Origin of the sequence: Actinokineospora enzanensis DSM 44649 (assembly GCF_000374445.1) — a bacterium.
Lineage (GTDB): Bacteria > Actinomycetota > Actinomycetes > Mycobacteriales > Pseudonocardiaceae > Actinokineospora > Actinokineospora enzanensis.
The window spans coordinates 1-90100 of the sequence record NZ_KB894434.1 but is presented as its reverse complement, the minus strand read 5'-3'; the positions used below and the strand labels follow the sequence as shown (position 1 = coordinate 90100).

At 71.0% G+C, this 90100-nt stretch carries 85 protein-coding genes; 36 read left to right on the top strand and 49 right to left on the bottom strand.

Annotated elements, in window-relative coordinates:
• The 3 genes from C503_RS0129510 to C503_RS0129500 all read right to left on the bottom strand — a co-directional run.
• Positions 1-4107 (bottom strand): type I polyketide synthase (locus C503_RS0129510; RefSeq protein ID WP_018685830.1); only part of this gene is annotated, 4107 nt, incomplete at its 3' end.
• 46 nt (positions 4108-4153) lie between these two features.
• The gene (locus C503_RS0129505; protein ID WP_018685829.1) at positions 4154-4735 is read right to left on the bottom strand and encodes an SGNH/GDSL hydrolase family protein; all 582 of its coding nucleotides are present in this window, start codon (positions 4733-4735) and stop codon (positions 4154-4156) included.
• Positions 4735-5931: an NAD(P)/FAD-dependent oxidoreductase gene (locus C503_RS0129500; RefSeq protein WP_018685828.1), complete on the bottom strand. Its 1197-nt coding sequence runs from the start codon at positions 5929-5931 to the stop codon at positions 4735-4737. Before C503_RS0129500 ends, C503_RS0129505 begins: the two co-directional genes overlap by 1 nt.
• Positions 5932-6126: 195 nt before the next feature.
• On the opposite strand from C503_RS0129500, the gene C503_RS0129495 reads away from it, so the two are divergent.
• Positions 6127-6657: a PaaI family thioesterase gene (locus tag C503_RS0129495; protein ID WP_018685827.1), complete on the top strand. Its 531-nt coding sequence runs from the start codon at positions 6127-6129 to the stop codon at positions 6655-6657.
• A gap of 62 nt (positions 6658-6719) precedes the next feature.
• On the opposite strand, the gene C503_RS0129490 is transcribed toward C503_RS0129495, so the two are convergent.
• Genes C503_RS0129490 through C503_RS41310 form a run of 3 tightly spaced genes read right to left on the bottom strand, consistent with a single transcriptional unit; the run spans position 6720 to position 10339 of the window.
• Positions 6720-8375: an AMP-dependent synthetase/ligase gene (locus C503_RS0129490; protein ID WP_018685826.1), complete on the bottom strand. Its 1656-nt coding sequence runs from the start codon at positions 8373-8375 to the stop codon at positions 6720-6722.
• A complete protein-coding gene (locus tag C503_RS0129485; RefSeq protein ID WP_018685825.1) occupies positions 8372-9400 on the bottom strand; it encodes a LysR family transcriptional regulator in 1029 nt (342 codons plus the stop codon). The genes C503_RS0129490 and C503_RS0129485 overlap by 4 nt, the downstream gene beginning before the upstream one ends.
• An 18-nt stretch (positions 9401-9418) precedes the next feature.
• A complete protein-coding gene (locus tag C503_RS41310; RefSeq protein WP_018685824.1) occupies positions 9419-10339 on the bottom strand; it encodes a LysR family transcriptional regulator in 921 nt (306 codons plus the stop codon).
• A 235-nt stretch (positions 10340-10574) separates the two neighbouring features.
• Between C503_RS41310 and C503_RS0129470 the strand changes: the two genes are divergently transcribed.
• Complete coding sequence (locus C503_RS0129470) at positions 10575-11015, top strand: PaaI family thioesterase (RefSeq protein WP_018685823.1); 441 nt, start codon at positions 10575-10577, stop codon at positions 11013-11015.
• Between the two features lie 555 nt (positions 11016-11570).
• On the opposite strand, the gene C503_RS0129460 is transcribed toward C503_RS0129470, so the two are convergent.
• The 7 genes from C503_RS0129460 to C503_RS0129430 are packed head-to-tail and all read right to left on the bottom strand — an operon-like array spanning position 11571 to position 17102.
• Positions 11571-12404: an acyl-ACP desaturase gene (locus tag C503_RS0129460; protein WP_018685821.1), complete on the bottom strand. Its 834-nt coding sequence runs from the start codon at positions 12402-12404 to the stop codon at positions 11571-11573.
• Positions 12401-13231: an SAM-dependent methyltransferase gene (locus C503_RS0129455; protein WP_018685820.1), complete on the bottom strand. Its 831-nt coding sequence runs from the start codon at positions 13229-13231 to the stop codon at positions 12401-12403. The genes C503_RS0129460 and C503_RS0129455 overlap by 4 nt, the downstream gene beginning before the upstream one ends.
• Positions 13228-13512 carry an acyl carrier protein gene (locus C503_RS0129450; RefSeq protein ID WP_018685819.1) on the bottom strand — a complete coding sequence of 95 codons (285 nt, stop codon included), beginning with the start codon at positions 13510-13512 and terminating at the stop codon, positions 13228-13230. Before C503_RS0129450 ends, C503_RS0129455 begins: the two co-directional genes overlap by 4 nt.
• Positions 13509-14018 carry a PaaI family thioesterase gene (locus tag C503_RS0129445; protein WP_018685818.1) on the bottom strand — a complete coding sequence of 170 codons (510 nt, stop codon included), beginning with the start codon at positions 14016-14018 and terminating at the stop codon, positions 13509-13511. Before C503_RS0129445 ends, C503_RS0129450 begins: the two co-directional genes overlap by 4 nt.
• Positions 14015-14809, bottom strand: a complete 795-nt coding sequence (locus C503_RS0129440) for a ferritin-like domain-containing protein (RefSeq protein ID WP_018685817.1) — start codon at positions 14807-14809, stop codon at positions 14015-14017. Before C503_RS0129440 ends, C503_RS0129445 begins: the two co-directional genes overlap by 4 nt.
• A 35-nt stretch (positions 14810-14844) precedes the next feature.
• Complete coding sequence (locus tag C503_RS0129435; protein ID WP_018685816.1) at positions 14845-16467, bottom strand: AMP-binding protein; 1623 nt, start codon at positions 16465-16467, stop codon at positions 14845-14847.
• An 11-nt stretch (positions 16468-16478) separates the two neighbouring features.
• Positions 16479-17102: a cytochrome P450 gene (locus C503_RS0129430; RefSeq protein ID WP_018685815.1), complete on the bottom strand. Its 624-nt coding sequence runs from the start codon at positions 17100-17102 to the stop codon at positions 16479-16481.
• Positions 17103-17473: 371 nt separating this feature from the next.
• Between C503_RS0129430 and C503_RS0129425 the strand changes: the two genes are divergently transcribed.
• The 9 genes from C503_RS0129425 (at position 17474) to C503_RS0129390 (ending at position 23927) form a co-directional block, all read left to right on the top strand.
• A complete protein-coding gene (locus C503_RS0129425; protein ID WP_018685814.1) occupies positions 17474-18718 on the top strand; it encodes a cytochrome P450 in 1245 nt (414 codons plus the stop codon).
• Complete coding sequence (locus C503_RS0129420; RefSeq protein WP_018685813.1) at positions 18715-19911, top strand: cytochrome P450; 1197 nt, start codon at positions 18715-18717, stop codon at positions 19909-19911. Before C503_RS0129425 ends, C503_RS0129420 begins: the two co-directional genes overlap by 4 nt.
• Positions 19912-20014: 103 nt before the next feature.
• Positions 20015-20152 (top strand): hypothetical protein, encoded by a 138-nt coding sequence (locus C503_RS46330; RefSeq protein ID WP_156893599.1) that lies wholly within the window; start codon positions 20015-20017, stop codon positions 20150-20152.
• Positions 20153-20161: 9 nt separating this feature from the next.
• A complete protein-coding gene (locus C503_RS0129415; protein ID WP_018685812.1) occupies positions 20162-21175 on the top strand; it encodes a hypothetical protein in 1014 nt (337 codons plus the stop codon).
• Positions 21175-21414: a hypothetical protein gene (locus C503_RS0129410; protein WP_018685811.1), complete on the top strand. Its 240-nt coding sequence runs from the start codon at positions 21175-21177 to the stop codon at positions 21412-21414. Before C503_RS0129415 ends, C503_RS0129410 begins: the two co-directional genes overlap by 1 nt.
• Positions 21415-21474: 60 nt before the next feature.
• On the top strand, positions 21475-21762 hold the full coding sequence (locus C503_RS46325) for a hypothetical protein (protein ID WP_156893598.1): 288 nt from the start codon (positions 21475-21477) through the stop codon (positions 21760-21762).
• Positions 21759-22511, top strand: a complete 753-nt coding sequence (locus tag C503_RS0129400; protein ID WP_018685809.1) for a DddA-like double-stranded DNA deaminase toxin — start codon at positions 21759-21761, stop codon at positions 22509-22511. Before C503_RS46325 ends, C503_RS0129400 begins: the two co-directional genes overlap by 4 nt.
• Entirely contained in the window at positions 22508-22924 is a 417-nt protein-coding gene (locus C503_RS0129395) for an Imm1 family immunity protein (protein ID WP_084477365.1), read from the top strand. Before C503_RS0129400 ends, C503_RS0129395 begins: the two co-directional genes overlap by 4 nt.
• 118 nt (positions 22925-23042) lie before the next feature.
• Positions 23043-23927 (top strand): LysR family transcriptional regulator, encoded by an 885-nt coding sequence (locus C503_RS0129390; protein WP_018685807.1) that lies wholly within the window; start codon positions 23043-23045, stop codon positions 23925-23927.
• Positions 23928-23929: 2 nt separating this feature from the next.
• On the opposite strand, the gene C503_RS0129385 is transcribed toward C503_RS0129390, so the two are convergent.
• The 6 genes from C503_RS0129385 to C503_RS0129360 all read right to left on the bottom strand — a co-directional run bounded on the left by C503_RS0129385 (position 23930) and on the right by C503_RS0129360 (position 30180).
• Positions 23930-24781 carry a carbohydrate ABC transporter permease gene (locus C503_RS0129385; RefSeq protein WP_018685806.1) on the bottom strand — a complete coding sequence of 284 codons (852 nt, stop codon included), beginning with the start codon at positions 24779-24781 and terminating at the stop codon, positions 23930-23932.
• Positions 24771-25697: a carbohydrate ABC transporter permease gene (locus tag C503_RS0129380; protein WP_018685805.1), complete on the bottom strand. Its 927-nt coding sequence runs from the start codon at positions 25695-25697 to the stop codon at positions 24771-24773. Before C503_RS0129380 ends, C503_RS0129385 begins: the two co-directional genes overlap by 11 nt.
• A 35-nt stretch (positions 25698-25732) precedes the next feature.
• Positions 25733-26599: a metallophosphoesterase family protein gene (locus tag C503_RS0129375; RefSeq protein WP_018685804.1), complete on the bottom strand. Its 867-nt coding sequence runs from the start codon at positions 26597-26599 to the stop codon at positions 25733-25735.
• Positions 26596-27975, bottom strand: coding sequence for an ABC transporter substrate-binding protein (locus C503_RS0129370; RefSeq protein WP_033401178.1), 1380 nt, complete (start codon positions 27973-27975; stop codon positions 26596-26598). The genes C503_RS0129375 and C503_RS0129370 overlap by 4 nt, the downstream gene beginning before the upstream one ends.
• A 157-nt stretch (positions 27976-28132) precedes the next feature.
• Entirely contained in the window at positions 28133-29260 is a 1128-nt protein-coding gene (locus C503_RS0129365; RefSeq protein WP_018685802.1) for an ABC transporter ATP-binding protein, read from the bottom strand.
• 212 nt (positions 29261-29472) lie between these two features.
• Positions 29473-30180 carry a 2OG-Fe(II) oxygenase gene (locus C503_RS0129360; RefSeq protein ID WP_018685801.1) on the bottom strand — a complete coding sequence of 236 codons (708 nt, stop codon included), beginning with the start codon at positions 30178-30180 and terminating at the stop codon, positions 29473-29475.
• Between the two features lie 104 nt (positions 30181-30284).
• On the opposite strand from C503_RS0129360, the gene C503_RS0129355 reads away from it, so the two are divergent.
• Entirely contained in the window at positions 30285-32804 is a 2520-nt protein-coding gene (locus C503_RS0129355; RefSeq protein WP_018685800.1) for a hypothetical protein, read from the top strand.
• A gap of 168 nt (positions 32805-32972) precedes the next feature.
• Positions 32973-33320 (top strand): hypothetical protein, encoded by a 348-nt coding sequence (locus C503_RS0129350; protein ID WP_018685799.1) that lies wholly within the window; start codon positions 32973-32975, stop codon positions 33318-33320.
• 88 nt (positions 33321-33408) lie between these two features.
• On the opposite strand, the gene C503_RS0129345 is transcribed toward C503_RS0129350, so the two are convergent.
• On the bottom strand, positions 33409-33813 hold the full coding sequence (locus C503_RS0129345; RefSeq protein ID WP_018685798.1) for a histone-like nucleoid-structuring protein Lsr2: 405 nt from the start codon (positions 33811-33813) through the stop codon (positions 33409-33411).
• 805 nt (positions 33814-34618) lie between these two features.
• On the opposite strand from C503_RS0129345, the gene C503_RS0129340 reads away from it, so the two are divergent.
• Positions 34619-35521, top strand: coding sequence for a GNAT family N-acetyltransferase (locus C503_RS0129340; RefSeq protein ID WP_018685797.1), 903 nt, complete (start codon positions 34619-34621; stop codon positions 35519-35521).
• A gap of 173 nt (positions 35522-35694) precedes the next feature.
• On the opposite strand, the gene C503_RS0129335 is transcribed toward C503_RS0129340, so the two are convergent.
• Positions 35695-38673 carry a glycine--tRNA ligase gene (locus tag C503_RS0129335; protein ID WP_156893604.1) on the bottom strand — a complete coding sequence of 993 codons (2979 nt, stop codon included), beginning with the start codon at positions 38671-38673 and terminating at the stop codon, positions 35695-35697.
• A 442-nt stretch (positions 38674-39115) separates the two neighbouring features.
• Between C503_RS0129335 and C503_RS0129330 the strand changes: the two genes are divergently transcribed.
• Together C503_RS0129330 and C503_RS0129325 are read left to right on the top strand one after the other, a co-directional pair.
• Positions 39116-39601, top strand: a complete 486-nt coding sequence (locus C503_RS0129330; RefSeq protein ID WP_018685795.1) for an acyl-CoA thioesterase — start codon at positions 39116-39118, stop codon at positions 39599-39601.
• Entirely contained in the window at positions 39598-40053 is a 456-nt protein-coding gene (locus tag C503_RS0129325) for an ester cyclase (RefSeq protein WP_018685794.1), read from the top strand. The genes C503_RS0129330 and C503_RS0129325 overlap by 4 nt, the downstream gene beginning before the upstream one ends.
• 157 nt (positions 40054-40210) lie before the next feature.
• Here C503_RS0129325 and C503_RS0129320 read toward each other — a convergent pair whose 3' ends face one another.
• Positions 40211-40483 carry a hypothetical protein gene (locus C503_RS0129320; protein WP_018685793.1) on the bottom strand — a complete coding sequence of 91 codons (273 nt, stop codon included), beginning with the start codon at positions 40481-40483 and terminating at the stop codon, positions 40211-40213.
• Positions 40484-40909: 426 nt separating this feature from the next.
• Between C503_RS0129320 and C503_RS43715 the strand changes: the two genes are divergently transcribed.
• The gene (locus C503_RS43715) at positions 40910-43507 is read left to right on the top strand and encodes a P-loop NTPase fold protein (protein WP_018685792.1); all 2598 of its coding nucleotides are present in this window, start codon (positions 40910-40912) and stop codon (positions 43505-43507) included.
• A gap of 52 nt (positions 43508-43559) precedes the next feature.
• Here the strand turns inward: C503_RS43715 and ispH are convergent, their stop codons facing one another.
• From ispH to C503_RS0129295, 4 genes are all read right to left on the bottom strand, one after another.
• The gene (ispH, locus tag C503_RS0129310; RefSeq protein WP_018685791.1) at positions 43560-44765 is read right to left on the bottom strand and encodes a 4-hydroxy-3-methylbut-2-enyl diphosphate reductase; all 1206 of its coding nucleotides are present in this window, start codon (positions 44763-44765) and stop codon (positions 43560-43562) included.
• A 20-nt stretch (positions 44766-44785) separates the two neighbouring features.
• Positions 44786-45865, bottom strand: a complete 1080-nt coding sequence (locus C503_RS0129305; RefSeq protein ID WP_018685790.1) for a family 2 encapsulin nanocompartment cargo protein polyprenyl transferase — start codon at positions 45863-45865, stop codon at positions 44786-44788.
• A 116-nt stretch (positions 45866-45981) separates the two neighbouring features.
• Entirely contained in the window at positions 45982-47388 is a 1407-nt protein-coding gene (locus C503_RS0129300; RefSeq protein ID WP_018685789.1) for a family 2B encapsulin nanocompartment shell protein, read from the bottom strand.
• A gap of 70 nt (positions 47389-47458) precedes the next feature.
• Positions 47459-48889 (bottom strand): family 2B encapsulin nanocompartment shell protein, encoded by a 1431-nt coding sequence (locus tag C503_RS0129295; RefSeq protein WP_018685788.1) that lies wholly within the window; start codon positions 48887-48889, stop codon positions 47459-47461.
• A gap of 387 nt (positions 48890-49276) precedes the next feature.
• Here C503_RS0129295 and dprE2 point away from each other — a divergent pair, with 387 nt between their 5' ends.
• Positions 49277-50014: a decaprenylphospho-beta-D-erythro-pentofuranosid-2-ulose 2-reductase gene (gene dprE2 / locus C503_RS0129290; protein ID WP_026316818.1), complete on the top strand. Its 738-nt coding sequence runs from the start codon at positions 49277-49279 to the stop codon at positions 50012-50014.
• Positions 50015-50130: 116 nt separating this feature from the next.
• Here the strand turns inward: dprE2 and C503_RS41300 are convergent, their stop codons facing one another.
• The 5 genes from C503_RS41300 to C503_RS0129265 form a co-directional block, all read right to left on the bottom strand.
• Positions 50131-52869, bottom strand: coding sequence for a helix-turn-helix transcriptional regulator (locus C503_RS41300; protein ID WP_018685786.1), 2739 nt, complete (start codon positions 52867-52869; stop codon positions 50131-50133).
• Positions 52870-53284: 415 nt separating this feature from the next.
• Positions 53285-53686, bottom strand: coding sequence for a DcrB/PsbP domain-containing protein (locus tag C503_RS0129280; RefSeq protein WP_018685785.1), 402 nt, complete (start codon positions 53684-53686; stop codon positions 53285-53287).
• Positions 53679-54053 carry a hypothetical protein gene (locus tag C503_RS0129275; RefSeq protein WP_245572611.1) on the bottom strand — a complete coding sequence of 125 codons (375 nt, stop codon included), beginning with the start codon at positions 54051-54053 and terminating at the stop codon, positions 53679-53681. The genes C503_RS0129280 and C503_RS0129275 overlap by 8 nt, the downstream gene beginning before the upstream one ends.
• A gap of 87 nt (positions 54054-54140) precedes the next feature.
• Entirely contained in the window at positions 54141-54887 is a 747-nt protein-coding gene (locus tag C503_RS0129270) for a thioesterase II family protein (protein WP_018685783.1), read from the bottom strand.
• A 115-nt stretch (positions 54888-55002) separates the two neighbouring features.
• Entirely contained in the window at positions 55003-56337 is a 1335-nt protein-coding gene (locus tag C503_RS0129265; protein WP_033401176.1) for a fibronectin type III domain-containing protein, read from the bottom strand.
• A 267-nt stretch (positions 56338-56604) separates the two neighbouring features.
• On the opposite strand from C503_RS0129265, the gene C503_RS0129260 reads away from it, so the two are divergent.
• The 4 genes from C503_RS0129260 (at position 56605) to C503_RS0129245 (ending at position 61316) form a co-directional block, all read left to right on the top strand.
• Positions 56605-57885 carry a cytochrome P450 gene (locus C503_RS0129260; protein WP_018685781.1) on the top strand — a complete coding sequence of 427 codons (1281 nt, stop codon included), beginning with the start codon at positions 56605-56607 and terminating at the stop codon, positions 57883-57885.
• A 136-nt stretch (positions 57886-58021) separates the two neighbouring features.
• Entirely contained in the window at positions 58022-58603 is a 582-nt protein-coding gene (locus C503_RS0129255; protein WP_018685780.1) for a copper resistance CopC family protein, read from the top strand.
• 131 nt (positions 58604-58734) lie between these two features.
• Entirely contained in the window at positions 58735-60420 is a 1686-nt protein-coding gene (locus C503_RS0129250) for a PstS family phosphate ABC transporter substrate-binding protein (RefSeq protein ID WP_018685779.1), read from the top strand.
• A gap of 251 nt (positions 60421-60671) precedes the next feature.
• Positions 60672-61316 (top strand): MOSC domain-containing protein, encoded by a 645-nt coding sequence (locus tag C503_RS0129245; protein WP_018685778.1) that lies wholly within the window; start codon positions 60672-60674, stop codon positions 61314-61316.
• Positions 61317-61325: 9 nt separating this feature from the next.
• Here the strand turns inward: C503_RS0129245 and C503_RS0129240 are convergent, their stop codons facing one another.
• The 11 genes from C503_RS0129240 to C503_RS0129190 form a co-directional block, all read right to left on the bottom strand.
• Positions 61326-61505 (bottom strand): hypothetical protein, encoded by a 180-nt coding sequence (locus tag C503_RS0129240; protein WP_018685777.1) that lies wholly within the window; start codon positions 61503-61505, stop codon positions 61326-61328.
• Between the two features lie 114 nt (positions 61506-61619).
• A complete protein-coding gene (locus tag C503_RS48645) occupies positions 61620-61745 on the bottom strand; it encodes a hypothetical protein (protein WP_281170542.1) in 126 nt (41 codons plus the stop codon).
• 7 nt (positions 61746-61752) lie between these two features.
• On the bottom strand, positions 61753-61971 hold the full coding sequence (locus C503_RS0129230; protein WP_026316816.1) for a hypothetical protein: 219 nt from the start codon (positions 61969-61971) through the stop codon (positions 61753-61755).
• 3 nt (positions 61972-61974) lie between these two features.
• Positions 61975-62214, bottom strand: coding sequence for a hypothetical protein (locus C503_RS0129225; protein ID WP_018685774.1), 240 nt, complete (start codon positions 62212-62214; stop codon positions 61975-61977).
• Between the two features lie 311 nt (positions 62215-62525).
• Positions 62526-62984, bottom strand: coding sequence for a carboxymuconolactone decarboxylase family protein (locus C503_RS0129220; protein ID WP_018685773.1), 459 nt, complete (start codon positions 62982-62984; stop codon positions 62526-62528).
• 9 nt (positions 62985-62993) lie between these two features.
• The gene (locus tag C503_RS0129215) at positions 62994-64589 is read right to left on the bottom strand and encodes a class I adenylate-forming enzyme family protein (protein ID WP_018685772.1); all 1596 of its coding nucleotides are present in this window, start codon (positions 64587-64589) and stop codon (positions 62994-62996) included.
• Positions 64586-65455: a class I SAM-dependent methyltransferase gene (locus C503_RS0129210; protein ID WP_156893597.1), complete on the bottom strand. Its 870-nt coding sequence runs from the start codon at positions 65453-65455 to the stop codon at positions 64586-64588. Before C503_RS0129210 ends, C503_RS0129215 begins: the two co-directional genes overlap by 4 nt.
• The gene (locus tag C503_RS0129205) at positions 65448-66758 is read right to left on the bottom strand and encodes a protoporphyrinogen/coproporphyrinogen oxidase (protein WP_018685770.1); all 1311 of its coding nucleotides are present in this window, start codon (positions 66756-66758) and stop codon (positions 65448-65450) included. Before C503_RS0129205 ends, C503_RS0129210 begins: the two co-directional genes overlap by 8 nt.
• Positions 66755-67714, bottom strand: a complete 960-nt coding sequence (locus tag C503_RS0129200; protein WP_018685769.1) for a UbiA family prenyltransferase — start codon at positions 67712-67714, stop codon at positions 66755-66757. The genes C503_RS0129205 and C503_RS0129200 overlap by 4 nt, the downstream gene beginning before the upstream one ends.
• Positions 67711-68835: a DegT/DnrJ/EryC1/StrS family aminotransferase gene (locus C503_RS0129195; protein WP_018685768.1), complete on the bottom strand. Its 1125-nt coding sequence runs from the start codon at positions 68833-68835 to the stop codon at positions 67711-67713. Before C503_RS0129195 ends, C503_RS0129200 begins: the two co-directional genes overlap by 4 nt.
• Positions 68832-70025, bottom strand: a complete 1194-nt coding sequence (locus C503_RS0129190; protein WP_018685767.1) for a DegT/DnrJ/EryC1/StrS family aminotransferase — start codon at positions 70023-70025, stop codon at positions 68832-68834. The genes C503_RS0129195 and C503_RS0129190 overlap by 4 nt, the downstream gene beginning before the upstream one ends.
• A 208-nt stretch (positions 70026-70233) precedes the next feature.
• Between C503_RS0129190 and C503_RS48175 the strand changes: the two genes are divergently transcribed.
• From C503_RS48175 to C503_RS41290, 7 genes are read left to right on the top strand one after another with little or no spacing between them, the layout of a single operon-like run.
• Positions 70234-71259, top strand: coding sequence for a Gfo/Idh/MocA family oxidoreductase (locus C503_RS48175; RefSeq protein WP_018685766.1), 1026 nt, complete (start codon positions 70234-70236; stop codon positions 71257-71259).
• Positions 71256-72098 carry a sugar phosphate isomerase/epimerase family protein gene (locus C503_RS48170; protein ID WP_018685765.1) on the top strand — a complete coding sequence of 281 codons (843 nt, stop codon included), beginning with the start codon at positions 71256-71258 and terminating at the stop codon, positions 72096-72098. The genes C503_RS48175 and C503_RS48170 overlap by 4 nt, the downstream gene beginning before the upstream one ends.
• Before the next feature lies 1 nt (position 72099).
• Positions 72100-73356, top strand: coding sequence for a M20/M25/M40 family metallo-hydrolase (locus C503_RS41295; RefSeq protein ID WP_018685764.1), 1257 nt, complete (start codon positions 72100-72102; stop codon positions 73354-73356).
• Positions 73353-74465, top strand: coding sequence for an Ldh family oxidoreductase (locus C503_RS42760; RefSeq protein ID WP_018685763.1), 1113 nt, complete (start codon positions 73353-73355; stop codon positions 74463-74465). Before C503_RS41295 ends, C503_RS42760 begins: the two co-directional genes overlap by 4 nt.
• Complete coding sequence (locus C503_RS0129165) at positions 74465-75388, top strand: Gfo/Idh/MocA family protein (RefSeq protein WP_018685762.1); 924 nt, start codon at positions 74465-74467, stop codon at positions 75386-75388. Before C503_RS42760 ends, C503_RS0129165 begins: the two co-directional genes overlap by 1 nt.
• Positions 75389-75419: 31 nt before the next feature.
• Positions 75420-75821 carry a DUF6917 domain-containing protein gene (locus tag C503_RS0129160; protein ID WP_018685761.1) on the top strand — a complete coding sequence of 134 codons (402 nt, stop codon included), beginning with the start codon at positions 75420-75422 and terminating at the stop codon, positions 75819-75821.
• Positions 75818-77125, top strand: a complete 1308-nt coding sequence (locus C503_RS41290) for an FAD-dependent oxidoreductase (RefSeq protein WP_018685760.1) — start codon at positions 75818-75820, stop codon at positions 77123-77125. Before C503_RS0129160 ends, C503_RS41290 begins: the two co-directional genes overlap by 4 nt.
• A 146-nt stretch (positions 77126-77271) precedes the next feature.
• On the opposite strand, the gene C503_RS0129150 is transcribed toward C503_RS41290, so the two are convergent.
• Together C503_RS0129150 and C503_RS0129145 are read right to left on the bottom strand one after the other, a co-directional pair.
• Positions 77272-77808 (bottom strand): EF-hand domain-containing protein, encoded by a 537-nt coding sequence (locus C503_RS0129150; RefSeq protein ID WP_018685759.1) that lies wholly within the window; start codon positions 77806-77808, stop codon positions 77272-77274.
• Between the two features lie 179 nt (positions 77809-77987).
• Positions 77988-78770, bottom strand: a complete 783-nt coding sequence (locus C503_RS0129145) for a DUF3050 domain-containing protein (protein ID WP_026316814.1) — start codon at positions 78768-78770, stop codon at positions 77988-77990.
• A gap of 212 nt (positions 78771-78982) precedes the next feature.
• On the opposite strand from C503_RS0129145, the gene C503_RS0129140 reads away from it, so the two are divergent.
• The 3 genes from C503_RS0129140 (at position 78983) to C503_RS0129130 (ending at position 81151) form a co-directional block, all read left to right on the top strand.
• Positions 78983-79315: a hypothetical protein gene (locus tag C503_RS0129140; protein WP_018685757.1), complete on the top strand. Its 333-nt coding sequence runs from the start codon at positions 78983-78985 to the stop codon at positions 79313-79315.
• 38 nt (positions 79316-79353) lie between these two features.
• Entirely contained in the window at positions 79354-80604 is a 1251-nt protein-coding gene (locus tag C503_RS0129135) for a nucleotide sugar dehydrogenase (RefSeq protein ID WP_018685756.1), read from the top strand.
• An 85-nt stretch (positions 80605-80689) separates the two neighbouring features.
• Positions 80690-81151 carry an enediyne antibiotic chromoprotein gene (locus C503_RS0129130; protein WP_018685755.1) on the top strand — a complete coding sequence of 154 codons (462 nt, stop codon included), beginning with the start codon at positions 80690-80692 and terminating at the stop codon, positions 81149-81151.
• 167 nt (positions 81152-81318) lie between these two features.
• Here the strand turns inward: C503_RS0129130 and C503_RS0129125 are convergent, their stop codons facing one another.
• On the bottom strand, positions 81319-82791 hold the full coding sequence (locus C503_RS0129125; RefSeq protein WP_026316812.1) for an AlkA N-terminal domain-containing protein: 1473 nt from the start codon (positions 82789-82791) through the stop codon (positions 81319-81321).
• Between the two features lie 120 nt (positions 82792-82911).
• Between C503_RS0129125 and C503_RS0129120 the strand changes: the two genes are divergently transcribed.
• Positions 82912-83787, top strand: coding sequence for an isocitrate lyase/PEP mutase family protein (locus C503_RS0129120; protein WP_018685753.1), 876 nt, complete (start codon positions 82912-82914; stop codon positions 83785-83787).
• On the opposite strand, the gene C503_RS41285 is transcribed toward C503_RS0129120, so the two are convergent.
• Positions 83727-84482, bottom strand: coding sequence for a TetR/AcrR family transcriptional regulator (locus tag C503_RS41285; protein ID WP_018685752.1), 756 nt, complete (start codon positions 84480-84482; stop codon positions 83727-83729). The two genes, C503_RS0129120 and C503_RS41285, sit on opposite strands and share 61 nt — an antisense overlap.
• Before the next feature lie 104 nt (positions 84483-84586).
• On the opposite strand from C503_RS41285, the gene C503_RS0129110 reads away from it, so the two are divergent.
• Positions 84587-84784, top strand: coding sequence for an antitoxin (locus C503_RS0129110; RefSeq protein WP_018685751.1), 198 nt, complete (start codon positions 84587-84589; stop codon positions 84782-84784).
• Between the two features lie 75 nt (positions 84785-84859).
• On the opposite strand, the gene C503_RS0129105 is transcribed toward C503_RS0129110, so the two are convergent.
• The 3 genes from C503_RS0129105 to C503_RS0129095 are packed head-to-tail and all read right to left on the bottom strand — an operon-like array spanning position 84860 to position 87652.
• The gene (locus tag C503_RS0129105) at positions 84860-86497 is read right to left on the bottom strand and encodes an ABC-F family ATP-binding cassette domain-containing protein (protein ID WP_018685750.1); all 1638 of its coding nucleotides are present in this window, start codon (positions 86495-86497) and stop codon (positions 84860-84862) included.
• Positions 86494-87387: an alpha/beta hydrolase gene (locus C503_RS0129100; RefSeq protein WP_018685749.1), complete on the bottom strand. Its 894-nt coding sequence runs from the start codon at positions 87385-87387 to the stop codon at positions 86494-86496. Before C503_RS0129100 ends, C503_RS0129105 begins: the two co-directional genes overlap by 4 nt.
• Before the next feature lie 22 nt (positions 87388-87409).
• The gene (locus C503_RS0129095) at positions 87410-87652 is read right to left on the bottom strand and encodes a hypothetical protein (RefSeq protein WP_018685748.1); all 243 of its coding nucleotides are present in this window, start codon (positions 87650-87652) and stop codon (positions 87410-87412) included.
• 299 nt (positions 87653-87951) lie between these two features.
• On the opposite strand from C503_RS0129095, the gene C503_RS0129090 reads away from it, so the two are divergent.
• Together C503_RS0129090 and C503_RS45030 are read left to right on the top strand one after the other, a co-directional pair.
• Positions 87952-89076, top strand: a complete 1125-nt coding sequence (locus C503_RS0129090; RefSeq protein WP_018685747.1) for a S1 family peptidase — start codon at positions 87952-87954, stop codon at positions 89074-89076.
• 104 nt (positions 89077-89180) lie between these two features.
• A protein-coding gene (locus C503_RS45030) for an IS5 family transposase (RefSeq protein WP_425393540.1) occupies positions 89181-90088 on the top strand; the annotation gives its coding sequence in 2 pieces (ribosomal slippage) (positions 89181-89543 and positions 89546-90088; 906 coding nt in all).
• Positions 90089-90100 lie beyond the last annotated feature (12 nt).

The following is a 90100-nucleotide window of genomic DNA, read 5'->3' as shown; positions in this document are numbered from 1 at the left end:
CTCGACCAGGACGGCCTGGATCGCCCGGCCATCGGACTGAGGCAGGGCGGGGGCGCCCATGTAGGCGACCACGTCAGCCAGCGTGCGCAACTCGGCAACCTGCTCGGGACCGACGGCCGGGAGTGCGGGGAAACGCTCGCCGAGAGTGCCGAGAATCTGCACACGCTTGATCGAGTCGACGCCGAGATCGGCTTCCAGGTCCATGGTCGGGTCGATCATCGACGTCGGGTAGCCGGTCTTGTCGGCCACGATCTCCACGAGAGCGGCCTGGATGGCGTCACTGGACTCGGGCCGAGCGGTCTGGATCGCCTGGTCCTCAGACCGAGGTTGCGGGGCAGCGGGAGTGCCCATGTAGGCGACCACATCGGCCAGCGTGCGCAACTCGGCAACCTGCTCCGGACCGACGGCCGGGAGTGCGGGGAAACGCTCACCCAGAGTGCCGAGGATCTGGACACGCTTGATGGAATCGACGCCCAGGTCAGCTTCCAGATCCATGGTGGGGTCGACCATCTCGGGCGGGTAGCCGGTCTTGTCGGCGACGATGCGCAGGAGGGCCGACTCGATCTCGGCCGGGGTGCTGCCCGCCTTGGTCTGGCCGTTGCCCACCGGGGAAGGCTTGGCCAGGTCGGGGGCGGTCGGCGCCTGCGAGACCGGTGGGGTCACCGGGGTTGCCGGACCAGCAGCCGGGGCAACGGCGGCCGGAGCCGGAACAGTCGCCTGGTCAGGCGTGGCAGGCGCGGGGGTGGTCAGGGCCGGTGTGGTCGGCGCTGCCGGGGTAGCCGAGATTGCCGGGGTCGCGAGGAGCGCCGGGGCGGGAGCCAGGCGGGTCGGGGAGAACTCCAGTTCGGTGAGGGCGGCAAGGATCTCGTTGACGCGGACGTGCGCCTCGCCGATCGCGATGCTCTGGTCGGTGACAGCTTCCACCGCGGCGTGCAGGCCCGCGCCGCCATCGGGGGCGGAGCGCAGGGCCGAGACGAGGCCGTCGGCGACGCGGAGTTGGCCCTCGACGTAGCGGGTGTGCAGGTCGAGGTGGCGGGCGGCGATCTCGCCGAAGCCCGCGACCAGGGGCTGTTCGACAGGCACCGACGTGGGCTCGCTTTCCACCGGGATGACTTCCGGCACGGGTTCACGCAACTCGACCTGAACAGGGGCGTGCGCCACTTCCGACGCACGATCACCGCTTGCCGCCGTCACGGACAGGCTGCCTGCTTCGGCCTGCTCGGGGGTGCGCGAGTGCGGCTCGGGGTGGGCGGGTGTGTGGGGTTCGGGCTCGCCGGTTGCCTGGTGGCGGGGGCGGGTGGATTCCACCTGGTAGTCGCCGTTCAGGGCGGTGGCGTAGGCGGCGTGACGGGTGTCCGGGACGTGGTCGCGGCCGTTGAGGGTGATCGTCATGCCCGTCGGGACGGGGCGGTGCGGCGCGGGGGCGTCGTGGCGGTTGATGTCGGTGATGGGGGCGCCGAGGACGGCCAGTTGGATCGCGGCGCGTTTGAGGGCGAGGTCGCTGTCGACCTTGGGGCCCAGGTCGATGGCGATGGTCTCGATGTCGGGCAGGGTGCGGATGGCGAGCTGGGTCAGCACGCGGCGGGGGCCGAACTCCACCAGGACCGTGCAGCCGTCGGCGTGCATGGACTGGAGGGCGGTGACGAACTCGACCGGGTTGCGCAGCTGTTCGGCCAGGACGGTGCGGTTCGCGTCCACGTCTTCGCCGTACGCGGCGTCGCGGGTGTTGGCGTAGACGGGGCCGATGGGAGCCGCGATGTCCACAGTGGACAGTGAGGCACGGAAGGCGTCCACCGCGTGGCCCACGTGGGAGGTGTGGAAGGCGGCGGCGACCGGGAGAACCTTGGCGGTGAGGCCGCGGGCATTGCAAGCCGCGACCACATCCGCGACGGCGATGGTGGCGCCGCCGACGACCACCTGGTCGGGGGCGTTGTGGTTGCACACCGTGACGTCCGGGTGCGCGGTCAGGATCTCCTCGACCGTCGCGCGGTCGGCGTCCACCGCGACCATGGCGCCCGCGTCGAAGTCCGCGGCAGGCGGGGACATGGCCAGGCCGCGGGCGCGGGCCAGCTCGAAGAAGTCACTGTCCGAAAGCGACCCGGCAGCCCACAGCGCGGTCAGCTCGCCGAAGCTGTGGCCGAGGAACCCGGCACACTCCAGACCCAGCTCACGCAGGAAGCGGAAATGGCCGACCGACAGGGCGCCGATGGCGGGCTGGGCGTACTCGGTGCGGCGCAACGCGAGCTCGCGGTCGGTGTCGGTGGTGCCGTCGAACGTGGCCGCCGGGTAGACGACCTCCGACAGCAGCGGCGACGAGCCGTCGAACACGGCGTTGGCCTCGTCGAAAGCCGTGCCAAGCAACGGGTTGTTCAGCACCGCCGACAACCCCATGTTCACGTACTGGCTGCCCTGTCCCGCGAACAGCGCGCCCACCCGCACCGACGGCAGCGCGCGCCGACGGTAGAAGATGCCCGACGGGTGCGACCACTGCTCCGCGTCCGAGCCTGCCAGCTCCGCGATGGCCTGCTCCCGCAGCTCCTCCCCCACGAAACCGATCCGCGCGTGGTCGGCCGGGATCGCACCGAGCGAGGGCTCCGCGCCGGAGCGCAGCAGGTCCAGCAGGGCGTCACGGTCGGGCGCGTGCCACAGGAACGCGTGGGCCGTGCGGTGCAGGGTTCGGGTCACCGCACGGTCCGCGCTGGCCTCTTCCAGCACGACGTGGAAGTTGGTGCCACCGAAGCCCATCGCCGAGGCCGCGGCGCGGCGGACCGGGCGGCGCGGGTCGGTGATCCACGGCCGGGTGCCGGTGTTGAGGTAGAAGGCGGCCGCGTCGAAGTCGATCGTCGTGTTGGGACGCTCCACATTGATCGTCGGCGGCAGCGTCTTGTGGTAGAGGCCCATCGCGAGCTTGATCAGGCTGGCCGCGCCCGCCGCGCCCTTGGTGTGGCCGATCTGCGATTTGACGCTGCCGATGGCGGCGAACCGCTTCTCCTCGGTGGTCGAGGACAGCAGCTCGTTGAGCGCGGTCAGCTCGGTCTTGTCGCCGACCCGGGTGCCGGTCGCGTGCGCCTCGAACAGTCCGATGGACGCGGGCGAGCAGTCCGCGTCCGCGTAGGCCCGGCGCAGGGCCACGACCTGGCCCTCGGCGCGCGGGGCGTAGATGCTCTTGAACCGGCCGTCGCTGGACGCACCGACGCCGCGGATCACCGCGTACACGCGGTCGCCGTCGCGCTCGGCGTCGGCGAGGCGCTTGAGCGCCAGCATGCCGATGCCCTCGCCGACCAGCGTGCCATCGGCCGAGTCGTCGAACGGGCGGATGCGGCCGGACTTCGACAGCGCCTGCGTCTTGGCGAAGCACATGTATCCGAACACCGAGTTCTCGGTGTCCGCGCCACCGGTGATCATCATGTCCGCGCGGCCGGAGAGCAGCTCGCCGATCGCGATGTGCACCGCGGACAGCGAGGACGCGCAGGCCGCGTCGACCGTGCAGTTCATCCCACCCAGGTCGAGCCGGTTGGCCACCCGGCCCGCGATCACGTTGCCGAGCAGGCCGGGGAACGAGTTCTCCTCCCACGGCGGGAACGCCTCCACATACCGGGCGGCGATCTCCTCCGCGTCCTGTTCGGACAGTCCACAAGAGCGGACCACCTCGCGCAGCACCGGCGTGCTCAACCGCGCCGCCAACGGGTGCGACAGCGTGGTCGGCCCGGCGACGCCCAGCACCACGCCGGTGCGCGCCGGGTCGTACCAGGTCGAGTCGACCGCGCCCGCGTCCCGCAGCAGGTCCCGCGCGACACCCAGGCTGAGCATCTGCACGACCGTGGTGACCTCCATCTGGTTGGGGGGCAGGCCCCACTCCAGCGGGCTGAACGCCACGTCCGGCACGAAACCGCCGCGGGTGCAGTAGGTCTTGTCCGGGGCGCCCGGGTCCGGGTCGTAGTAGTCCTCGACCCGCCAGCGCGAGGCGGGCACGTCCTGGGTGCAGTCGGCGGCGTCCACGATGTTCTGCCAGAAGTCGCGGTGGTCGTGGGCCATCGGGAACAGGCCCGCGACACCGACGATGGCGATCGGGGTGTCGGCCGTGCGGTGCTGCTGGTGGGAAGTCACTTGCGTCCCTTCTTGGACCACCTGGCACGGTGGTCGGGCACGGGTCTCAGCTCAGGAGGGCGGCGAAACCCGCCGCGATGGCCCGGTGTCCGGCCGGGCTCGGGTGCATGCCGTCCGGACCCCACATGGCCGGGTCCCTGGTCAGCGGGGTGTCGATCATGTCGTAGCAGCGCACGCCCAGCTCGGCGGTGAGCCGGTCCATGAACGCGTTGGCGGCGGCGAACCGCACGCGCAGGGCCCGCCGGTTCTCCTCGGTCAGGCCGGGCAGCTTGCCGGGGATGTCCGGCCAGCTGATGGTGAACACCCGCGCACCGCGCAGGCTCAGGCCGCCCAGGATGTGCCGGAGGCCGGTCTGGAACGCCTGCTCGTCGAAGGAGCCGCGGACCAGGTCGTTGCCGCCGACCGTGACCCCGTAGAGCGGCGCGTCCACGCTGATCGCGCGGGCCAGCTGGTGGTCGAGCACGTCCTGGGTGGTGGCGTTGTAGGCGCCCAGGTTGAGCACCTCGTGCGGGGCGATGCCGAGCGACTCGGCCAGCTGCGGGACCCAGCCGCGGAAGGTGCCGTCCGGCAGCGGGTCGCCGCGGCCCTCGGCGAAGCTGTCGCCGACGGTGGTCAGCCGGACCGGCATCAGACCGACCCGAGCATCTTGGCGACGTTGTCCGGGTGGAAGAAGTCCTCGCCGCGCATGGCGCCCGCGATGACGTTGTAGAAGTCCTTGGCGTAGGTCTCGTTCACCGCCAGCACCTGGAAGATCGCCGCCAGGTGCGCGGGCAGGCGCAGCTCGCCGATGGTGGCGGCGAACTCGAACGCCGAGCCGGTGCGCTCGTCGCGGACCGCGGCGTACTCGGCGACCGCCTCGTCCAGCGGCCGCTGCCCGGCCAGGCCCTGCTCGACGTGGTCGGCGAGCAGCTCGGCGTGCACCAGGGCGTCGCTGATGCCCTGGCCGGTGATCGGGTCCTTGTGGTAACCGGCGTCGCCGAGCAGCGCCCAGCCGGGGCCATGCGAGCGGCGGTAGTAGTTGTCCGGGTAGCGGATGCCGGTGAACCGCTCCTGGCGCTCACCGGAGTCGGCGACCTGCTCCGCGATGTCCGGCACGACGTCCTTGACCACCTGCAGGAAGTTGGCCTCGACATCGGTGCGGAACTCGGCCCAGCGGTCCAGCGGCTTCATGATCGCCATCAGGGTGCGGCCGCCGTTGGTCGGCCACACGCCGACCTGCTGGTCGACGCCGATGCGGCTGTGGAAGTGGGTGTCCAGGCCGGTCCAGTACGAGTAGTAGACGAACGAGGCGGCGGGGATGGTCTTGTAGATCTCCGCGCCGACCGCCTTGGCCACGAAGGACTGGCTGCCGTCGGCGCCGATGACGATCCGGGCGCGCTCCTCGGTCGGCGCCTCCGCGCCCCGGCCGCCGCGGATGCCCACGACCCGGCCGTCCTCGGTGACCAGCTCGCGCACCGTGTAGCCCTCGCGGACCTCCACGCCCGCGGCCTTGGCGGCGTCGAGCAGGATCGGGTCGAGCACGGTGCGGCGCGGGGCGTAGGTGGCGGCCACGCCGTCCAGCGGGTCGGCGAAGCCGTCGATGCGGTTGTCCAGGTAGGACACCGTCATCCGGGTGATCGCCGGGACACCGGTGGCGACCAGCGCGTCGAGCAGGCCCCAGCGCTGGAGCGCGGCCAGGCCGTACTGCTGCAGGTAGTGCGTGGACACGGTGTCGGTCGGCTGGGTGACCTTGTCGACCAGCAGCACCCGGTAGCCGCGCCGGGCCAGCAGCATGGCCACCGGCGAGCCCGCGCAGCGCGCGCCGACCACGATTGCGTCATACATCGGTTGACTCCCCGAGCTCGCGCTTTCCCCATTCCCCTAAATTTCTACTTAAGCGCTCCACACTCGGTCAACGGTCATCGCGCATCACTATCAGCCCATTTACCGGGCCTATCGAGTCCAGCCGACCGGTCTTATTCCCGTGTTGTCGAGCGCCGGTTAACCCGGTGTCCAGAATTCGGTGGCCTACTCTTCCACATGCCTCCCAAGAGCAAATTCTCCGAGGAAGTCGGCCGGGCGCAGGCGGCGCTGGCCGCGGCGGTGGGGTCGGGCGCGCCCGACTACGAGCGGATCCGACAGCTGGTCGACTCGGTGGTGCCGTTCGTCAACCACGTGGGTGTGCGGATCACCGCGCTGGGGCCGACCGAGGCCGTCGCCGAGGTCCCCGACCAGCCGAACATGCGCAACCACCTGGGCACGGTGCACGCAGGCGCGATGTTCCTGGCGGCCGAGGTGGCCTGCGCGGCGGCGTTCTCCGGGGCGGTCGCGCCGCGGATCGCGGCCGTGCAGAGCTTCGTGCTGCGGGAGAGCAAGGTGAGTTTCCTGCGGCCCGCGACCGGGCTGGTGCGAGCCACCGGGACCGTCGAATCCGCAGTCGTCGAGCGCATTGTCGGCACCCGTACAGCGGACCGGCACGAAATGACCGGAAAGGCTCTTCTGCACGACACAGCGGGCACACTGGTCGGCAAAGTCGATTTCGACTACGTGTGCTGGATGAACGCGGGCTGAACCCGCACGGGAAAGCCACCCGGTCGCGTCGGGGCGACCGGGTGGCTTTTTCGTCCGCTACCTCAGCCCGCGTAGAGGAATGTGATCTCGTCGGCGAAATCGGTCTCGACGACCGCCCGGCGCAGCCGCAGCGACGGGGTGAGATGGCCACGCGCGAGGGTGAAGTCGCCCGCGATGACGTAGAAGCGGCGGATCGACTCGGCGCGCGAGACCAGCTCGTTGGCCGCGTCCACCGCCGCCTGCACCCCGGCGGTCACGTCGCCGGGCCACTCGTCGGCCGCCGCGGTGTCGATGCTGATCAGCGCGGTCACGTACGGGCGGCCCTCGCCGACGATCATGCAGTTGGCGACCAGCGGGTGCAGCCGCAGGCGGTCCTCCAGCGGCGCGGGGGCGACGTTCTTGCCGCCGCTGGTGACGATGATCTCCTTGCGACGCCCGGTGATCCGCAGGTAGCCGTCGTCGTCCAGGGTGCCGAGGTCGCCGGTGTGCACCCACTCGGGAGCGCCATCGGGGGCCGGCCAGTAGCCGGGCGAGACGTGCGGGCCCTGAACCAGGATCTCGCCGTCGGGCGCGATCATGACGGTCGTGTCCGGGATCGGGCGGCCGACCGTGCCGAGGCGGTTGGTCGCGGGGGCGCTCATGGTGACCGTGGACGTGGTCTCGGTGAGGCCGTAGGCGCCGAGCACGGTGAGGCCGACGCCGGTGAAGAAGTCCAGAGTGGACTCGTCCAGCGAGGCACCGCCGCAGATCATATGCCGCAACCGGCCGCCGAGCAGTGCGCGCAGCCCGTCCACGGCGGGACCGGTCGGCTGCTCGCTCGCGATGCCGGTGCGGACGGCGCGGCCGTGGTCGACCAGGGTCTGCTCGGCGTCGCCGATCCGGGCACGCACAGCCTTGCGGATCTTCTCCAGCACGTAGGGCACGCCGTAGAGGAAGTTCGGCTGGAACACCGGCAGCTGCCCGACCAGCTCCCCCGCGTCGCCGACGAGGCCGGTGCGGACGCCCGCCGACAGGCAGCCGAACATCACGACCCGGCCGTAGACGTGGGCCAGCGGCAGGAACAGCAGGGTGGACGCGTTCTCGGCCTGGAACAGCTCCGGCTGCGTCGCCACCACGTTGACGGCGGCGTGCAGGATGTTGCGGTGGGTGAGCAGGCAGCCCTTGGGAGTGCCGGTCGTGCCGCTGGTGTAGACGATCGTGGCGATGTCGTCGGCGCGTACGGCCGCGCGGCGCGTCTCGATGTCCGCTGTGCCGGGGAGTTCCGCACCCAGTGTCCACACAAGACTCGGTGCCTCGATGAGGCCGTCGACCATCGGGCGGGAGCGGTCGACCACGAACATCGCGGCCGGGGTGGCGTCCCGCAGCACGTGCCGGACCTGTTCGGCCGACGCGGTCGGGTAGATCGGCACGGTCACCGCGCCGACGAGCAGCACCGCGAGATCGGCGGCCGCCCAGTCGACGCTCGTGGGACCGAGGATCGCCACCCGGTCACCGGGGCCGACACCGGCCGCGACAAGGCCACCGGCGAGCGCGCGCACCCGGTCGGCGAGTTCGCCGTAGGTGACGTCCTGCCAGTCGAGACCGGCGCGGCTGCTGAACGCCGTCCGCGTCGGATCGACGGTGGCGTAGTGGAAGAGGGCATCGGTCAGGGTGTCGTCGGCGGCGATCGGGACCAGGGGCGGCGTCTGGGCCACCGCGTGGTTCTCGTGCACGGTCACTCCGATCTGCGTGCGGGCCGGGCCTCGACCAGCGGACGGCCCGATCGTGGTCCAGGCACCGCGGGCCGGGCAACGCCCAACGGGCGAACGGTCGATAGGTCCGCGTAATCAGCCCTGCCCCGCCCGCTTGCCGCGGAACTGTGATCCGCACCGCGCCCCAGGCACTGGAGAAACGACCGCACCGGCAGGGAGTCATCGTCCCGGCGCCAGGCGGCGTGGATCACCAGGCTGGGCACCGGGTCCACGATCGGCACGGTCACCAGCCCGGCGGGCCCGGTCTGGTGCCAGCGCGGCGCGGAGGCGAACCCGACGACCTGCCTGGCATGCACGGTGACCGCGGTGGCCAGCGGGTCGTCGATCTCGGCGACCACGTCCAGTTCGGTGCCGGTGCGCCCGGCGATGGCGCGCAGCTCGTCGTACATCGCCGGGCACTGCTCGCGTCCGAACAGGACGCACGGCTGCCCGGCCAGCTCGCGGAACCCGATCTTGTCCCGGCGCGCCCACCGGTGCGTGTCGGTGACCAGCGCGACCAGGTCCACCCGGCACACCGGCACCGCGGCCAGCCCGGCCGCGGTCGGCGCGCCGAACACCAGCGCCACGTCCAGCTCGCCGTCGGCCAGCGCGCGCAGCTGCGGGCCGCTGCGCTTCTCGCCGAGGTGCACGCGCAGGTCCGGGTGCTCGGCGTGCAGGCGGGTCAGCGCGGGCGGCAGGACCAGGCGGCCCGCGGCGAAGTTGAAGCCGACGCGCAGGCTGCCCGCGCGCCCGTCGGCCACCGCGCGGGCCACCGCCACCGCGTGGTCGGCCAGCTCCAGCACCTGCCGCGCCTCGTCCAGGAACACCTCGCCCGCGGGCGTCAGGCTGACCTGGTGCGACGAGCGGGCCACCAGCTGCGCGCCGACCTCGCGTTCGAGCCGCTTGAGCTGGAGGCTGACCGAGGACTGGGCCAGGTGCAGCCTGCGCGCCGCCCGGCCGAAGTTGTGCTCCTCGGCGATGGCCAGGAACGACACCAGTTGTTGGAACTGCACGAGCGGGCCTCCGGGGGTTTACTCGCTCCTATCAGGACAGTTCGACAACGTTGTCGGGTCGTGCGTGACGCAGCTGAGGAACGCGCGCACCGCCCGGGAGGTCTCGCCCGCGCGCCACACCGCGTGCAGGTCGACGGTCGGGACGGGATCGGTGAGCGCGACCGGCACCGCGCCCAGTCCACCAGCTCGGGCGTGCTCGCCGCGCTGTGCGGAGACAAACCCCACAAGGGGTTGCGTGGCGACGATGATGGCCGTGCCGCTGGGATCGTCCACGTGCCGGTCGACGGCGAGCCGGGTGCCGGTGCGCTCGGCGGCGGCGCGGATGGCGTCGTACATGGCCGGGCTTTGCTTGCGATCGAACAGGATGCAGTGCTGGTCGGCCAGTTCGGCGAAGCGCACCCGCGCGCGGGCCGCCCACGGGTGCCGGGCACCGACCAGCGCGACGATCGGGACGCTGAGCAGGCAGCGGTGCGCGAGGTCGGTGGTCACCGCGCCACCGTGCGCGAACGCGACATCGAGGTCGCCGGAGGACAGCGCGGACAGCTGCGGGCCTGAACGGGACTCGCGCAGTTCCACTGTGACGTCCGGGAACCGTTGGTGCATACGGACCAGCGCGGCGGGCAGCACGTCCTGCCAACTGGCGAATGTGTATCCCACGCGGACGGTGCCGAACCGACCGGCGGCGGCGGCGCGCGCGGCCTCGGCGGCCCGTTCGAGCTGGCGGACGATGCCGTCGGCGTGCGCGCGCAGCACCTCGCCCGCCGGGGTCAGCCGGACCTCGTGCGAGCTGCGCGCCACCAGCACCACGCCGAGACTGCGCTCCAGGCGTTGCAGCTGTTGGCTGAGCGAGGGTTGGGTCAGGTGCACCTTGGCCGCCGCGCGGCCGAAGTGCCGCTCCTCCGCGATCGCGAGGAAGGACACCAGGTGCCTGAACTCCATCGTCCGCTCCCTCCCAGACCACAGTGAACCAGGATCGGTAACGCCCGTGCGGTGTTCGGCGAACGCTCGGTGAACCCCGCCCGCCGATTCGACGGCGGCGGCCGCGCGCCCGCCCGCGACGATCCGGATCGCTGATCACGCGATCGCGACCCGGCATCCGACACCCCGCGTTCATCCGGGGGCCACCGGCCGCTGCTCGACTCGGGCCACCTCCCGAGTCGGAAAGGCGTCCCCGATGAGCACCTCCGCGCGCATCCAGGAACTGGAGACCGTCCTGGCCCACGGCATCGAGACCGGGCAGGGCGTCGGCGTCTCGCTCGGCGTCACGCTGGAGTCGCTGGCCGAGGGGCGGGCGGTGTACTACCTGGACCCGAACCCGGCGACGATCAACGCGATGTTCGTGGTGCACGGCGGCGTGATCACCACCCTGGTGGACACCGCGATGGGCAGCGCCGTGTTCACGAAGCTCGGCGACGGGGCGCTCTACACGACGCTGGAGCTGAAGGTCAACTTCATCCGGACGGTCCGAATGGACGGCTCCCGGCTCACCTGTACGGCCACCACCATCCACGTTGGCCGAACGACCGCGACGGCTGAGGCCCGGGTGGTGGAGGCCGCCGGGAAGCTGGTCGCCCACGGGTCCTGCACGTGCCTGCTCATTCAGCCGCAGGGCTAACCCACACGGCCGCACAGCGTTACGCGCTCCGTATCGGACGGGTGGGAGCGCTACCACACGCGAAGTTCTGTCAGGTTTTAACAAACCCCAGGTGGGTCCCGATACGCCTGATCAGGCGAAGATCGTGTTTCGTGAATTCACTCGTTCGAGTGACACTCGATCGTGGCCAAAGGCTCGCGAACCGGACGGTCCAAACCGTACACATGACGGTGTCGGGGTTGTCCGGCCCCGACGGAATCCAGAATCCGAGGGAGTTCGTCATGGACGCGATTCTCAATCTGGTGACCGGCCTGATCGGTACCGTCGTCAACCTGGTCACGAGCCTGCTGGGCGGTCTCGGCGGCGGTCTCGGCTGATGAACCGGTTCGGTACCGCCGCGGGGTCGAGCGGTTACGGTCGGCGGTACCGGACCATCCGACAGGAATTGCCGAAGAATTCACCTAGGGAGCACCGTGGATCGGTCCGGTGGATCCGCGTCCTGGGTGGATATCCTTTCCGGTGATCCATCGCGCGCGGCCCCACCCCAGGTCAACCGAGGTGGGACCGCGCCGGTGGTCAGCCGGGCAGGGACGTGCAGGAGGCGATGAAACGGGTCAGCTCGGTCTGCCGGTCCGATTTCGTGTCCACCGCCCGGTCGATCACCTTGATCAAATGCTCGTACGCCTCGGTGTGGTCGTAGCGGGCCACGTCGGCGATCTTCAAAGCCCAGCGCCAGTACCCGCGCATCGTATCCGCGAGCGGCATCCGGAACCCGGCGATCACCTCGCGGATCGGTTCCACCATCGAATCCCCGTAGGCCCGGAGATAGCGACTCGTCACATCCGCCATGAAGGTGAAATGTCGCGCCTCGTCACGGGACAACCGCGTCAAGACCGTTTTCAGCGCGGGCTCGTCGACCACGTCACGCAGGTGCTGGTAGTACATCTGCGTGGCCTTCTCCTGGACCAACGCGTACGCGAAGAACTGGACCGGGTGGTCCAGCGGCAACGCGAATTCCTTACGTCCTTCTTCCGCCAATTCCGCCCACAGCGCCTCGCGCTCGGCGATGCCCGAGGCAACCTGGTAGCGGGTCAGCGCGCGGGCATGGGTGTCCTCTTCGGCGGCCCAGCGGATGGTGAAGTGGTAGAGCTCCCGGTTGTGCACGAACACCGCCGGGTCGACCTCGCCGTCCACCGGGAAGTGCTTGTGGTAAATGTCGAAGTAGCCCGGCAGGTGATCCTCGATCAGCGTGATGAACCGGACCGCCGAGACCTGCCCCTCGGTCAGCCGGTTCGCGTCCACCGCGGTCCAGTCGACCAGGGTCTCCACGTCCCAGGACCGGGCCACCGGGGACGCGGCCATGAAGCTGTCGACGGCGTCGGCCACCTCGGTGGCAGGCAGCAGGCTCATCGCGCGTTCCGGCAGACGAGGGCGTAGTGCTTGGTCGTGTAGCCCCACCCGGCGTTGGCGACCTCCAGGTAGTGGGTCAGCTTCGCGGCCAGGCCGGGCTCGTAGGACGCCAGCCGGTCGGCGGCGGTGCCGACGTTGTCGATCCACGCCTCGATGGTGCGTCGGTAGTGGTCGGTCAGGTCGTCCACGGCGATGATCGAGAACCCGGCCCGCTCGGCACCGGCGACCAGTTCGGACAGCGGGCGCATGTCCCCCCAGCCGAAGATGTCGTTGCGCACGAAGTCCGTACCGGTGCGGGAGTCGAACGCCGTGTGCGCGGCCGCGTTGCGGAAGCAGCTCTCCGACACGTACAGCCGCCCGCCCTTGCGCAGCACCGAACGGGCCTTGGCGAACACCGCGTCCAGATCGGGCATGTGCACGATGGAACCCAGCAGCGAGACCGCGTCGAACGAGCGCGCGGGCAGGTCCATCTGCTCGAAATGTCCGACTCGCGTGCGCACCAGCTCGGCGACGCCCATCTCCTCGGCGCGCCGGGCGATGTACTCGTGCTGGCGCGGCGCCGGGCTCACGCCGAGCACCTCGCAACGGAACTCGCGCGCCATGAACAGGATCAGCGAGCCCCAGCCGCAGCCGACGTCCAGCAGCCGCTCGCCGCCGGTGATGCCCAGGTGGTCCGCGACGAAGCGCAGCTTGTTCTCCTGCGCCTCGGCGAGCGGCTGGTCCGGGGTGGCGTAGAGGGCCGAGCTGTACTTGCGCAGCGGGTCAAGGAACTGGCCGAAGACCTCGGGGTCGAGGTCGTAGTGCTGGTTCGTGTCCGCGACCGTCACTTGGCACCAAGCCCCTTCATCGGAACAGCCTTCTCCGACAGTGCTTTCTCCACAACAGTGGCCACATCGGACACGGACGACACGCCGAAGACGTCCTCGTCCTCCAGCTCGATGTCGTACTCGCGCTCGATCTTGGCGATCATCCGCAGCACCTTGACCGAGTCGACGCCCTCGACCCCGCGCAGGTCGGTGTCGGCGGCCAGCTCGGCGGCCGGGATGCCGATCTCGGCGGCGGCGATGGCGGTGACGGTGGTGGTGATGTCGTTCAGCGAGGTGGTCATGGCGTGGGGCTCCTGTCGATGGAATGGCGGGCGATGGCGCTGTCGAGGAGGGCTACCTCGTCGTCGCCGAGGGTGAGTTGGTGGCGGACGTCGTCGAGGGCGAAGGGCTGGTAGACGGCGGTGACCGTGGCGCAGACGGTGCCGTCGGCGTCCAGGATGTCGGCGGAGCCGTGGAACAGCTCGTCCCCGTCCCGCAGCGAGGCGACGCAGCGGTACTCGCGGCCGACCAGCAACGGGGTCACGAACCGGGTCCGCATGGACACGGTGAACGCGGGCCTGCGTCGCGCCAGGACGATCAGGTTGCCGATGGTCTCGTCGCAGATCACGCCGACGAGACCGCCGTGCACCACGCCCGGGTAGGACTCGAACCCGCGGTCCAGGGTGAACCGCGCGCACAGGCCGTCGGGGTGGGTGTCGAAGGTCAGGCGCAGGCCCCGGTCGTTGTGCGGCGAGCAGCCGAAGCACCGGTAGTCCGGCAGCACCGACCACGGCACCCGCACGCTCACGCGGCCAGCACCTCGGCCAGCGCCCGGCGCACCTTGGCGTTGCTGCTCAGGTCCAGCCCGGTCATGCTGCCGAAGGTGCGCCGGATCTTGTCCTGCAGCACGTCCAGCTCGCCGTCGGCGGCCACCTTCTCCAGGAACAGCTCGAACCCGGTGTCGATGGTCTCGTGGTCCTCGACGCCCTCGCCGATACCGGACTTGAAGGTGCTCACCGGGTGCTTGATCTTCGCCTCGGAGCTGTAGACGTAGAGGGTCTCCAGCACCGAGGGCAGCTCCTCGGGGCGCTTGGCCAGCCGCTCGGTGGTGTAGTGGATGAACTCGCGGGCGTGCCCGGCCTCGTCCCGGCTCGCGGTCAGCAACAGTCCCTTGAGGACCGGTTCGTCGACCCAGGCGGAGACCGCGCGGTAGACGTGGTTCACGGTCAGCTCGGAGATGATGTTGGTGGCCAGCGTGGCCGACGGCGTGGTGCCCGGCGCGTAGGGCTCGCGCATGGCGTCCACCGCGCGGTCGTCCACCGACTCGCCGACGCCCGCCAGCCAGGACCGGAACGCGTAGTGGTGCTGGACCTCCTGGTAGCCCCAGACCACGGCGAAGGTGGAGAAGTCGTAGTCGTCGACGAACTCGTTGAGGAACCCGTGCACGGCGGCGATCACATTGGACTCGCCCATGGTCGCGCTCTTGGCCAGGGTGATGTACTCCGGCTTGACCAGGTCCCGGTCGATGGAGTCCACGTCGAGGTCGGCGAGCTTCCAGTGCAGGCGCTCGTAGTGGCGGAAGACGTCGTAGCTGTGCACGGGTGGCTCCTCAATCAGAAGTGCTGGCTTGCGGTTCAGGAATGTCGCTGGACGAGGTCGCGGGCGGCGAGGCGCTGGAACTTGCCGGAGCTGGTGCGCGGCAACGAGCGCGGGGCTACAAGGTGGACGGTGACGGCGGCCAGGCCCAGCTCGTTGGCGACGGCCTTGCGCAGTGCGGCGGCGAGCGCTTCGGCGTCCGCGCCCTTGCGGTTGGACTCGACGATGAGCCACATGGTCTCGGTTCCGTCCGGTGCGGACACTGCCACACATCGTCCCTTGTAGACGCCGGGGAGGTCTCGCGCGGCGGCCTCGACGTCCTGCGGGTAGAAGTTGGCGCCGCGCACGGTGATCATCTCTTTGCGCCTGCCGGTGACGAACAGTTCACCGTCGCGCCGATAGCCGAGATCCCCTGTGGGCAACCAGCCGCCGGTATGGGTCTGGACAGCAGTAGCGGCGAGGTAGCCCGCCGTCACCGGGTCACCCTGGATGTGGATCTCGCCGACCTGACCGTCCGGGAGCTCGCCGCCCGCCTCGGGGTCGACGATCCGCAGCCGCAGGCCCCGCACCGGACGGCCCACCCCGGCCACCGCGCGGGACCCGGGTGCGTCGGCTTCCACCTGGACGGCACGGCCGCCGTCGGCGAGCTTGTCCCGGTCGACGTGCTCGAACACCGGCTCACGCCCCAGCGGCGGGAACGTGACGGCCAGCGTGGCCTCGGCCATGCCGTAGACGCCGAACATGCTCTCCGGCCGGAACCCGCCCGGGGTGAAGCGGTCCAGGAACGCACGCACGGCGGGCTCTGCGATGGGCTCGGCGCCGTTGAACGCGATCCGCCAGTGCGCCATGTCCAGCTCGGCGGCCTCCGCGTCGGTGAAGGCGGCGGCGAGCTGGTCGTAGCCGAAGCTCGGCATGGCGGTGATGGTGACGCCGCTGTCCAGGAACTCGTGCAGCCAGCGGGCCGGGTCTTTGATGAACGACAGCGGCGACCACACGTACGCCGGGATGCCGATCATGACGGCGGAGAGCGTGCCGAACAGGCCCATGTCGTGAAACAGCGGCAGCCAGAAGCCGCCGCCGTCGGTCTGACCGAGCGCGATGCCTTCGCGGATGGCGAGCAGACCGGCGACGATGTTGGCGTGGGTGAGGCGCACGCCCTTGGGCAGGGCCGTGCTGCCGGAGGTGAACTGGACGATCGCCAGGTCGTCGGGGGTGACGGTGGGCAACGGGGCGTCGCCGTGGATCTCGTCGGTGTTGATGAGTTCGAGGTGCGGGACGGTCTCCTTGAGACCGTCGGCCAGCGCCGCGAATCGGTGGGACACCAGGACACGCCGCATCCCGGCGGCCTCGGAGATCGCGGCCAGCCGGGCCGGGTAGGCGCCGGCGTGGCGCATGCCCAGAGGCAGCGGGAGTGGGGTGGCGGCACCGCCTGACGCGCTGACGGCGAACAACGAGCGCAGGAACTCGGGGGCGTTCGGGCACAGGATGCCGACCGGTTCGCCCCGTTCCACACCCTTCGCCACGAGGCCGGACGCCATGGCCTGGGCGGAGCCGTGCAGCTCGGCGTAGGTGACCGACTCGCGTTCCGACGGGAAGGTGGCGCGGACGTCCGGGTGCTCGGCGGCGACCCCGGCGAGGATCGTGTGCAGTGTGTCGCTCACGGTGACTCCCTTCAGCGGAACCGGACGGGCAGCGTCTCGGGGCCGCGCATGGACACGCTCGACCGGTAGCGCGGGGCCAGGTCGAGCACCTCGAAGTCCGGCGCGCGACGCAGCAGCCGTTCGAACAGGACAGTGCTTTCCAGACGGGCGAGCGGGGCGCCGAGGCAGAAGTGCGGGCCGTGGCTGAACGCGAGGTGCTTGCGGGTGCCGCCAGCCGGGTCGAACCGCCGCACGTCCAGCCGGTCCGGGTCGGTGAACACGGATTCGTCCCGGTTGCCCGAGTTGATCAGGACGACCACGCCGTCGCCGGGTGCGAAATCCTCCCCCGCGACCGTCATCGGCTTGGTCGCCGAGCGGGTCGTCAGCTGGACCGGGGGCTCGTAGCGGAGCATCTCGTGCGCGGCGTCCGCGGCGGACACACTGGGGTGCAGCTGCGCGGCCTCGTCGGCGTGGCTCCACGCGGGGATCTGCAGCACGCCCGCACAGTCCTGGTACTGGTAGCGGGTTAGCAGACGCAGGCCCAGCGGGGTGCGGTGCACCGGGCCCAGCGCGCGCAGCTCGGCGGCCGGGGCGTACGGGTCGGCCCGGCTGTCCGGGTGGAACAGCCGGGTGAGCGCCTCGCTCGCGGAATTCACGCCAGGAAGCGAATCAGCGATTCGTGGCGTCGGCATGAATTGCCCGTGAATGCGCGCCGTCGGTCGTCCTGGGCTCCCGCACGATAAGTGCTGCCGATAGCGTCATCGCGGCGGCCGATCACGAATGCCCGATCGCGCGATCGGCCGCGGGCATGGGGGTTGACCAGGCCACGATCGCACCACATGATCGCGCCAAGGCCCCGCGACCGTCCGAAGTGTTCACCGAGAGTTGACGCAGGCCCCGCTGCCGCCGACCGCCGATCGCGCGGGCCAATGACGCGATCGTTGTGCGGAATGCCCGCTTGACCCGGCCGGATATCGGTGGCGAGCATTTCCCAGGACCGGCAGGAACGAACCGAACCGGAGTTGCCGTGCACGAAGACCAGCCCACCGCGCTCACCCCGGTGCAGACGGCCGTCCTCGAATCCGTCGCCCCGCACACCCGGCACGACCCGTACCGCGCGTACGAGGTGCTGCGCGCGGCGGGGCCGTTCGTGCTCGGCCCGCTGGGCACCCAGCTGGTCCCCGGCTACCGCGAGGCCGACGAGATCATGCAGAACCCGGCGTGGAGCCACGCCGAGGAATCCGAGCTGCTGCACCCGAACAGCGATGTCGAGCTGCCCGGGTCGTTCCTGTGGATGGAGCCGCCGGACCACACCCGGCTGCGCGGCCTGGTGTCCAAGGCGTTCACCATGCGCACGGTCGAGGGCCTGCGGGCGCGCACCGAGCAGGTCGTGGCGGACCTGATGGACAAGGTGCTGGCCGAGCAGGAGGTCGACCTGCTGGAGTCGCTGGCCTACCCGCTGCCGCTGACCATGGTGTGCGAGCTGCTTGGCGTGCCCGTCGACGCGCACGAGCACGTCCGCCACATGTCCGCGGGCATCGCCCGCGGCCTGGACCCGGACGCGTTGCTGTCACCGGAGGAACTGGCCGCGCGCACGACCGCGGTGCACGACTTCACCTCGTTCTTCGGCGACCTGCTGGCCGAGCGCCGAAAGAACCCGCAGGACGACCTGATCAGCCGGTTGGTGCGCGCCGAGGCCGAGGGCGCGCGGATGTCGCCGACGGAGCTGCTGGGCACGCTGCTGATCCTGGTCGTCGCCGGACACGAGACGACGGTGAACCTGATCGGCAACGGCGTGCTGGCACTGATCCGGAACCCGGACCAGTTCGCGCTGCTGAAGTCCGACCCGGACCTGGCCGCCCCGGCCGCCGACGAGATCCTGCGCTACGACGCGCCGGTCCACCTGACCACCCGCACGGCCCGCGCCGAGATCACCGTGTCCGGCCGCACGTTCCAGCCGGGCGACGCGGTGATCGTCCTGTTCGGCTCCGCCAACCGCGACCCGCAGGCGTTCCCCGACCCCGACCGCCTGGACCTGACCCGCTACGCGGCGGGCAAGAAGACCAACCGCCACCTGTCGTTCGGGCTTGGCCTGCACTACTGCATCGGCGCCCCGCTGGCCCGGCTGGAGATGGAGATGACGCTGCGCGCCATCGCCACCCGGGTGGCCGGGTTCACACTGCATCAGGACCCGCCGCCGTACCGGCCGAACCTGGTCGTACGCGGCATGTCCGCGCTTCCCGTCCACGTCCGGCCCGAGGAGACCCGATGACCGCCTTCTGGGTGGACGACAACACCGACCCGTACCCGGGCTACGCGCGCCTGCGTGCGGAGGGCGGGCTGATCCCGCACGAGATGGACGACGTACCGGTCACCATCGCGACCCGGTATGACGAGTGCTCGGCCGTGCTCACGGGTTCCGAGTGGGGGCACGGATATTCGGCGGGTATCAGTCCTTTTCGGGACACGGTGGCCGCGATTCCCGGTTCGTTCGTGCGAATGGACCCACCGGAGCACGGGCGTCTGCGCGGGTTGGTGAACAAGGCTTTCACACCGCGAACTGTGGCGGACATGGTCCCGTTGGCACAGAACGTGGTGTCGTCTCTTATGGACGAGGCGTTGTCGGCAGGCGAGATCGACGTCCTCAATGGACTGGCGGTGCCGTTGGCGGTCGCCATGATCCCAGGGCGGTTGTTGGGCGCGCCGGTGTCGGATGGTCATCTGTTCCGGCGGTGGCAGCTCGCCATCGCGCGGGGCAGCGACCCTGACCACCTACTGAACGCGGACGCCATCGAGGCGCGAGGCGTGGCGGCACAGGAGTGCCTGACGTACTTCCACGCGCTGATCCAGGAGAAGAAGGCCCGACCGACGGACGACCTGCTCAGCGAGCTGATCGCGGTCGAGCAGGCCGGTGACCAGCTGTCCGAGCGGGAGGTGCTCGGGCTGTGCCTGCTGCTGTTGGTGGCGGGGATGGAGACGTCGATCAACCTCATCGGCAACGGCATGCTCGCCCTCCTGCGCAACCCGGACCAACTGGACCTGCTGCGCGCCCGCCCGGACCTGATGGCCTCCGCCATCGACGAGATGCTCCGCTACGACGCCCCGACCCAGTTCACCATCCGCGTCGCCCTGTCCGACACCACTGTCGGCACCCACGAGTTCAAACGCGGTGACGGGGTGGTGGTCCTGACGGCCTCTGCCAGCCGGGACGAACTCGTCTATGAGAACGCCGACTCCCTCGACATCACCCGCTACGAGGGCAACCGCCCCGCCCGCCGCCACATGGGTTTCAGCCTCGGCCTTCACTACTGCGTCGGCGCTCCCCTGGCCCGGTTGGAAGCCGAGACCGCGTTCCGCGCGTTGCTGGACCGGGCGCCGTCGTTGAGCCTGGCCACGCCGGAGGTGGAGTACCAGCCCAGCCTGATCCACCGCGGCATCCTCGCCCTGCCCGTCAAACTGGGCTGACCGGTCCGGCGCACCGGGTAGTCCGATTCTGGTATTCGCGGTGCACCATTCGGCCGTCACCGCCGGAAAGGCGCTGGCGGGAATCCGCCCGGGGTTGGTCCGAATGAGTGATGGGCAGGGCAAGAGGGACAACTCCACACGGGAATCGCGCGACGCTTGGGGGCAGGTGGTGTCGAGCCTGAGCACCCAGCTCAACCGGCTCGCCGAGCCGGAACCGGGTCCCCGCGTCCGTGAACTGTGAGGAGAACCCGTGCGAACGCATGTCAGGACCCGCGGCCGGGGAGTCGACTACACCTTCGTGGGCACCACCCCGGCGCCATGGTGGGCGGAGTTCGGCGGGCTCACGTCATTCGAGAAACCGACCCTGCTGGTCAGCTCCGACGCCACCGGCTGGCGCGTCTACGCGAGCGCGATCCCCACTGTGCGGCGGGATTCATCATCGACCCCGATCCGCCTCAGCCTGCTGCTCGCCGGAACCCACACCGATTCACTGCCCGACGGCGTCCTGCCGTTGATCCGGGGCTGGCTGGCCGATTCGACGCCGGGCGCGCCGCAACGGCTGCGCGAGTTGGTGGATGAGGAGTTCCCCGAGCCGGATGTCGAAGAGCTGATCATCAGCTCGGGGGAGCCGAACGACGCGACAGTGGACGATCGCGTCAACCGAATCCTCACCGCACTGGCCGCGAAGGACACCTCCGATCCCCCGGACCCGCCCCGACCCGGCATCTGGGTCGGCGGAATCCACGATGAATCGGCACGACGGGCCTTCGTGGACCTGTCCGCCTGCCTGCTGACCGGCCGGACCACCGGCTGGGCCGTACAGCTGACCCTGGCCGGAATCCCGGAGATCGCGGACCGCTTCGCCGACGAACCCGGCAGCACCCTCGCCCTGATCCGCGCCGACCTCCCCGAAGGACCCCGTGAACTCCGCCCAAAAGGCCCACCCTGGAGGACGCCGCCCCTCCGGGAGAAGCCTCCGGGGTCGAGTCGCGCACTGGCTCTCCTCGCACTGGCCGCAGCGGCGACCATCATCCGACACCTGACCGCCCACCCGCGGGCTCGACCCGCACCTCCCGCCTCACCCTCACCCTCGCCGAACCCGGCACCCTCACCTGGCAGGACCTCCTCGTCACCTGGCGCCCCGACCGGACGACGACCTTCGGGCACATCGGGACGGCGTACACACCCGACGGGACATCGACGGGAGAGATCAGCATCGCGCGGTTCACGACCGCTGTTCGGCTCACTTTCGATCTTCTGGTAGTGGAGGAGAAGCTGCGGACGGAGAAGACGTTCGGGTTTCCTGAGCTGGCGAAGGCGTTGACGTTGGGGATTGATCTGCATGTGGAGGGGACGGTCGGGGGGCGGGCGGTGCAGGTGCGGGTCTCGCATGCGGATCAGCAGTATCTGGCGTTTCAGTTGGGGTTGGGTGATCCGTTGGTGAGGTTGATGGGGTTGCCGATGGACGCCGTCGACCAGATCCGCAACAAACTGGCCCCGTAGGCTGCATTGAGCCCGCCATGTTGCTACCGGAAGCAGCGGACGGCTGAGAAGATCGAATCCATGTCCGCATCGACATCCGGCCACAACCCCAGTACACCGATCAGCGATCAAGCTCGCCTGCTGATCAGCTTGGCCAAACAACTCCCCCGGAACTGGCTAGCGGGAATTGCCACATCGGTAGGCGAAGTCCACCAGTCCGTACGTACAGAACTCGGCGGAGCTTCCTGCTCCACTCACCTCACCCGCCTTGCCGACGAGATTCACACAGAGCTCGACGAAGCCCGTACAGCCGTCGAGCAGCTCGCAGCCGGTATCGCCCGGCATGCCGAGCACCACCTGCGCGGATGAGCACGATCCTCGACCATGCCGCAGCCCTGCGCGCGGCGGGAGAAGCGGTTCCGGTCGACGACATGCGAACCGGAATGGCGGCCTTCGAGAACGTGGTCGTGGCTGTGCTCGACCTGTCGACCCACCCCGCGCTCGTCTCCGAGGCTCGCGAGGTGGACCGCAAGTTGACCTCGGTGCTGGTCAAGTTGATCCAGCTGCGCGAGCTGATCATCGCGGAGGCCTGCCGCCAGATCGGTCCGATGACCGGCAAGGCGACCAAGGCCCACCCGATTTCGACCGCCGCACCCCGTGGGCGGGATGGTGCGTGCTACCCCATCGAGGCCGCGTGGTGTGCGGAGCGCCTGCCTGATCGGCACGACGCTTACGGTGACCGCGACAAGACGTATGGTTACCTGCATGTCGATGGCTGGCCGGACCCGGGTTCCGATCGACACTCCGTCGTGGTCTCCGGCTACGGCAACCACTGGGCGGTGCTCGCCGAGCAAGGGCTCATCGGGGTCGGGATCCGGCGGCGCAACGCGCACTTTCTTGCCGCGCACGTCGAGGTGCAGGTGGCCGCGATGATGGTCGCGACCGGACGACAGGTCATGCGGTTGACGATCAACCATCGACCTTGCCCGGACAATGGCCCCTACCTGGGTTGTTCGTCAGCGCTTCCGCGATATCTCCCCCGTGGCTATACCTTGACCGTGTATGGAACCACTCCTGAAGGACAACCGATCACACTACGTGTGGAAGGGCAGGCATGACCAACCCTCCTCAGTCGGTCTATTCCCTGGACTCTCTCGACGGTGATCCCGCACCCGTACTCGAAGCACTGCGAAACCGAGCAGCCGATCAGGCCAGGGTGGACAGCCGCAGCGGCACTGTGTGGTGGCTCGATGACGTCAGCCCGGACCACGACAGGTGTCTCATCGTGGGAGTTCGGGGGGAGGTCGGGGTGTTGGTGTGGGATGACGAGGACACCGGCTCCTGCATCCCCGAGCACGGGCTCAACACGACCGATGTCGACTACTTCACGGTCACCGGCGACCACTACCCCCAGCAACCCGGTCGGGAAGTGCCCGTCGACCAGGTGATCGAGGCTGCCCGGGAGTTCGTCGCCACGCGGAGACGACCGAGCAACATCCGCTGGATTTCGGACACGCGGCCGCGGGGGTGACGTCCGTCCAAACCGCAACGTTCGCGGGTCAGCTCGGCGACCGGGAGTGGATGCCGGGTGTTCACCGGGTGCTACCTGGTCGGGGTTAGCCTGGCCCCGGGTAGTGGGAGGTCGGGGTATGGAGTTGCGGCATCTGGTCTCGTTCCTCGCCATTGCCGAGGAGTTGCACTTCGGGCGGGCGGCGGCGCGGTTGCATCTGGCGCAGCCGTCGCTCAGTCAGCATCTGCAGCGGTTGGAGCGGTCCGTCGGGGTCGAGCTGGTGAGTCGGAACTCGCACGAGGTGCGGTTGACGCCTGCCGGGGAGGCGTTTCGGGAGTTGGCCCGGGATGTCGTCGCGCGGGTCGACAAGGCGGCGCAGGCCGCGCGGGCGGCAGCGGCTGGGCGGGCCGGGACGATTCGGGTGGGGTACAACTTTCCGGCTGGGCAGCGGATCCTGCCGGTGACGTTGGCCGCGTTGGCCGTGAAATACCCGTTGATCGACGTGGACATGCAGGAGATGCGGACTGGCCCGCAGCTTGCCGCGCTCGACGAGGGGCGGATCGACGTCGCCATGGTCTACGGGAAGCCGACATCGGCGCGGCTGCGGCACCGGCATTTGTTACGGGTGCCGCTGGTCGCCGTGGTGGGTGTTCGGCACCGGTGGGCGGGTCGGGACAAGGTGCCGTTCGGGGAACTGGCGAACGAGTCCTGCATCCTGTTCGACCGGTCGCAGTCGGCGGCGATGTATGACGCCATCTTCTCGGCGGCGGAGCGCAGTGGGATCCGGTTGACCGTCGCCGAGGAAGTGGACGATCCCGGGGCGACGGGAATCCTCGCGTCGATCAAGCCGGTGGTCGGGTTCGCATCTGCCGCGCGTGGGATGCACTCCGGGACCGCCGGACAGACCGTGATCGTGAAACTCTACGACCCGGTGCCCACCCTCGATCTCTACGCCGTGTGGGCGGCGAATGACCACGCGCCGCTGGTGGCCGCGTTCGTCGATTGTCTTCCGCCGCCCGAGTGACGTCACTTCAGGCCGGACCGCACGAACGCGTTGACGATGTGCCGCTGGAGAACCATGTACAGCAGGAACACCGGCAGGCACGTCAACCCGGCGGTCGCCATCAGCGGGCCCCAGTCGTTGCCCTCCGTCCCCATGAAACTCCGCAGGCCGAGCTGCACCACGTCATTGCTGCGCTGCAACACCAACGCAGGCCAGAAGTACTCGTTCCACGCCGTGATCGCCAGCAGGATTCCCAACGCCGCCAGCACCGGGCGCAGGGTCGGCACGACAACCGTCCACAGAATCCCCCACGACGACCGCCCATCCATCCGCGCGGCCTCCAGCAGCTCCTTGGGGAATCCCAACAGGTGCTGGCGCAGCATCAAGACCCCCAACGCCGAGCACAGCGTCGGGACGATCACGCCCGCCAGGGTGTTGAGCAGGTCCAGCCGCGACAGCAGCACATAGTTCGGCATCATGGTGACCTGGAACGGCACCAGCCACGTACCCACGAACATCAGGTACAGCAGCTTCTGGAACCGGAACTTCCACCCCGCGAACGCGTACGCCGCGAGCAGCCCCACCAGTAACTGCCCCAACGCCGTCAGCACGGCCACGATCGTCGTGTTGATCAGCATTCGCAGGATGTCCGCCTTGGCGAACGCGTCCGCGTAGTGCTCCAGCGACAACGGCCACGGCAGCACCGACAGCGAGTACACGTCTCCCGGCGCCCGCAACGAAGTCGCGTAAAGCCAGTAGATCGGGAATACACACACGACACTGAGCACGATCAGAACCGCGTGCCCACCGACAGTGCGGAGTCGGCTGCCCTCGCCGACCGACTGTTCCACGTCCACCGCGCCCTCAGTCGTCATGATGGCTCAACCGATCCGACAGCAGCACCAGCCCGGAGGCCAGCACCACGAATCCGACGAAGAACAGGACACCCGCCGCCGCCCCGAGTCCGGCGTCGTAGCTGTGGAATCCGTAGTCCCACAACAGGTAGTAGATGTTCGTCGTGGCCCCGGCCGGACCACCCTGCGTGAGCGTGTCGATCAGTGGGAATGTCCACTGTGCCGACAGCAGCACCGTCATCAGCACCAGGAACGCCATCGTCGGCGACAACAACGGCAACGTGATCCACCGCGTCGCCTGTGCGCGCGAGGCGCCGTCGACCCCGGCCGCCGCGACGTAGTCCGGGTTGATGCCGGTCAACCCCGCCGACACGACCAGCACCGCGAAGCCGACGATGTGCCAGCCGGTGATCACGATGATGGCGATCTGCGCCGTGCCCGCCTCGTGCAGCCAGTTGACCGGCGAGCCGATCACCTTGTCCACGATGCCCGCCGACGGGTCGAGCAGCCACTGCCACACCGCCGCCCCGGCCACCGGCGCGACCAGCATCGGCGCGAACACCAGTGCCCGGTACACCGCCCCGGCGCGCCCCCGGACGCGTCGGGACAGCAGGCCGACCAGCACCGGGATGACCAGGGTGAACGGCAGCATGCCCAGGATCACCACCAGCGTCTGCCACAGTGACGCGCCCAGGTCGGGCGCGTCCAGCAGCCGCTCGTAGTTGGCGAAGCCGACCTCCCGGATGGGCGAGGTCGGCAGCAGGTTCCACGAGTGGAACGACAGCTGCACGGTCTGTGCCAACGGCCGGTAGGTCCACACCACCAGCAGGATCACCGCGGGCGTCAGGTACAGGTACGGCGGCGCGGCCCGCAGGGCGCGCCGCCACCAGACCGCGCGGGCGGGTGGCACGGCCGCCGCGGAACGCGGCCGTGCCACCCCTTCCCCAGCCGGTGACTCGACCAGGAGTCCCGCTACCACAGTCCGACAACCTCTCGGAACATCGTCAGCCGCTCCGCCTCGTCCACGTCATACACCGACGCCGCCGGGGTCACCGGCACCGCCGTCGCCACGACCTGGTCGCCGAACACGTCGATCCGGCTGAACGCCGCGTGCGCGTTGCCGCGCAGCCGTCCCGCGGGCGGCACCGGCACCACGCCGTACGCCAGCGCCGGGCCGATCCACACCGGCACCCCGCCGATCGCGCCCGCGCCCGCGTGGTGCGCGTGCCCGGTGATCACCAGCCGGGTGTCCGTGCCCTCGATCACCTCGCCGAGCCGCTCGGCGTCACGCAGCCGCAGCAGGTGCACGGTGGGCACCGGCGAGGGCAGCGGCGGGTGGTGGGCGACGAGGACCGTGCCGCGCGGGGCGGGCTCGGTCAGCACCTTGCCCAGCCACTCCAGCTGTGCCTGCCCCAGGTGCCCGTCGTGCTTGCCGGGCTCGCTGCTGTCCAGCACCACCACACGCAGACCGGACACATCGAACACCGCGTTGTAGTCCTCGGTGGACGGTTCGGTGCCGAGCAGCTCCGCGCGGAACGCGGAACGCTCGTCGTGGTTGCCCACGGCCGGGATCACCTGCGCGCCAAGCCGTTCGGCGACCGGTCGGACCGCCGCCGCGAGCCGCCGGTAGGACTCCGGCGAGCCGTTGTCGGTCAGGTCCCCGCTGAGCAGGAAAGCGTCCACTTTGGCCGCCGAGGCGAGCACCATGTCCAGGGCAGCGGCCAGGTTGGCCGAGGTGTCCACGGTGTCGTGCATCAGCTTGCCCGCGGGCATGATGTGCGTGTCGGTGAGCTGGACCAGGGTGAGGTCGGGTCGGATCCCGTGCGCTGGGTCGGTCATCGGCCGCCCTCCGGCACCAGCTTGGCGGCCGCGTCCTGGGCGGTCTTCAGCGTGCTCTGCGGGTCGGCGCCCTGGAACACCGAGTTCTCCACCGCGGACATCATGCCGTCGCGGATCTGCAGGTAGCTCGGGCCGGGGAAGGACACCCAGGGCTCCATCCGGTCCAGCTGTTCCAGGTTCGGCTTGATCAGCGGGTTCTTGTCGGCCCACGGCTTGAGCCCGGCCGGGTCCTCGACCAGCTTGGTGCGCAGCGGCAGGTAACCGATCTTGGTGGCGATGGTGGTGTAGGCCTCTTCACTGGTCAGGAACTTGATCAGCTCCCAGGCCGCGCGCTGCTTGGCCGGGTCCTTGGCGAACACGAACAGCGACGCGCCGGAGTTGGTCGGCACCACCGGCTTGCCGTCGAAGGCGGGCATGGCGGCGGACTTCAGGTTCTCCTTGAGGCCCTTGCCGAAGGTGCCCTGCAACGCGCTGGACTCCACGATCATGCCGAAGTCGCCGCGGGCGAAGCCCTCGGTGCCCTGCTGCTGGTTGCGGTTGGGCATGGCGCCGGACTTCACCATCTTCTGCATGGCGGTCACGGCCTCGACGGTCGGACCGTCCGCGAAGGACAGTGCCTTGCGGTCCTCGGAGATCACCCGGCCGCCGTTGGAACGCGCGATCGACTGGAAGCACCAGTCCTTGGAGCCCTTGGTCAGGCAGTCGACGTAGACGCCTTCCTTGCCGGTCTTGCCCTTGATGGCGAGCGCGGCCTGCTCGACCTCGGACCAGGTCTTCGGCGGCTTGGCCGGGTCGAGACCGGCCTTGGTGAACAGGTCGGCGTTGTAGTAGAGCACCGGGGTGGAGAACACGAACGGCACGCCGTAGGTCTTGCCGCCCCAGTCGCCCAGGGTGCGCGCGGTCTTGGCGAACGGGTACTTGGCGCCGTCGAAGTTCTTCTGCACCTCGTCCTTGCCGACCAGGTCGTCCAGCGGGGCGGCCTTCAGCTCGTTGATGGTGAAGTCGAGGTCGCTGAAGCCGAGCTGGGCCACGTCCGGCGGGTTCCCGGCGGCCATCTGCGCCTGGATGCTGGGAATCGTGTCGGTGGCCGGGTTGGCGCTGTTGCCCTGCGGCTTCTGCGGCGTCACCTTGATGTTCGGGTGCGCGGCGGTGAACTTGCCGATCAGCTCGTTGAAGGTGTCGGTCCAAGCACCCGCCTGGCCGAAGTTGTAGCTCTCGAAGACGATCGAGACCTGCTGGTCGGCCTTGAGCTCGGGGATGCGGCTGGTCGTGGTGTTCGAGCCTGCGGCCGGGGTCTCGCCGCCCAGGCCGCAGCCTGCCAGCGCGGTGGTCAGCGCGAGCGCCGCACCGACAGCCGCCAACAACTTTCTTCTCACCGGGAACTCCTTTGTTGGCCTCGGCTCCGCCGAGGCGGCTCGATCGCTCTCAGCCGGTCTCTTCCCGCCGCGATCTCGCGGGGGGTCAAGGGGGGAAGGGGGAGAGGGGAAGGGGTGGGAGAGGGGGAGGAAGACGGGTGTCTGGTGGTTCGGTTGCTCAGGCGGGGCTGCCGAGCGGTACTTCCGGTTCCGCCGCCGCGGGGTCCGGCGTGGGCTGCCATGCCAGCCGTCGCCCGCTGTCGGGGTCGAACAGGTGCAGGGTCTCGGGGGCGGCGGTCAGGTGTGCCGGGTCGCCCGCGCGCAGGCCGAGCGGGCGGGGGCCGCGCACGCACACCCGGGCGTCGCCGACCAGGCAGTGCGCGACCTCCTCGCTGCCCAGGTTCTCCACGGTCCGCACGACGCCGCGCAGGGCCGCGTCCTCGGGCGTGGTCAGCCGCAGGTGTTCCGGCCGCACGCCGAGGATCACCGGGCGGGCGGGCATCTCCGCCGGGATGCCCAGGTCGATGTCGAGATCGGTGGCGTGGGCGCGCAGGGTGCCGCGGGACTCGGCGGTGGCGGGCACCAGGTTCATCGGCGGGGAGCCGAGGAAGCCTGCCACGAAGGTGGACGCGGGCCGGTCGTAGACCTCCTCGGGCGTGCCGACCTGTTCCAGCTTCCCGTGGTCGAGCAGCACGATGCGGGTCGCCATGGTCATCGCCTCGACCTGGTCGTGCGTCACGTACACGACGGTGGCGCCCAGTCGCTGGTGCAGACCGGAGATCTCGGCGCGGGTGCTTGAGCGCAGCTTGGCGTCCAAGTTGGACAGTGGTTCGTCCATCAGGAACGCGCCGGGGTCGCGCACCAGCGCCCGGCCGAGCGCGACCCGCTGGCGCTGCCCGCCGGAGAGTTCCTTCGGCTTGCGGGCCAACAATTCGGTGAGGTCCAGCACGGCGGCGACCTCGTCCACCTTCGTCCGGATGGCGTCCTTGCGCAGCCGCCGGGCGCGCAACGGGAAACCGATGTTGCGGGCCACGGACAGGTGCGGGTACAGCGCGTAGCTCTGGAACACCATGGCCAGGTCGCGCTCGCGCGGCGGGGTGTGCGTGATGTCGGTGTCGTCGAGCAGCACCCGGCCGCCGGTCGGGCCCAGCAGGCCCGCGATCATCCGCAGCAGCGTGGACTTGCCGCAGCCGCTGGGGCCGAGCAGCACCAGGAACTCGCCGTCCGCGACGTCCAGCCAGACATCGTCGACGGCGGTGACCGCGCCGAACCGCCGGGTCAGGCCTTCCAGTCGAATACGGCTCACGGGTGCGCACTCCTCGGCGGACGATCGGCTCGTGGACGAACGGAAGTGCAGCAGGCATCCGTGTACGGATGATGAACCGCAAACCCCGAAAGGTCTGCACGTCCCCGCCGCACCCGCGCTGACCAGCGGCGATAGGTGCGCGTAACGCCGTGACGATCGAAAAACGCAATCGGGCGAGAGCGGCTGTTGACCGGCTGACCGGCCGAAACGCCTTATCGGGCGTTGTGGAAGATGATGCCGAGCACGTGCCTTCGTCCGGAATGGACCGCGCTGACCCCGTGCCGCATGGCCACCCGGCGATGGCCGCGGGCGCCGACCACCGGCCGGTCGCGGACCGGGAACACCAGCCCCTGCCCCAGCCCGGGACGCGCGACCATGGCGCGGGACTGCTGCCGCGGCCGGTTCTCCACGAACACGCTCTCGCCGCCGGTGAAATCCTCGTCCGGGGTGCTGAGCATGATCGCGACCTGCAACGGGAATGTCAGGTCGCCGTAGATGTCCTGGTGCAGGCAGTTGTAGCCGCCGGGGCCGTAGCGCAGCAGCAGCGGTGTCGGGCGGTGTTGCCCCTGCGCCGCGCAGGCCGCGACGAGTTCCGGCAGTGAAGTGGGGTAGGTGGGGTCGCCGAGCTTGCGGGCCCAGTCGTTGGCCAGTTCGGCGAGCGGTGGGTAGAGGGTGGCGCGCAGGTCGGCGACGATCGGCACGAGCGGGTCGGCGAAGTAGCGGTAGACGCCCTCGCCGTAGGCGTGCCGGGCCATCACGACGGTGGAGCGGAACACCTCGTCGCGCTCGAACATGCCGATCACCTCGGCGCACTGGGCCGGGGTGAGCAGCGGCGGGGTGAGCGCGAACCCGGCGGTGTCCACTCGGTCGGTGATGGCCGACCAATCCGGGTCCGGCAGGGCGGTGGCGTTGTTCGGCACGGGTCACTCCATCAGGGGAATCGCTGGGCTTCCGAGGGAACACCGCCCAGGTCCGGGCGGTTGCACCCGAGCGCGTCCGGCCCGCCCCGGCCAGAATCCGGGACATGACGCCGTCGGCCGCCGAGCTCACCCGCGAGCTGGACCCGCTGCCGCACCCGGACCGGGTGACCCGCCTGGTCGCGCTCGCCCACGAGACCGCCCCGCCCGCGCGCCGCACCCTGCTGGCCGACCTGCACGCCGGGAGCGCGTTCGGCCGGGAGCTCGGGCTGCGGCTGGCTGTCGTCGGTGGTGATCTCGACCACCTGCGGGCCTGCCTGGCCGACCCGGTGCTGCGGTGCAGCGCGGCCATCGCGCTGGTACGGCACGGCGCCGACCTGGCCGACGTGGGGATCGAGCACCTGCCCAGCGCGATTCGCCGCAAGGTGTACCTCGCGGTCCGCCGCTACCGCGACGCCGCGACCGCGGACGCGCTGATCGCCCCCGTCCGCGCGCGGTTCGGCGACGCGGAAGCCGGGCGGCTGCTGCCGTCGTGCTCGCCGGAGCTGGTCGCGGAGCTGCTGCCCGATCTCGCGCACGCCGTGCCGAACTGGTCCGCGCTGGCCGCCGCCCACCCGCACCTGGTGCTTGACCACCTCGACCGCGCGCTGGAGCAGACCCCGAAGTCGAACTGGGGCGGCCTGCCCGGTCTGCGCACCGGGCCTGCGGTCGCGGCACCGGTCGCCCCGAAACGGGTGCTGGACCTGGCCGAGCGCACGCTGGGCCGCGTCGACGTGCTGGGTCACCTGCGCGAACACCATGGCGTGCTGGGCGCGCACGACCCCGACCGGCTACTGCGCCTGCTCTTGGACCCGCGGCACGGCCGGGTCTCCGTCGACCCCTCCACCTGCCGGGCGCTGCGCGGCGCCACGGACCTCGGCTCGCTGGTGCGGGTGATCTCGCTGCGCAAGCTGCCGGTGCTGCTGCACGCGCTGGCTCCCGCCCGCAGGCACGCGGTCTTCCAGGCGGGCGTGCATGGCGTGGACGACCACCACCGGCACTGGCCCAGCACGCTGGCCGGTCTCGACCTGCTGCCGCGCGCGCACCGCATCGCCGAGGCACGGAAGCTGCTGCTGAGCCCGGTGGTCCGGGACGATCCCGCGCTGCGGCTGGCCGTCACCGCCCGCACCGACTGGACCGAGGCAGCGCCCGCGCTCGCCGCGGCGGCGGAGGCGCGGTCGGTGGCCGAGCGCGCGCAGGCCTACCGGCTGACGATCGCGGCCGCGGCGGCGACCGGGAAGGCGGAGATCCTCGGGACGGTGTTGACCGTGCTGCCCCGGGTCCCGATCGACCCCGAGGTGCATTTGACGGTGTTGGTGGGTCTGCTGACCGTGCCCGCCGCGTTGTTTCGCGACGAGGACACCGAGCTGTTGCGCGATTTCGCGACAAATGTCCTCGGTGTCGACCGGCCCGCGCCCACCGCCGTCGCCGAACTGTGCCGCCTGGCGCTGCGGCTGATCGACGCGGGTGTCCACGAGGGACGGGAACGGCTGGCCGACTGCGGGCGGTCGATCCTGCGCGCGGCCACCACGGCGCCGCTGCCGATGCCGTGGAGCGTGCTGACGTCGGACCTGCCGCCGGGCGCGGAAACGGCGTTGCTGCCGCGGGCGAACGCGGAGGTTAAGCAGGGCCGGTACGACACCGCGCTGTTCCTCGCCGACCTCCTGGGCGAACGTGCGTGGTCGCTCCCCGAACTCCAGGACGCTGTGGACAGTGGCAGGCGCAGCCCGGTCGACGGCATCGCGCTGCGCGCGCTCGGCCTGTGGCTGGCGGATCCCGCCACGCGCGGACAGCGGGTGGCGCGGGCGCTGACCGAGGACGTCTCCACGATCCTGGTGCCCAGCGTCGCCGCCGCGGTCGCCGCGTTGCGCACCGACCTGCTCGACAAGCTCCCGCACAGCCAGGTATCGGGCCGGTTCGTGTTCGGCGGCGAACCCCGCCCGCCGCGCTACCCGGACCGCTGGTTCCACCGCTGGCTGCCCCGCCAGCGCGAACGCTACGCCCGGTCACTGGCCGCCGTGGCGGGCGACCACTCGGTCCCGGTCGATGTCCGGCTGGACGCGGCGCGCGCGTTGCGCAGCGTCCCGGTGCTACGGGAACTCGTACCCCTGCCCGGTCTCGCGGATACCGGACAGTCCCAGGTGTGGATCAACCCGTCGACCCGGCCCGCGCCGGGGCAGGTCGCGATCCGCGCCCTCATCCGCTGCGCGCCGCATCTACCGCCGGACGAATTGGGCGCGGCGCTCGGCCCGCTCTGGACAAGCACCGACGCGTCGGTCGTCGTGCGCGTGGTGGCGCTCGCGGCCGCGCACCGGATCCCGGCTCTCCCCGACCGGTTGGCGGAATGCTCTCGGCTGCCCGGCCAGGACGCGGCCGTGCGACGCGCGGTGGTCACCGCGGCGGTCACCCTGTTGGACACGCCGGTGGTATGGGACCTGTTGGCCGAGGCGGCCGCCGATCCGGCGGTGGCACCGGCGATCCCGGCCGCGGCACCGGAATCGGTACCCGCGCGGCATCGGGCCCGTTACGCCGGGCTCGTCCGATCGATTCCCCCGAACGGAGCCGACAGTTGGGGCCCGTACTTCTAATGACCGCGACGGGCAACGGGACCGGCGCGGAACGCGGCGAGGGCCTACGGGTGGAGATACACCGGCGATCGGGTGAACCCTCCGCAACGGGCGAACCCGGATTGCGGTGCGACGGGTACGGGGTACCCCGTACCGTGGTCGGGAGAGCCTAGGAAAGGGGCCACGTCCATGCCGGAGCCAGTACTGGTGTCGATCGCCGCGGCCCTCGCCGCGAAAACCGTCACCTCGCTCTACGACCTGGTGAAGAAGCGGTTCGCCGACAGCCCGGACGCGGCGGCCGCGCTGGCCGCGGCGGAGGGGGCGGCCGAGGACTCGCCGCAGGTGGCGGCGCTGGCCGGGGAACTGGAGCGCACCGAACGGGAGGACCCGCGCTTCGCCGAGGAACTGCGGTCGCGGTGGTCGGTGGAATCCTCGCGCCAGGTCGCCGACCACGGCGGTGTGGTGAACCAGATCACCGGGAATGTCAGCGGCAAGGTGCTGCAGGCGCGCGACATCGAGGGCGGCGTCAGCTTCTGACCGGCCCGGGGTCGCCGTCCACCCCGGACCGCAGGCACCACGGGACCGCGGCGGGCACTCCCCCGCCGCGGTCCGTCCCGATGGCGCCTCAGCCGGAGAAGGCGGCCTTCTTCGCCTTGCCGCCGCCGTTGGTCTTCGCCTTGACGGTGTGCGCCTCCTCGAAGGCCTCCACCACGGCCGACGGGATGCGGCCGCGCTCGGAGATGTCGTGGCCGTTCTGCCGCGCCCAGTCGCGGATGGCCTTGGTCTGCTCCTTGGAGCGCGCGTCGCTCGCGGGCTTCGCCGAGGGGGCCACGTGCCGCTTCACCCGGCCGCCGGTACGCCGAGCGGCGGCCACGAACTCGGCCAACTGCTCGCGCAGGCGGGTGGCGTTCGCCTCATTCAGGTCGATCTCGTAGTTCGCGCCGTCCAGGCTGAATTCAACCGGACGGATGTCCTCGCCCGCCGACCCGTCGAGGTCGTCGTAAAGCTGGACGATGGTCTTCTGAGCCATGGGGCACCTCACTGCACACGGATGTTCCGGGAATTGAATACTTCTCCCACTGGTCCGGAACAGTACCCGTTCGGCAACGCTTCGACAAATACCGGGCGCTTCGCGGAATGACCCGCGTGTCGTCCGACACCCGTCCCGGGGAAACCGGCCTGCTCGCCCAGGGCGAATGAGGAGGCCGGTTCGCGCGAAAATCGCTAGCCGGCGCTCGATAACCGTACGCCATATGTTCGGCGAGTTCCCCGACGTCCGACGGCATTCGCCCATGCGGACCGACCGGACCGCGACCGGACCGCGCGGACGAACGCGCCGACTCGCCATTGCCCGGTCCGGCGAGCCGGGCCAGTCGCCGATCTCACCCGCTCCGCGCCAATCGGACACGGACCGAGTTCACATCCATCCGACTCGCCGCGCCGGGTAGCGCTCACCCGGGCAAGCGCTCCCGATTCCGTCACCTCGCAGGCACTTCACGTTAAACGGCAACCAATCACCCACCGCTACCGCTCGTGGGCCGCTCGCGTAGGGCATTCGCCCACCACCCGTCGCCTTCCCGCTACCGCACGCAATGCGACCCGGCGGCTTTCCCCGCCGCGCTTAACCCGGCGCGGGCCCGGTACCGGGAGTGTTTCACCGATATGACGGCGGACTTGTCACCGGACGAACAGCGCAAACCCGCTTGCCGGACCGGAGCGGCCTGCACTAGCGTCCGGGGCGTCCGCAGTCGAACGAAGAAGGGAGGTGGGACCCGTGCTCCGCATCGTCCCGCGCTCCCACCCGGGGGCGCGCTGAACTTCCCCGGAAGGACACCATGACCGATCCGGTCATCCGCCCGCTCACCGCGGGCGAGGAACACCTGTTCGACACATTTCCCGATCCCGGTCTCGTCGGCCGCCCACTGCTCGGCACCACTTACGCCGAGCTGCGCGACCGGGGCGAATACCGTCCCGAATGGACCTGGATCGCCCGGCGCGGCGACGAGGTGGTGGCCCGCGCGGCCTGGTGGGGCGCGGCCGACGACAAGGAGCCGGTCGCCCTCGACTGGCTGGATTTCACCGATCCCGACGCGGCCGCGGCCCTGCTCCGCGCGGCCCCGTTCCGCGTCGAGTACTGCCTTACCCTGCCGACAGGCTGGCGGGACACGCCTGCCGTGCTGGCCGCCGCGCAGGCCCGACTGACGGCCGCCACGACGGCGGGCATGACATTGTTGGTCGAGCGCTACCGCTACCGCTGGACGCCGGATCTGGGCCTCCCGGAGCGTCCCGGACGTCTCGTTTATCGAGAAGCGGACGATGAGGCCTTCCTGGCCGTGTTCCGCCGCCTCCTCGCGGGCACGCTGGACGCGCACGCCAGGAAGGCGGCGGCGGAATCCGGTGTGGACGCGGCCGCGCGGGAAGACCTGGACATCCTGCTGTGGATGCCCGCGCCCCGTTCCTGGTGGCGACTGGCTTATACGCCGGACGGTGACCTGGTCGGGTTGACCGTGCCGACCAGGAACCACGCCAACCCGGTCATCGGCTATATCGGAGTCGTCCCGGAACACCGCGGCCGCGGCTACGCCTACGACCTGTTGGCCGAGGCGACCCACATCCTGGTGGAGAACGGCGCCGACCGGATCGTGGCCAACACGGATGTGGACAACACGCCGATGGCGGCGACGTTCGCCAAAGCGGGCTATCCCATCACCCAGCACCGCATTGACCTGACCTGGTAGCCGTTGCCGGGCCGCTTCTCACCCGAGGAAGCGGCCCGGCGACGCGGGTCGAAAAACGAACAGCACGGGAATAGCCCGGTACGGGCGAGGCTTACCCGAGCCAGGATGGGACTGGATTCCCGCCCAGTGAGACGCTGCCCGGGGGCCGGATATGGATTAGCCCGACAATAGGGTCAGCCCGCGGTGCCGAGTGCCTGCCAGTCCAGCACCGGGGCGGCCCAGTCCCGGATCGAGGCGAGCAGGCCGAGTCGGGCGGTGCGCAGGATCGGTTCCTCGGCCATCACCAGGATCTCGTCGAAGAACGTGTCGACCGGGACGACCATCGGGCCAGCCGCCGCCACGAAGCCCGCCAGACCCTCGCCGGTCGTCTCTCGCGCGTGCGTGAAAGCCTGGTGCAGGGTGATTTCCGCGGGTTCGACGAGTACGGACGGGTCATAGGCGGCGACCGTGTCCGCCGGGACGATGCGGCGAACGCGCTGGAGCGCGGCCGTGAGCGCGGCGAACGTCGGGTCCCCGGCGTGCTCGGCGAGTCCGACCAGGGTCGCGTCGGCCACCGCCGGGGTGTCGGCCAGCAGCAGTACCGAGGCGACCCGGTCGAACGGGTGGCCCGCGTCGAGCAGCTGCTGTTCGTATCGGCGGGTCACGAACTCGGCGACATCGGCCAGTACCGCGTCGGCGACCTCGATCCCCTGCGCGCGCACTCGGTCGGCCGCGCTGGACAGTCCATAGGAGACGGTCAGGCCGCGCAGGTCGGGGAACGCGCGCAGGATCGAGACGACACCCGCGCCCGCGCGGCGGAGCGCGAAGGGGTCGGAGCTGCCGGTGGGCTTGGCGCCGACGGCGAACAGGCCCGCCAGCAGGTCGAGGCGGTCGGCGAGGGCCAGCAACGCGCCGGGCACGGTCGTGGGCACCGCGCCACCGCCGGAGCGCGGCAGCTCCATGTCGAACAGCGCGACGGCCACCGCATCCGGCTCGCCCGCGCGCCGGGCGTACTCGCGGGCCATGGTGCCCGCCAGGCTGGTCAGCTCGATGACCATCTGCGAGCCGAGGTCGAACTTGGCCAGCTCCGCCGCCCGCGCCAGCGTCGCACTGTCCTCGTCGGACAGTCCGACCCGGACGCCCAAGGCCAGTGCCACGGCGGCGATCCGGTCGGCGCGCTGGGCGACCGAGCCCAGTCGCTCCTCGAACGCGAGCTTGGCCAGACCCTCCTTCATCGCCGACGGCGGGGTCTTCAGGTCCGCACGCCAGAAGAAGCTCGCGTCCTCGTAGCGGGCGCGCAGCACGGCCTCGTTGCCCGCGCGCACCGTGTCGTGGTCGCACGCACCGTTCGCCACGGCGACGAAGTGCGGCAGCAGCCCGCCGTCGGCCCCGCGCACCGGCAGGTAGCGCTGGTGCTTGCGCATGACCGTGGTCAGGATCTCGGCGGGCAGCTCCAGGTACTTGGCGTCGAACGACCCCAGCACCGCGTCGGGCTCCTCCACCAGGTTCGTGATCTCGTCGATGAGCGCCGACTCGCCGTCGACGTCCACCACGCCGCCGACCGACGCGGCCAGTTCGCCCGCCGACGTGATGATCCGCGCGCGTCGTTCGGCCTGGTCGAGCGTGATCCCGTGGGCGGTGAGGAAGTCCGGGTACCCGTCCGCGGACGGCACCTCCACCACCGGCGACACCGCGGTCCGGTGCACCCGGGTCACGCGCGCGGACGCGAGCGCCGACACCACCACCGGCACCGCCGTCTCGCCGAGCAGTGCCAGCAGCCACCGGACGGGTCGACTGAACGACAGCCGCGGGTCGTTCCACCGCATGTTCTTGTCCGCGCGCAGCTCCGTGACGATCTCGCCGAGCAGACCGCTGAGCACCTCGACCGCGCCGCGCCCGAGGTCCACCCGGGTGATGCCGACGTACTCGACACCGTCCACATCGATGCGCCGCAGTTCGCCCGGGTCCACGCCCTGGCCGCGGGCGAACCCGGCGGCGGCCTTGGTCGGGTTGCCGTCGGCGTCGAACGCGGCCGACGCGCGCGGGCCGCGCACCGTGCGCTCCGCGTCCGGCTCCACCGGCTCGACCGCGTCCACGAGAGCGACCACCCGGCGCGGCGTGGCGAACACGCGCACCACACCGTGGCCGAGACGGGTCGCGGCGAGCTTGTCGGTCAGCGCCCGCTCGACGGCCGCGGCCGTACGGGTCACCTCGTGCGGTGGCAGCTCCTCGGTGCCGATCTCGAAGAGCAGCGTGCGCGCCATGTCCAGGGCGGGGAACTCCGTCGGCGCGGCGGCGGGCTCGGGCAACCCGGCCGTGCCCAGCGGGTGGCCAAGCTCGGCACGGCGCTCGGCCCACAGGCCCGCCACCTCGCGCGCCAGCCCGCGCATCCGCGCGAACGCCTTGGCCCGCTCGGTCGTGCTCACCGCGCCGCGCGCGTCCAGCACGTTGAAGGTGTGCGAGCACTTGAGCACGTGGACGTGCGCGGGCACCGGCAGCCGCGCGTCCAGCAGCCGCCGGGCCTCGGCGGCGTAGTCCTCGAACAGCCGCCGCTGGGTGTCCACGTCGGCGTCGTCCAGGTAGAACCGGCTCATCTCGTACTCGGCCTGGCCGAACGCCTCGCCGTAGGAGATGCCTGGTGCGTAGGCGATGTCCTTGAAGTGCGCCACGCCCTGCAGCGCCATCATGATCCGCTCGACGCCGTAGGTGATCTCCACCGAGACCGGGTCCAGGGTCTGCCCGCCCGCCTGCTGGAAGTAGGTGAACTGGGTGATCTCCAGCCCGTCCAGCCACACCTCCCAGCCGAGGCCCCAGGCGCCGAGCGCGGGCGAGGCCCAGTTGTCCTCCACGAAACGCACGTCGTGCGCGTGCACGTCGATGCCGAGCGCGGCGAGGCTGCCCAGGTAGAGCTCCTGCGGGTCGCCCGGGTCGGGCTTGAGCACCACCTGGAACTGGGTGTGGGTCTGCAGCCGGTTGGGGTTCTCGCCGTAGCGGGCGTCGTCCGGGCGGACGCTGGGCTCGACGTAGGCGACCCGCCACGGCTCGGGGCCGAGCACCCGCAGCACGGTGGCCGGGTTGAGGGTGCCCGCGCCGACCTCGGTGTTGAACGGCTGCACCACCATGGCGCCGCGTTCGGTCCAGTACCTGGTCAGGGCGAGCAGTGCGTCCTGCATGGTCAACACGGGTGACAACCTCACTCATGGCGCTCGGGGATGCACGCCGAGTCTAGGAGGCGGGCCGGGACCGCCCGGTCCGCGCCGGGTAACCCACCGGCGTGACAGGCGACTCCCGGCGACCGCCCGGTCCGTCGCCGCTTCCATCACCGGAACGAGTGAGGGAAAACAGACTTTTTCGGCCTAATTCAACTACCCAGAGTGAAGGTTGTCGCCCGAAGCAGGGAGATACCGGTTTACCGGCGGGAATTGGCAAAAACCACCCAAGTGATCGTTTAGACTGGCTCCCGTCTTCCCCGCCAGGATCCCCAGCCCGGTTTCCGCTCGACGTCACCGACATACCCACCGATATACCCTTGGAGAAACACTTCCGATGACCCCTGTCGACGCAGCCACGCGGACTCCGCTGACTGAACAGGAGCCACTGCCCACGGGGAAGACGATGGGCTCCTCGCGCTGCGAGCTCTCCCGCGTGATCTGGCGGTCCAACGAGAACATGTTCGGTTCCGGCAAGGGCACCCTGGTGCTCGAACTGGTCGACGACGTCGCCTGGGCCAGCGCCGCCCGGCACAGCGACGGGCACGCGGTGACCGTCTCGGTGGAGGACATGACCTTCTTCGCCCCGGTCTGGGCCGGGGACATCGTCACCGCGTATGCCCAGGTGGAAGGCACCGGCCGGACCTCGATGGAGATCGGCGTCCACGTCTCCGCGCGACGCTGCCACGGACCGTCCGAGCCGGAGCCGGTGGCCGAGGCGCACCTGGTGTTCGTGGCCGTCGACGACGACGGCGCGCCCCGCCCCGTCCGCCCGGTGCACCCCGAGACCGACGCCGAGTACGCCCGGCACCGGGCCGTGGCCATCCGCCGCGCGCACCGCAGAGCTCTTGCTTCCGCGCTGGCCGAGGTCGCCCTCCCCACGCCGCGATGATCGAGTCGTTGGTCCGCGCGCACCGGGTGCCCGCCCGCGCGGACGAGCAGGTGGAAATGGCGGCCGCGTTCGTCGTCGAAACGGTCAACGAGGGCGATTACACCGTTCTGGACACGTTCGCCCATCCCGATATCCGAGACCTCTCCGATATCCGGGTATTCGCCGACGGGATATCCGGGCTCCGATTCTCGGTGGCCGCCGCCCGGCGCGTCATGCCCGATATCTACGCCCGCATTCTCACCGCTCGGTGTACCGGCGCGGACACGGTGGAGACCCGCCTGGAGCTCACCGGAACCTACCTGGGCACCAACCTGGCACCCAGCCCCCGGCACGGGCGCCGCGCCACCTGGCGGCAGCACCACCTGTGGTCCTTCCGCGGCGCCAAGGCCTGCGCCCACCTTGGCTGGATAGACCGCGCGGCCCTGCGCGCCGCGCTCGGCGAGCCCTACTGAGTCCCTGGTATCCCCCGGCCGGCGCCCACCGGCCGGGGGACCAGGCGGGTCGGGGCCGTCCCTCCCGCGCGTCTTTCCCGCATACGAACGTCATTTTCAAACCGACCCTGGCACCGCAACCAGGGCCACCCGACCTGAACCGGTCGGTCCGGGCTTTTCAGCCTGCCAGCCGGTCCTCGGTCCGCCGCCGCGCCAGCGCCTGCCGGGGCGGGTGCGGCCACCTGGCCACGATGTTGACCGGCACGTCCACCCGCGGCGCGGGCTGCTCGACGCCGTTCTCCCCGGACTCCGCCGCCTCCAGCACGACGTCCCGCAGCGCCCCCGCGCGCTCCTCGACCAGGATCCGGTCGACCAACGAGGAAGCACGGCGCAGCCGCCAGCCGACCAGGGCGAGCACGAGCACCGAGCCGGTGATCCACAGCAGTGTCATGGCGATGTCGATTCTTTGCGATCCGGAGCCACCGAGGTCCTGACACGCGTGCGGTCCGGGCGTTGCCGGGTCCTCGCGGGGCACTGTTGCCTCGTCCATCGCACCGGCCCATAACGCCAGTTACAGCTCGTAGCCTAAGGCAACCGACTCACAACCGAGATTCACCCGTACGGCGTACAGCTTGAATGATCAAGTAACGATTCGTCGATCAACTTCGGGCTGCTCAGCGGATCTTCGCCGGAGTGGCGGGGTATCGAACGCCACCGGATCGATGACTCCGCGTCACGTCACCGCTACCTAGCAGAGAGTAGTCGGACTGGGCCGAGTGTGGGAACCGGACATCCCCTGGCCCGGCACCCCAACCCACCCCAGGGTGACCGCGCGGATCCGCCCTTTTTCGAAGATCAACCCGGCTAACCTCGCCCCATGGCGGTTGCCGAGCCCCCAAAACGCATCTACATCAGCCACGCTCTCAGCGGCGCGGGTGTCCTCGCATCGGTCCTGGGCACCCTGGACCGGTCCGGCTACGTGCCGATGGAGGACAGCGCGTCACTGGCCGCAGGCCTCGACGCGATGATGCGCGAATCGGACGGCGCGGTGGTGATCGTGACGCCCGGCTCCCTGCGCTCCGCCGCCACCAACCGTGAACTCACCGCGCTGCTGTCCTCGAAGGGCACCGGCTACCCGATCGTCACCCTCCTCGACGAGGACGTCACCGACGAGGCGTTGCGGGACCATGCCCTGCAATGGCGCGACCGGACCACGATCCTGCGCCACGGCGAGCTCGACGCCATGGTGGCCGTCTTCGACCAGGCCTTCGGGCGCGCCGGACCGGCGCGGCCCGTGGACTACGTCGAGCTGCGGGTGATCACACCCGACCTGCCGGTCAGCGCCATCGCGTTCGGCGAGGTGGACGGGCGACCGGTCGTGCTCATGGGGACCGATCGCGGGATCATCCACGCGCTGGACATCCACTCCCACACCACACGCGAACTCGGCAACCAGGGCAGCCCGGTGACGACGATCGCGGTGGGGCCCGACGGGGTGATCATCAGCGGCAGCCTGGACAACGTGGTCCGGCGTTGGCGGAACGGCACCGCTGAACCGCTCGCCGAGTACCCGGACACCGTCATGGCACTCTCGGCAACCGGAGAACGCGGCGCGCACGTAAGCCTCGACGGCGGGTTCGTGCGTGGTTGGTCGGACGCCGGGGACCCTTCGGCTGAAACAACTTCGACGCTGCTGGTCGGAGACATCGGGACGATGGCCGCTCTGCCAGGCCTGGTCGCCACCAGCACGGAACTGGGCGGCGTGTTCCTGTCCGGCGGACGGGAGCTCCCGGCATTCGGCGTGGCCGTGTCCGCGCTCGCGATCGCGGACGATCCCCTCTCCGTGGTGGTCGCCTACGAAGACGGCGATGTCTACCTGTGGCAGCCCGACCAGGACCAGTACATCAAGCTCGACAAACACCACGAGCCTGCGCGCGTGGCAATCGGCTCGCTGAACGGCGAGCGGATCGTGATCACGGAGGTCGGCGGGGTCATCCGGATCTGGGGGCAGGCGCGCAGCGGTCACGTCGAGTGGGTCGGGGACGCGCCAGCCGATGACGACTGGTTGCGGCGCAGGCCATTGGCGAAGGTGATCGCGGAGCGGCTCAAGCGAGTCGACGCGCAGGAACCCGGCAGCTCGCTGATGATCCACATAGATGCGCCGTGGGGTACGGGAAAGAGTACGTTGCTCAACTTCCTCCGGGCGGAGTCGACACCGGACTTCACCGTTGTCGACTTCGATGCCTGGCAGGAGGCGGGTGTCGGCCCGGCGTGGTGGGCGGTGCTGACCTCATTGCGCACGGCCATCCGCAGGCAACGCCGGTTACCCGGGCGGATCTGGTTGCGTATCAACGAATCCCTGGCCCGGCTTCGCCGCGTGGGCGCCCCCTTCGTCTTGGCGGTCACCGGGGTGATGGTCTTCATCGGCGTGATCCTGCTGGTGCTCAACGGTTTCCACGGCATGGCCGACGCGGTCAAGACCGTCATCGGCGGACTGGCCGGAGTGAGCACCCTGTTCGCGGGCGCTCTGGTGGCGAGTCGGTTCCTGTTGTGGGACTCGGCGCGTGGGGCTCGGTTGTTCGAGCAGTCCAACACCAATCCGATGCTGGAGGTGGAGCGGCACTTCACCTGGTTGATGTCCCGTTCCAAGCGCCCGGTGGTGTTCCTGGTCGACGATCTGGACCGGTGCAAGGAGACCTACATCGTCGAACTGCTGGACAAGATCCAGAACCTGATCCGCGACATCGGCCCGCCCAACATCCACTTCGTGGTCTGCGCCGACGGGGCCTGGCTGCGCACCGCCTACGAGCACGGCTACGCCACGTTCGCGAGCGCGGCGGCCCGACCGGGCGAGCCGATGGGGTACAAGTTCCTGGAGAAGTTCTTCCAGCTGCACATACCCATCCCCGCGATCGACACCGCCCGCCGCGAGACCTACCTGCGCCGCCTCCTGCACAGCTCCACCGCCCCGACCGATGTCGTTGTCACCGAGGAGGCCCGCGTCCGGGCCCGCCTGGACCGCAGCGTCACCGAGGCCCAAGTGGTCGACGCACTGCGCACGGCCAGTCCGGCCGTGCGGGATCTGGTGGCTGAACAAGCGCTCGCGCGGATGACCACGAAGACCGCGATCGCCGAGACCGAGCACAGTCTCCTGCGGTTCGCGGATCTGCTGCCGCCGAACCCTCGCGCGATGAAGCGATTCGTGAACTCCTACAGCGCGTTGCGTGCCGTCCGCACCCTGGAGGGCAACGCGGTCGCCGTCGAGGCCTTGGCGCTCTGGACGATCCTGGAGATCCGCTGGCCCGGCCTAGCCGACCACCTGCGCGACCACCCCGAGGCCATCGCGGGCGCCGAGGAAGACCTCCCGGAACGCCTGCGCCCGCTGCACACCGACCCGATTCTGCGCACCATGACCACGAGCACCCGCTACCCGTCCCTCACCCCAGCACTCATCCGCGCGTGCTGCGGCAGGTAGACCATCAGGTAGACCATGACGTACATCCGAACCGGACGAGCGTGCCGCTCGATCAACTTCCCCGGACCGCGCTCGGCAGTGTGAACTCGATCGTCTCGCGGGTCGTCTCGTGCTCCTCCACCGACACCGCCCCCAACCCGCCCAACGCGGCGACCACCTCATCCACCAACCGAGGTGGCGCGGACGCACCCGCCGTCAGCCCGACCGCACGAACCCCCATCAGCCACTGTGGACGGATCGAACCCACGTCCTCGATCAGATACGCCGGAGTCCCCTGCCGCGAAGCCAACTCCACCAGCCGCTGCGAGTTGGACGAGTTCGACGACCCCACCACCAACACCAGCTCGGTCCGATCGGCCACCCCCCGCAACGCGTTCTGCCGGTTCGTCGTCGCGTAGCAGATGTCATCCGAGCCGGGCCCGCGCAGAGCCGGAAACCGAGCGCGCAGCGCATCAATGATCGAAACGGTCTCGTCCACCGCCAGCGTCGTCTGGGTCAGATAGGACACCCGCGTCGGATCAGGCACAGCGACCGCCGAGACATCCGCCACCGACTGCACCAACCGCATATCCGGAACCTCACCCAGGGTCCCGTCCACTTCCTCGTGCCCCGCGTGCCCGATCAGGATCACCGTGTCCCCCCGCGCGGCGAACCGCCGGGCCTCCGCGTGCACCTTCGTCACCAACGGACACGTCGCGTCGATCACCCGCAACGACCGGGCATCGGCGTCCGAACGGACAGCGGGCGACACCCCATGCGCCGAGAAGACCACAGTGGACGAAGGCGGCACCTCGGCCAGCTCGTCCACGAACACCGCCCCGCGCGACTCCAGATCGGCCACCACGTGCGTGTTGTGCACGATCTGCTTGCGCACGTATACCCGTGGCTCCCTCACCAACTCCCGCTCCACAACCTGCACCGCCCGCTCCACGCCCGCGCAGAACGAACGCGGCGCGGCCAGGACGACCGTGCGCGGGCCACCCGCCGCGAGCCAGGCGCCCACAGTGGACTTGGCGGCCAAGCGAGCCTCCGTGTCGGCGACCCGGACCGAGACCGCCAGCGCCACCCCGCCGAACGTGGTCCACGTCGTCTCGGTGTCCACACCGGACAGCACGACGTCCACCGGGCCGCGCGCGGTCGGGATCCCCTGCCTGCGCAGCTCGCCATCGACCAGTGCGGCGGCTGGGCAGGCGAGCGGCGCACCGGGCAGGCCGCGCAGTTCGTCGGCGACGAGCACGGTGCCCGGCGGCGGGGTCATGGCGGTCTCCTCGGGAGTGGTCAATGGTCGCGGCGGACGGCGAGGTCGGCCAGCGCGGTCAGCTCGGCGGCGGCGCGGGGGACGGGGTGCGCGGCCAGCAGGTGCGCGCGGGCCTCGGTGAGGAGCTCGTCGGCGCGGGCGCGGGTCCAGGCGCGGCCGCCCGCGTGGTCGATCAGGTCGGCGGCGTGCACCAGGTCGGCCGCCGACAGGGTGTCGCGCCGGTAGAGCCCACGCAGCTCGTGCGCGGCGGGGGTGTCGGTGGCCATGGCGGCGACCACGGGCAGCGACTTCTTGCGGTTCTCCAGGTCGGAGTAGACCGGCTTGCCGGTGCTCACCGGGTCGCCCCAGATGCCCAGCAGGTCGTCGGTGAGCTGGAAGGCGAGGCCGAGGCGTTCGCCGAACGAACGCAGGTGGTCGACGCGGACCGGGGTGGCGCCGCCGTAATGGGCGCCGAGCGCGGTGGCGCAGCCGAGCAGCGCGCCGGTCTTGCCCTCCGCCATCCGCACGCACTCGGCCAGGCCGACCTCCGCGCGCCGCTCGAAGGCCAGATCGGCGGCCTGCCCGTCCTGCACCGCCAGCACCGCCGCGGACAGCACCCTGGCGACGACCCGGTTGTCCGGCAGGCCGCCGCCCGCGGCCAGCACGTCGAAGGCCAGGGTGAGCAGGGCGTCGCCCGCCAGGATCGCCGGGCCGAGGCCGAACACGCTCCACGCGGTCGGCCGGTGCCTGCGGGTGTGGTCGCCGTCCATCACGTCGTCGTGCAGCAGCGTGAAGTTGTGCACCAGCTCGACCGCCACCGCCGCGGGCAGCGCGTCGGCCGGTGCGGCGCCGACCGCCTCCGCGGCGAGCAGCGCGAGCGCCGGGCGGATCGCCTTGCCCGCGTCGGCCTGGACCGGCGCGCCGTGCTCGTCCCACCAGCCGAAGTGGTAGCCGGCCAGGTGCCGCATCGAGTCCGGCAGGGTGTCCACCGCCGCGCGCAGCGCCGGGTCGACCAGGACACGGGCCTGCGCCAGCACCTCGCGCGCGGAGCGGTGCTCGACCTCGGGCTCCGGGGCCTCGCGGGCGTCGGGCAGGTGGATGGAACGGCGATCGACGGACATGCCGGACCTCGTTTTCGCTGGAGTGGGCGGGCGAACGGCCCAGGACGGCGGGCGGGGACGGGGCGCGGACGGGCTCGCCACCACCGCGAGCCGCGCGCGGTGGTGGCGAGCCGGTCTCACAGTCCGATCTGGACATCCTCCAGCACGCCGAGCGCGTCCGGGACCAGCACCGCGGCGCTGTAGTAGGTGCTGACCAGGTAGGCCATCACGGCCTTGGCGTTGATCCCGGTGAACCGCACGGACAGGCCCGGCTCGTACTCGTCCGGGATGCCGGTCTGGTGCAGGCCGATCACGCCCTGGTCCGCCTCGCCGGTGCGCAGCACCAGGATGGAGGTGACATTGGTGTCGCTGATCGGGATCTTGTCGCAGGGCAGCAGCGGCACCCCGCGCCAGGAGTGCACGGTCCGGCCTGCGACCTCGGTGGTGGCCGGGTAGAGGCCGCGCTTGGTGCACTCGCGGCCGAACGCGGCGATCGCGCGCGGGTGGGCCAGGAAGAAGTTCGACCGGCGCCTGCGGGAGAGCAGCTCGTCGAGGTCGTCCGGGGTGGGCGCGCCGTCGCGGGTGTGGATGCGCTGGCGCAGGTCGGCTTGGTGCAGCAGGCCGAAGTCGCGGTTGTTGATCAGCTCGTGCTCCTGGCGCTCGCGCAGCGCCTGGATGGTGAGCCGGAGCTGCTGCTCGACCTGGTTCATCGGCTCGTTGTAGAGGTCCGCGACCCGGGTGTGGATCTTGAGCATGGTCTGCGCGACGCTCAGCTCGTACTCGCGCGGGGCCTGGTCGTAGTCGACGAACGTGCCGGGCAGCTCGTGCTCGCCCGCGTGCCCGGAGGCCAGCGCGATCTCGGCCTCGCCGTGCTTGTTGGTGGCCGCCTCGGGCTGCGCGCGCAGCCGCTCCACGTGCTGCCGCAGCGGTGGCGAGCTCTCCTGCAGGGACAGGAACTCACCGCGGGAGAGCACCATGACCGTGCACGCGGTGTTGGCGCGCGCGGTGAACTGCCAGGTGGCGCCGGACTCCAGCAGGGCGCGGTCGCCGAAGTACTCGCCGTCGGCGAGCACGGACAGCGTCGCCTCGTCGCCGAAGTGGCCCTCGGTGTGCGTGGTGACCCGGCCGTGCGCGATCAGGAACACCGCGTCGGCCTGCGCGCCCGCCCGCACGATCTCCTGGCCCGCGGTGAACTCGCGCTGCTGGAAGCGGCGGGCCAGCTCGGCCAGCGTGGCCTGGTCGTCCAGGTCGCGCAGCACGGCCAGCTCGCGCAGCTCCTGCGGCACGATGTCGATGTCGGCGCCGGTGTTGGTGAAGGTCACCCGGCCGTCGCCGAGGGTGTAGCTCATCCTGCGGTTCACCCGGTAGACCGCGCCCTTGGCCTCCACCCACGGCAGCATGCGCAGCAGCCAGCGCGGGCTGATCTCCTGCATCTGCGGGACGGACTTGGTGGTGGTGGCCAGGTTGCGGGCGGCCCTGGTGTCGAGGCTCTGCTGGGACTGCTGGGACGCTTGCCCGGCCGCGGAGTCGAGTACGTCGGTCACGCCTGATACCGCCAATCGTGTTCGTCAGGGAGGGGCACCCGCGCGCCCGGGGCGCGCGGGTGCCGTGGGGTCACAGGCCGATCTGGACGTTGTCGAGCACCGCGAGCGCGTCCGGGACCAGGATCGCGGCCGAGTAGTAGGCGCTGACGAGGTAGGAGGTGACCGCCTTCTCGTTGATGCCCATGAACCGGACGGACAGACCCGGCTCGTACTCGTCCGGGATGCCGGTCTGGTGCAGGCCGATGACGCCCTGGTTCGCCTCGCCGGTGCGCAGCAGCAGGATCGAGGTGGTGCGGGTGTCGCTGATCGGGATCTTGTTGCAGGGCAGCACCGGGATGCCGCGCCAGCTGGGCACGTGGTGGCCGTTGATGTCGACGGAGGTCGGGTAGATGCCGCGCTTGCTGCACTCGCGGCCGAACGCGGCGATGGCCTTGGGGTGGGCGAGGATGACCGACGGGTCCTTCCACACCTTGGCCAGCAGCTCGTCCAGGTCGTCCGGGGTGGGGGCGCCGCCCCGGGTGTGGATGCGCTGCCGCGGGTCGGCGTTGTGCAGCAGGCCGAACTCGCGGTTGTTGATCAGCTCGTGCTCCTGGCGCTCGCGCAGCGCCTCGATGGTCAGCCGCAGCTGCTGCTCGACCTGGTCCATCGGCTGGTTGTAGAGGTCGGCCACCCGGGTGTGCACCTTGAGCACGGTCTGCGCGACGCTCAGCTCGTACTCGCGCGGGGAGACCTCGTAGTCGACGAAGGTCTCCGGCAGGTCGACCTCGCCGGTGTGGCCCGCGGCCAGGTTGATCGGCACCTCGCCGTCGCCCTGGGTGTGCGCGCCGCTGGCCACGTACTCCTCGACGTGTGCGCGCAGCGTGGGGACGCGGTCGAGCAGGTTCTGGAAGTCGGACCGGCGCAGGGACAGCACCGTGACCGCGGTGGCGGCGCGGGCGGTGAAGTCCCAGATCCGCTCCTCCAACAGGCCCCACTGGTCGAAGTACTCGCCGTCGGCCACCACGCCGACCACGGTCTCGTCGCCGTACTGGCCCGCGGCCCGCTGCTCGACCCGGCCGTGCGCGATCACCAGGAAGCGGTCTTCGGCGTGGCCCCACTCGACGATGGTGTCGCCCGCGTTGTAGTTCTGCTGCTGGAACAGTTCGGCGAGGGCGCTGAGCGCCTCCTCGTCGTCGAAGTCGCGCAGGAAGGCCAGCTCGCGCAGGTCGCCGGAGACGACCCGGGCCTGCGCGTTCTCGCGGTCGACGGTGATCCGCCCGTCGCCGACCACGTAGTCGATGGCGATCCGGCCGTCGCCGACCACGTAACTGCGCCGCTGGTTGACCCGGTAGGTGCCGCCACCCACATGGGTCCACGGCAGTACCCGCAGCAGCCAGCGGGAGGTGATCTCCTGCATCTGCGGCACGGACTTGGTCGTGGTGGCCAGGTTCCGCGCCGCCGCGGTCGTCAGGCTCTGCTGCGACGACGCCTCGCCGTCGACGGGGCGCAGGGTCTCGGTCACGGTGCTACCGCCAATCGGTTCAGGACGGACTCGGTAAGGACTGGGTAAGGACTCGGAGGAATAGGGCAGGCAGACAGCGACGAAGCGCGGGATTAGTCGGTAAAGAACCGCATCCCGTAAAGTGTCTCGTTTTCACATTGCCGCCTGGTCCGAGACCCCGTTGCCGCTCCGCCTTGTCGACGGCGTCGAAGTTATACCCGGAATTCGTGACAGTACAGTCCCCGAATCGGTTAGTGATAACCCCGGGGGATTCGCCTGAAACGGTGATTGGATAGACCGGCTGTAGTCGCCGGATGGATCTTTCACTCGATCATGTGGCAGATTGGGCCGAATGTGACCGAGGGGCACATCGATCCCACCCACGGTGAGCACGGCACACTGCTCCGCATGAGTGGAACCCTGGTCGTCCTGGGCGGCCGTAGCGAGATCGGCCTGGAGCTGGCCCGCGCCCTCGCCCGAACCCGCACGGTCGTGCTCGCCGCACGCCGCTGCGGCGATCTCGACCAGGAGGCGGCGGCGCTCCGGGACTCGGGCGCAGGCGAGGTCGTCCGGGTCGAGTTCGACGCTGATGACCTTGACGGTCATGAAGAGGTCTTGACCGGGATCGCCCGGGACCACGGCCCGATCGGCACGGTGGTGCTCGCGTTCGGCGTCCTCGGGGACCAGGGCCTGGCGGAGAAGGACCCGTCGCACGCGGTGCAGATCGTCCACACCGATTATGTCGCCCAGGTCAGCGTGCTCACGCACGTCGCGAACCTGTTGCGGCGCCAGGGAAGCGGGGAGATCGTCGTGTTCTCCTCGGTCGCCGGGGTCCGGGTGCGGCGGGCGAACTACGTGTACGGGTCGGCCAAAGCCGGGTTGGATGGATTCGCATCAGGACTCGCGGATGCACTCGCGGACAGCGGCGTGCGGTTGTTGCTGGTGCGGCCCGGGTTCGTGATCGGGCGGATGACCTCGGGCATGACGCCCGCGCCGTTCTCCAGCACGCCGGAGCAGGTGGCCGTGGCCACCGCACGGGCATTGGCACGGGGGCGGGGCGAGGTGTGGGTTCCCGGGGTGTTGCGGGCGGTGTTCTTCGGGATGAGGTTGCTGCCTAGGGCCGTTTGGCGGCGGTTGCCGAGGTAGTTCGGCCTCGCCTGGGTGAGCGAACGTGGGAAATCACTCGGATAGAGGTACTTCGCTTACCCCCCACGGGATACGCCGACCGGACAAACCGGCTCTGTGTGCACAGTCCGAGAGGGTCAGTGGTCGTTAGTGGAAGTCAGCAGATGCCGGGGCAGGTCGATAGGGAGATCCGTCCGGCGGCTGACATTCAGCTTCCGGTAGATCCGGGTCAAATGCTGTTCCACCGTGCTGACGGTGATGTACAGCTTCCCGCCGATCTCCCGATTCGTGTGTCCCAACGCGGCCAGCACGGCCACCCGCCGCTCCGCCTCGCTCAACATGCTCATCCCCCCGACCCTTCCCTGCTCCGGCACCTCGGGCTCCCGTCCCGGGTCCAGCTCCCGGGTCAACGGCTCGGCATGGCAGGCCTTCGCCATCTGGATGGCCCGCCGGGCAACGGTCCGCGCGGTCTCCTCGTCCCCTACCGCGTGATGAGCCGCGCTCAGATCCCGCAAGGAACGCGCCAGCTCATACCGGTCCCCCGCGACATGCAACAGCTCCACAGCTTCCTGCAACATCCCCACTCGCCGGTCACTGGCCGAAACCGCGGCCATCACCCGCAGACTCGACCCACGCGTCCGAGCCACATCGGCCCCGGGCCGTGACAACTGCGCGGTGATCAACCCCCGAGCCAGCTCCCGATTCCCCAACCGCAACTGCGCCAGCGCGGCACCGGCACGCCAGGCGGCAAGACCGGGAAGATCCAGGTTCCACGCGGACATCAGTTCCCCACAACGTTGGAAGTCCGCGAGCGCCGCGTGGAGTCGGTCGGTGGCCAGGTAGTGGTTCGCCCGCGCGTTCAGATACAGCAATCCGAACTGCGTGTCGGCCATCGCGTCCGGAACAGGCGTGCGCACCAAAGCCGCCGCGCGGTCATACGCGCCCATGGCGGTCGCGGCGATGAGGGCAGTGGACAGTGGGAGTCCGATCGCGACTCCCCAGCCCGAAGGTGTGAGTTGGTCGAAGGCGGCGGTCGCGTGGTCGAGAGCGCCCGGCAGATCACCCTGGCGTAGCGCGATCTCGGCGCGGAGGGCGCCGAAGAGGGCTATCCAGGTGCGAGCAGCACAGGCACCCGACTCGACGAAGAGGGTCTCGGCCCAGTGGGCGGCTCGGTCTATCCGGTCGGTGTGGATCAGGGCGGTGAGAGCGGAGAGTTGTGCTCCCAGCGGTTGTTCACCCAGCTCGCAGTTGCGCAACACATGTTCGGCCGCAGAGGCGATCTCGCTGTGCGGGCCGCCGGTGCGGAGGAGGTGGAGCATGGCCGATGCACGGCTCCACGGGTCGGATGAATCCAGGCGTGAAGTGCCGCGTGGGGTGTGGCCGCCTACGGGGTATAGGAAGCTGAGCCACTGGGCGACCAGGTTGAACTGTCCGGAACTTGCGGGCGCGATCCGGTGAAGCGTGGTGGCCAGTTCGTCGGTGTGCCCGTACCAGAGCAGGAACTTGGCCAGGTGCGCGATGTTCTGCGGAGAGAGGCGATCGGCGGCGAGGGCTTCGCGCAGTGCCGGTAAGTGGCGCACGGCCGCAGATGGATTGCGACGCCATTCGACGCGGAGAAGTTGGGTGGTGAGGTCTGCGCGTTCGGTCTCGTCTGTGCTGAGTAGGGCGGCGAGCGAGAGGTGCTGGATCGCACTGTCCAGCCGGTCCGTGGATAAGTCCTCTTGGGCTGCGTGGTGGAGCGATTCCACTGCCCAGGGTTCGCCCGCGAGCTCGCGCGTATCGGCGGCGATCAGGTGATGGGTGATCTCGTGTGTGGGTGCGCCGTCTCGGTTGAGTAGACGGGCGGCGCGGGTGTGCAGTGTGGAGCGGTCGGCGGGGGTGATGCTGTCCAGGACCGCGAGCCGTGAGACCGCGTGGCGGAAGCGGGCGGTCTTCAGTAGACCGGCGTGTTCCAAGACCTCGATCGCTTGTGTGGCGGCCTCGTGGGGCACTTCGATCAGGTCACTCACCAGGGCAGTGGAGGCCATGCGGTCGAGCAGGGCGAGGCCACCCGCGACCCGGGCGACGGTGGGGTCCCAGCGGTGCAGGCAGGCGAGTACGGCGTGGCCGAACTCGTGGCCCACGACGGGATCCACCACGGCGCAGGCGCGCGCGGCGGCGCGGTAGTCCTCGATCAGGGCGTTGGCCAGCAGCGGGCTGCCGCCGCTCAGGGCGTGATAGGCCGAGGCAAGCGTTTGCGCCACGTCCGAGTCCAGGCGGTCCGCGAGCAGGGCGGCGATACCCGCCCGGGTGAGCGGGGCGAGCCGGAGGTGGGTGGTGCCGGGTTGGCCGGTGATCTCGGCACGGAAGGCGGACGGGGTCGCGCGGGGCAGCGTGCACTCGGTGAAGACCATCAGCAGCCGGGCGAGGCGCATGCGCCTGCGCAGGTAGAGCAGCGCCTGATGGGACTGGGGGTCGGCGAACTGGACGTCGTCGACGCCGATCACCACCGGGCTGGTGCGCGAGACCTCCAGCAGTACCGCACACACGCCGTCGAGGACGCGGGCGCCGTCCGGGCCGAGTGAGCGCGGGTCGTCGGCCGTGGTCGCGGCGAGGGCTGCCAGCGGGTGCAGCGCGTCGGCGGACGCGGCCCCGGGCAGGCACTGGCACAGCTGCCGGAGCACGCCGAACGGGACGGTCCGTTCGGCCGGGGAGCCGGTGGCGGTGAGCGGGGTCGCGCCCACGGCGGCGGCCCGGTCGGCGAACGCGTGCAGCAGGGCCGTCTTGCCCGCCGCGACGCCGCCGCCGATCAGAGCGACCTGGCCGCGGCCACGGCCGCACGCGTCCAGCAGTCCGCCGAGCGCGGCCAGTTCCTCGTGCCGCTCGACCAGCGTCATCCGTCTCGCCTTCCCCTGTGGACCTCGGCATCCCGACAGTCACACAGCCGCACAGCCGGGCCATCGAACACGCGGTGTGACCGGTGGGCGGCCTCGTTCCCCGACCCAGCGGTGAATCTAACCGGTGCGCCCACGATTGTGGAGGATTTGCCAAGTGGTGAGCGGGATGACGGACGGAGTTGATTCCGACTCACGTCCCTGATGGACCGTTCGGCCGAACATCCTGCGGCACAAGCCGCAGCGGACCCAGCTCGGCGACTTGTCGGTGATTCACCAAAAGCAGCCTCAAGAGCGTCTTAAGTGGACCCGGTTTAGGGGTTCGCTGGGGTTGTGCGACATCGGGGCAGGGGCAGCGCTCCGGAACGGACAAGACACGGACAGCGATCGTCCATCGACTGTCCACTACCGAATGTGATCACCCTCGGGCGGTGCGGCGAATCCACAGCAGGCCGAGCACCGGCAGCACGAGCGGCACGAAGCCGTAGCCCTGCCCGAAGACCGACCACACCGTGGCGTCCGGGAAAGCGGCAGGCGCCACCAGGCTGGCGGTGCCCACGGCGAGCACACCCACCAGCTCGACCGTGCACGAGATGACCGCCAAGCGCCGCGAAGTCCGGCTCCCCCGGGCAAGGCACACCGTCGCCACCACGTACACGACCGCGGCCAGCGCGGACAGCAGGTACGCCAACGGCGCGCGATCGAAATGGGTGGCCAGCTGCACCCCGGACCGCGCGCACGCGGCCAACGCGAAGACCGCGTAGACGGCGATCAGCAGCCTGCCCGGACCGGACCGGGTCGTGGTGGCGAGGTCAGCCACGGGGCACCGCCGTCCAGATCTGGTTCAGCCGCACGATCATCACCGGCACCACCAGCGCGCCGATGACCAGCACCGCCGTCCCCCACCGGGTCCGTTCGGCGAACGACCAGAACACCGCGACCGGCAGGATCAGCAGCGCGCCGAGCAGGTAGCCGCCGAACGACAGCCCGGACACGTCCCGGTCGGTGCTCGCCAGCTGCACGAACCCGATCACGGCCTGCCCCAGCAGACCCAGTTCCACCAGCACGAGCAGGCCCAGGTACGCGTACCCGTCCGGGCGGCCCGGCAGCGGCGGTCGGTCGAGGATCACCAGCACCAGCGCCCAGCAGGCCGCGCCAACGGCGACCCAGGTCAGCGTGCTGGACAAGGCGTGGATCATGGCGCCCCCGGCGGTCGGCGTGCGGTCGCCGGTGAGCCTCGCACGACGCCGTCCGACCGCCCGGACGGGGTGTGCTCAGTGGTCGCCGTCGATGTGCTTCTCGATCCGCGCCAGCACCGCGGGCACGTGCTGGGTCAGGTAGAAGTGCCCACCCGGGTAGAGCTCCAGGTCGAACCCGCCGCTGGTGTGCTCGGCCCACTTGCGGGTCTCGGCCTCGGTGGCCTTGGGGTCGCGGTCGCCCAGCAGCGCCAGGATAGGCGCGCGCACCGTCGCCCCGTCCGTGCGCCGGTACAGCTCGGCGGCCCGGTAGTCGTTGCGGATCGCGGGCAGCACGAGGCGCAGGATCTCGTCGTCGTCGAGCAGCCCGGACTCGGTGCCCTCCAGCGAGTGGATCTCGGCCAGCAGGCCGTCGTCGTCGAGCAGGTGGGTCTGCTCGTCACGCAGCGCGGACGGGGCACGGCGGCCGGACACGACCACTCCGGCCACGTCCGTGCCGCGCTCCTGCAACCGCAGGGCCAGCTCGAACGCGACGGAAGCGCCCATGCTGTGCCCGAACAGGGTCAACGGCTTGTCCAGGTACGGCCGGACCGCCTCGGCGAGCTGGTCGGCCAGCCCGGCCACGGTCGGCACGCACGGCTCCAGCCTGCGGTCCTGCCTGCCCGGGTACTGCGCGGCCACCACGTCCACGCGTGGCGCCAGTGCCTTGGACACCGGGAAGAAGTAGCTGGCCGAGCCGCCCGCGTGCGGCAGGCACAGCAGCCGGGCGGGGGCCTCCGGCGCCGGGGTGAAGCGGCGCAGCCAGAGGTCGCTGTCGGTGGTCATCTCGTGGGTCCTCCCGTGGTCTCCCTCCCCATGATCGTGCCACGGGCCCGGCCGGGAGCACCAACTGTCCACTGAGGACCGACCGGCCCGGGGTGGCCCCGGGCCGGTCAGCGGGTCACGCCCAGGGCGCGACGCGGATCTCGGCGCGGTTGCCGCGGCCCGCCAGCAGGCTGTTGACCAGCGACGTGTAGCGGCCGCAGCCGGTCAGGTCCGGCACCGTGAAGGTCCCCGTGAGGCTGCCGCCCACGGTCGGGTCGAACGCGGCACCCGAGGTCAGCGGGATGTCCACCGGCTTGCTGGTGCGGCAACCCGGGGTGTCGATCACGCGGCCGAACACGGTGATCCGGGGCACGGACACGGTCTGGTGCGTGGTCGCGGTGAACACGCCGCCGGTCAGCGCGCCGGTCGTGGGCGCGGCCTCGGTGAACTCCAGGTGCGCGGCGCCATTACGGCCACGCACGTCGGTCGGGGCGAGCGCGAGTTTCGAGGTGTGCGTGGCGGTGGCCAGGTCGAGATGGGTGTCCAGCTCGCCCTTCAACGCCACCGAGCTGCCGTTGATCCGGGCGGAGCCCGCGGTGTCGTAGTAGAAGTCGGCCTGGGTGGCCGCGGTACGGATGTGCAGCGGGTTGCTCCGCCTGCCGCCGCCGAACTGGATGCCCCTGACCCGCACCCAGTAGATCGTGTCCGGTTGTAGACCGGTGACGGTGGTGCTCAGCTTGTCCTGGCCCACCAGGACCTGGTTGGACACGTCCTCCAGCAGCACCTCGTAACCACTGGCCGGGCCCATCAGACCGGTGGACCGGTTCCAGGCCAGGCCGAGGCTGTCCGTGCCCAGCGAGGTGACCCGCAGGTCGGTCGGGGCGGGCAGGATCTCCGCGATGATCTGCTCGGTGCGGATCTCCATCCACCGGGTCAGCGGCTGCTCGGCGCGCACGCAGTCCGCGGTGAGCTGCCGCGGCCGGGTCGGCACGCCGTCGGCGCGGCGCGGGCGCAGGGTCACGTGCGTGTTGGCGATGTCGACGTAGTTCGTGCCGCCGCGGTAGGCGAAGTAGCCGGTGCCGGTGTAGCCGACCACGTTGGCGACGATGTCCTGACCCGCGATGACGGGCGTGCGGGCCAGGTCGAGGGTGATCGAGTCACGCGTGCTGAAGGTGCCGCTGATCTCCAGGTCGACGGTCACCGTGCCTTCCACGGACGCGGCGCCGAGAGCGGCGATGCCCGCGCTGGGGATGGTGGCGGTACCGGTGACCCGGCGTGCCTCGGGCGCCGGGCTGAGGTAGGCGGGGTTCTCGATGTCGGAGGTCAGGTCCAGCCGCAGCGAGCCGACCGGGGACGAACCGCACTGGCGGTCGGCGGTGGCGGCCATCGGCTGGGCACCGGCGGTCGCCGTGGACAGGGTGGTGATGGTGATGGCGGCCAACGCCGCCGCGACGATTCTCCTGGAGCGCACAGGGTGGTCCATTCACTTGGGGAATCCGGGTGCCGGAATCGTAGGAGCCGTCGATGTTTCCCGGCAATGAAACTACTCCGAAAGCAGGCCGACATTTCCACCATCGAATATGTGGCAGGCAGATAATCGCGCACGGCCGAAACGGACCGGTGAACCGGATGTCTGTGAGTTCGGTCTCCCGGCAGGCAACGGGCTGAGAGTGCGCTGAGAGCCGCCCGACGGCTTCGGTAGGGTCGGCGCCGAACGAGCGTCTCGGGGGAGGTCGCGATGGGTCTCATTCGGACCGTCGGCGGGACCGTCGGGTCCTGGCTGGCGCGCACCCGCCTGGCCCGGTTCCTGCTGCGCAGGTTCGGTACCCGGGCGCTGTCGCTGCTGCCCGAGTCGGTGCTGGTGCCGCTGCGTCGCGACGGGCTGGACCCGGTGCCCGAACTTACCCGCATCCGGGAGACCGCGCCGGTCAGCAAGCTGCCGGTGCCGTTCGGCGTGAACCTCTGGCTGGTCACCGGTTACACGGAGAGCAAGCAGGTGCTGGCCGACACCGCCTCGTTCAGCAACGACTACCGGCACCTCGGCGCGCTGGTCGGCGCCGAGGAGGTGAGCCCAGGTGGTCTCGGTTTCGCCGACCCGCCGGACCACACCCGGCTGCGCAAGCTGCTCACCCCCGAGTTCACCATGCGCAGGCTGGCCCGGCTGGCCCCGCGCATCGACGAGATCGTCACCGGCTGCCTGGACCGGATGGCCGCCGCCGATGGCCCGGTCGACCTGGTGGAGCACTTCGCGCTGCCGATCCCCTCGCTCACCATCTGCGAGCTGCTCGGCGTCCCCTACACCGACCGCGAGGACTTCCAGCGGCTCGCGGTGGCCCGCTTCGACCTGTTCGGCGGCGCGGGCGCGTCCCTCGGCGCGATCTCGGAGTCGCTGACCTACCTGCGCGGCGTGGTCGAGCAGCAGCGCAAGAACCCGGGCGACGGGCTGCTCGGCATGATCATCCGCGAGCACGGCGACGAGATCGACGACCTGGAGCTGGCAGGCCTGGCCGACGGCATCCTGACCGGCGGCTTCGAGACCACCGCCAGCATGCTCGCGCTCGGCGCGCTCATCCTGCTGCGGGACGAGCGCTCGGCCACCCTGGTGCGCGACGACGACGCCGCGATCGGCCCGTTCGTCGAGGAGCTGCTGCGCTACCTGACCGTGGTCCAGATGGCCTTCCCGCGCTTCGCCCGACACGACCTGGAGGTCGCGGGCGTCCGGATCGGCGCGGGCGACCTGGTGGTCTGCTCGCTCAGCGCGGCCGACCGGGACCCGGTGCTCGGCGCGGACATCGACCGGTTCGACCCGGTGCGCCCGCCCACCCAGCACATGGCGTTCGGGTACGGCGCGCACCGCTGCATCGGCGCGGAACTGGCCAGAATGGAGCTGCGCGCCGCCTACCCGGCGCTGGTCCGTCGTTTCCCGGGGCTGCGCCTGGCGGTGCCGGAGCAGTCGCTGGAATACCGCCAGACCTCGATCGTCTACGGCGTCGAGCGGATTCCGGTCCACCCCGGCTGACGCTATTCGCCCTGGTTACCTCACGGCATCCCCATGCCGCTCGGTTACGCTGCCCGTCCGTGGGCACACAGCGCGGTTTGTCCCGACCGCGCCATGCCCCGCGTCCCCAGCGTTGCCGAGAAAGGTCCCCCCTGCGATGTCCCTCCGCCGTCTCGCCGCCACCCTGCTCGTGGCGGGCGCCGCCGTGCTGGGCACGGCCCTGCCCGCGTACGCCCACTCGGAGCTGAAGTCCAGCACCCCCGCCGAGGGCGCCACGCTCGCCGAGCTGCCCAAGGTGATCACGCTGACGTTCAGCGAGGACGTCACCACCAAGCCGGAGGACTTCGCGGTCACCGGCGCGGGCGGCGAGCGCTGGCAGCTGGGCGCCCCGAAGGTGGAGGGCGCCGTGGTGACCATCCCGGTCCAGCCGGTCGGCCCGGCAGGCCCCTACCACCTGGAGTACCGGGTGGTCGCGGGCGACGGCGACATCACCGGCGGCGTCGTCAACTTCACCATGTCGGTCGCGGGCGCGGCCGCCCCGACCACCACAACCGAGGCCCCGGCCCCCACCTCCCAGGCCACCCAGGGCGACAACGCCCCGGCCCAGCAGCCCACCGCGGACGCCCAGCAGTCGAAGGGCGTGCCATCGTGGGTGTGGATCGTGGGCATCCTGGTGGTCGTGGTCATCGTGGTGGTCCTGGTGCTGATGCGCGGACGGCGGAGCGGCCGTAAGTCGTAACGGCGGCTACGTTCGGAACCGGTTCGGCCACGGATAGCTGAACCGGCTATGAACGACTGTCCGAAATCCGCCCGCGGGGCATCCTGACACTCATAATCTGGCGGCCTGAGCAGACTGCTGGAGGGGTGCGCGTGACCGCGATTCGGGATGCTCTGCGGGCGATCCTGGACTTCCTCGGCGCCGGGAACCTGGTGCTGGGCATCGTGCTGCTGATCGCGACCCCGTTCGTGGACCGCTTCCTGATCCGCCGCAAACGGATCAGCTACCGGGTGCACTACAACTCCAAGATCGGCCTCGGCCCGGAGAAGCTCCTCGACGACGACCCGGCCCGGCGCCTCGGCCAGCTGAGCTCGGTCAGCCGCCTGCTGGACCGGATGAGCATCGTGGTCATCCGCATCCGCAACACCGGCGGCTACGACATCGCCCCCGACGACTTCGACAAGCCGCTGACCTTCACCTTCGGCAAACGCGTCGTCTGGAACGCGCGCATCTCCGAGGCGGGTTCGGACGAGATCCGGGAGAAGCTCCGGTCCGGTCTCCGCTTCTTCCGCCACGAGGACGCGACGGAACAACCGGAAGACCGCGACAACCTGGGCGTCGTCCGGGAGAAGCTCTCCCAGCGCATGATCCGCTGGATCGGCGGCCAGCCCCCGGCCGCCAGGGAACCGGAGGCCGAACCCCGCTGGCACGGCGTCCGGCTTGAGTCACTGGCGCTGCGCCGCAACCAGAAGTTCAAGCTGGTGGTGGTGCTGGAGGAACCGGCGGACAACCCGACGGGCGAGACCAGCAAGGAGATCGTCGCCACGGGGAAGCTGGGCGACAACGGGATCATCAAGGACGAGAAGAGCCAGCGGCGCTTCACCCTGACCCGACTGACGGGCGCGCTCGCGTTGACGCTGACCACGTTCCTGGTCATCGGCCTGGTCTTCGCCTCCCCGCCAACGGATTCGTCGGTCGCCTGCGCGTCCGGGACGTTGGATCTCAAGGGCTCCAGCGTGTTCATGCCGACGATGCGCTCCATCGCGGACGACTACATGGCGGCCTGCTCGGGGGCCCGGATCATTCCGGTGCCGACCGGGAGCATCGACGGGGTTCGGGCCGTGGCCGCGCTGCCCGGGGACAAGGCGGAGTCATTGGCAGCCCTGTCGGACGGACGGCAGGGCGGCGACGCGAACGGATTGCACGCGGAGCAATTGGCGATCGTGGTCTACCACGTGGTGGTCAATTCCTCGGTGGGGGTGGACTCGATCTCCACGGACGCCCTGCAGAAAATCTACGACGGCCGCTACCAGGACTGGCAACAGATTCGCGGCGGGGACTCACTGCCGATCCGGATCGTGGGGCGGGGACAGGAGTCCGGAACCCGGGAGCTGTTCGAGAAACGGGTGCTGGGGACCGGGGAGGACGGGCTCTCGTCCAACGAGTGCCTGACCAAGGATCGGAACCCTGCTGCGCGGACCATTCGGTGCGAGCGGGACTCCAACTCCGAGGTCGTGGCCAAGATCAGCAGCATCCCGGGGGCCATCGGGTACGCGGACGCGCCCTCGGTGACCGAGGCCCGGAAGAGCAACGCGCTGAACGCGGTGAGCTTGAACGGCAAGACGTTCGACACCGGGGGCGGGGTGGCGTCGGACTATCCGTTTTGGACGGTCGAGTACCTGTACACGAAGGGGGAGGCGGGGAAGGACGGGTTGCTGGGCTCGTTCGTCACGTACCTGCACACCAACCCCAAGGCGTTGCTGCACTTGAAGGACGCGGGGTACCTGCCCTGCATCACGCCGGACCGCGCCCCACTGGAACTCTGCAACAACCGCTAGAAGCCGGCGTGCGGGGCGGCAGGCGAATACGCTATGTTGTCGCTCTCCGTGACACTCTGGAAAGCGTGGTAACCGTCGTGGCTCCTCGCCGTGGCATGACGCCTGGCCCATGGGCCCACCGCACCGCGCGCGCCGAAGCCCGACGACGAACCGGCTGAGCGGCACCCCGTCCACCACCCGGGCCGACCGGCCCGGCACCGGGAAGCCGCACGCCGTCTTCGGATCCGACCACACCACGGCAAAGGCGCGCTGTGCAACTCCTGTCAGTCAACATCGCCACCGTCCGCACCGACGCGTGGGCAGGCCGCGTGGGCCGCACCGGAATCGACAAACGCCCCGTCACGGGCCCCGTCCAGGCGACCGAAGCCGGTCTCGCCGGGGACACCATCTGCGACACCAAGCACCACGGCGGCGTGGACCGGGCGGCCTACGCCTACGCCGAGGAGGACCAGCGCTGGTGGTCGACCGAGCTGGGCCGCCCGGTCTCCCCCGGCTCCTTCGGCGAAAACCTGACCACCTCGGGACTCGACATCACCGGCGCCCGCATCGGCGAACACTGGGCGATCGGCACCGCCGTCTTCGAGGTCCGCGGACCACGCACCCCGTGCCGGGTGTTCGCGGGCTTCTGGGACGTTCCCGACCTCATCCACCGCTTCCTGGCCCGCGGCTGGCCTGGCGCCTACCTCCGCGTACTACAAGCGGGCGAGGTCACCGCGGGCGACCCGATCACCGTCATCCACCGCCCCGACCACGACATCGACCTCGGCACCGCCCTGCGCGCCCTCACCACCACACCCGACCTCCTGGCCCGCCTGCGACCGGTGGTCGACCTCCTCCCCGAGGACGCCGGGCGCAAGGTCCGCAAACGCCTGTCCCGCCTTACCGCCGGGGTATGACAACCGGCTTCACAAGGGCACCGCCGTCGACCACAGCCGCCGATACGCCTCGACGGCCTGCCGCAGATGAGCCGGATCCATGAGCAGATCCCCATGGCTGTTGTCGTTGGGTGCGATGACGTACCCGAGACCAGCACAGCGGTCCGCGCCCGCTCCCTCCGCGTCGAGCACGCCATACCACTGCTGCACTTGCTTTGAGCACCAACACGGATGGCCCCTTCGCCGCACACCACAGCGAAGGGGCCATCCGTGCATTTCGGTGTACCGAGCGCAATCCGGGCAGAGCGTTCAGCGCTCATCGCGTCAGTTCGCCGTCATGCCCTCGCCCGAGCAGGCCGCACCGCTCAGATCCCGGTGCTTCTTGATCTCGTCGCCCGAGTTCGCTGCCGCCCGCTGTCCGCAGATCGGGCACATGCCACCACCAGCCATCGTGTCCTCACCCCCTTTGCTTGGTCACGATCTTCTCCTCCTCGTTGTGGTTGTCACCCCCGGGAGGCGAGGTGTTGGTGATCATGAGGTCGATGACCACGCCGTCAGTGCAGGTGACTCGTTGAACCCGGCCCTTGTTGCCGAGATCCACCGTCTTCACCGACTCCACCCCGGGGTGCCTCCCCACCAGCTCGGCCACCAGCTCGCGCACGCGCTCGTTTCGCACAGGTCACCACCCGTTCGCGGGGATGCGGTACTCACCAGCGGGAGCGATCCCCGGTCCGGTCACCTGCATGACCTGAATCGCGGACCGCGCACCGTTGGCGTGCTCCACGGTCACCAGCACGTGGTTGTACGGCTCGCTCTCCGACCCCGGCCCCTTGCTCACGTCCGCGACCGACACGAACTCGTCATGATCGAGAGCGGTCAACTCTCGAACGAGGTGGTCGGTCAGCTCTTTGATCTTCACGCCGAGATTCTCCCACAAGCCGTTTTGGCGAGAAATAGGCACGCCCGCATCAGTGACGCGTAGTGATCCAACCAGTTCTATTTAATGGATTGGCACATATGTGCCCGCGGCTCGTTTTCCGATCCATTCTCCAATCCTGTTGCCCGAATAGCCATCGGCGAGGCCCGCAGCACGGCGACCCCGTAGCGGCCCCCAGATGCCGCGCAGGCCGGTCGCCGAGGTGCCGAGGTGGCCGAGGTGGTCTCGCGGCACCAGCCGAACACCACGGTGGAACCGTTGCCCCGAAAAACAAGGGCGTAGTACGCGAGGAGTCAGGCATCCAGCGATGGTGGAGCGGTTCGGGAGGTCACCGAGAGGCGGTTGAACGAGTTGATGATCGTGATCGCCCACACCAGCTGCGTCAACTCTTCCGCCGAGAACTCCTCGGCAGCCCTCTCATAAATCTCATCCGGCACCCGACTCTCCGCCAGCAACGTCATGGCCTCGGTGAGCTCCAACGCCGCCTCCTCCCGCTCGGAGAAGAACCCGCTCTCCTCCCAGACGGCCAGAGCGTGCACGCGACGAATCGGTTCCCCCAGGGCAGCCAGCTCTCCGGTATGCATATCGACACAGAACGCGCAGCCGTTCAGCTGTGAAGCACGGGTCCGCACCAACCCCAACAGCACCGGCGAGAGCCCAGCCGCCTGGGCCTCCTTGTCCGCCGCCACATGCAACCCGATGAGCCGCTTGTACAGCTCCGGCGCCGCCCCGGTGAACGCGATCCGTTCCACGCGATGCTCCTAAGTCCAACGACCAGTTCCGAACGTATCCTGCCCGGTATGGATCAACGCGCGTAGCGCCATCCGGCGTACCTTCCCCGTCCCGGTCCGGGGAATCTGGTCCCACGCCAGCACCACCGGATCCGACAGCGCGGGCAGATCCCCCAACGCCCGCCGCCAGGACGCCGGGTCCAGTTGCCCTGTTTCGGTCACCACCACCGGAACCGGCAACCGACCAGGAGTCCCCAGCACCACGCACTCCACGATCTGCGGGACCCGGTCCTCCAGGACATCCTCCAGCTCCACACAACTCTGCCCCGGCAACAGATCCAGCTCCCGGTCGAGCATGTGGAACGCCCCGGACCGCGTGCGCATCCCGATGTCGCCGGTGTTCCACCAGCCGTCCGTCAGCTTCGACTCCCAGCGGTCCTCCTCACCCAGGTAGTCCAGCGCGAGTGTCCCCGTACGAGCCAGGACCAGGCCGGGCGTGCCGTGCGGGACCGGGTCGAAAGTCTTGGGGTCCACCACCTTCAGCCTGGTCCGCCCCGGCGCGGGACGACCCAGGTTGCGGGTCGTGGGGTGGCGTTTCTCGCGGGCGGCAAGCGCGCGCCGGGTCAGGAAGCGGAACGTCAGCGGGCCCGTCTCGGTCTGGCCCCAGACCTGGACCCACAGCGGACGCCTGCGGGTGGCGCCCAGGAAGTCGCGGACCATCGGGGGGTGGATGGCGTCGAAGGTGCTCACGAAGAGGCGGACGTTGCGGAACGGGTGGTCCGGGCGGCGGAGGAACGGCCGCCAGCGGACGAAGGTGGACGGGAGAGCTTCCACGGTGGTCGGGGGGAAGGCCTGGAGCGTGGGCTCGGCCTGGGCCGGATCAGCCGAGTCGATGATCACGATCTCCTGGGGGCCGAGCCACAGGGCGCTCGCGGTCCACGGGATGGCGCGGCCGTGGGCGTAGGCGATGGCCGAGCAGACCGTGTCGTGTCTGCGGCAGGAGACGATCGGGAGCCGTGTCGACTCGGCGCCTGCCAGGCCGTGCATCAGGGTGTTGGTGGTGTGGACGACCAGTTTGGGGACGCCGGTGGTGCCCGAGGTGTGGTTGATGACCAGTGGCTCGTCATCGTCCCGGAAGACCGGCGGCGGGGGTTCGTGGCCGTGCAGGCGTTCCAGCGGGATGGTGTTGGGGAACCGGCCGTCCAACGTCAGTGCGTGGCGGACCACGCCGATCAGGTCGACGCCACGGGACTGGGCGGTCTCCAGCACCGCGCGGGTGGTGATCAGGAGAGTGGGCTTGAGGCGTTCCAGCATGAGGCGGAGCGCCTTGGGGGCCACCTGGTCCGACAGCAGCGCCGGGACCGCGCCGATCCGGGCGGCGGCGCAGGCCAGCAGCACGTAGTCCCAGTGGTTCGACTTGACCACCGCCACCCGATCGCCGGGGTCGACGCCCGCCGCGTAGAGCCAGCCCGCGAGGTTGCGGACGAGGGCGGCGACGGCCGGGACGTCGTAGGTGGTGCCGAAGGCGGGGGCGACGTCCAGTGGGCGGGACAGGCGGATGACCGTGGGGGTGCGACGCTCGGCCAGCTCGTCGAACAACGTGCCCAGGTCGTGCGGCTTGCTCATCGGGTCTCCCCCGGTCTGCGGCCGGTGACGGTGACCATCACCTGGGACAGCCAGCGGTGCCGGGGGTCGGCCAGGTCCGCCATCGCGTGGTCGAGCTGGGCGGCGGTGACCTCCCCGGCCGCGAGCATCGCCGGGCGCAGGTGCTCCAGCCACAGGGCGAACCAGCGGCCCTGGTCGGTGCCGCCGGTGACGACCTCGGCCCGGCCATCGGCACGCACGTCGGCCAGGCCCGCCTCGGTGGCCAGGTCGATATCGAGCAGGCCGCAGCGGGGGTGGTAGCCTGCACCGGTCATCACCGCGTAGGCGGCGCGCTTGACGTCCGGGTGCAGTACGCCCGCGGCCGTGCTGAACAGCGAGGCGGTGTCCGTGTCCTCCAGCACCAGGTGGCCGCCGGGGCGCAGCGCGGCGCACATCCGGCGGACGGCCGCCGCGCGGTCGCCCAGGTGCTGGACCACGAGCCGGGCGTGGACCACGTCGTAGCCGGTCTCCGACAGGTCGTCCGCGCCGATGTCGCCGCGCACCACCGAGACGTCCCGGTCCCGCAGCCATTCCAGCCGTGAGGTGTCCAAGTCCAGCGCGGTGACCGACGCGCCCTGCTCGACCAGCCACGCCGCGATCGAGCCACGGCCCGCGCCCACCTCCAGGCATCGGGTGCCGGGGCCGATCCCGAGCGCGGTGAGGCGGTCGATCGTGCCCGGGTCCCACAGCCGCTCGCCGAGAGCGAGCCGTTCGGCCTCGCGTTCGAAGTCGGTGCCGAAGACGTACCGGGCGCGGGACACCTCGACCATGCCGTGCATGGCGGCCCGGCCCGCGGTGTTGGCCAGCAGCACGGCCCACGGTAGTTCGGTATCGATCGCCTCAGCCACGCGCACCCGCCGGTATCTCCGAAGTGGACAGTCGCGCGGCCACCAGCTCGGCCGAGCGGATGGCGGCCTCGCTGCAGGGGCGCAGCGTGTACCAGTCGCCCGCGTACTCGACCGCCGATGGCGCGCGCTTCACGAACTCCGCGCGCGCGGCGAGCGCCCAGGCCGTCGGCATCGGCAGCCCGTGCCGGAACCGCACGACCACGGTCCCGCGCAACGCGTGCGCCAGCCCCGGCAGGTACTGCTCGGCGTGCGCGATCAGCGTCCGCGAGATCTCGTCGTCGCTCTCGTCCAGCAGATCGGTCACGACCTCCTGGCCCGCCACGAGGGTCGCCAGCCCCAGCCCGTCCGGCACCCGCCCGACGTGCTTGCGCTCGTCGCACACGATCCCGGCGAGCACCGGGTTCTCCACGGCGGGCACGGCCAGCCCGAACGCCGGGCCGAAGCCGTCCAGCGGCCGGTCGAGCTGGCAGATCACCTTGAGCATGGGCCGGAACTCGCAGCGGTGCACGAACTCCGGCGCCGCCGGGTGCAGGCAGGCGGCGACGGGCGCGGGCACCGCGAGCACGACCGTGCGCGCGGTGAGCGGTGTGTGGTCGACGACCAGCCGGGCGCCGGAGCCGGTGGTGACGACCTCGCGGATCGGCACCCCGGTGCTCACCTCACCCTGGGCCGCCAGCGCGCGGGCCACGGTGTCCATGCCGTCGCGGTAGGTGCGGAAAGTCTTGGTGGCGCCGACCGCGAGCATGTGGCTCAACAACGGCCCGGCGCTCGCCCGCTCGGTGTCCCAGCCGTAGAAGCCACCGGTCAACGGCTGGAACAGGTAGTCGTGCAGGTCCCCGTGCACCACCTCGGCCACGGTCCGCGACCCCTGCGGTGTCGACTCCGGACTGTCCGGGTCGTACGCACGTCGACGGATCGCCGTGCCCCCCAACAACTTGGCCAACTCCAGCCGCGCCCCGGCCGACAGCCCCGCCCCTACGAGCAACCCGCGCGGATCGCCCACGTGCTGGTGCGCGCGCCCCTCCCGCCAGACCGCCAGACCCGCGCCGATGAGCGGGATCTCCTCGTCGGACAGGCCCAGGTCGCGGATCAGCCGCCAGGTGGCCGGGTAGCCGGAGCTGCCGATCATCTCGGCGCCGGTGTCCATCAGGTAGCCGTCCCGGCGCAGGCTGGTCATCCGGCCACCGATGTGGTCGGCGGCCTCGAACACGTGCACCGACCGCCCCTGCGCGCGCAGCCGGTGCGCGGCCGCGAGGCCCGCGATCCCGGCCCCCACCACGGCGACGTCGAGATCGGCGCTCACGCCCCGGCCTCCACCGCGAGGACCACGTCGACCACGACCAGCGTGACGGTGGTCAGCCGGTGCGCCAGCAGACCCAGCTTGCGGGCGGCCAGCAGGTCGCCCAGCCCGACCCCGCGCCGCAGCTGCGCGACCCGCACGCCGAGCGCGGGCAGCATGGCCAGGGCGAACCACCACGGCGCGGGCCCGAGCCCGGCGGAGGTGACCACCAGCGCGATCTCGGTCACGGTCAGTGCCGCGATGAACGCCCGGTTGCCCTGCTCGGTCAGCAGCACCGCCAATGTCGGCCGACCGACGGCCGCGTCCCCGGCGGCGTCGCGGGTGTTGGAGTAGACCCCGAACAACAGCGGGCCGAGTCCGAACAGGACACCCTGCACAGCGGCGAACCCGCCGACCGCGCCGGTGGTCAGGCCCAGCCCGACGAACACCAGGCCGACGCCGAAGCCCGCCAGGAACACCTCCTGCCAGCCGTGGTAGCTGATCCGCAGCCCCCACGAGTACTGCACGGCGGAGAACAGGCAGGCGGCCGCGAGCAGGATCGTCCACAGTGGAGCGAACGGGGCGATCAGCACGGTCAGCGCCCAGAGCAGCGCGCCGGACATGGCCGCCAGGTAGCCGAACCGGACCGCCTCGGACTCGGTCAGCTCTCCGGTCAGCAGCGGCTTGCGGGCCAGCCTGCGCGCGGGCGCGTCCGGACCGTAGTTGGCCGCGTCGCTGCCGTCCCGGTAGCCGGTGACGTCGTCGAAGGCGACCGCGCCGGAGACCACGCACACCGTGCCCAGCCCGAACACCATCAGCACGCCGAACGCGCCGGGACCGAACCCGGCCAGCGCCCAGGCCAGTGGGAAGGCCAGGTAGTAGTCCCAGACGTCCAGCTTGGCGAGGCGGATGTAGGCGCCCAGCCGCGCGCGGGCGCGGGTGGCCGCGGCGGAGTCGGCCGGGGAGAGCGGCATGGTCATCGTGGTTCTCCGGGGAAGGCGCACACCGTGTCGGCGATGTGCTCGACCTCGGCGTCGGTGAGATGCGGGTAGATCGGCAGCGCGAGCGTGCGCGCGCTCGCCAGCTCCGCGTGCGGCCAGTACTGGCCGGGCCGGGCGTAGCGGGCGAAGGCGGGCTGCGCGGGCAGCGGTGCCGGGTAGTAGACGTGGCTGCCCACGCCGTGCGTGGCCAGATGCCGCTTGAGGTCGTCGCGGCGGTCGGCGAGCAGCGAGTAGACGTAGAAGCAGCGGCCGTCCCGGCCCGCGGGCGGCGGCTGGATGCCGCGCCCGGCCAGCGGGGTGAACCGCTCGGTGTAGTAGTCGGCGATCCGGGCCCGGCGCTCCAGCCGGGCGGCCAGGCCGGGCAGCCGGTGCAGCTGGTAGTCGGCGGTGATCTCGTCGAACCGGCTGTTGTGGCCGACCAGGTGGTGCACGAACCGGGCGCGCCCGTCCTGGCCGTGGTTGCGCAGCATCCGCACCGCGCGGGCGATCTCCGGGTCGTCGGTGACCACGGCGCCGCCCTCGCCGATCGTGCCGAACGTCTTGACCTGCACGAACGAGTACACGCCCGCCTCGCCCCAGCGGCCTGCGGGCACCCCTTCCAGCACCCCGCCCTGGGCCACCGCGGAGTCCTCGACCAGCCGGACGCCGTGGTGCCCGGACAGGTCGCGCAGGGTCGGCATGTCGGCCATCACCGAGAACATGTGCGCGGGCATGATCGCCGCGGTGCGCGCGGTGATCGCCTCGGCCACCTCGTACGGCTCGACCACCATCGTCCACGGGTGCACGTCGGCGAACACCGGCGTGGCGCCCACCGAGACCACCGAGGAGGCCAGCGGCGCGCAGCCGAACGCGGGCACCACGACCTCGTCGCCCGGCCCGATGTCCATGGACCGCAGCACCAGGGTGAGCGCGGTGGTGCCGCTGCCGCAGGCGATCACGTCCGCGGCGCCGACCTGCGCGGCCAGCGCCCGCTCGAACGCGGCGGTGCGCTCGCCCAGGATGAACCGCTGCTCCGCCGCGGTGCCGACGCGGCGGACGATGTCCAGAATGGTCTGTCGGTCGTCGTCGAACAGGTCTGGTGGGAAGAACGGCAGCGTCACGAGCCGCTCCCGCCGTAGAACGCGCGGATCACCGAGCACACGCGGTCGACCTGGGCCTCGGTGAGGTCCGGGTAGAGCGGCAGCGCCAGCGTTCGGGTGCACGCGGCCTCGGCGACCGAGAAGTCGCCGCGTCGGTGGCCGAGATGGCTGAAGCAGGGTTGCAGGTGCAGCGGAACCGGGTAGTAGGTCTCGGTGCCGATGCCGTGCGCGGCCAGGTACGTGGCCAGTGCGTCGCGGTGGTCGACCTCCACGACGTAGACGTAGAACACCGGCGTGGTGTCCACGTCCCGCTCGACGATCGTGGGCAGCCTGCGCACGCCGGGGCAGCCGCGCAGCCGCTCGGTGTAGGCGGCGGCGAGGGTGGCCCGGCGGGCGATGTCGGCGTCCAGACCGTCCAGCTTGGCCAGCAGGATCGCCGCCTGGATGTCGTCCATCTTGCTGTTCACGCCCGCGATCGCGGTCTCGGTGTTGATTCCAGGGAAGTGGTCGAGGGTATGCCCGAACCGGCCGTGGTGGCGCAGCGCGGCGGCGGTCTCGGCGATCCGCTCGTCGTCGGTGACCACCGCGCCCGCGTCGCCCAGCGCGCCCAGGGTCTTGGTGGGGAAGAACGACAGCACGCCGCCCGCGCCGGACAGCCCGGCGTGCAGGCCGTCCCAGCGCATGCCGATGGCCTCGGCGCTGTCCTCCACCACGGTCAACGCGTGCCGCTGCGCGAACCCGGTGACCGCGGACATGTCCGCGAGCTGGCAGAACAGGTGCACCGGCATGACCATCCTGGTGGCCGCGGTGACCTCGGCGGTGGCCGGATCCAGCGCGTACGTCACCGGGTCGACATCGGCGAACACCGGGCGACCGCCCGCCAGCACCACCGCGGAGGCGGTGGCGATGAAGCTGAACGCGGGCACCACCACCTCGTCGCCCGGCTCCAGCCCGGCCGCGCGCAGCAGCAGCACCAGCGCGTCGGTGCCGGAGTTGACGCCCACCACGTGCGCGGCGCCCAGGTAGTCGGCCAGGGCCTGCTCGAACCGGGCCACCAGCGGGCCGTGCGAGTATTTACCCCGGTCGACGACGGCGCCGATGTTGGCCGCGATCGCGGGCCAGCGCGCGGTGAACCCCGCCGCCTGGGTGAAGAACGGCACCGCCGGTCCGGGCGGGGCCGCGGGGTCCGCGACTGCCGCGGCGTGCTCCATGTTTCCCCAGCTTCCTGTTCGGCCTCGATACCGGGTGCGGGCCCCGGCTCCGGGCGCGGTCCAAACTAGGCGGTCGGCATCCGTTGCGTGGCAACGCAAACGAAAGATCACACGTACGTGTGGCCCTGCCGGGTCCGCGTTGACACGCGGACGGCACCACACCAGGGTTGGCCCGGTTCACCCGCCGCCCGAGGAGGCACGTCACCCCATGCTGGGCACGCTCGTCGTGGGACTCGGCCGCTCGGGCGCCGGGCTGCACCTGCCCGTGCTGCGTCGGCTCGGCCAGGGTGGCGGGCGGTCCTTCGGCAGGCCGCCGATCACCGTCTACGACCCGCGGCTGCGCACGGTGGAGATCACCGACCTGCTCGGCCGGGAGGCCGCGGACCTGGCGGTGGCGCACTCGCCCCGGCACGCGGCGACGCTGGTGGACCCGGCCCGGACGGTGGTGCACCTGTGCACCGGCCCGACCGCGCGGCTGCGGCCGCTGACCGAGCTGGCCGAGCTGGGGTTCCGCCGGTTCCTGGTGGAGAAGCCGCTGGCCGCCGACGAGGCCGAGCTGCGCGAGGTGCTACGGCTGCGCGAGCGGGCCGGGCTGGACCTGGTGTCGGTGGCGCAATGGCGGTGCAGCGAGCTGACCGGCCGCATCCTGGGCGTGCTGGGCGGCGGCAGGCTGGGTCAGCTGCGCTCGCTGCGATTCACCCAGACCAAGCCGCGATTCGCCCGCACGCTTGCGGGCGACGACCACCCGAGTGCGTTCGACGTCGAGCTGCCGCACTCGCTCGCGGTGGCACTGCTGGTCGCGGGCCGCGCCGAGGTCGTCGACGCCGGGTGCGCCGACATGCTGCTCGGCGACGCGGTGTTCCCCGGCATGGGCAGCGCGTGGCTGCGGCTACAGCACGCGAACGGCGCCCGGACCGAGATCCACACCGACCTGACCTCCCCGGTGCGCGAGCGCCGGATCACCGTGGAGCTGGCCAACGGCACGCTGGTGGGGCACTACCCGGTCAGCCGGACCGACGAGTACGCGCAGCTGTCCGTGCGCACCCGCGGCGGGCAGGTCGACTCGGTGTTCCGGGACGACTCGCTGACCGCGTTCCTGGCCCGCGCCTACCGACACTTCGCGGGCGAGGAGCCGATGCCGGACGAGCCGCTGGCCGGGGCGAGCGTGGTGGCGCTGATCGCGGAGGCGAAGCGGCGGGCCGGACTGCCCACCCCGGTCGGGGCAGGCCGGTGACCGTGCTGGCCGGGATCGGCGACGAGGCGGGGCCCGCGCTGGCCGACCAGGTCGCCGCGATCGCCGAGCTGGGCTGGTCGGGCATCGAGCTCCGCACGATCGACGGCACCTCGGTAGCGGAACTGTCCGAGGCGGACTTCGATCGGGTCGCGGGCACGCTGGCGGAGCTGGGGCTGCGCACGGTGTGCGTGGACTCGCGGATCGGCGACTGGTCCACGGTGATCACCGGCGACTTCGGCCGCGACTTGGCGGAGCTGCGGGTGCTGGCCGCGCGCTGCGCCCGGCTGGGCACCCGGTTCGTGCGGGTGATGTCCTACCCCAACGACGGCCTGCACGCCGACGAGTGGGAGCGCCGGACGCTGCGTCGCATGCGGGAGCTGGCACTGCGCGCCGAACAGGCGGATCTGGTGCTGCTGCACGAGAACTGCGCGGGTTGGGCGGGCGCCTACCCGGGGCGGGCGCTGCGGATGCTGGAGGAGGCGGGTACGCCCGCGCTCCGGCTCCTGTTCGACACCGGCAACGGCATCGCCTACGGATACTCGTCGTTCGACCACCTGACCACGCTCGTCGAGTACGTCGCACACGTGCACGTGAAGGACGGCCGGGCCACCCCATCTGGTCCACAATGGACTGTCCCGGGCGCGGGCGAGGCACGGGTGTCCGACTGCCTGGCCGTACTGACCGCGCACGGTTACCAGGGCGCGCTGTCGATCGAGCCGCACCTGAACCTGCGCCCGCACGAGGGCGACGCGGGCACCGGCTCCGCCGACGGCTTCACCGCCGCGGGCCGCGCCCTGGAGTCCCTGCTCACCGCCGCCCGCGACGTGTCGGACCGGTGACGTGGCCGAGCTCACCGAGTGCGACGCGGCCCTCCTGCTGCGGCTGATCGACCTGCCCACCGCGGGCCCGCTGGAGGCCAGGGGCGCGCCGCTGCTGCTGTGGGAGGCGCAGGACGAGTATGCGACGGCGGCGAAGCGGATCGGCTTCGAGGTCGTCCACCACGCACCTACCGCACTGTCCGATCTGGACCTGCCGGGCGTGCCTGCGGCCGTGCGCGCGGTGGCGGTCGAGCCGGGTTTCCTGGATTCCCAGCCGAACCTGGTGCTGCGGATCGGCCCGGCGGACGCGCCGACGGTGATGTTCAACGTCCATCTCGACACCGTCGCCGGGTACGAGCCTGGCTCGTTCGACGGGCACGTGTTCCGCGGCCGCGGCGCGGTCGACGCCAAGGGCCCGGCAGTGGCGCTGCTGGCGGGCATCCGCGACGCGATCGCCCAGGACCCGCGGGTGGGCACGGAGATCACGGTGCTGGTGCAGGCGGTGTCCGGCGAGGAGGGCGGCGCCATGGGCACGTTCGGCACGCGCCCGTTGGTGAACAAGGGTTTCACCGGCGCGCTCAACGTGTTCTGCGAACCGACCGGCCTGCGCTACCTGACCCGTGCCACCGCGTCGGCCACCGCGCGCGTGCGCGTCTCGGGCACGGGCAGCATCGACGACCGCCCGGCCGACGGCCACAACGCGACCGTCCTGCTCGGCTTCCTCGCCCAGCACCTGGCCCGGGAACTGGCCGGGAAGCGCGCGTGCATAGCCGGGCTGCACACCGGCGAGGCGCACAACCGCGTCTACGGCCGCGGCAGCCTGCTGGTCAACCTCGCCTACACCGACGACGGCGACACGCTCACCGCCGCCTTCGACGAGGCCGTCCACACCGGACTGGCCCGCTTCACCGAGACGTTCGCGGCCGGGCCCGAACTGGCCCGCACCGCCGCCGACGCCGACCGGATCACCACGGTGGACTGGCTCAAGCGCGGCCTGCCCGCGCTCACCGGCGGCGGCCCCTGGCTGGACGGCCTGATGACGGCCGCGGGGGTGCCCGCCTGGCCACCGGAGGCGCCCGCGTTCACCTGCGACGCGATCTGGCTGGCAGGCGTCCCCGGCCGGGCCGCGGCCGTGCTCGGCCCCGGGGACCTGGCCGCCAACAACGCGCACGCCGACGGCGAGTTCGTCGCCGCGGCCGAGCTGGCCGCGTTCGCCGACCAGGTGTCCCGCCTGCTGCGCGCCTTCACCGCCACACCGACGAGAACGGCACCGGAATGACCGATCTGGACCACGCCCCACCCAGCACACGGGTCCGCGTCCCGCACGACGACCTGCTCCGCTTCACCATGTCCGTGTTCACCGCGAACGGCGTGCCCGCCGAGCGGGCGCGGACGGCCGCGGCGGCGCTGTGCCACGGCGACATCACCGGCACCAGCTCGCACGGCCTGGTCAACCTGACCCGGATCTACCTGCCGCTGCTGGCCTCCGGCCGCGGCCGGGCGGACGCCGAGCCGCAGGTGCTGGCCGACCGGGGCGCCGCGGTTCTGCTGGACGGGCGCGGCGCGCTGGGGCTGTGGCTGGCCAGCGAGGCGATGGACCGGGCGGTGCGGCGGGCCGCCGACTACGGCATCGGGCTGGTGTCCGTACGCGGCGGCACGCACTTCGGCTGCGCCGGTCCGCACGCGCTGCGCGCCGTGGCGCACGGGATGATCGGCGTGGTAGCGGCCAACTGCGGACACCAGCGGATCGCCCGGCCGCCACACGGGCGGGTGCCGATGCTGGGCACGAACCCGTTGAGCGTGGCCGCCCCGGCGGGCGCGCATCCCCCGTTCCTGTTGGACATGAGCACCACATCGGTGCCCACCGGCAAGGTGCGCGCGGCCGCCCGGGAGGGCACGGACATCCCGGCGGGCTGGCTGGCCGACGACGCGGGCGAACCGGTCACCGACCCGTCCCGCTACGACGACGGCGAGGCGCACCTGACCTGGCTGGGCGCGCCCGGCGCGGGCGAGTACAAGGGTTTCGGCCTGGCGCTGATGGTGGAGGTGCTGTCCGCGCTGGTGCCCGGCGCCGGGATCGGGCCCGCCCCGGCCGCACTGGCGGTCGACCGGCGGCCGGACGACGACATCGGCTACCTGGTCCTCGCCGTCGCCCCGGCCTCGCTCCGCGAGCCGGGCACCTACCTGCGCGAGGCCGGGTCGCTGTTCGGCGCGCTGCTGGCCTGCCCGGCCGCGCTGCCCGGCGAGGAGGTGACCTACCCGGGCGTGCCGGAGGCACGGCACGCCGAGGAGTCGCGCCGGGACGGGGTGCCGCTGAGCGCGGCCCTGTACGCGGAGCTGGGGGCGGTGGCCGACCGGTTCGACCTGGAACTGCCGGAGGCGGGCTGATGCGGGTCGGCGTGATCGGGCTGGGGGTGATCTCCCGGTACTACCTGGCCGCGCTCGGCGAGAGCGGACCGCTGCGGCTCGGCGCGGTTTGCGACGTGCGCCCGGAGGCGCTGGCCCCGTACCGGGACGAGGTCCCGTGCTGGCGCGACCACCGGGACATGATCGCCGCGGGCGGCCTGGACGGCGTGGTGGTGACCGTGCCCAACGACCAGCACGCGCCGGTGTGCGTCGACCTGCTCGACGCCGGACTGCCGGTGTGCGTGGAGAAACCGCTGGCCACCCGCCTGCGCGACGGCCTCGCGCTGGCCGAGCTGGCGGCCACCCGGGGCACGGTCCTGTTCACCTCGTTCCACCGCCGCTACAACGCGCGGATCCGGGCCCTCCTGGAGGGCCTGCCGCGCGGGGTGCCGATCGAGTCGGTCCGGGTGCGCTACCTGGAGAAGATCGAGGAGCACGTCGGCGAGGACCGCTGGTACCTCGACCCGGCCCGGTGCGGCGGCGGCTGCGTCGCGGACAACGGCCCGAACGCCTTCGACCTGGTCCGCCTGCTGCTCGGCGCGCTCCAGGTGTCCGGTGTGGACATTCGAAGGGACGCGGCCGGGGTGGACCGCCGGGCGCTCGTCGCGCTGACCGCCGAGTCCGGCGCGCGGGCCACCGTGGAGCTGGACTGGGACCACCCCGGCGAGACCAAGGACGTCGAGGTCCGGCTGACCGACGGGTCGGTGTGGCGGGCGGACATGCTCGCCGGGTTCGCGGGCTTCAAACAAAGTCTCTGGCACGAGTACGCGGGCGTCCTGCGCGCGTTCACGCTGGCCGTGCACACCGGCGGCGTCGACCGCGACGGCCTCGCCGCACTGGCCATGGTGGACGCCGCCTACAGCGCGGAACGGTGGTCGGCCGCCCTGGCGGGCGACCGGCGGTGATCGAACGGTCCGAACGGTTCGGGGAGCGAACGTGATCGAGGACGGCAGCAAGCGCACGGTGTCCGGGGTGCTGGTGAAGGTGCTGGTACACCGCCGCGACGACCGGGGAATGCGCCTGGAGGAGTTCGCCAGCCGCTGCGTGCGGCAGGGCGAGGTGCACGAGCTGGTCACCACCGACCACCACCCCGGCGACCCCAGCATCGACCGCGTCGGCTTCCTCGGCTTCGCCGAGATCCGGCACGGCGGCGTGATCGACCGGGGCGACGAGGTCCGTATCGGCGGTCAGGTCGTCGGCACGGTCCTTGGCTTCGACGCCTGCCATTTCCCCAACCACTACAACATCCTGATCCGCCGCGAGACCCCGGTCACCGGCGAACAGATAGCCCTGTCCCCGGAGTCCACCGTCCAGTTCGTCCAGACGGCGGCGGTATGAGCGCGCCCGACAAAGCGGTGATCATCGGCGGCAGCATCGCGGGCCTGCTCGCCGCCCGGGTGCTGCGTGATATCGCCGCCGAGGTCGTGATCATCGAGCCGGACGCCCTACCGGACGTCCCGATCAACCGCGCGGGCATCGCCCACGGCGACCAGTTCCACGTCCTGCTGGGCCTGGGCCAGGACCTGTTGACACACTGGTTCCCCACCCTCCTGGACGACCTCGTCACCGACGGCGCGGTGCTCTGCGAAGCCGAGACCGACGGCCGGATGTTCGTGGACGGCACAGCCCGCCCGCCGGTGCGCGATCGCTTCCTCGCGTTCCACCGCCCCACCCTGGAATGGCGTCTCCGCAGAGCAGTGCTCCCCGGCGTCCGGCTGGTCCGCGACCGCGTACTCGGCCTGGACATCCACGCCGACCGGGTCACCGGCGTAGCCCTGGCCGCAGGCACCACCGAGCCCGCCGACCTGGTCATCGACGCCACCGGCCGCGCCAGCAGGCTCGGCGAGTGGCTGTCCCAATCGGACTATCCGCTCCCCCGAAAACGCCGCATCGCCCTGGACCTGGGCTACGCCACCGCTCTCTACCACCGCACCCCCGACCAACGCCTCGACGGCCTGCTGGCCGTCCACTCGCTACGCTCCCCGACCTCGGACACCCCCGGCGTCAGCTGCTGGGCGGCCCTGGGCCACGACCGCTGGATCTGCACCATCTCCGGCTACGGCCCCGACCGCCCCTCCCGCGACCAGGGCGAGTTCACCGCCCGCTGCCTCCGCGAGCCCGCGGCGGGTTTCGAGGAACTGGTCCGCACCTGCACCCCCGTCGGCCCGGTCGCCACCCACCGCTTCCCACACAGCGTCCGCCGGGACTTCCACACGGTCGAGCGTTTCCCGGCCGGGGTGGTACCCCTCGGTGACGCCGTGGCCTCCTTCAACCCGATCTACGGCCAAGGCGTCCCCTCCGCCGCCCTGCACGCCTCGGCCCTGGCCGCCTGGCTGCGCTCCGGCGAGGACGTACACGGCTACTTCCGCCGCCTCAAGGTCCTGGTGGACGCCGCCTGGCAAACCAGCGTGATCGCCGACTACAGCCTCCCCCACCTGGCCAACCGCCGCCCCCGAGGCCACCGCCTCCGCCAAGCCGTCAGCAACGCCATCGACCGCGCCGCGATGACCGACCCCCTGGTGGCCCGAAGGTTCGCAGACGTGATCAACATGCGCGCCCACCCCACCGAACTCCTCCGAACCGACATCCTCGGCCGCACCCTCCGAGACACCCTGACCAGAGCCAAGTCCCTGGTCGGCTGACCCGAATACCGCGCATCCCAGCGGGCTGTCCACGGCCGGGTCGTCCTCCCACCACGACCCGGCCGTCCACAGCCGTCCTTTCCGGACGGTCCACATACACAAGAACGCCCCGGGGCCACGGCCCCGGGGCGTCCAAGCGGCCTCAATCAGCCACCGAGCAGCGAGATGTCATGCTTGCCCTGGTGGTAGTCCCGCACCGCCGTCACGATCTCCTCAACCGACAGCGCCCCGCTGTGGTTGGCGTCCAGCTGCTGGAACGCGGAGTCGGCGGTCCCGTCGTCCACCCCGGCCGCGCGCATCCACCGCTTGAACTCCGCCTGGTTCACCTCGCCGTCCCCGTCGGTGTCGGCGATGTCCACGATGGCCTCGATGGCGGGACGCAGGTTCCGGTCGAAGCCGGGGTTGCCCGCGTCGACGATCTCCTGCTCGGTGACCCGGATGAACTCCTCCAGCGACACCGACCCGGAGTTGTCGGTGTCGGCCTTGGCCTCCAGGGTGCTCCACATGTGCGAGTAGGCCGACATGAGCGCACGTCCCTTGGGCGACGTCTCGCTCTCACCGAAGCCCTGCAGGATCCGACGAGCCTCGGTCTCGTAGTCGGACTTGTCGATCTGCCCGTCCCCGTTGTTGTCCCAGAGCTCGAATCGACGCTTCAGCCGGATGTCCTGGACGCTAGCGGTCACGGCTTACTCCTTCGGTGTGCTTGACGGATTCCGCGAAGCCTCGCGCCCCGCGATCTGGACATTAGCAATGCGGGCACCGGCAGGCGCGGATCATGCGTTCCCTTTTCGGGTACATTACCCATCACCTGTTCGAGAATACGGTGACGATCCGCCGGATATTCATCAATTATTGATATTATTCAGGTGTGTGCCAGCCGCTGGTCCAGCGCGGCGGTAACGCCGTCCCACAGCCGCAGCCGGGCGCGCAGCACCCCGGTCACCGCAGCCGCGCACTCCGTCCACTTGCCCTCGTCCGGGCCGCACAGGTCGGCCACCATCTGCAGGGCCATCGAGGTGTGCTCGCCCGCGTTCGCCTCGACGTGCCTGCGCAGGTAGGCGTGGACGAGGTCGAGGCCCGCGATGGCCTGCCCGGACAGCGTGGGCACCAGGTCGTGTCTGCCGAAGGCGAACGCGGCCGCCTGGCAGTGCACCGGCGCCCGGCCCACCAGCCGCGCGGTGGCCAGCACGAACTCCGCGGCCGGGGCGGGCACGTCCGCGTCGGCCAGCGCGTCCGGCACCGCGGCGCCCGCGCGCAGCAGGTCGAGGAAGGTGTCCACGGGCAGGGTGTCCGCGCCCGCCTCGCTCATCGCGTGCCGGTAGAGCTCGAAATGGCTGACGAACCCCTCGCCGAACTCGTCGCTCTCCTCCACCAGCACGATGTCGTTGACCAGGCGGCGGCTGATCGGCGCGCCGGTGGGCACCCACGGCACCCGCACGCAGGTCAGCTCGTTCTGCAGGCTCTTGAGCAACGACATCGCGTCCCACACCGCGAACACGTGGTGCGCCATGAACACCGCCAGCTCCGCCCGGCCCGCCACCCGCTCCCGCACCGGGTGCGCGGCCAGCGCCGCGCGGGCGGGTTCGACGGCCGCGTGGACGCTGTCGATACCGGGGTGTGACAGCGCCCAGTCGTAGCGGGTCATCTGCACCTCGCCTTTCCACCTGTCGTGCGGGGACTCTGCGGACGCTAGGGATACCGGCGGTCACGCGCCACTTATCAATGAGGTGAAAACCCATACCCGAATCGGCGACTGCGGCCCGGTACGGAAATGACCAGCATTGGTCACGTCCCCGGGTGATCGTGCGAAACGCTGGATCCATGCGAGTCACCTGCGAGTTACCGAAGGGAACGACCATGCGGTTGCACCGCCCCTTGATCGCGACCCTGTCCGCCTGCGCGCTCGCCCTGTCCGCCCAGGCGCCCGCGAGCGCGGCACCGCCCACCGGAGGCATCGATCAGGTACTGGTGTTCTCGTTCGAGTACACACCGGTCGCGGTCTTCGATCAGCCGAAGGGCTGCAACATCCTGCCCGCGGGCGCGCACGTGCTGATCAACCAGACCCAGCGCACCGTCACCATCTACGGCGACCCGGCCTGCCTGTTCCCCATCTTCCCGTTCCAGAAGGTGGCTCCCGGCAACGGAACCCACGTCAGCCCGATCGGCAGCTTCAGCATCGACAACCAGTAGCCACCGCCATCCCCACCGTGCAGGAAGGAACCACACCCGTGTCCGCAGGCCTCGTGGTGGTCGGACTCGGCTATGTCGGGCTGCCGTTGGCCAGACAGGCCACCGAGGCCGGGCTGACCGTCGTCGGCGTGGACATCGACCCGGAGGTGGTGGCCGGACTGCGCGCCGGACGCTCGCGCGTACGGGACATCACCCCGGCGGAGATCTCCGCCATGCTGGCGGCCGGTTTCACCGCCGACACCTCGTTCGACGCGGTGGCCACCGCCGACACCGTGGTGATCTGCGTGCCGACCGGGCTCGTGGACGGCGAACCGGACCTGCGCGCGGTGATGTCCGCCGGTCGCGCGGTGGCGTCCCGGCTGCGGCCGGGCAGCCTGGTGGTGCTGGAGTCCACCAGCTACCCGGGCACCACCGAGGAGGTGCTGCTGCCGCTGCTGGAGTCCACCGGCCTGGTCGCGGGCGTCGACTTCAACCTGGGCTACTCGCCGGAGCGGATCGACCCTGGCAACGGGGAGTACGTGCTGGCCAACACGCCCAAGGTGGTCAGCGGGCTGACCCCGGTGTGCGCCAAGCGGTGCGCGGCGTTCTACGAGGACCTGGTCGACTCGGTGGTGGTCGCGGCAGGCCTGCGCGAGGCGGAGATGGCCAAGCTGCTGGAGAACAGCTACCGCCTGGTCAACATCGCGCTGGTGAACGAGCTGGCCGTGTTCTGCGACCGGGTCGGCGTGGACGTGTGGGACGTGCTGCGCTGCTCGGCCACGAAACCGTTCGGGTTCCAGCCGTTCTCCCCCGGGCCGGGGGTGGGCGGGCACTGCATCCCGGTCGACCCGCGCTACCTGGCCACCCGGGCCCGCGCCGAGGGCCTGCCCTGTTCGATGATCACCACCGCCCAGGAGGTCAACGCGGGCATGCCCGGCTACGTGGTCAGCCGCGCGCGGGGCATCCTGTCCCGCGCCAGATCCGGCGGCTCCGTGTTCGGCGCCCGCGTGCTGCTGCTGGGCGTGACCTACAAGGCGAACGTCGCCGACCTGCGTCAGTCCCCCGCGTACGGCGTGGTGCGCCAACTGCGCGCGCTGGGCGTGGAAGTGTCCTACCACGACCCGCACGCGAGCCGGTTCGTCGTCGACGGCGAACCGGTGCCCCGGGCGTCCGATGTGGACCACCCGGCCGACCTGGTGGTGCTGCTGCAGGCCCACCGCGACTACGACCTCGCGCGGATCGCCGACACCGCCCGCGCGGTCCTGGATACCCGAGGCCGCATGGACGGGGAGAACGTCGAGCGGCTCTAGTCCCCCACCGAGAAGCGTCGGTGCTCGGCCGAGCACCGATGGTCAGTCAGATCTGCCGTATACCAACCGATGTTGGAGGAAACCAGTGAAGACGAAGGTCAGTTCCGCACGGGTTCGGGTCGGGCTCGCCGCCGCGGCGGTCCTGCTGCTGCCGGTCGCGGCCGCGCCGACGGCGTTCGCCCAGCCGCGGGACGGCGTGCCGCAGGTCGACGTCGAGGCGGGCACCAACCTGGACAACGACGCCACGGTCAAGGTCAACCTGAGCGGTTTCGAGGCAGGCGCCACGGTGTTCATCCGGCAATGCGCCAAGGTGGCGGAGGGCGTCTTCAACTGCGCCTCCGACGACGCCGACGAGGTGACCGTGGACGACGAGGGCACCGCCTCGGCCGACACCGAGGTGCACCGCGTGTTCGAGGCAAGCGACTCGCAGGGCGCCCCGCTCGGCGAGATCGACTGCGCCGAGGTCGAGCACGGCTGCTACGTCACCGCGGGCAACGAACACGGCGGCTCGGCGGCGGAGATCTCGTTCGCCGACGGCAGCGAGTAAAGCAGATCACCGCGAAGAGCCACCGCACTGCCTGAGCCTGCCCCGGCTCACCCGGACCGCTCCGGGTGAGCCGGGGCAGCGGCATTCCGCCCACCGCCGCCCAACGCCGCTGCAGTTCGACCCACGACAGAGTTCGACCCAGAACAGCCATGTCCACTGTGGACAATCTAGATGCCCGCGGCCGCCGCACGGGGTTGTCGGTGTTCGCCGACCGCCCAGAGGTACTGCACCGCGTACGCGCGCCACGGCCGCCAAGCCGAGGCATGCGCGGTCAGCGCGGTCGGGGTGAAGGGCAGACCCAGGGAGCGGGCCGCCGCGCGGACAGTCGGATCACCGGGCAGGAAGGCGTCCGGGTCGCCGAGCGCGCGCATGGCGATCATCTCGACCGTCCACGAGCCGAAGCCGGGTAACGCGGCCAAGCGGGCACGGGCCCGTTCCCGGTCCGCGCCGACACCCAGGTCGACCGTGCCGTTGGCGAGAGCGGTCACCAGCGCCGCCACCATGTCCCGGCGGGCGCGCGGCAGGGCGAACCGTTCCGGGTCCAGTCCGGCGAGGATGTCCGGCGTGGGGAACAGATGTGTCAGCTTGCCGGACGGGTCGTGCACCGGATCGCCGTGGTCCTGGACCAATCGGGCCGCGTGGGTGCGGGCGACCGTGGTCGACACCTGCTGTCCCAGCACCGCGCGGACCGCGAGTTCCGCGCCGTCGACCGTGCGCGGCACGCGGCGGCCGGGTTCGCGGCGGACGTGTGGGGTGAGTACCGGGTCGGCGGCGAGTAGGTCGTCCACCGCCACCGGGTCCGCGTCCAGGTCGAGCAGCCTCCGGCAGCGGCTGATCGCGCGGGCGAGGTCGCGCAGGTCGGTGAGGGCGAGTTGGCAGGCGATGTGGTCGGTGGTGGGGCGCAGGGTGGCGATGCCGGTGCCGTGCGGCAGCCGCAGGGTGCGGCGGTAGGCACCGTCGCGCCATTCCTCGATGCCGGGGATGGCGGTGGCCGCGAGGTGTCCGAACAAATTGTCCGGACAAAGGGGTTCACGGAACGGCAGCCGCAGTGAGATCACCCCCGGGCTGGCGACCTGACGCCCCGCGCGCAGCCGTAACTCGGTGGGTGGGAGCGCGAACACCTCGCGCACGGTGTCGTTGAAAGTGCGGATGCTGCCGAACCCGGCGGCGGCGGCGACCTCGCTCATCGGCAGCGCGGTGGTCTCGATCAGCAGTCGGGCGGTCTGCGCGCGTTGGGCCCGGGCCAGCGCCAACGGGCCCGCGCCGAACTCGGCGAGCAGCTGACGCTCGACCTGGCGGACGCTGTAGCCGAGCCGGGCGGCCAAGCCTGGTACGCCCGCGCGGTCCACCACACCGTCGGCGATCAGCCGCATCGCGCGCGCGGCGAGATCCGCGCGCTCGTTCCACTGCGGGGAGCCGGGGCTGGCATCCGGCCTGCACCGCTTGCACGCGCGATACCCGGCCTGCTGGGCCGCCGCGGCACTCGGAAAGAAAGTCATGTTCTCCGCCTTGGGCGGCATTCCGGGACAGCTTGGCCTGCAGTAGATCCGGGTCGTGCGGACCGCCGTGAAGAACCAGCCGTCGAAGCGGGCGTCCTTGGAGCGCACCGCGCGTACGCAGCGGTCGAAATCCTCATGCACCCGGACAGGATGATGGTCGGCCGTACAGCGTCATTAGCGGTAAAACGACTTGACAGTCCAGAAAGCAGTGGCGTCGGAAAACCGCCGGTGATTGTCGGTGCCCTCTGCTTCACTGCGGCCGTGACGACTTCGAACACCACCACCGGACCATCCGATCCGCACGCTACTTCCCAACAGGACCGCGCGAAGGCGTTCCACGGCCTGCACACCGGCGGCGAGGTGCTCGCCCTCGCCAACGCGTGGGACGTGGCCAGCGCGGCGATCGCGGCCGCGGCCGGGTCCCCGGCGGTGGCCACCACCAGCGCCGGGGTGGCCTGGAGCCTGGGCGCGGCCGACGGCGACGCGCTCGACCGGACACTCGCGGTCGACCTGGTCGCCCGCGTGGTGTCCGCCGTGGACGTGCCGGTGACGGCCGACATCGAGTCCGGTTTCGGCGCCACCGCCGCCGAGGTGGCCGACACGATCCGCGCCGTGCTCGCCGCGGGCGCGGTCGGCGTCAACATCGAGGACTCGCACGCCTCGGAAAACGGACCGCTGCGCGCGGTGGCCGAACAGTCCGACCGGCTCGCCGCCGCCCGCGCGGCCGCCGACGAGGCGGGCGTGGATCTCTACCTCAACGCCCGCACCGACACCTACCTGCGCGGCGTGGGCGCCGACGCGGAGGAACGGTTCGCCGAGACGGTCGCGCGCGCCACCGCGTACCTCGCCGCGGGCGCGTCCGGCATCTTCGTGCCCGGCCTGACCGACCTGGACACGCTCGGCAGGCTGGTGCGGGAGATCCCGGCGCCGGTCAACGCGATGGTGCACCCGGGCGCGCCGAGCGTGGCGGAGCTGAAGGCGGTCGGGGTGGCGCGGGCCAGCCTGGGCGCGGCCATCGCCCAGTCGGCCTACGCGCTGGCCCGGCGGGCGACCGAGGAGCTGCTGGGCGCGGGCACCTACGAGTCGGTGACCGACGCGTTGAGCTGGGTGGAGCTGAACGAGCTGTTCCCGCGCTGACCGTCCGCCTGGGACGGTCGGATCGGGGTGGACGGGGTGTCCGCGAGCGCGGCCACTCCGTCCAGGCAGCGGGCCAGCGCGTAGCCGAACAGGTCCGCGTCGGCGTGCGCGTGGTGGAAACGGCCCAGCTCGGCCAGGCCGGGCGCGTCCGTCCGCGCGCACAGTTCGTCGTGCACGATGGCAGCGCGCTCGCGCAGCCGCGGGCCGCGGTCGTTCTCCGCCGCGATCAGCAGCCACGCCTGGTCCACCAGCAGCGTGTAGGCGGGGGCGCTGTGCTCGCCGAAGCCCGATCGGCGCAGCACCCGGACGCCGCGGTCGATCAGCCCGTGCAGGCCGGGCACGAGCGCGCCGTGCACGGCCAGCCTGCGGGCCACGCCCGGGTGGTCGAGCAGCACCGGGCGGGCGCCGCGCAGCAGTTCCTCGAACCAGGGGCGCCAGGGCAGCGTCTCGGCGGGCACCGGCAGCTGGGCGACCACCCGGTCCAGCACCGCCGCGACCACGGCCTCGCGGTCGCCGACGTGGTGGTAGACCACCGCCGGGTAGGCCCCGACGGCGGCGGCGAGCTGGCGCAGGGTCCATGCCTCCAAGCCGTGCGCGCGGGTCAGCGCCAGCGCGGCCGCCACGACCCGCTCCGGGGTCACCGCCTGCTGTCCGATTCGGGGCCGTTTGCCGCCGACCGATGCATACGTGGCCATATGTGCACAGTAACGCGTGGTGACCCGCGCATGACCAGGAACCAATCGGGGTACTTCCCGCGTTGAACGGGTGAGTCCGGCAAGGACGGAAGGAGAAACCCCCGATGCCCATGCTGAAGAAACTGACCGCGCTGGCAGGCGCCGCCGCGGCGGCCGCGAAGTACGCCAGGAAGAACCCCGAGAAGGTCAACCGGATGGCCGCCAAGGCCGGTCAGTTCGTGGACCAGAAGACCAAGGGCAGGTACAACCGGCAGATCACCAGCGCGGTGCGCAAGGTGCACACCGCCACCCGGCCGAAGTAGCCCCCGGCTCCGGGGCCGCGGTGGTGCGGACCGCGGCCCCCGGTCATACCGGCGGTCCGCACGGGCCCGACCGGCTCAGACCTCGCCGACCCGCCCGTCGGCCACGACCAGCCGCCGGTCGACGGCCACCGCGTCGAGCATCCGGCGGTCGTGCGTGACCAGCAGGAGCGTGCCGGGGTAGCCCGCCAGCGCCGACTCCAGCTGTTCGATGGCGGGCAGGTCCAGGTGGTTGGTCGGCTCGTCGAGCACGAGCAGGTTCACCCCGCGCGCCTGCAACAGCGCCAACGCCGACCGGGTGCGCTCACCCGGCGACAGCGTCACCGCCGGGCGCAGCACGTGCTCCGCGGTGAGCCCGAACTTGGCCAACAATGTGCGTACCTCGCTGGTCGGCCAGTCCGCCACCTGGCGACCGAACGCGTCCAGCAACGTCTCCTCGCCGAGGAACAGCGCCCGCGCCTGGTCGACCTCGCCCACCACCACGCCCGGCCCAAGGTAGGCCTCTCCCGAAGTGGGCTCGACCCGCCCGAGCAGCACCGCGAGCAGCGTGGACTTGCCCGCGCCGTTCGCACCGGTGATCGCCACCCGGTCCGCCCAGCCGATCTCCAGGTTCACCGGGCCGAGGGTGAACGAGCCCCGGGTCACCACGGTCTCGCGCAGCGCCGCCACCACCGCGCCGGTACGCGGCGCGACGGCGATCTCCATCCGCAGCTCCCACTCCTTGCGCGGCTCCTCGACCACGTCCAACCGCTCGATCAGCCGCTCGGTCTGCCGGGCCTTGGCGGCCTGCTTCTCCGAGGTCTCGCCGCGGAAGTGCTTGACGTGCTTGTCCGGGTCGCTGGCCTTGCGCCGGGCGTTGCGCACACCCTTCTCCATCCACGCCCGTTGCGTGCGCGCCCGCGCCTCAAGACCCGCCTTGGTGTCGGCGTAGTCGTCGTACGCCTCGCGCGCGTGCCGCCTGGCCAGCTCGCGCTCCTCCAGGTACGCGGCGTAACCACCGCCGTAGAGGTGGATCTTCTGCTGCGGCAGGTCCAGCTCCAGCACGCTGGTGACCGCGCGGGTGAGGAACTCGCGGTCGTGGCTGACCAGCACGGTGCCCGCGCGCAGCCCGGACACGAACGTCTCCAGCCGGGCCAGGCCGTCCAGGTCAAGGTCGTTGGTGGGCTCGTCGAGCAGGAACACGTCGTAGCGGCTCAGCAGCAGCGAGGCCATGCCCACCCGGGCCGCCTGGCCGCCGGACAGCGTGGCCATCTCCTGGTCGAGCCGCACGCCAAGGCCCAGCTCGGCGATCGCGTCGGCGGAACGGTCCTCCAGGTCGGCGCCGCCGAGCGCGAGCCAGCGCTCCAGCGCGACCGCGTAGGTGTCGTCCGCGCCCGCCTCGCCCCGGCCCAGCGCGTCGGCGGCCGTGTCCATGGCCGCCTGCGCCTCGGTGACACCGGTGCGCCTGCCCAGGAACGCGCCGACGGTCTCGCCCGCCCGCCGCTCGGTCTCCTGCGGCAGGTAGCCGACGGTGGCCGTGGGCGGGTTGAGCCGGACCGCGCCCTCCTCGGCGGGCAGCAGGCCCGCGAGCGTGCGCAGCAGCGTGGACTTCCCCGCGCCGTTGGCGCCGACCAGGCCGATCACGTCGCCGGGGGCCACCACCAGGTCGAGGCCGGTGAACAGCACCCGGTCGCCGTGCCCGGCGGCCAGCGCCTTGGCCACCAGGGTCGCGCTCACGCCAGCTCCGCGCGCAGCGTGGCGGCCACCTGGGCGACCGCCTGCCGGGCCGCGTCGAACCTGGCCAGCTTGCGGTAGAAGCTGTGCGGCACGCCCCGGTAGCGCACGCAGGCCACCGGCACGCCCGCCTCGGCCAGCCGGTCGGCGTAGGCCTCGGCCGCGTCGCGCAGGATGTCGTACTCGGCGGTGATCACCAGCGTCGGCGGCAGGCCCATCAGATCGGCCGTGGTCGGCGCGAGGTCCGGCTGGTCGCGGTCGATCCCCGGTGGGGCGTAGGCGTTCCAGCAGTAGGCCATCTCCTCCGGGGTCAGCGCCGGACTGTCCACTTCGGTCGGCGGGTCGGCCGGGTCGAGCACCGGGTAGACCAGCACCTGGCTGCGCACCGGCACCCGGATGTCGCGCAGCCTGCGCGCGGTGACGGTGGCCAGGTGCCCGCCCGCGGAGTCGCCGACCAGGGCGAGCCGCTGCGGGTCGATGCCGCGCTCCGCGCCGTTGCGGTGCAGCCACTCGACCGCGTTGGTGATGTCGTCCAGCGCGGCCGGGAACGGGTGCTCGGGCGCCAGCCGGTAGTCGACCGAGGCGATCGCGGCGCCGGAGAGCACCGCGAGGTAGCGGCAGATGGCGTCGTGGGTCCGCACGCTGCCGCTGACGAAGCCGCCGCTGTGCAGGTAGAGGGCGACCGGCATGACCCCGGTCGGGTCGGGCAGGTAGAGCCGCACCGGGGTGCCGCTCGCGTCCACATCGGACACCTCGGCGACCGGGGTGCCCGGCCCGGCCGCGGACAGCGCGCCCGCGAGCATGTCCGCGCGCGCCGCCGCGAGCGTGTCGGCGCCGAGCGGCACCGGCGTCCCGGACTCGATCTCCGCGCGCACCTGCGGGTGCAATGGCACGGCCCACCTCCGCCGCTCAGGGTCACCGCCCCGACGGCGGCACCATGTCAATGATGTCCGACCAGGTGATCCAGTCCGGCACGGGCCTGCCGTCCGGGTCCAGCGGGCGGATCGGCAGCCGCAGGAGGTCCAGGTAGGGGTGCGGGACCGGCGCGCCAGCGACCACCCCGATGCCGACGAACCGCGGGTCGCCGCGGTCGAAGTCGACCATGTCGAAGGTGACGACCCAGCCCGGTGGCGGCCACTCGGGGGCGAGAGCGTGCATGCGCGTCCATTCCGAACCTCGGTTTCGGACATGGTCACACATCGACGGGCGGTGGTCACACGAATGTCGTAACGCTGTCCGCTGTCGGTGTCCACCGATTTCGCTCACCGTTGGTCACGCACTTGCCGCTCATTGAGTGAATAGTTCACAGAACCGACTTTCGTAGGGTGCCCGACCTGCGGGTTGTCCGCCTAGCGTCGCTACAACGGCCGACCGGCACCTCCCGACCAGACGTCACCGAACCGGGTGAGACCGGCGGACCTGCTAACCCTGCGAGCAAGGAAAGAAGGACCATCCCCATGCGCAGCAGCTCAACCCGAGCTTCTCTCGCCGCCTTAGGCATCATCGGCCTCGCCACCGGCGCGGCCGTCGCACTGACCCCCACGGCCTCGGCCGCCCCGGAGGCGCTCGTCCCGGCCCTCCAGCGCGACCTCGGCCTCACCGCCGCGCAGGTCGAACAGCGGCTCACCCAGGAGACCGCGGCCACCGCCCTGCTCCCCGCGGCGACGACCGCGGCGGGCGAGGCGTTCGGCGGCTCCTGGTTCGACCGCGGCGACCTGGTCGTCGGCGTCACCGACGCGACCCGCGCGGACGCCGTGCGGGCCACCGGCGCCCGCCCGGCCGTGGTCGCGCACAGCGCCCGCGGCCTGGACGACACCAAGGCCGCCATCGACCGGCAGGCGGCCGGGCACGCCCCGGGCGCGGTCACCGGCTGGTACGTGGACGTGCCGACCAACTCGGTCGTGCTCACCGTGACCCGCGGCGCCACCGGCGCGGACGTGCGGGCGTTCGTGGACCGGGCGAAGGCCACCGGCCCGGTCCGGGTCGCCGAGACCACCCAGGCGCCGCGCCCGCTCGCCGGCTCGATCGTCGGCGGCAACGCCTACTACATCAACGGATCGAGCCGCTGCTCCGTCGGCTTCTCGGTCGAGGGCGGGTTCGTGACCGCGGGCCACTGCGGCACGCCCGGCTCCAGCGTGACCGGCGCCGACCAGAGCGCCATGGGCACCTTCCGCGGCTCCACCTTCCCGGGCAACGACTACGCCTGGGTCGCCACCAACTCGTCGTGGACGCCGACCCCCCAGGTCAACGGCTACGGCAACGGCGACGTGACGGTCGGCGGCTCCACCGAGGCCGCGGTCGGCGCCAGCGTCTGCCGCTCCGGCTCGACCAGCGGCTGGCACTGCGGCACCATCCAGGCCAAGAACTCCACGGTCAACTACCCGCAGGGCACGGTGACCGGCCTGACCCAGACCAACGCCTGCGCCGAGCCCGGCGACTCCGGCGGCTCCTGGGTCAGTGGCGACCAGGCCCAGGGCGTGACCTCGGGCGGTTCGGGCGACTGCTCCTCCGGCGGCACCACGTTCTTCCAGCCGGTGAACCGGATCCTCTCCACGTACGGCCTGTCCTTGGTGACCGGCTAGGCCGTGTTTCAAATGTGGATCTTGGGTGTGTCGGTGTCTGAGACGGGGCGAGGTCTCCGGTAGACGGGTTAACGACCAAGAAAACCTGTCCGACCGGAGACCTCGTGGCCAGCGTAGCGGCGACGGGCCGGGGTGATCTGACCGACGCGCAGTGGGCCGTGTTGCGCCCGTTGTTGCCTGTGGGTCGTAAGCCTGGCCGTCCACCGAAGTGGAGCAAGCGTCGGTTGATCGATGGGATCCGGTGGCGGGTTCGAGTGGGTGCGCCGTGGCGGGATGTCCCGCCGGTGTATGGGCCGTGGCAGACCGTGTACGGGTTGTTCCGTCGATGGCAGCGGGCCGGGGTGTGGCGACGGATCCTGACCGCGTTGCAGGTCCGCGCCGATGCCGGCGGGCAGGTGGTGTGGGATGTCAGTGTGGACTCCACGATCTCGCGGGCGCATCATCATGCCGCCGGGGCGAGGAAAAGGGGGATCTCCAGGTCGAACCACCCGACACGATCGCCGGTGGGGTCGAGCCTCGTGACCACGCCCTGGGGCGTTCGCGGGGCGGGTGGACCACGAAGCTGCATCTGGCCTGTGAGCAGGGCCGCAAACCGTTGTCACTGCTGGTCACTGCCGGGCAGCGTGGTGACAGCCCCCGGTTCACGGCGGTGATCGAGGCGATCCGGGTGCCCAGGGCCGGTGCCGGTCGAGCCAGGACCCGCCCGGACCGTGTGCTGGCGGACAAGGCCTACTCCTCGCGGGCCAACCGGGCCTACCTGCGTCGACGCGGGATCAAGGCCACCATCGCACAACCCCGTGACCAAGCCGCCCACCGCAAGAACAAAGGCTCCCACGGCGGACGGCCACCCGCGTTCGACACCGAGATCTACAAGCAGCGCCACGCCGTGGAATGCGGCATCAACCTGCTCAAACAACACCGCGCAGTAGCTACCCGCTACGACAAACTCGCCCTGCGCTACACCGCCACCATCACCATCGCCAGCATCAACATCTGGCTCCGCCACATCTGAAACACGGCCTAG

Bases quoted from the DNA above. Each gene is read 5' to 3' on its own strand.
- C503_RS0129110 (WP_018685751.1), top strand. From the start codon at position 84,587: ATGCCCATGCTGAAGAAACTGACCGCGCTGGCAGGCGCCGCCGCGGCG.
- C503_RS0129400 (WP_018685809.1), top strand. From the start codon at position 21,759: ATGAGCACGATCCTCGACCATGCCGCAGCCCTGCGCGCGGCGGGAGAA.
- C503_RS0129215 (WP_018685772.1), bottom strand. From the start codon at position 64,589: ATGAGCAAGCCGCACGACCTGGGCACGTTGTTCGACGAGCTGGCCGAG.
- C503_RS0129340 (WP_018685797.1), top strand. From the start codon at position 34,619: ATGACCGATCCGGTCATCCGCCCGCTCACCGCGGGCGAGGAACACCTG.
- C503_RS41300 (WP_018685786.1), bottom strand. From the start codon at position 52,869: ATGACGCTGGTCGAGCGGCACGAGGAACTGGCCGCGCTCGGCGGACTG.
- C503_RS0129350 (WP_018685799.1), top strand. From the start codon at position 32,973: ATGCCGGAGCCAGTACTGGTGTCGATCGCCGCGGCCCTCGCCGCGAAA.
- C503_RS0129335 (WP_156893604.1), bottom strand. From the start codon at position 38,673: ATGCAGGACGCACTGCTCGCCCTGACCAGGTACTGGACCGAACGCGGC.
- C503_RS43715 (WP_018685792.1), top strand. From the start codon at position 40,910: ATGGCGGTTGCCGAGCCCCCAAAACGCATCTACATCAGCCACGCTCTC.
- C503_RS42760 (WP_018685763.1), top strand. From the start codon at position 73,353: ATGACCGATCTGGACCACGCCCCACCCAGCACACGGGTCCGCGTCCCG.
- C503_RS0129460 (WP_018685821.1), bottom strand. From the start codon at position 12,404: ATGAGCCTGCTGCCTGCCACCGAGGTGGCCGACGCCGTCGACAGCTTC.
- C503_RS0129305 (WP_018685790.1), bottom strand. From the start codon at position 45,865: ATGTCCGTCGATCGCCGTTCCATCCACCTGCCCGACGCCCGCGAGGCC.
- C503_RS0129090 (WP_018685747.1), top strand. From the start codon at position 87,952: ATGCGCAGCAGCTCAACCCGAGCTTCTCTCGCCGCCTTAGGCATCATC.
- C503_RS0129260 (WP_018685781.1), top strand. From the start codon at position 56,605: ATGGGTCTCATTCGGACCGTCGGCGGGACCGTCGGGTCCTGGCTGGCG.
- C503_RS0129375 (WP_018685804.1), bottom strand. From the start codon at position 26,599: ATGACCGACCCAGCGCACGGGATCCGACCCGACCTCACCCTGGTCCAG.
- C503_RS0129450 (WP_018685819.1), bottom strand. From the start codon at position 13,512: ATGACCACCTCGCTGAACGACATCACCACCACCGTCACCGCCATCGCC.
- C503_RS0129190 (WP_018685767.1), bottom strand. From the start codon at position 70,025: ATGGAGCACGCCGCGGCAGTCGCGGACCCCGCGGCCCCGCCCGGACCG.
- C503_RS0129345 (WP_018685798.1), bottom strand. From the start codon at position 33,813: ATGGCTCAGAAGACCATCGTCCAGCTTTACGACGACCTCGACGGGTCG.
- C503_RS0129270 (WP_018685783.1), bottom strand. From the start codon at position 54,887: ATGACCACCGACAGCGACCTCTGGCTGCGCCGCTTCACCCCGGCGCCG.
- C503_RS41290 (WP_018685760.1), top strand. From the start codon at position 75,818: ATGAGCGCGCCCGACAAAGCGGTGATCATCGGCGGCAGCATCGCGGGC.
- C503_RS0129095 (WP_018685748.1), bottom strand. From the start codon at position 87,652: ATGCACGCTCTCGCCCCCGAGTGGCCGCCACCGGGCTGGGTCGTCACC.
- C503_RS46330 (WP_156893599.1), top strand. From the start codon at position 20,015: ATGAGTGATGGGCAGGGCAAGAGGGACAACTCCACACGGGAATCGCGC.
- C503_RS0129330 (WP_018685795.1), top strand. From the start codon at position 39,116: ATGGGCTCCTCGCGCTGCGAGCTCTCCCGCGTGATCTGGCGGTCCAAC.
- dprE2 (WP_026316818.1), top strand. From the start codon at position 49,277: ATGAGTGGAACCCTGGTCGTCCTGGGCGGCCGTAGCGAGATCGGCCTG.
- C503_RS0129420 (WP_018685813.1), top strand. From the start codon at position 18,715: ATGACCGCCTTCTGGGTGGACGACAACACCGACCCGTACCCGGGCTAC.
- C503_RS0129500 (WP_018685828.1), bottom strand. From the start codon at position 5,931: ATGTATGACGCAATCGTGGTCGGCGCGCGCTGCGCGGGCTCGCCGGTG.
- C503_RS0129325 (WP_018685794.1), top strand. From the start codon at position 39,598: ATGATCGAGTCGTTGGTCCGCGCGCACCGGGTGCCCGCCCGCGCGGAC.
- C503_RS0129385 (WP_018685806.1), bottom strand. From the start codon at position 24,781: ATGACGACTGAGGGCGCGGTGGACGTGGAACAGTCGGTCGGCGAGGGC.
- C503_RS48645 (WP_281170542.1), bottom strand. From the start codon at position 61,745: ATGGCTGGTGGTGGCATGTGCCCGATCTGCGGACAGCGGGCGGCAGCG.
- C503_RS0129165 (WP_018685762.1), top strand. From the start codon at position 74,465: ATGCGGGTCGGCGTGATCGGGCTGGGGGTGATCTCCCGGTACTACCTG.
- ispH (WP_018685791.1), bottom strand. From the start codon at position 44,765: ATGACCCCGCCGCCGGGCACCGTGCTCGTCGCCGACGAACTGCGCGGC.
- C503_RS0129145 (WP_026316814.1), bottom strand. From the start codon at position 78,770: ATGACCCGCTACGACTGGGCGCTGTCACACCCCGGTATCGACAGCGTC.
- C503_RS0129140 (WP_018685757.1), top strand. From the start codon at position 78,983: ATGCGGTTGCACCGCCCCTTGATCGCGACCCTGTCCGCCTGCGCGCTC.
- C503_RS0129395 (WP_084477365.1), top strand. From the start codon at position 22,508: ATGACCAACCCTCCTCAGTCGGTCTATTCCCTGGACTCTCTCGACGGT.
- C503_RS41310 (WP_018685824.1), bottom strand. From the start codon at position 10,339: ATGGAGTTCAGGCACCTGGTGTCCTTCCTCGCGATCGCGGAGGAGCGG.
- C503_RS48175 (WP_018685766.1), top strand. From the start codon at position 70,234: ATGCTGGGCACGCTCGTCGTGGGACTCGGCCGCTCGGGCGCCGGGCTG.
- C503_RS0129355 (WP_018685800.1), top strand. From the start codon at position 30,285: ATGACGCCGTCGGCCGCCGAGCTCACCCGCGAGCTGGACCCGCTGCCG.
- C503_RS46325 (WP_156893598.1), top strand. From the start codon at position 21,475: ATGTCCGCATCGACATCCGGCCACAACCCCAGTACACCGATCAGCGAT.
- C503_RS0129200 (WP_018685769.1), bottom strand. From the start codon at position 67,714: ATGACCATGCCGCTCTCCCCGGCCGACTCCGCCGCGGCCACCCGCGCC.
- C503_RS0129320 (WP_018685793.1), bottom strand. From the start codon at position 40,483: ATGACACTGCTGTGGATCACCGGCTCGGTGCTCGTGCTCGCCCTGGTC.
- C503_RS0129495 (WP_018685827.1), top strand. From the start codon at position 6,127: ATGCCTCCCAAGAGCAAATTCTCCGAGGAAGTCGGCCGGGCGCAGGCG.
- C503_RS0129390 (WP_018685807.1), top strand. From the start codon at position 23,043: ATGGAGTTGCGGCATCTGGTCTCGTTCCTCGCCATTGCCGAGGAGTTG.
- C503_RS41285 (WP_018685752.1), bottom strand. From the start codon at position 84,482: ATGGCCACGTATGCATCGGTCGGCGGCAAACGGCCCCGAATCGGACAG.
- C503_RS0129255 (WP_018685780.1), top strand. From the start codon at position 58,022: ATGTCCCTCCGCCGTCTCGCCGCCACCCTGCTCGTGGCGGGCGCCGCC.
- C503_RS0129505 (WP_018685829.1), bottom strand. From the start codon at position 4,735: ATGCCGGTCCGGCTGACCACCGTCGGCGACAGCTTCGCCGAGGGCCGC.
- C503_RS0129470 (WP_018685823.1), top strand. From the start codon at position 10,575: ATGAGCACCTCCGCGCGCATCCAGGAACTGGAGACCGTCCTGGCCCAC.